This window comes from Hwanghaeella sp. 1Z406 (genome assembly GCF_048892425.1).
Classification (GTDB): domain Bacteria; phylum Pseudomonadota; class Alphaproteobacteria; order UBA8366; family Aestuariispiraceae; genus Pacificispira.
This window is the reverse complement of sequence record NZ_JBLZHU010000001.1, coordinates 402,703-518,045: the sequence shown is the minus strand read 5'-3', so window position 1 is coordinate 518,045 and position 115,343 is coordinate 402,703. Positions and strand designations below refer to the sequence as shown.

Below are 115,343 nucleotides of genomic sequence, written 5' to 3'. Positions count from 1 at the left end.
CCCCTTCGAGACGCTACGCTCCTCAGGGTGAGGGTGTCTTTGGCGTCAACATCGTCATCCCGGACACCGATCCGGGGTCCAGGGCGGCAGTCATGGGTGTTGGGGGTCGCGTGCGATATCAGCGAAACACAATACTACTGAGAGTCGAAAAAACACGACGTTAGGACATTGATTTAACGAATAATTCAAGTAATCTCCCGAAATGTCATCAAGCTATCGCCTTCACAGTGGCACAGCGCCGCTTCTCGTCAGTGTTCCCCACTCAGGAACAGCTGTACCCAAAGATATCTCGAATCGACTGACGGATGCGGCCAAGCCGCTGCCAGATACCGACTGGCATGTGGATCGGCTGTATGATTTTGCCGCCGACATGGGGGCCTCTGTGCTTGTCGCGGAATATTCGCGGTACGTCATTGATCTTAATCGACCCCCCGATGATGAAAATCTGTATCCGGGAAAGGCGACAACAGGGTTGGTTCCGGTTGATACTTTCTCAGGCGATGCGATTTATCAGGATGATATTGATCCTGATATGGCCGAAGTCATGGGGCGGATCGATGGGTATTGGATGCCCTATCACACGGCCCTTGCGAAAGAACTGGACCGCATCAAGCAGGAGCATGGTCACGCCGTCTTGTGGGACGCGCATTCTATTGCGTCGCGCGTCCCTCGATTCTTTGAGGGACAGCTGCCCGATTTTAATCTGGGCACCAATATGGACAAAAGTTGCGCGCCAGATCTGGCCCAGGCCGTGCTGGCACAGGCACAAGCCGCCACAGGTTTCACTGCCGTGCTGAATGGCCGGTTCAAGGGCGGATACATTACGCGCAATTATGGCATTCCCCGGGATCATGTTCATGCAATCCAGTTGGAATTGAGCCAGATCACCTATATGCAGGAAAGCGCGCCCTGGCCCTACCTGGACGATAGGGCCAACAAGGTGCGCGCCCATTTGCAACGCATGTTGGAAACCTGCCTGACCTGGAAACCAGCCTAGTGTGGTGCGCGCATATCTGGAATCACCAGGATCCCTGAAAGTGATCATAGATACTCCACAGCCCCATGATTACGAATCCGCAGCCCGCGATCAGTTTCAAGGGGATCATGGTCAATGTGCGTTCTGCAACGGTGCCCAGAAACACCGCCAGAGCGGTTGATAAGACCAACGCAGCGGCGGCGGCACAGAAAACACCAAAAGGTGTCATCGCCTTATCCGTGGCGAACAGAACCGTCGCCAACTGGGTCTTATCTCCCAGTTCCGCAAGGAAAACAGTGATAAAAATGGCAATAAAAGGCTGCATGAAACACTCCAAAAGGGGACCGGCGACAAGATGACGACTCCGAACGGCCGGTCCCTCCGAACCCGATCAGAATCGCCATAGGTCTTGCCAAACCGTGACTGGCCGCCTGTGCCATGGCAGTTGCCAAGTATGTTGACACAGGCCCCTATAAGAAGGGCGGCTACTCCCCTACGGAGTGCGTAGAGGATACCCAGCCGGAACCGGATCGTCAATAGCCTTTAGTTACGGGGGCGGCGTCGTCGACCGGATGCCAGTCTTTCCGCAGGATATTGGGCAATTTCCCGCAATAGCGTGGCAAGTCGGCCGGTTTCCCCCTGATCCGCCTGCGCAAAGAGCGGCATTCGTCCAAGAATCGCCGCCGCCCGTGCTGGATCCATGGCATCAGGCAGCGTAATCAACCAGGATAGCACCGCATCTTCTGCAGCCCCAACCGGAAGGGGTGTGCCACATTGAAACAATCCGGACAGACAATTTTGAGGGTCTAACTTTGTTATTTTTTGAAAGTCTGTCGACTGACCCGTCGAGGTGAAATGTTCTAACGCCGCATAATCAGGATATGCCAGTCCACTCATCGTAACCTCCTCCGGGGCACCCCGCCCGGTCGTTTGGGTTTAATGTGAAGAGCGGCAGGTCTCCTGGCTTGCGGGTCAATGCCGAACCACCCTGCCTTCCCGACAAAAAATTGTCAGTGGCATGAATGGGCGATCGGCTCGCCGCTTACAGTTGCGGGGGCAGCTTCGGCTTTGGCAGCATCAAGATCAATCATGATCCAGACATCCACCGCACCGAATTCCCTTTTGATCCCCTAATGGGAACCGCTCAATATTCAAACAGATTACCTGAAATTTAAACAACGACTAGAGAAAAAGCGACAGGCTTCACCCTGCTACCGTCACTTGACCAAGGGGTATAAGCGCGGTCAAACTAGCGTTGCGATCGGGACCTATTATAGGGGGGTAGAATGCTGGACGGATTACGCCAATCATTGGCAGAGCGATATGAACGCCATAAGCATCGCCCATTCCTGGAAGCGTGCATGGCAACCTGTGCCTTGGTGGCGATTGCGGACGGAGAGGTCTCCCTTTCTGAACGGGGTCGACTGGATCAAATTATCGATGCGATTGACCGACTGAGCATTTTTGATGTGCACGAAGCGATTGATCTGTTCAATGAAACGATAGAAGCAATCAAGGCTGATCCCGCTCAGGGGCGCGAAGATGCCCTAAAACCAATCGCCGACTGCCGCAGCGATGCGGGCGATGCCGTACTATTGGTTAAGGTGGCGCTGGCGGTCGGTCAGGTCGACGGCGTGCTGCTGCCCAGCGAACGCGCCCAGTGCGAAATTATCTGCGAGGCATTGGGCCTCACTCTCAGCGACTTCGAATAAGCGGCTAGTTACCGGCTTCAGGCAGGGGCGCCAAAGTCGGCGCCTGTTCCATGGGTTGCTCCTGTGACACAGCAGGCGCACTCTCGGGTATCTGTGCGCCGGTTGGCGCCGCTGCAGCAGGCTGTTCCTGCGCCAGAGACTCGTAATTTGGGGATAACAGCGCCCCATCCCGAATGTCATTGATGACATCAATCAGATCTGCCGATTGATTCGACATCGCGATCGCAACAGCGGCAAGGCCCACCGCTTTGGCTGGATCAACCCCAATCTTATCCGTGACTTCCTGGCCAAAATTTGGATCACCCAATCGACCAGCCGCCGCCGCCACACGGATCAAGGCCTGATACCTAGGGACGTCAAACCCGCCATCTGGTGTACGCGGCAGAACCACACCCGATTGCGGTTCCGGGATGCGCGCCGCCGTGTCATAGGCCCCCAAGAGATCCCCCGCCGCCAATTGTGCCAGAGAAATTGCCAGCAGGGCAGAATTGAACCCCTGATCGCCCTTATTCTCAAAGGCAATGCGATAGGCTGCACTGATGGTTTTCTGGGCGTCTTCAATACGGCCGCGTCTTGCTTCTGCGATTGCGACCTGGACCAGGGCACGCACCTTTGCCAGATCCGTCTCCAAGACCTCTGATAAATCCCGGGCACGGCTGAAAATCGCCTGATCCGCGCTTTCCAGCCCAACCTTGATCTGGGCACTGAGAACGGCATCCAGGGCATCCGGGACATATTCAGGTAAGGTCGGGAAACCAGTCGGATCAAGCGATTCAGCCAATAATGCGCTGGCCCCTTCCGGGTCATTCTCCAGCCCCCGCCCCAATGCCACTGCGGCCATGATCTGGGCCCGCATCCCGATATAGGGAATATAATCTTTCAGCACCAAAGCTTCGGGCAATTTACCCTGATCGATCAAAACGCGCCCCATTCCCAGAAGGGCCTCAGCGCGGGGCACATCCTCGGTGATCTTGAATGCGGTTTCGAAGGCATCTTTCAGGCGTCCAATCTCTGTTTCCCGCGCCACCAGATATGTGATCGCGCGGAACCGGGCGGATTGATCTTCAATGCGGTCAATCTCTTCTTCAGCCAGTCTGAATAAAGGGACTGCCGCATCAATATTACGCCGCCCCAAAGCCGCAGATACCGCGCTTAATGCCTCCGCTCGATAGGCCCCTTCTGGAACCATGCGCACAACGATCATGCCGCCACGCTGATTGCCTGATTCCACCATTTTGGCAGCCAATTGAATAAGGGCTGGCATCCTGGCATCGCTGGGGCCGTTCATGATATCAAGCTGCGCCGTCGCGAAGGATACCTGCGCCCCGGCTGTATCCCCCGCCACAAGCTGTGCCGCCCCGATATCCATCAGCAGATATGCTTGCGACAGGTCTTGTGATTTGGGTAACAGGCTTGCCTCATCAAAAGTCTGGCGCAGAACGGTTGCGACGGCCTGTTTCGTTGCTTCATCATCGCTGGAATTCAAAATGACCGAGGCTATTTCCCGCAATGTTCTGACCCGGTCCTGACGGTCCGCAATCAATTTGGCCGTCGCCGTCGCGGCTTCGGCAGCCCCCATTTGAGCCAGGCGATTGGCGGCTATTCCATATGTATCAGTGACCTTGTCCGAAGGAGGTTGGTCTTTCACCTCTGCAATCGCGCGGTCCATCCACGCGCGTGCCTCGCTGGCGTCCTTCTGAACAATTCGAACATAGTCGGAAATCCATAGAAAGGACCGAGCACGCCAAACGGGATCAGCAATGCGTTGTGCGATCTCTATCGCCTTATCCATTTGCCGCCGGGCCAGATAAGCGCGCACGACCCCGCTTTGGGCCAACCCGACATCTTCCTCAGACTCAAGCGCAGCGACGGCCAGAAACTGAAGCCGCAACAGAGCGTCCGACAAAATGGCCAAGGTTACGGGATCAACCTCGCTGGCGCGATAGGCATCGCGTTGGGGGCTGAAGCTGGGCTTGGCGATATCATCGGCTGGATTGCCAGTTGATTGCGCAAAACCATGCGATCCAGCGACAGACAGAAAGACACCCAGGCCAAACAGCCCTGCAAAGAACACACGGGCTGTGCGACGACTGGGCATCCAGGCGTTAACCGGCGCTGTCTTGTGCAAATACGCGGTCCAGGATCGTGTCCACATGCTTAACGTGGTAGCCCATGTCAAAGAGTGCGTCGATAGCATCATCACTCAAATGCTGCGCCACATCCTTATCAGATTTCAGCAATTCCTGAAATGATGTGCCGTTTTTCCAGCTTTCCATAGCATTGCGCTGTACTGTGCGATAGGCGTCTTCACGGCTCATGCCCGCCTGAGTCAGTTGCAACAGGACGCGCTGGGAATTGTGCAACCCGCCAAGACGATTCAGATTCGCCATCATTTCTTCAGGATAGACCACCAGTTTTTCCACCACACCGGCCAAACGGTTAAGGGCAAAATCCAGCGTTACCGTCGAGTCTGGACCAATCATGCGCTCCACTGAAGAATGGGAAATATCCCGTTCATGCCACAGCGCGATATTCTCCAGCGCTGGCAGAGCATAGGCCCGCACCATACGCGCCAGGCCCGTCATGTTTTCCGTCAGCACCGGATTGCGCTTATGGGGCATAGCCGACGACCCTTTTTGCCCAGGCGAGAAAAACTCCTCCGCCTCGCGCAATTCGGTGCGCTGCAAATGGCGTATTTCAATCGCCAGATTCTCAATCGACCCGGCAATCACCGCCAGGGTCGCAAAGAAAGCCGCATGACGGTCACGCGGGATCACCTGTGTCGACATCGGCTCTGGTGTCAGACCCAGCTTGTCTGCGACATAGGCCTCAATTGAAGGATCAATATTGGCAAAGCTGCCAATCGCACCGGAGATTGCACAGGTCGCAATATCCGCGCGCGCGGCCAGCAGACGCTGTTTGCTGCGTTGAAAGGCGGCGAAATGGCCGGCCAGTTTCACGCCAAATGTGGTTGGTTCCGCATGAATGCCGTGTGAACGACCGATACAGACAGAATTTTTATGCTCAATCGCGCGGGCCTTCAGCGCAGCCAGAACCCGATCCAAATCAGCTAACAGAATATCAGCCGCCTGGGTCAATTGCACCGCCAGGCATGTATCCAGCACGTCAGAAGAGGTCATGCCCTGATGCACAAAGCGGGAGTCTTCCCCAATATGCTCCGATAATTCCGTCAGGAAGGCGATGACATCATGTCTCGTCTCGCGCTCAATCTCATCAATGCGGTCGATGCGCGCCTGCGTATAGGGTTTGTCACCATTCTTCCAAACCGACTCTGCAGCTGACTCCGGAATCACGCCGCGCTGCGCCAGGGCATCGCAGGCATGGGCCTCGATCAAAAACCAGATGTGGAACCGGTTCGACGGCTCCCAAATTGCGGTCATTTCCGGGCGACTGTAACGCGGGATCATATGAATTCCTATTCCTTGAGAAACAACAAGACCGATCTAGGCAGCGGAATCGCCACCATACAGACCAATGTTAAACGCGATGGAGATGCGGGTTCCCTCCCCACGGAAGGGATCGACGAAATGCTGAAGCCAACTTGGAAACATTAGCATAAGGCCAGGGTCAGGCTCAACTTTCAGCTTTTCCCCAAACGGGCTTCCCGGCAGCGGGATCATCTCAACCGCCAGCCGTGGATCCAGAAAAGAAATCGTCCCATTGAAATGCGTATCATCTGGGTCGGGCGTGCCTGTATCGACATAAAACACGCCAGACACCATGGAAGAGTGATGCGTGTGCAGTCGATGAAATCCACCCCGCCGGCTGACATTCGCCCAGGCGGTTACCTGCGCCTTGCCACTGAAGCCCTTGTCATTGTTCAGTTGCTTGATGAAATCGGCCAATCCAGCGCTGATAATGGATTTCAGTGTTTCAATGGACGGGTCCGGCCATTTCATTAAGTCCGTATCGGAATGCCAGCCATTCACCAGCGCACGATCAATCCCATCCGGATAGGCCTGTTCCCGGTCAAGAATGACGCGCCGCAGGTCCGACAGCAAATCGGCATCCTGTATCCGGCGTGTCAGGATCGGTGTTGGCCATGCCAGCAGCATGCCATTAGACAGGTTTTGATGCAGCGCCATACCGGGAATCCTGTTTCGCCCATTAAGGTGCTTTTTTAGCGATAGAGTCGGGTTGCCACAAGCCAGCGAATGGCGACCGACCAGACCGCACAATAGGTCACGACTGCTGTGAGAAAGAATCATCTTGTCTCGGGCAACAAAAAGGGAGTACCAAAATCGGGTCTTTTGAGGGTTCTAAGTGGCTGAAACACTGCCTGCCCTCACGGTAATGACTTTTTTTGGAGGAAACACATGCCCGACGGGATGCAGCAGAACGACCTTAGCGCCTTTTGGATGCCCTTTACCGCCAATCGCCGGTTCAAGGCTGATCCGCGCATTCTGGTCTCAGCCAAGGGCATGTATTACAAAAGTGCAGAGGGCAAGGATATCCTGGACGGCACCGCTGGATTGTGGTGCGTCAATTGCGGTCACGCCAACCCGAGAATTGTTGAAGCCGTGCAACAGCAGGTCGCCCAGCTGGATTTCGCCCCGACCTTCCAATTCGGCCATCCCAAGGCCTTCGAACTGGCCAGCCGCATGCGCGATATGTTCCCAGCCGGTCTGGACCATGTGTTCTTCACCAATTCCGGATCAGAGTCCGCTGATACCGCGTTGAAGATCGCGCTGGCGTATCAGCGCGCCCGCGGTCAGGGTACCCGTACCCGCCTGTTGGGCCGCGAACGGGGCTATCATGGTACCGGCTTTGGCGGTATTTCCGTTGGCGGTATTGTGAAGAACCGGATGTATTTCGGCTCCTTGCTGGCCGGGTCCGACCATGTGCGCCACACGCATGATCTGGAACACAATGCTTATACCAAGGGCGAACCGGAATATGGTGCCCATCTGGCCGATGATCTGGAACGCCTGGTCACGCTGCATGATGCCAGCACGATTGCGGCCTTCATCGTAGAGCCCATGGCGGGCTCAACCGGCGTGCTATTGCCCCCGAAAGGCTACCTGAAGCGCATTCGGGAAATCTGTGACAAGCACGGCATCGTGCTGATTTTTGATGAGGTTATCACCGCCTTTGGCCGTCTGGGTTATGCCACAGCAGCAGAACGCCTGGGCGTTATTCCAGACATCATCACCTGTGCCAAGGGCCTGACCAATGCGACCATCCCGATGGGCGCAGTTGTGACCAACAAGAAGATCCATGACACAATGATGGATTCTGCGGATGCCGCGATTGAGTTATTCCATGGCTATACCTATTCCGGCCACCCGGTAGCTGCCGCCGCCGGTGTTGCGGCGATGGACGTCTATAAGGAAGACGGGTTGTTTGAAAACGCGCTGGCGCTGGAACCTTATCTGGAAAATGCGATCCACGGCCTGAAGGGCCTGCCCAATGTGATCGACATTCGCAATATGGGCCTTGTCGCCGCCGTAGAACTGGCCCCCCGCCCCGGTGCCCCGGGAGAGCGCGGCTATGACGCCATGGTACAGGCTTTCAACAAGGGCCTGATGATCCGCGTCACCGCCGACATCATCGCCCTCTCCCCACCCTTAATTGCTGAAAAATCCCATATCGACGATATGGTCAGCATGCTGGGCGATGTGTTGAAAGACGTCGCGTAGGCACTATTCTTCACCGCTTGAGCGCGCCGCCCTGGATACCCGCTTCCGCGGGTATGACGAGGTCTATCCACCGCCGTCACCCCGGACATCGATCCGGGGTCCAGGGCGGCAGGTGCGATCCATGCCTGTGGCCCTACGCGGATGTGACGAGAGGTAAAGGTTAACCGCAGAGGGCGCAGAGAAGGCGCGAAGAACGCTGAGGGATTGGTGCGTCATGGCGTTCCACTTCTGACCTTAAGCACCACTCTCATCCAGAGGAGGCGCATTCGCGCCGTCTCGAAGGAGGACTTGTAAGCGCGGTGCTTGCAGAAAGATCACCCTTCGAGACGCTGCGCTCCTCAGGGTGAGAGAGTATTTGTCTAATACATCGTCACCCCGGACATTGATCCGGGGTCCAGGGCGGCAGGTACGCCTGTTTGCTAGTATAGGATCCCGGCCTCTGCCAGATACTGAGCCAATGCATCAGAGTCGGTAAACAAATGCCCCCGAAACCCACAAGCCTTTGCGGCGGCGATGTTTTCGGGGCGGTCATCGATAAAAAGGGTTTGGGCTGGGTCCACTGAAAAGCGCTGGACCACAAGATCATAAATCGCGGGGTCCGGCTTAATCACCCCTTCATAGCCCGACACGACACGACCGTCGAAATCGTCCAGAAACGGATAGATTTTCACCGTCGCCTCAAAATTCTCCACCCCATAATTCGACAGCGCATAGATCGGATATCCCGCCGCCTTTAATCGCGCCATGATATCAACAGTGCCATGAATTGGCCCCGAAATCGTCTCCACCCAGCGATACCGATAGGCTTTGGCCGTTTCCAGATGCTGCGGACAATCCGCCGCAATTTCCGCCAGTTGGGCTTTCCAGGTCTGACCACGATCCATTGCCAGAATACGATCATGGGTCACCGCATTTTCCCGAAAATCCTGAATCGCCGCCGCATCTGGTAGCAGTTTCTTTAGCAAATTGTCTGGATTCCAATCGACCAAAACATTGCCAATATCAAAAAGGACGTATTTGAAGGTCATCGATATAGCCTCAGCTCAGCCACGGAAAAACGCCCCCGACACTGGTCGGGGGCAGTTTAACAGGGAGCACCAGGGCGCAGCCTTACTACCGTGCAAGGCGGCTGCGCCAGAGGGCCCGACGAATAGGGTAGGGCCGGGCCCTTACGAGCACCCGCTTGTCGCGCCACACGTGACGCATTTCATGCAGGTGCCGTTCCGAACGAGGGTCATATTTCCGCAATCCCCACAGGGATCTCCCTCGTACCCTTTCGCGCGTGCCTCGCGGATTTTGTCCAGGCGATCCTCCACGGCAACACGCACATTTCCGTCGACCTTGACGGCGGTCTGCACCGTCCCGGTCTCCACAATTTGAACAGTGCCAGCCTGAGCAGCATTGGCAGGAAGCCCCCTGCCCATCTGCGACATGACACTGGTATAGGCCGTCAAATCTGCCTTACGCACGAACCCACGGCTGGTAATACGGTTCAGCGCTTCAAGCGCATGCGCATTGACTTCAGGAAGATTGGCTTCCTTGTCCCCGCCCCCGGTCGTATCGGGCATCATATCTTCCGGCTGAACATGGGCCAGATCATCGCGCCCCAGATAGCTGATCGCAACTTCGCGGAACAGGTAATCCAGGACAGAGGTCGCCATCTTAATGGCCTCGTTGCCTTCGACCATGCCTGACGGTTCGAACCGGGTGAAGGTATAGGCCTCGACGAATTCTTCCAGCGGAACACCATATTGCAGGCCAATCGACACGGCGATGGCGAAGTTGTTCATCAGGGAGCGGAAGGCAGCGCCTTCCTTATGCATATCGATGAACAATTCACCCAATGTGCCGTCTTCATATTCACCGGTACGCAGATAGACCTTGTGACCGCCAACGATCGCCTTTTGGGTATAGCCCTTGCGGCGATGCGGCAGGCGCTTGCGCTCCACCTGTTTCTCGATGATGCGCTCAACAATCCGCTCGGCAACCAGGGGGATCTGTTCCGCCTTATTGGCCTCTGCCATTTCGTCGCGCAGGTCCTCATCATCCAACAGAGACGAGGCCAAAGGCTGCGACAGTTTCGATCCATCCCGGTAGAGCGCATTCGCCTTGATACCCAGCGTCCAGCTCAGCTTGTACGCAGCCTTGCAATCCTCAACCGTTGCCCCGTTGGGCATGTTGATGGTTTTGGAAATCGCCCCGGAGATGAAAGGCTGAGCCGCTGCCATCATGCGGATATGGCTGTCGGTGGACAGGTACCGCTTGCCAGTCTTGCCACAGGGATTGGCGCAATCAAAGACGGGCAGATGCTCGGCCTTCAAATGCGGCGCGCCTTCCAGCGTCATCGCGCCACAACAATAGATATTAGCTGCCTCAATGGCTTTGCGAGAGAAACCAAGTGCGGCCAGCATATCAAAAGACATGGAGTCCAATTGAGTTGCGCTGAGCCCCAGAATATCTGTGCAGAACGCCTCCCCCAATGCCCATTTGTTAAAGGCAAATTTGATATCAAACGCATTGGCCAGGGTCGATTCCAGCTTCGCCAGTTCTTCCGGACCAAAGCCCTTTTCCCGCAAGGTTTCGTGGTTGATACCCGGCGCATTGACCAGGCTGCCATGCCCAACGGCATAACGTTCGATTTCCCCGATTTGTTGATCGTCATAGCCCATATTGCGCAGGGCTTCCGGAACGGTCCGATTGATGATCTTGAAATAGCCACCCCCGGCCAGCTTCTTGAATTTCACCAGCGCAAAATCAGGCTCAATCCCGGTCGTATCGCAATCCATCACCAGACCAATAGTCCCGGTGGGCGCGATCACGGTTGCCTGGGCATTGCGATAGCCATGGGCCTCCCCGGCCTTGACGGCGCGATCCCAGGACTCCGCTGCCGCCTTGGCGATACGGGGATCCGGGCAATTGGGCACATCCAACGGGACGGGCAACACTGCCAACCCCTGATAACCATCGGCCCAGCCATGGGCGGCCATGCGGTGATTGCGCATCACGCGCAGCATATCCTGGCTGTTATCCGCATAGCCTGGGAAAGCACCCAGTTCAGCGGCCATTTCAGCAGACGTTTCATAGGAAACACCGGTCATCAAAGCCGTGATGGCCCCACAAAGGGCGCGGCCTTCATCGGAATCATAGGATAGGCCACAAGACATCAGCAGACCGCCAATATTGGCATAGCCCAGTCCCAATGTACGATACCGGTAGGAGCGTTCGGCAATGGCAACCGACGGGAATTGCGCCATCAGCACGGAAATTTCCAGGGTCAGCGTCCACAACCGCACCCCATGGGTGAAGCCTTCAATGTCAAAGCTGCGGTCATTGCTGCGGAACTGCATCAAGTTGAAGGATGCCAGATTGCACGCCGTATCATCCAGGAACATGTATTCAGAACAGGGATTGGATGCATTGATCCGACCGGATTGCGGGCAGGTATGCCAATCATTGATCGTAGTATCAAATTGAATACCGGGATCCGCGCTGGCCCAGGCGGCATGGCCAACCTTTTCCCAAAGGTCTGCTGCCTTGACGGTCTTATTGACCTTGCCATCGGTACGATTGATCAGATTCCAATCCGCGTCGGCTTCTACCGCACGCAGGAAGTCATCAGTGACCCGGACCGTGTTATTCGCATTTTGCCCTGATACGGTGTTATAGGCATCTGAATCCCAATCCGTATCATAGGTTGGAAATTCAATCGCGGTATAGCCCTGCTGGGCGAACTGAATAACCCGCTGGACATAGTTTTCCGGGATCATCACGCGACGGGCGGCGCGAATTTCGTCTTTCAGCGCCTTGTTGCGCTTGGGATCAAACCGCGCATCTCCTGTCAGGACAGCGCCATCGTCCAGGCGCCCTTCATGACAGGCTGCCATGATCGCGTTCAGGTGATGGGCGTGCAGTTTGGAACCGGTGACCAGGGCGGCAACCTTCTGCTCTTCGATCACTTTCCAATCAATGAAGCTTTCGACATCCGGGTGATCGATATCGACAACCACCATCTTTGCTGCACGTCTTGTCGTGCCGCCAGACTTGATCGCGCCCGCGGCCTTGTCCCCGATTTTCAAGAAGCTCATTAAGCCAGAGGATCTACCACCGCCTGACAGGGCCTCCGTCTCGCCCCGCAAGCGGGAGAAATTGGTGCCCGTGCCGCTGCCATATTTAAACAGGCGCGCCTCGCGGACCCAAAGATCCATAATGCCATTATCATTCACCAGATCGTCTTCCACCGATTGAATGAAACAGGCATGAGGCTGGGGATGTTCATAAGCGGTCTTAGAGCGGGTCAGTTTCCCGGTCTTGTAGTCCACATAATGGTGGCCCTGGCTGGGCCCATCGATGCCATAGGCCCAATGCAGCCCGGTATTGAACCATTGCGGGCTGTTCGGCGCCGCCATCTGCTTGGCCAGCATATAGCGCATTTCGTCGAAATAGCTGCGGGCATCTTCCGCGCTGTCGAAATAGCCACCCTTCCAGCCCCAATAGGCCCAGGTACCAGCTAAACGATCAAAAACCTGCGTCGCCTTGGTTTCGCTGCCACTGCGTTCGCCTGCAGGCAGGTCAGCCATTGCCGCCTCATCAGGCACACGGCGCCACAGGAAATCAGGAACATCCTTTTCCTTAACAGCCTTTGTCACCGCAGGGACACCTGCCTTGCGGAAGTATTTCTGGGCAATCACGTCCCCTGCCACCTGGCTGAAATGGGACGGAATTTCAATATCCTTCAACTGAAAAACAATCGTACCGTCGGGGTTACGAATTTCAGAATTGGTCTTGCGGAATTGGATCGCCGCATAAGGCGACTCGTTTTTCTTGGTAAACCGTCTTTCAATACGCATCTGAAACCAAACCCCCTTGGCTAACGGGCAATCCGCAAAGCACTTCTTCCAAAAACACAGCATTCCCATGAAACTGGGGAACCCAATGTCCCATTGCTTTTCGGACGACCAACTCTACATGTTGTGAACTGATCAACAGAGTACACCATCTGTTGTCAGACACAATATGCAGTGGGCGATTTTTTTACATTTCTATATCTTGATTTCTGAAAGACTCGCGAGACTCATTGGGATTCCGGGCAAAATTATAATTTTCCATGGATTTAACCATCGCCATAGGCTAACCACTGCACCGTCGGGCTGGACGGATGGGAACGGTTTTGCCATAGTCCCAACCGTCCAGCGACGCGAGAGACATCGGTTAAGCATCAGACACAGACGGGACTTATCCAGCCATGGCGAATGCAATCACCCGGTTGATGACCTGGTTACATGGAGAGCGGGTCGGCGACGATCCACTTGGCAATGTGTATTATCAAGATCGCAAGACGACAGCAGGACGTCGGCGGCGTCGCTGGGTGATTTATTCCAATCCCCAGGATGAGGCATCTACAGTGCCACCCGACATGCATGCCTGGCTGCATTATACGGTCGATGCCTTCCCAGAGCCGAAAAGTGGCCATAAATATGCCTGGGAAAAGGATCACCTTCCAAACCTGACCGGCACGGCGGGGGCTTATCTGCCGCCGGGTCATACTTTAAAGCCGGGCAAACGCCCCGCCGCGACGGGAGATTACGAAGCCTGGTCGCCTGAATAATCGCCGTGCTGCATGGCGCATTGATGCCAATGGCACCGCGCGACGCCTTATAAGGAAGCCTGAATGGCCCGCATGTCCACCGATACCCGGCATATCCTGATTGGGGCCGCCACCTGCGTGGCAATCGCGCTGTTCTTTGTGCTGGGCTATAGCGGGAATCCAGCCAAGAGGGAAGGTAACGGCTATCGGTTGTTTGGCATTTATGAAGATGCCAGTGGTCTTTCCGCAGGCAGCCCCGTCCTGATGGCCGGCCTGCCCGTCGGGTCCGTGCGCACCTTGCTTTTGGATAAGAACACGAATGAAGCCGTGGTCCAGATGACTATAACAAACGGTTACGAAATTCCCGTCGACAGCGAAGCCAAGATTATAAGCAACGGCCTGGCGGGTGGAAAATACATACGCATTGTGCCAGGCGGCGATTTGACCATGCTGCAACCAGGCGAAACATTCCAATATGTGCGCGGGTCGATTGATTTTTTCTCACTATTTGAACGAATCATTAAAATGGGCGAAGCCAAGAAGGCTGAGAAAGAATCTAATGCAAACAGCACAAATTAACCCCTAAGACGACAGCCACGGATGAGAACTCTATGCAACGCAGCCTAATAGAAACCATCATGGGGGCGATCGTGTTGATCGTCGCGGGCCTGTTTCTGTATCTGGCCTATCAAACCACTGATATCGCCCGCGATAGAGATGGTTATACCCTGGTGGGGCGATTTGGCGCGGTCGATGGCCTGACGCTGGGGTCGGATGTGCGTATCGGCGGTGTTAAAGTTGGCACCGTGTCAAAAGAAGAAATAGACCCGGAACTGTATCAGGCGGTCGTTACCCTGACGATCGACGAGGGTGTTCAGATTCCAAAAGACACGACCGCTGCCATTGCCAGTGATGGCCTGTTGGGGGGGCAATTCGTGAAGCTGACCCCAGGCCGGGACAATACGCTGCTGAAAGACGGGGAAGAAATCACGGATACCCAGGACGTTGTGGCCATCGAAGACCTGTTGGGTCGCGCCATATTCCTGATTACCGATCAGTAACTTGAAGGATTGACCATGACCGCTGTTACCCAGACCTGGGATCCCGACCGCTATCGCAAGAATGCGGGTTTCGTGGCAGAACTCGGGATGCCTGTCGTTGACTTGCTGGCACCCAAGCCGGGTGAGCGGATACTGGACCTGGGCTGTGGCGATGGGGCCCTGACGCAAAAGCTTGTGGCGCTTGGTTGTGATGTCAAAGCCGTCGACGCCAGCCCGGATCAGATCCGGAAAGCTGTGGAAGAAGGTCTGGATGCACAGGTCATGAATGGTCAGGACCTGACCTTTGGGCCGGAATTTGATGCAGTTTTCAGCAATGCCGCGCTGCATTGGATGACAGGTGCGGATGCGGTCCTGGCCGGTGTGAAGCGCGCCCTGAAACCCGGCGGGCGCTTTGTGGCGGAATTTGGGGGGGCTGGCAATGTTCAGACCATTCGCACCGCCCTGCGGGTGGCCGTTGCCGCCAGGGGTGTTGATCCCGACAGCGCTGATCCGTGGTATTTTCCGACCCCTGAAAGCTATCGCGCAAAGCTGGAAGCCTGTGGATTCAGCGTCGCCCATATGGAACTGATCCCGCGCCCAACGCCCCTGCCCGGCGACATTGACGGTTGGCTGGCCTCTTTTGGCGAGAGCTTCCTGATGCGCCTGGACATCGCCCAGCGTGATGACGCGATTTCAGAAATCCGGGACTCCCTGCGCCCCATGCTGATGAATGAGGAAGGCATCTGGATCGCCGATTATGTGCGCCTGCGTTTCGCAGCTACGGTGCCGGTATGAGGATCGCCGCGACCATCCTGTTCGGGGCTGTGCTGGTATGGTCCAGCGCCGCCCAGGCCGATCCTAAGCAAATTGCCGTCTTGCAGGGCCTGGACAAGGTCACGGCCCGCACCTCCACCTTTGAAGTTCCCATCGATCAATCAATTGATTTCGGCGCCCTGCGCATCCGTGTGCGCCATTGCGACAAGACCCCACCAGAAGAACGCCCGGAAGCCACCGCCTTTGTTGAAATCGACGAATTGCGCCCCGGCCAGGAACAAAAGGTCCTGTTCACCGGCTGGATGTTCGCCTCCAGCCCCGGTCTGCATGCGGTGGAACACGCCGTTTATGACGTCTGGCTGCTGGACTGCAAGGACCCGTCCTGATCTTTAAAACCCATCGTCATTTTGCAGGATTGCCGTTCTGACCAACGGCATCCTCTGTATCCCTGTTTTCGGATAACCTTATCGATACGAATCTTTAACGAATCTGATTCGTATCAAAAACTCATAAACATTAATCTTTAAAGCTGAAGACTTTATAAGAATTCAGATTTCAATATTTACTGTTCAATATTTAATTAAACTTGTTATGCTGGCACGAAAGTTGCTGTAAAAGCCTTAGAAACGCCTGATTCGACGAATCGATATCGCTGACGACACCGCCAGAGGATGGAGACATGCGCTTAGGTCTGCCGGAATTCGTGCAAAACCCTGAAAACAGATGCCCGGTCATTCTGTTGCTGGATACGTCTGCATCGATGCGCGGTGAACCAATGGCGGAATTAAATGCCGGGCTGCGCGCCTTTCATCATCAGATCATGACCGACGACTTGGCCAGCCTGCGCATCGAACTATCCATCATCGCCTTTGGGGGAGAGGCCCGAATGGTGCAGGATTTCGTGACCATGGAAGAAGACGGCCCGCCGCATTTAGAAGCCGGCGGAGATACACCAATGGGCGCTGCGATGGATTTGGCCCTGCGCATGGTGGACGCCCGCAAGGCCGTCTATCGCGCCAATGGCATTCACTATTACCGCCCCTGGATATTCCTGATCACCGATGGCGCCCCGACCGATGGCGAGGCCTGGCAGCACGCGGCGATGGACATGCAAGAAGCGGATCTGACCGGACGTGCGACATTTTTCACCGTCGGTGTGCAAGGGGCAGATATGGATATCTTGCGGGAAATTGCATCACCCAATCGCCCGCCCCTGATGCTGCGGGGCCTGAAGTTCCGTGACCTGTTCCAATGGCTTTCGGCCAGTGTTCGCCGTGTCTCCCTCAGCCGGATCGATGGGGAGCGTCTGATGCTGCCGCCCGTCACGGGCTGGGCAGAAATTCACCCATAGAGGATCACTGCAATGTCCTGGATGGCCGCGCTGGATTATCGACAAGGCACCGCCCATCGCGCGGCGGGCATCCCCTGTCAGGATTTCGGTCGGCTGGTGCAACTGGATGAAGATACGGTCATCGCAGCCCTGGCGGACGGGGCCGGATCCGCGCGATTCAGCCATTATGGGGCCCGTGCTGCGGTGGATTGCGCCCTGCCCTGGCTGAAGGATCGACTAAGCAAGAATCGGGGCGTTCAGGGTCGACTAACCACTCTGTCGATTGACGTTTTATTCGATGGATTGGTTCAAACAATCCAGAAAGAATTGAACCGGATTGCCCATGAGAACCGTCATGCGCCGCGGGATTATGCCTGCACCCTGACGCTGATCGCGCTGTCTCCCAATGAAATCCACGCCGCCCAGATCGGCGATGGCCTGGTCGTCGCACGGCAACGAGAAGGGGACTATACCCTGTTGATTGCCCCGGATCATGGCGAATATGTAAATGAAACCAGTTTCATCACGGACCTGGATGCTCAGGATCACCTGCATCTGTCCTCGCTTGCCGCGCCGATCCGGTTCGTTGGGGCGGCAACGGATGGTCTGGCCGGTGTTTCTGTCGATAATCGCCAGAACAGCCCCCATGCACCGTTTTTCGCGCCGATGGAGACATTTGCGCGGCAATCCACCTGCGCTGGTGACGTGCACAACGGCATTCGGGATTTTCTGGCCTCTCAGCGGCTGGCAGAGAAAAGCACCGATGATCTCTCCCTGATGCTATGTGGTTGGCAGGGATATGGCAGCGCATGACAGCCCCGATCCCGCGGATAGACTTATTTGATACGGATGGTAGCCCCCTGGCCCTGGGACCCCGCTTGCATGACAGCGGCGAGGCAACACTGTTCCAGCATGGCGATGCCCCCGACCTGTTGATCAAACTGCATCACGCCCCAACAGAGGCCTTGCGCGATAAGCTGGCTCTTCTGCCTGATCTTGCGCCGGTTGATCCGTCATTGGATACACGACACAGAAATTTCGCCTGGCCGGTCTCTACCGTCTATAACAGTGCAGGGGCGGCAGTTGGTGTCATATTGCCGGTTGTGCCGGGCGCGCGCTCTGTCATCGCCATCAGCAACGCAAAATTACGGGCAAAGCGCGCCGCAGAGATGGATTGGCATTATCTGCACGCCGTCGCCGCAAATATCGCCTTTCTGTTTGAACGGCTGCACGATCAGGGCATCATCATCGGGGATGTGAAGCCTGAAAACATTCTAATTGATGACCGGGCGCTAGCAACCCTGATCGATTGTGATTCCGTTCAGATCGTGGGGCCGGATGGCACGCCTTATCTGTGTACGGTTGGCAGTGAAGGCTTCACCGCACCGGAATGGATCGGTCGCCGTTTTACGGAAGGGCCCAGAGACATCGCATCCGACCGGTTTGGCCTGGCAGTGGTCCTGTACCAATTGCTGACCGGCGCGCATCCCTGGACCGGTGAGTGGATGGGATCGGGAGAGCCGCCCAGTCGGGACCAATTGATCCGCAGCGGTGACTGGCCGTTCAAGCCTGGGGCTCGCCTGCGCCCTGTGCCCGGCATGCTGTCCCTGGATGCGTTGGCCCCCGGCGTCGCGTCCTTGTTTCGACAGGCATTCATTGCCGGGGCCAAAGACCCCAATGATCGCCCCAGTGCTGCAGAGTGGCATGGGGCCCTGTGTACCGCCCTGGCAGAGTTGGATGTGTGTGAGACGCACAGCCACCATCACTATGATGAAAGCCTGTCGGCCTGCCCCTGGTGCATCCGTGTGAAGGCAGGCCTGCCAGATTTATTTCCCAAGCCCGATACACCGCGCGACCCGTTTGCCCCGCTGATCCTGGCGTTTGAGCGAGCCTTAGCGCGGGGCGACACCCGAATGGCGGTTGACTTATGGCGTGGCAATCCGGTTCTGGCGCGATGCGAGGATCTGAAGCGCCTGATCCCCCAAATGCGCCAACTTGACGCCGCCATCACAGCCCTGGATCAATGGATTGAAGCCTATGCCCGCGTCCCACAGGATATCGGCGAATTGGCCAGTCTGGTGGAAGATTTTCCAATCCTCAGCGACCCTAGCCTGTTTGGTCACGAGGAAATAGACGGTCAGCCTATTGCAGAAACGGTCAAGTCGATAGCGGATGCAGCGGTAACGATCCCGCCAACGCCCTATCAGACAATTGAAATCACAACACAACCAGCACAGTCTGTGACAGCGATCCGCCCCTCCCCTGTGGCGGCCCCGGCGCAATCACTCGATCCTTTAATCAACGATTGCGTGGTAAGCTATACAATCGAAAATGGATGGCGTGGATTGCGACCAGCGCGATTGATCCTGGCCGTTGAAAAGTCCTGTGTGATTCCATCCCTAACTTTATCTGATGAAGAAACCGGCGACTGCGTGCTGCACATTCCGGCGCAACGATTGCGCGGCGCAACCAGCCTACCCTTCGATACGCCTGATGGTCGGATTACACTTATTTTGCACACCACACAGGACAGCGATAAGCGGCACATCAAAATAAACGGGCCGTCCCGGCGCGCCCGGACCCTGGGCATCACAGGCGCAGTCCTGCCGCTTTCAACGCAAATGGCCTAGCACGATTTATTGGAGTATCCGGATATGGAACACTTTACGCCTGTTACTGCGCTTGCCGGTGGCGCGCTGATCGGACTGTCAGCGACCCTTTTTTATCTGGGGCTGGGGCGCGTTGCAGGGATCAGCGGAATACTGGGCGGGCTGCTCACCAGCAGCCCGGAGCGGGGCTTCAGGCTGTGCTTTATTCTGGGTCTGATCGGGGGCGCAGCGGCGCTGTATTGGGGATTTCAACGCCCTCCCGCTGTCATCACTCAGGTATCCTGGCCCTGGCTAATCGTGGCTGGCTTGCTGGTTGGCTATGGCACGCGATTGGGATCAGGCTGTACCAGCGGTCATGGCGTTTGTGGCCTGGCCCGGGGCAGCCTGCGGTCCTTGATCGCAACAGGCACCTTTTTCGCAATCGCCCTGATCACGGTTTACATGATGCGCCATGTTCTGGGTTGGGGGGGCTGAGGTCATGAGAACCCTGATCACGGCAACAGTGTCTGGCATCCTGTTTGGGGCGGGTCTGGCGCTGTCTGGTATGATGAACCCGGCAAAGGTTATCGGCTTTCTGGACCTGTTCGGCGATTGGGACCCCAGCCTGGCCTTTGTCATGGCGGGCGCGATGATCGTGGCGATGATTGGGTATCGGATTGGGCGCCATCGATCCCAGCCGGCCTTTGACAGCACCTTTCACCTGCCAACCCGCACCGCCATAGATCGACATCTGATCCTTGGGGCGGTGTTGTTCGGACTGGGTTGGGGGATTGCCGGTCTGTGCCCGGGCCCAGCGCTTGCCGCCCTGGTCACGGGATCTACAGATATTCTGATCTTCACAGCCGCCATGATGCTGGGCATATACGGCTTCCGCGTGATCGGACCGCACTAACAAGCCCGGAACGACCCCCGCCAACGCGCTGGCGAGAGTCGAAGAGGATCATGCTGCCTTTGAACAGGCCAACATATCGAAACCAGTGCCAGTTTCCAGATAGGATTTAAGGCTGGAGAGCACCAGCGGCCAGCCCTTACTGACCCCCTCTGCCATGCCGCTGCCCGCTTCCAGTTCGATATGCGAAACACTTAACCGCACGCCATTTTCATGCGGGTCGATCTCGAATATCACACGGCTATAGCTTTCCGGATTATCGGCTTCCGATGCGCCCGCCCAGGTGATGACCAGCCGGTTTGGCGGAGTCACTTCGACGACTTCTCCAACGACTTGAACGGAGCGCGCATCATTGTCGCGAATATGCGCCCATTTCGATCCAGGTGTCCAATCCGAGACATTTTCATGCCCCCAATATTGCCGCGCTATTTCTGGGTTGGTAATCGCATCAAACACTTTTTCCGGTGTTGAGGTGATATAGGTCACATAAACAAAGCTGGTCTTTTCCCTGGTCATTCGTTTTTCCCTTCAAGCTGTGTTTTCAGGTCATGTAACAAACCAAGTCTCTGATGTTCGAATTTCCGGACCCATCTTTCATAGACTTCATACAGGGGTACCGGGTTGATAAAGTGATGTTTCTCCCGACCCCGCCGTTGGCTGCTCACCAGATTGGCATCTTCCAGTATTCCCAGATGTTGCGTCGCCGACTGGCGGGTCATGTCCAGCCTCTGGCATAACTGCCCAAGTGTCTGGCCATTGTTTTCACACAACATATCCAACAACAGTCTGCGAGTAGGATCGGCTAGTGCTTTAAAAACCTTATCCGTATGCATCAGCCGTTCTTACCTTCCGTCTTGCATAAAAATAATATGCAGGCATTTACCTGCATGTCAACAAACAATTTGAAGATGCAATACCAGCCGCAGCTGGATGTCATACTTTCGACAATGATGAAAAGATCCATGCACCCGGATCAATTGCGCCAGAAATCGCGATCAAATGCGACCAGCAGGGCCAATACTTCCAACCGCCCGGCCAACATCGCCACGACCAGCACCGCCTTCGCTGCATCGGGCAAGGATGCGAAATTCCCTGCTGGTCCAACAATTGGTCCCAGTCCTGGGCCAACATTGGTAATGGCTGTCAGGCTGGCGGTATAGGCGGTGACAAGATCCAGCCCCAACAGGCCCAGTATAATCGTAACAAACCCAATCGTGGCAATGAACACCGCCAGAAATGCCAAAACCGACATCGCAACGTCATTGGTCAGAACCTTGCCATTATAGTGGATCGGGATCACGCGATTGGGGCTGAACAGGCGCTTCACATGGGCGCGCACCACCAACAGCACGACCTGGAACCGATAGACTTTTATTGCCCCAGATGTTGATCCACTGCAGCCCCCAACAAACATCGCGAACAAGAAAATCGCCATCGCGCCGGGCCCCCAGACGCTATAATCCTCTGTCGCGAATCCTGTCGTTGTCACAACCGATGTTAGATTAAAGGAGGTCAACGTTAAGGCCTGTCCAAAAGATATATCCCGCACGCTTTGCAGCCAAAATGCCATGCCAACGCATAAGACGAGCAGAAAGCCAATGAACCCCCGGACCTGCTGATCCTTAAACAGAGCCTTTGGACGACCATAAATGGTTTGGATATACAAAACGAAGGGCAAGGCTCCTAAAATCATGAAAATCGTCGCCACCCAGTGCAGACGCAAATCCGTAAAATAGGCAAAGGACGCATCATGGGTCGAATATCCGCCCGTCGAAAGAGTCGCCATAGCATGGGTGATCGCATCAAACCCATTCATGCCAAATTCAAAGAACAAGGCGGCACACAGGGCTGTCAGGATCACATAGACCGATAACAGCGTCACAATCGTCTTAAGGGCAGAGGCGACCTTTTCCGGGGAAATATCGGAGCTTTCGATTTTAAAGAGCTGCATACCCCCGACCCGCAGCAAAGGAAGAATCAAGACCGCCACGGCAATGATCCCGATCCCACCGATCCATTGCAGGATCGCCCGCCACAACAATATACCGGGCGGCATGGTATCCAGCCCGACCAACACCGTGGAGCCCGTCGTTGTCACCCCCGACACAGATTCAAACAGGGCATCAACCGGTTCGATGGACAGGCTGAGAAAGGGTATCGCCCCCAGGACTGAAACCGCCAGCCAGCCAAAGATCGTTGCCAGAAAGGCCTGACGAAGATCCAGGGTCAGCGACATAGAACTCAGGGTGGAGAGCACCAGCGCCAATCCAATGAAAACCGCCAGTGCGCCGGACATGGCAAATGGCACCCAGTCGCGATTGTGGACCATCAAATCCGCAATGGCGGGCATCATCAGCAAAACGCCGACCAGTCCAGAAATCCAGCCCAGAATATGGGCGACGGGGCGAACATCAATCATGATAAGAGTCCAGAATTACCGCGAAGGGCACATTAACCAGACTATCCGCCCGCGCTCAACACCATCTCATAAGCCGGCAGCGTTAGGAAGGTTGGAAAATCTTCCGCCAGGGCCATTTTCTCGAACAGAGACGCCGCCTGTTCCAACTGAGTGCCCGAAAGATCACCGCCTGCATCTGCACGCATCGCATCTACTTCCTGTGCAATCATTTTTGAAATCACCGCGCGGCTTAATACTGTGCCTTCAACTGTCTTCGCCCCATGTTGCGCCCATTGCCATAACTGCGCGCGAGAAATTTCTGCCGTCGCCGCATCCTCCATCAGGTTGAACAATGGCACACAGCCATTCCCGCCCAGCCAGGCTTCGGTATAGCGGATGCCGACCTGGATGTTCATGCGCACACCGGCCTCTGTCACATCCCCATCCGGGACGGACAGAAGGTCTTTTGCCTCAACCGTCACATCATCGCGCTGACGATCAATCTGGTTGGGGGTTTTCATCACCGCATTAAACGCATCCAGGGCGATTGGCACCAAACCAGGATGGGCGACCCAGCTGCCATCATGCCCATCATTTGCTTCACGCTCTTTATCGGCCTTAACCTTTGCAAAAGCCTCCGCATTCGCAGCCTCGTCCCCTTTCACGGGAATCTGCGCGGCCATGCCTCCGATACAGGGGGCGCCGCGCTTGTGACAGGTTTTGACCGCCAGTAGTGAATAGGCGCGCATATTATGGACTGTCATGGTTACCTGCACGCGGTCGGGCATGACAAAATCCGGATTGCGACGAAACTTCTTGATGATGGAGAAGATATAATCCCACCGTCCGCAATTCAGCCCGGCAGAATGGTCCCGCAATTCATACAGGATTTCATCCATCTCAAAGGCTGCCAGGATTGTTTCAATCAGCACTGTTGCCTTGATCGTCCCGTTCGGAACGCCCAGCAGGGATTGGGCCTCAACGAAAATATCATTCCACAGTCGTGCCTCCAGGTGGCTTTCCATCTTGGGCAGATAGAAATAGGGGCCAGTGCCCCGCTTGGCCAATTCCGCATGATTGTGAAAGAAATACAGGGCAAAATCGACAATCCCACCTGATGCCGGCTGTCCATCCACCAGAATATGCTTTTCTTCTAGATGCCAGCCTCGGGGCCGCACCAGCAGAACCGCTGTCTTATCCTTCAGTGCATAGTGCTTGCCGGAATTCGGATCGGTGAAATCAATTTTGCGAGCCGCTGCATCGCGCAGATTGACCTGTCCCCCGATCATATTATCCCAGGTCGGGCAGTTCGAATCTTCCAGGTCCGCCATGAAGACATAGGCACCAGAATTCAGCGCATTGATCACCATCTTGCGATCCGTCGGCCCGGTGATTTCAACACGCCGGTCTTTCATATCCTCAGGTAGGGGCGCGATTTTCCAATCACCGGCCCGGATAGCAGCAGTTTCAGGTAAGAAATCTGGCAGCTTCCCCGAATCGATCTCGGCCTGACGGGCCTCGCGGGCGGCCAGCAGCTCACGCCGACGAGCGCCAAACTTACGCTCCAATATTGCTATAAAACCCAAGGCCTCCGCTGACAGAATTTCACCATAACCCGGTTTCATTTCGCCGGTCAGTTTGACGCCGGCAGAGGCGGTGGTAAGGCTTGATTGGGTCATAAAGCTCCCCCAAAGCGGATATGGAAACAAGGGTAAACCTACCGTCTGGCGGTACACTTTCCAAGTCCTGATGCACCATGCCCAGACAGGCCGATCACATTCAAGGCTGGATGCCCCTAAGACGGCACAGGGGGAATTCTGGTCCTGGACCGACCAAACCGGATGCCAAGCGCCAAGACCATCCCCCCACTGACCAGTGCCAACCCCAAAAGATGCCGTGTGGTGGGGACCTCTCCCAATATCGGATAAGCGAACAGAGCGGAAAACCCGGGCACCAGTGCCGCGAACAAAGCAGCGCGTCCCGCCCCCAGCACGGCAACCGTCTTGGTATAACAAATCAAGGCCAGCACTGCCGCGACAAGCCCCTGCGCAACCCCCTGCAACAGCAATTCTTCAATGGGTGCCTGCAATAAGGCGGTTCCCTGCATCATCAGGTAGATCGGCCCGAATAAAACCAAAGACAAGACCGATACCAGCGCGGTCGCATGCAAGGGATCTGCCCCCCATTTCCGGCTGAAAACCGTATAGACAGCCCATAACATACCGCCGCTGGCAAACAGGATATGACCCAGCCACAGCATGGAAAATCCATCCCCCGCCATGGCACCAGCCGACCCGATGACAACCACGCCCGACAGAACAATCGCCAACCCGACAAGCCGCTTCCTATTCGGGCGGTCTTTCAACAGCAACCAGCCCCCCAATGTGGAACAGGTCAACATGACGCTGGGAATGATCAATCCACCATGCCCAGCCGGGGCATAGGAAAACCCGATAATCGTCACCAGGGCATAAGGAGCCCCTGCGCCAACCGCCAGAACAAGCGCCCTGCCCCAGCCCAGTCCGCCATGACCGCGCCGCAGGACAAGGGGCAACATGATCAGCCCCGACACCAGAAATCGCAGCATGGCGACATCCACCGCCAACAGATTTTGCTGAACACCAAACCGGGAAAGGACCGGCCAAGTTCCCCAGATGATCGCTGTGGCCAATCCGAAAGATATCCCTTTCCAAGGAACGCCCGCCTCCGTTTGAGACAAAGCAATCGGATCAACGCCAGGGGATGTCATGAAAAAAGGACTCCAAAAACGGCGGAAGACACCAGATAAAACGGCAAGAACACGTCAGGACTTTAGCAATGTCGCAATCTTTTCCAACAATCGACCCTGATTGATCGGCTTGTTTTCATAAGCAGAACAACCAGCCTCAAAGGCTTCATCGCGATCCTGGGCGGAGGTATAAGCGGACAGCGCCAGGATTGGAATTTCTGTTCCCGCGGGATGGGCACGGATCGCCCGCACGACATCCCATCCAGAAACGCCAGTCATGCTGAGGTCTGTTATAATCAGATCGAACGTTTCATCTGAAACGGCCATTTCGACCCCGGCATTTCCAGACGAGGCACAAACCACTGTGTAATTGTGACCTTGCAGGAGGGTCTGAACCAGCATTAATGTCGGCGCGTCATCATCAATCAAAAGAATCTTTGCCATTTGGGAGCCCTTCGTTCCGCACCTTAGCATCAGGTCTGGTTCGCACTATTCCGGCACTTTTGTCGCAAACATGCGGCTTTATAACAAGCCTGATAACCTCAGTGGGTTGACGTAACCCGTTATGACCCATCTGATCAGGTGCTTTTGCATATCGTAAAGAGAGGTCAGTTATGTGGTCGGAAGCGACCGACGAGGGAACAATCTGGGTATATGGCTACGGCTCCCTTATGTGGCGCCCTGGCTTCCCTCATCAGGAAGCCATAAAGGCGGTCCTGCCAGATTATTCCCGCAGCTTTTGCATCTGGTCAGAGCATCATCGCGGAACGCGCGACTGTCGCGGTCTGGTGCTGGGTCTGGCGCCACAGCCAGGCGCACAATGCGAGGGCATGGCTTTTCGAATTGACCCGAAAGACTGGCCTGAAACCTCTGTTTACCTGGAAGAGCGCGAATTGCGCGGGTATGCCTATCGACCAGACCATCTGCCAATCAGCCTGATTGATAATCGCACGGTTCTGGCCCATTGTTTTGTGGCCGATCCTAAACATCCCCATTTTGCAGGTGTCATTGCACCAGATGATGCCGCACGCATTATCCTGAATGCGCGGGGAGAGGCAGGCCTGAACCGGGACTATCTGATCAACACGATCCGCGCATTACAAAAGCACGGCTATCAGGATTTGCATTTACAGGACCTGCTTCAGCGGGTTCTGCGCCTGACCGGGGAACTGGACGCGGGCGCGGGAATATAATCTCTGAAACAATACGCGCGCCGCCACGATCTTCGCGTCAGTTCAATACAAATGTTGACCGCCGGTCACAAAGACTTCGGTGCCTGTGACATAGCTGAAATCTGAATTGCTGAGCTGGAACACACAGGCAGCGACTTCTTGCGCCTTGCCCATGCGTTGCATCGGGATGCGCGCGATCAGGGGTTCATATTCTTCCCCGATCATCTCTGTTTCAATCTCTCCTGGCGCAACAGCGTTCACGCGCACGCCCAACTGCGCAAACTCTACGCATAATTCGCGCGTCAGGGCGGACAAAGCTGCTTTTGAAGTCGAATAGGCGGATCCGGCGAAGGGGTGAATGGCATGTCCTGCAATGGAGGTGATGTTTACAATCGACGCCCCATTGCCCTGCCGTGATCCCCGCCCCAGGGCACGGGCAAATCCCCGACACAGGGTCAGGGGGGTGAAGAAATTCAACTCGAACACTTCGCGCCAACGGTCCAAATCCCCGTTCAAGCAGCCAAGTCTTTCCTTGAAGGCCGCCTTGGGCGATACAGCGGCATTGTTGACCAGCGCGTGGACCGGCTCGTCCCCCAGAATTTCATTGGCCTTTTTCACAAAAGCCTCGACATCGCCCTTATCGCTGAGGTCTGTCGGGATATGATGGGTCCAGTTAGGATCCGCGCGACAATGGTCGGGAATGCCTTCACGAGAGCAGGTGATGATCCGCCACCCTTCGTCTGAGAAGCGCTGGACGGTAGCATGTCCAATACCCCGGCTTGCGCCAGTCAGGATCACAGTGCGGCGGTGTTGGGACTCGCTCATGGCTTTACAGTCTCGCTCTCTGAGGGTGTATCGGGTGCCGGTGATGCCGGGTCCTGATGGACGAAAACTTCTGCGCCGGGGAAGGCCTCCATGACCTCCTTTTCCACCGCATCGGCTGTCGTATGGGCACGATTGAGCGATAGATGCCCGTTAAAGTCCAGATGCATCTGAATAAAAGTATCAGGGCCCGACTTGCGGCTGCGCAGATCGTGAACACCCAATACGTCCGGATAGGCCAGGGCGATGGCACGAATGCGTTCGCGGTCTTCATCCGGTAATTCATGATCCATCAACATCTGGAAGGACTCTGTGCCCACCTGCCATGCGCCATAGGCGATGAAGGCCGCAATCGCGATGCCAAACAATGGATCGACCAAAGGAAAATCAAATGTGCCCGCCACGACCAGAGCGGCAATCACCCCCAGATTTGCGTACAGATCTGCCTTGTAATGCGCGGAATCTGCGGTGACCGCTACGGAACTGGAGCGCGTGATCACATAGCGCTGAAACAAGACCAGTGCCAAGGTCGCGAAGATTGAAAACACCATGACAGCGATGCCGATGGTAGTTTCCTGTATCGGCTTTGGTGTGAACAGGCGATCAATTGCTTCAACCAGCAGCAACAGCGCCGACCCGGCGATAAACCCTGATTGCGCCAGCGCAGCCAGGGGTTCCGCCTTACCATGTCCGAACCGATGTTCGGAATCAGCGGGCACCATGGCCTGTCGAACCGCAAATAGGGTTATCAGCGATGCAACAAGGTCCAGCATGGAATCGATCAGGCTGGAAAGCATCGCAACGGAATCCGTCAACACCCAGGCCCCCACCTTGGTGGCGATCAACAGGCTTGCCGTCGCCGCCGAGGCATAGGTGGCGTAGCGCAACAGCTTTTGCTGTTTCGAATGCCCCCTGCCGAGGTATTTTACGGGGTCTGGTGTCGCTGGGTCGCTCATCGCCAATTAATTCTAGGGGAACAACCGCGTGATCGTCCAGGATTCTTCCGGGGTCTCGCGGGTGAATGTTTGGCGATCATGCAGCCGGAATGCCCCATCCTTCCAGAATTCAATATAGCGCGGGCTGACACGAAAACCGGACCAATGGGCCGGTCTTGGAACCGAACCAATCGCATATTTTGCCGCGTATTTCGCGACTCGCTTTTCCAGTTCAAACCGACCGTCACAGGGGCGCGATTGTTCACTGGCCCAAGCCCCGATTTGGCTTTGCTTGGCGCGGGACGCAAAATACTCGTCTGCTTCAGCATCTGTCACTGGAGAGATCGGGCCTTCGATTCGAATTTGCCGACGCAGGCTTTTCCAATGGAACAGCAGCGCGGCATTGGGGTTTTCCGCAAGCTGAACCCCCTTCTTGCTTCCCAGATTGGTGTAAAACACGAAACCGTCCGCATCATAGCCTTTTAGAAGGACCATGCGCACGGACGGACGCCCCTGTGCATCTGCAGTCGCCAAAGCCATGCCGTTGGGATCGTTGGGCTCAGTGGTTTCAGCCTCTGCCATCCAGTCTGCAAACAGTTTTAAAGGATCAGTCTCTTTAAATTCGGTCATGTCATCGCCATAATTATGATGTGTAGTACCTATATAGAGGGCGGGATGCACAGTCTCAACGGGCGTGAAGGGCTTTACGGTCGGTCACGACGGAAATATGGATGTCAAACGTCTTAATCATGATGTCATATCAGGCAGACCCGTTGGGTTGGACATTCTATAGCGAGGAGATTTTAGATTATGATTAATACTAAGCGACTGCTCCCCAAACGGATTGCAAGTCAGGCCGTAGCACTGGCGCTGGTAAGCGTGATCGGGTTGAGCGCTTGCTCTGGCGCGGGTCAGAAAGAAACCATCGGCGGCGCGAGCGGTGCTGTCTTGGGTGGGGTTCTTGGCTCCCAGGTTGGTAAGGGTAAAGGACAACTTGTCGCGGTCGGTCTGGGTGCCGTACTGGGCGCATTGGCGGGTTCTTCCATTGGTCGATCTCTGGACGAGGTGGATAAGATGAAGATCAACAACACAACCCAGCGCGCCCTGGAAACCCAACCGGATCAACAGGCTTCGACCTGGTCCAACCCGAATACCGGGAATTCCGGTGCGGTAACGCCCCAAAAGACCTATCAGAACACAGATGGCCAGTATTGCCGCGAATTCACACAGACCGTGGATATCGGCGGCGAGTCGCAACAGGCCTATGGCACAGCCTGTCGTCAGCCAGACGGAACTTGGAAAATCGTCAGTTAAGTCTTATATCCTTTCTGCTCTCGGAACGATTCTTGCTTGCCTTCGGGCGTAGGACCGGAATGGTGTGCCGGTGCGCGCGTTGCATGTGAAGGAGTCTGTGAAAAATGGCAGTCGGGACAGGTATGAAAGATCCCTATGATGTACTCGGTGTGAAGCGCACAGCAAGCGCCGATGAAATTAAACAGGCATATCGTAAACTGGCGAAGGAATTTCATCCGGATTTGAATCCGAATGATCCCATCGTCGAACAACGTTTCAAGGAAGTTTCCAGCGCCCACAGCATTTTGGGCGATAAGGAAAAGCGTGCCAAATTTGACCGTGGTGAAATCGGTGCCGATGGGGCCCCGCGCGGTGGCTTTGGCGCTGGCGGGTACGGCCCATCTGGTGCACGTGGACGTGGTCCGGGTGGGGGATTCGCGGGCGGCTTTGGCGGTGCGGCAGCGGAAGATATCTTTGCCGACCTGTTCGGTCGCAACCGCGGGCGCACCCGCACCATGGAAATGAAGGGCAAGGATGTCAGCTATTCGCTGCGCGTGTCCTTTTTAGATGCCGCTAAAGGCACGACACGCAGGATCAACCTGTATGATGGGAAAAGCCTGGATGTCCGCATTCCGGCAGGAACCGAAGATGGTCAGACATTGCGCCTGAAACAACAGGGCATGCCCGGTATGGGTGGCGGTCCGGCAGGCGATGCCTTTATCGAAATCCAGGTTGATACGCATCCATTCTTTGAACGCGACGGGAACGATATTTTTCTGGATGTCCCAATCACCCTGGCTGAGGCAGTGCTGGGTGGAAAGATCACTGTTCCGACGGTCCATGGCAATGTATCGGTCACCGCGCCCGCAGGATCGAACAGTGGAACCAGCTTGCGCCTGCGGGGCAAGGGCATTCAACCCGCTGGTGGCGCTGTCGCTGGCGACCAGTTCGCAAAGTTAATCGTCGTCCTGCCCGACAAGCCCGACAAGGCACTGGTCGATTTCGTCAAGGAGTGGTCGAAAGACTATGACTATGACGTGCGCAAACGCGTTGGCCTGGACAAGCCCTGATTATCACCCGCTCTGCGATAAGGCCCCCAGTCCAATCAGTGCCAGGACTTTAGCGTTAAAGCTTGCCTTTGATTCCCCTGGGGGCCCTTCATCCTCCTCTTCAGAGGGCAACGCATCATGCTGTGGTGATTTTGATGTCAGGAAACTGCGCAGATCGGTGCTCATCACCTCATCCCGCGCCTTGCTGAAATCATCCAATATCTCGGTCAATTGATGCCCCCAATCCGTATTCAACTGGCCGCGTGGCATGCGACCGGACAGGTCCAGCTCTAAATCCTGATACAAGGTCGCCAGATCGACCTGGGACAGATCGCGGCTTAACACCCAATTATGACCATCGGCCCTGGCAATGTAGTTCAGGCTTTTCAATTTGCGTGTGGCCCAGCCCTGCGCCTGAGGGCCAACCTTGGCCAGCCGCGCCAGCCTGCGTTCTGACAGGGTGGTGCCATCCGTCGCAGCGGCCCGTTGCAGGGCGCTTAGAACAGACAGGGCAGCGGCCAATCGATGCAACGGGGATAGGCCTTCCCGGCGTGGATTGCGTTGCCCGTGACGCCATTCCGGCAGCCCGGCGGTAACTTCCGCCCCGAACAGCACAACCATCCAACTGAGATAAACCCAGATCAGAAAGATCGGGATCGTCGCCATCGCGCCATAAATCGTCTCATAGGTTGGGAAGGCGGTGATATAAATGCCAAATCCCCGCTTCAGCAAATCTAGCAGCACACCAGCGACCAGCCCCCCGATCAGGGCATCACGGCGGCGAACGGGATAGTTGGGCATCACCAGATACAACACCGATAAGCCGGCTGTTTGCAGCAGGAAGGGAAAAACCATCGCCAATTGTGCCAGATTGCCTGTGACTGATTCGACATTGCTGGCCCGCGCCAGGGCAAACAAATACCCAGACAGCGACAACGACGCCCCAAACAGCATGGGGGCCAGGGTCAGTACCGCCCAGAATACCATCAGGCGGGAAACAACGCCCCGCGTCTGTTTGGTCTGCCAGATCATGTTCATCGTGTTTGATATTGTCATCAACAACATGACGGCGCTGAGTGCCAGAAACACAATTCCAACCGCGGTCAGGCGTCCCGTCTGGGCGGTGAATTTTTCAAGATACCCCTGCACTTCATCGCCAACCGATGGAATGAAATTGCTGAAAAGATAGCTCTGAACCTCAGTTTTCAGCGAATCATAAGCGGGGAAAGCCGAAAAAATGGCAAAGCTGACCGCCAAAAGCGGTACGATCGCCAGAAGAGAGGTGAATGTCAGGGCCGCTGCGCGTTGTTGACACCCATCGATATTGAACCGGATGCCTGCATACACAAAAAACTGGAAAAAATGCTTCAGCACCTTGCCCAGACTGGCTTTAGGTGGGGCTTTCTTCTCTGGCATTGTGCTGTTGTTCCCTGTTACATCATTCATACTGCTTTCCCATCTGGTTGTAAGTTAGTATAGCGGGACTGAGTAAAGTTTCGATAGGGGCTTCGCTTTGACGGATTGAGACGTCGGGTCTAGAGTGCGGCTCTTTGCGATGAACAGTGATTTTTGGAGATTATAGGGCATGGGCCAAGTTGAATCCCTCATGGCGGGCAAAAAGGGCGTCATCTTAGGTGTCGCGAACGAAAAATCGATCGCGTGGGGCATTGCAAAGGCTTGTGCTGCGGCAGGAGCTGAATTGGCCTTTACTTATCAGGGCGAAGCGCTGGAAAAACGCGTGCGACCGCTGGCCGACAGTTTGGGGTCCAAGATTGTCCTGCCCTGTGATGTGACCAGCGAAGACAGCATGGACGCGGTATTTGAAACACTGAAATCTGAATTTGGCGAATTGGATTTCATGGTCCATGGCATTGCCTTTTCCGATAAGGATGAGTTGAAAGGCCAGTACCTGCAGACCAGTCGTGCAAACTTCCTGCGCACCATGGATATTTCCTGCTATTCGCTGACGGCCCTGGCGCAGCGCGCGGCCCCACTGATGGCAAAGGGCGGATCGATCCTGACACTGACCTATTACGGTGCCGAACGGGTAATGCCCCATTACAATGTCATGGGCGTCGCAAAGGCGGCATTGGAAGCGTCCGTGCGCTATCTGGCGTCTGATATGGGCCCGACTGGCATCCGCGTGAATGCGATTTCCGCCGGTCCGATCAAGACCCTGGCAGCCAGCGGTATTGGTGACTTCCGATATATCCTGAAATGGAATGAACTGAATTCGCCCCTGCGTCGGAATGTGACGATTGATGAGGTTGGGAATTCCGGTCTGTATTTCCTGTCCGACCTGTCTTCCGGTGTGACGGGTGAGGTGCATCATGTCGACAGCGGATATCACACGGTCGGGATGGTCGCGGTGGATCAGGCCCCGGCTGTGACGGAACTGTTGACCGGCCTGAATAAGAAAGCGGGCTGACCAGTCCGCTCGACTCACTAAGGCGGGCGCATGTCTGATAATACCTTTGGCACATTGTTTCGGGTGACAACCTTCGGGGAAAGCCATGGTCCCGCCATTGGCTGTGTCGTCGATGGCTGCCCGCCCCTTGTCCCAATGTCAGAGGCTGACTTGCAGCCCTATCTGGACAAGCGTCGCCCCGGCCAATCCCGCTACACAACCCAGCGCCAGGAAGCTGATCAGGTAAAAATCCTGTCAGGCGTGTTTGAGGGGGTAACGACCGGAACACCGATTGGTTTGCTGATCGAAAACACGGATCAACGGTCCAAAGATTACTCGGACATCGCACAGAAATTCCGCCCTGGTCATGCCGATTTCACCTATTGGGAAAAATACGGCATTCGCGACTATCGGGGGGGGGGACGCTCCTCAGCGCGGGAAACAGCCATGCGGGTTGCCGCCGGTGGCGTCGCCCGTAAGGTGTTGAGCCATATTCTGGGGGATGAATTCACCCTGCGCGCCGCCCTGGTTCAAATGGGTCCGCATCAGATCGATCGGGATCGCTGGGTTTGGGATGAGGTTGATAACAATCCGTTCTTCTGTCCCGATCCCGTCGCCGCCCAGGACTGGGCGAGCTATCTGGATGGTATCCGTAAGGCCGGGTCTTCCTGCGGCGCGGTCGTTGAGGTTGTGGCAGAAGGCATCCCGGTCGGCTGGGGTGCACCGGTCTATGGCAAGCTGGATTCCGATCTGGCATCAGCCCTGATGTCGATTAATGCGGTCAAAGGGGTTGAGATTGGCGCTGGATTCGGGGCTGCCGCCTTAACGGGCGAAGAAAATGCCGATGAGATCCGAATGGGTAATGACGGCAAGCCCCGCTTCCGGGCCAATAATGCGGGCGGCATTCTGGGTGGAATTTCCACCGGACAGCCGATCATTGCACGTTTTGCCGTCAAACCGACCAGTTCAATCCTGCAACCGCGCGACACCATCACCACAAGCGGTGAGGAAGCAGAAATCATCACCAAGGGTCGCCACGACCCCTGTGTTGGAATACGGGCTGTTCCCGTTGGGGAAGCCATGGTCGCGTGCACCCTGTTGGATCATTTGATGCGCCATCGCGCGCAATGTGGGTAACCCCCTTCCTGAAAGAGGCTGACATGACCAAATCTGAAAAGATCCACGCCCTGCCGGTGCCGGATGAGGCGACGCTTGACCCGGATTTGCAGAAGTATTTTGCAATTTGTCGCGAAAAGCTGGGCCTGTTACCCAATGTCCTGAAGGCATATAGCTTCCGACCCGCGCGCCTGCGGAAATTTATCGACAGCTATAATGAAATCATGCTGTCCGAAGGACCATTAAGCAAATTGGAGCGGGAAATGATTGCGGTCACGGTATCGTGCCGAAATCGGTGCCTGTATTGTCTGGTCGCCCATGGACAGGCGGTGCGTGCCCTGTCCGGGGACCCTGTATTAGGGGAAATGTTGGTGATGAATTACCGCATGGCGGAGTTAAGCGACCGCCACCGGGCCATGCTGGATTTCGTGTGGGACCTGACCGATGACCCTGAAAAGATTAATGAGGCCGCGCGCCAATCCCTGCGGGATGCCGGGTTCAGCGATGAAGGCATTTGGGACATTGCGGAGACGGCGGCGTTCTTCAATTACACGAACCGCATGGCCCATGCGGTCGAAATGATGCCGAACGAAGCCTATCACGGAATGAACCGGACTCCCAAGGATGGCTGACTCCGTTTCCCGATGAGTATGCCCGATCACGGTGCCAGTCATGCCGTGCTATCTTGTTAACCATTCCTTCAAACTATTGTTTCATCCTGTTGTTCAGAATCCGGTATAGTACTGGTTCGTGGCGCAGGCCTTTGGGGGAGGATCTGTTCCAAGGGTGAATATGGGGCGCTATAACAGGCGGAAATTTGGGGCGGACATTCTATGTCAGGTGGCAGATCGGTCTCTTTTGAGGTCTACTACCTCCAGTATGGTCGATGGCAGATTCATCATCGCTATCCGCTGAGCGAGCGGGAGGCTGCGATTGATGAGGCCAAGCGTCTGGATACACAGGGACATTTCGATGCCGCCTGTGTTGTTCGTGAAAGCTTTGACAAAGCCTCTGGCACCGCATCAGAATCCGTCATTTATCACAGCCCGAAGCTGAAGACCAAACCTCCGGTAACCAGCATTACGGCTGGCGCAGATGGGTCAGCCAGCCCGACCGCCGGCAGGAACACGACTAAAGCCGTGTTACGCAACGCGCCCAGTGGCTCCGCAGCGGCCAACGCTGCCGCTTTGGCTAAGCAGCGCGTCGCCGGTCAAAAAACAGACAATGCGAAAAAAGCCACCGGGAAAGAACCCGAATTGCGTCGCCCCCCAAAGGCCAATGAGGTTCAGGGGGATTCGGATTGGTCGGCTGCCATACCGAAGTTGATGATCGGTTTCCTGCTGGCCTGTCTGGTCGGTACCGGTGCTGGAATTGGCGCATTTTATGTCCTTAAGGGACTGACAATGGCCGGCCTGTCCTTTGGCTCCAAGACTGGCCAGATCCTTCTGGTGGGGGCCTGGCTGGCAGGGTGGATCGTAACCTTTGTGCCAATCTTGCGCCGTATCATGCGGAATATGCAGACGTCTTCGGCTCCGCAACAGCACCCAGAAACAGCCCCGACAATTGCTGAAAAGGCCAGTCCTGAAGCAGCCGCCCTGGCGGCGAAGGCATTGGAGGATGCCGCCGCACAATATGAAGAGGCGATTGCCCCTGAACAGGAAAGCTTGGACACGGTTCCCCCTTACGACGCGATACAAGAAGCCGATCTACACTCTATCGACCAGATTGATCAGGAAGCCCAGGAACCGGATTTGGAAGATGAGGCGGATGATCTCGAAGAAGACAGCGAAACAGTGCCCACACCGCCGCCGACCCAGGAACCGACCGGTCCTGGCCCATTGAGGAGCGCCTTACAGGAAATTGTAAACGATGCGAAGGCCGCATCGGCCAATACGCTGGATAAGGATCATTTTCTGCGATTCGGGGTCATCCTGTTCCTGGCGGGTGCAGCCGAAACGCTGGCGCGTCGCTTTAAGGTCGCAGCGAAAGAAGTTCGCAATATCCTGTGTGAACAGATCGAAGCGATGGGCGCGCCAACCGCGATGGCTAAGGGGTTCGCTGCAAATATTGACGAATATCTTTTGGATAAGCGGTTCTTTGAAATGTATTCACTGGGACGCGGCAGCGCGCTGAACCAGGGGCGCGATCCCAATGCGAGCTCTGGTTTCGCCGACGCCCTGAAAATGTGGAAGACCCCAAAAGCCGCGCCGGGTCAGAATACTGAGGCGAAAAACGATCCAAAGCACTATGATGACCCGTCTGAAGGACCGGGATCCTATGGCTTTGTATCGGTCTTATTCACCGATATCGTCGGTTCAACCAAAAATCAGCAGCAAAAAGGGGACGAATGGCTGATGAATGTGGTGCGCGCCCATAATGATATCGTGCGCGAGGCAATCACAAAATATGGCGGTCGAGAGATCAAGCATACGGGCGATGGCATCATGGCCTCCTTCCCCGCCGTTGTGAATTCGGTCGAAGCAGCGCTGTTGATGCAGGATGGTATCGCTAAATTCAGCACGATGATGAGCGATCTGGCGTTTGAGATATCCGTTGGCATCAGTGCCGGTGAACCCATTCATGAAAGCGGCGATTTGTTTGGAACGCCTGTAAACATGGCGGCGCGCGTCCTGTCCAAGGCCGGCCCCAGGCAAACGGCGGTCAGCAGCATCGTCCGGGATCTTTGCCAGGGTAAGAACTTCACATTCGAAGAGCTGGGTCAGTTCAATCTAAAGGGATTTGATCAACCGCAGGCCATCTATCAGGTGATCGACCGGCGCAAATCCGCACGTCCAGTGACCTCCGCCCCCGCGATGGATACTGTTCGCCAATGATCTGATTGCCCTGTTTTAGGGTTGTCCCAGGGGCGCTTTGAACTTTTCGGACAGATAAATGCCGATCAATACCAGAACCAAGGCGACCCCGTGATATATTTCAAAGGACTCGTTCAGGACGACAACGGCCATGCCGGCTGCGAAAATTGGAACCAGATTCATAAACACGCCCGCCCGGCTGGGCCCGACACGGTCCACCCCCTGAATGAAGAAAAGCTGCGCCAGGAAGGATGGAAAGATCGTGATCAATCCAACCACCAACCAGCCAAAGGGCGTGGGCCATTGCGACGCCCCCAGCATATATTCTATCCCGGCAAATGGGATGGACAGGACGAAAGCACTGGCGGCCATAACGGCAAACAGGCTGAGTGGTGAAACCGCGGGGCGGTTGCGCAGCGCGATTGTATAGCCAGCATACAGAATACTGGCGCAGATCATCAGAAGATCGCCCCGTTTGAATTCCAGGTGCAACAGACGGTCCAGGCTGCCCGCACTGGCAATGATGATGACCCCGCTGACCGTCAGGATCACCCCTAACAACTGAAGCCGGGTGATCCGGGTGCGATAGACCAGAAACGCCCCCATCGCGACGAATACGGGCATGGATCCTTGCAGAATCCCAATATTCAGCCCGCTGGTCGAATGTGCCGCCAGATAGAATAATCCATTAAAGGCAGAATATCCCAGGGCCCCCGCGATCGACAGGAAGACCAGGTTCTTGCGCAGGACCGGCCAGTCGCGTTTCAGATGGTGCCGCATGAAAATGCCACATAACAGCATCACGCCTGCCCATCGCCCAAGCACAACCAACATGGGCGAAACCTGCCCTACTGCTAATTGCCCCATAATGGCATTCCCGGCCCAGCACAGCATGGTGAATATCAGGAACAGATACGCCTCCGCATTTCTGCGTTGCAGCAGCGCGGCAGAGCCTGTCACGGAATCTGAATGCTGATCACTCACGGTATCACTCTCATTTTACAGCCATGGGCACTGGTTTGACCACACGGCACCCTGCTTTGCAATGAGGCGGCCCGGATCAGACCTTATGCTTCCATTTCGTTGAAAAGGCGTTTACAGGCCTGACGATCAATCTTATCCGTCCCGGTCTTGGGCAAAGTATCCAGATACAGAAACTGTCTGGGATATTTGTATGGCAGCAGGGTCGTCTTCACATAATCCTTTAATTCCGAAGACAAAGCATCATCCCCCGTAATACCGGGACCGGGTGCCACCGCGGCAACAAGGGTTGTTCGGCCATCTGCCAAGGTCAGACCCAGCACAGTGCATTCCGTTACCTTTGGATGCTCGTTCAGGCACAATTCGACCTCCAGCGGATAGACCCATTGTCCGCTGACCTTGATCAGGTCATCGGCGCGCCCACGGAAGAAGTAAAAGCCATCCTGGTCCACAACAAAGCGATCGCCGGTCCAGATCCAATCCCCGCGCATTGTCTCTGCGGTCTTGTCAGGGCGGTTCCAATAGCAGGGCGCGTCCGAATCACCCCGGATCCAAAGGATACCTTCTTCCCCCGGACCAACGGACTGTCCGTCCCGATCCGTCAGCTTCAATTCATATCCAGGCACGCGCTTGCCAGCCGATCCCAGCTTCTTCTGATCCAACGTGTTGGACAGATAGATATGCAGCACCTCTGTTGAGCCCAGCCCTTCCATGATCTCATGGCCAAAGCGCGACTTCCAGGCGGTGAAGACGTCGCCGGACAGGACTTCGGCTGCCGATATGCACAGTCTTACGCTAGACAGATCCGCCGTTGCCGCAGAGGGATGCTTGATCAGGGCCGTATACACCGTGGGCAGGGCAAAAAATAACGTCGGGCGACAGGTCTTGATCAGAGCAAACATACGCTCCGGGGTTGGGCGATCCGGCAGCAGCGCCGTGGTTGCGCCGGCGGCAAAGGGGAACGTTACCGAATTTCCAAATCCGTAGGCAAAGAATATCTTTGGGACAGAAAAGCAGATATCACTCTCCTGGATCTGCAAGACCCGCTTGGCATAGCTTTCCACCGTATAGGCCATATCGTGATGCAGATGCACGACGCCCTTGGGTTTTCCAGTGGATCCCGATGAATACATCCAGAAGGCCATATCATCGCGGGATGTATCGGCCTGCGGCAGATCGGGGGATTGTTTGGATATCCAGGCCTTCCCCTCATCCGAATCCAACGCAATCAAATGTTTTGGGGACGATTGGGAAAACAGGCCCAGATGTTCTCCATGGGTCAGCGCGACCGTCGCAGCAGAATCCTCCAAAAAGAAAGCAATCTGATCCGCGGGAGACAGCGTGTTAATCAACAATGGCACCAGCCCGGCCCGCAGCGCCCCAAAGATGGCGGCGATGTAATCTGGACTGTCATTCAGAACCAGGACCAGCCTGTCCCCGCGCGTCAGTCCCAGATCCAGCAATCCATTGCCAATGCGACACGCCTGGGCGCAGATTTCCGCATAGGTCAGGCTTTCCCGTTCCGTCACAACGGCAACCTTACCCCCGCGCCCTGCTGCCAGATTATCAAACAGAATGGCGGACGCATTGTAGTGCTGCGGTACAGAAAATTGAATTTCCCGTGCGCCGGGCGTGTCATTGGGAACCGGATCAACAATCTGAGTCATTGGGGTCTATCCTCACAAACTATCGGGATTTTAAAGGCTCAGGCGGCGCGATGGGCGTCCAGGCCTGCCATGAATTTCGGGGCCAGCTTGCGCAGGCGATCATCGTCAATGCGCCCTGCCCGCCGGATGTAGCTATCCGCCAGATCCCAGGGAGAAAGCTCCATATGTTTGGCAAAATCCTCATACCAAAGGGCGCTACGGTTGGCGGCGACGACAATCTTTTCAACAATCGGTTTGCGGGCGGCCTGATAGGCAGGTAGCGCCTTTGAAACGTCACCATTTGCGTCGGTCATGGCACGAACAAGCGCAATCCCGTCCTCCATCGCCAGGCGGGTACCAGACCCGATGGAGAAATGTGCGGTGTGCAGGGAATCGCCCAGCAAAACCTTGTTGCCGTCATACCATGTGTCATTCCACAGCTTGGGGAAGTTCCGCCACAGTGACTTGTTTGCAACCAGGGGCGCGCCCTCCAGCACATCGGCGAATAGTTGTTCGCAGGTGACCCGGCTTTCTTCCTCAGACATATCGGCAAAACCTGCCGCCGCCCATGTTGCCTCATCCGTTTCAACAATGAATGTGCTCATATCCGGCGCATAGCGATAGTGGTGGGCATTGAATCGCCCCTTCGTCGTTTCACGGAAGCTTTGGGTCAGGGTATCAAAGGGTCGCCGTGCCCCGAACCAAACAAACTTGTTCGACAAGGGCTCTAAAACCGTCCCAAAAGACCCCGACTGGCGCACGATGGAATTCACCCCATCGGACCCGATTATCAGATCATAGTCCTGATAGGCACTGATATCCATTAAGGGGGTGCCAAATTGCGGCATCAGACCAACGGACCGGGCGCGTTCCGTCAGCAATTGCAATAGCTTCAACCGGCCAATCGCGGCAAAGCCAACACCGTCGATGGCAATGCGCGTGCCCGCATGATCCAGCGTCAGATCCCGCCACATTTCCATATGGGGCACAATCGCCGCATGCGTTTCTGGATCGTCACTTTGCAGGAAATCCAGCGCTGTATCGGAAAACACGACACCAAAACCCCAGGTCACATTTTCTGGATTCTGTTCGACGATATCGATCCGCGCATCGGCAAATGCCCGGCGCAGCAGATAGCCAACATACAGGCCCGCAGGCCCCCCTCCGATAACGGCAATGCGCATCCAGCGTCTCCTTATCATCCCAAATTAAACATTTTTATTATTCACCAATGTACATTATATTTACCAATAGACAATAATGGAATCAGGGGATGGATATGGTTTCGGAGTCTGAGGAACGCAGGGGAATTGGATCTGTTGATATTGCGATGTCCGTTCTGCGGGTCTTTGCCGCCGCATCGGAACCGCTGACCCTGAAAGAAGTTGGCGCGCGGACCGGCATGTCGACCAGCAAGCTGCACCGCTATCTGTCCAGTCTGGTCGCGCAGGGAATGCTGCGACAACGGGAGCGTTCCGGACGGTATGATCTGGGGCCCTTTGCGTCGGCCTTGGGGATTTCCGCCCTGGCACGAAATGATTTCGTCAACGAAACGGCCGCTATCCTGCCTGATTTGGTAGACAAGGTTGGGGCAACCGCGATGCTGTCGGTCCTGGGAGCCAGCGGGTCCACCATCGTGCGATGGCAGCGTGGCCGCAATCATGTCATAACAACATTGGGTCTGGGCACGGTGCTGCCCTTGCTGACATCAGCGACAGGTCAGGTTTTCCTGGCATTTAGCGCAGATGCGTTAACCCAGCCGCTTTTGCCGAAGGGACAGCGGTCCACAGCACCGATGCTAAAGGATCGCATTCGAAAACAAGGCTATGCCATGGCAGGAGGGAATTTCATCCCCGGCCTGTATGCCATTGCCGCCCCGGTTACCAATTGGCAGAATGAAGCGGAAGCTGTCGTGACCCTGATTTCCACAGATCCCGACTTAACCAACCCTGCCGGCCCCGCCCTTTCATCCCTGAAAGCTGCATGCCAGCAGGTATCTTTGGCTCAGCCAAAGGGCTGATACGCCATTCGAAACGAGGGTTCCTGAGAAATAAGTTGCGGTTTTTGGTCTAAAGTAGAACCCTATCGCTTCAATTTCGAAGATTGTCAGTCTGGCGGAATCCAGCCGGACGGCATAAAAACAGGAGAGACAGCATATGAATTTCTTGAAAACCACGATGACCGCAGTCGCGGCGCTTGCTGTAAGCAGTAACATTGCCTTTGCACAATGCGACGAAGTGCGGTTCTCGGATGTCGGCTGGACCGACATTACATCAACAACTGCCGCATCCAAGACCGTGCTGAAAGCACTGGGATATGACGTAGAAGTCAAATTGTTATCGATCCCGGTGACCTATGCCTCGATGAAAGCTGGTGACATTGATGTGTTCCTGGGCAACTGGATGCCGACGATGGAAGCAGATATCGCCCCCTATCGTGACGATGGCAGCATCGAAACACCCCGCGAGAACCTGGAAGGCGCCAAATATACTCTGGCGACCAACAAGGCCGGTGCCGATCTGGGGATCAAAGATTTTGCCGACATCGCCAAACATAAGGACGCCCTGGACGGAAAGATCTATGGGATTGAGCCTGGCAATGATGGCAACCGTCTGATCATGGACATGATTGAAAAAGACGCCTTTGGCCTGAAAGGGTTCGAGATCAAAGAAAGTTCCGAACAAGGCATGTTGGCCCAGGTCGACCGCCTGTCAAAACGCGACGAACCGATCGTATTCTTGGGCTGGGAACCCCATCCAATGAACGCAAATTACGATATGAGCTATCTGACAGGGGGTGATGACTATTTCGGCCCCAATCTGGGCGGCGCGACGGTTTATACCAATGTCCGCAAGGGCTATATTCAGGAATGCCCGAATGTTGGTGCCTTCCTGAACAACCTGAAATTCTCTTTGGCCATGGAAAATGAAATCATGGCGGCGATCCTGAACGATGGGAAAGACCCGGATGACGCAGCCGCTGCCTGGTTGAAAGCCAATCCTGGCGTTCTGGATGCCTGGCTTGCCGGCGTCACCACCAAAGACGGTGGCGATGCGATGGCGGCTGTGAAGTCCAGCCTGGGCTTGTAAGAAATACCCCCTCCCACCTCCAGTGGGAGGGGTTTTTACTTCCCCACCCGCCACCCTGATCAAAGGAATGGCCCCCTATGGAATGGATAAGCGAAACAAAAATCCCTGTTGGTCAGACAGCGAAGACCGTCTTTGATTGGCTGCAAACCCATGGCGGATGGTTCTTTGATGGCCTGTCTGTTGCAATGGAAACGCTGATCGAAAGCCTGCTTTGGGTCATGCAAACGCCACCTCCCTTGGTCATCGTTGGCATCGTTGTCGCCCTGACATGGCTTGCGCACCGCAACTGGAAGATAACCCTGTTCGTGCTGTTGGGTTTCCTGTTCATCCTGAATCAGGGCTATTGGGAAGAAACCACGGAAAGCCTGACACTGGTTCTGTCCGCCTGTGTCGTCTGCATGGCGATTGGGGTTCCGATTGGCATTGCCAGTGCCCATCGCCCCCGGCTGTATCAAGCCATGCGCCCGGTGCTGGACCTGATGCAAACCCTGCCTACTTTCGTTTATCTGATCCCTGCCATTGTCTTCTTTGGAATTGGCATGGTGCCGGGATTAATCGCAACCGTGATTTTCGTTATCCCCGCCCCCATTCGACTGACGCATTTGGGGATTTCAAATACGCCAACCCCGTTGCTGGAGGCCGCCCGGGCCTTTGGCGCAACGCCCAGCCAAACGCTGTGGAAGGTGGAACTGCCCTATGCCCTGCCGCAAATCATGGCGGGTCTGAACCAGACCATCATGCTGTCTCTGTCTATGGTCGTGATCGCAGCCCTGGTTGGGGCCGACGGCCTGGGCGTGCCGGTCGTCAGGGCGTTGAATTCCGTGAACACGTCGCTGGGCTTTGAAAGCGGATTTATCATTGTCGTGGTGGCGATCATGCTGGACCGTATTCTGCGCATCGAAAGGCGTGACAAATGAGCGATGCTGTAATTTTTGATAATGTCTCCATTGTCTTTGGGAAACAGCCAGCCGCCGCCCTGCCCGCCATGGATGCAGGCCAGACACGCGGTGAAATACAGGCAGAAACCGGCCAGGTGCTGGGCGTCCACAATTGCAATCTGACTGTGGCACAAGGGGAAATCCTTGTCCTGATGGGTCTGTCTGGGTCAGGCAAATCCACCTTGTTGCGGGCGGTGAACGGCCTTAATCCTGTGGTGCGGGGATCGGTTTCCATCGATGGCGGCGACGGGATGGTCAATATTACACAGGCCGATCCTGCAACCCTGCGCAAAATGCGTCTTTCCTGCATCGCGATGGTGTTTCAGCAATTCGCCCTGCTGCCGTGGCGCAATGTTGTGGATAATGTCGCCCTGGGCCTGGAACTGGCCGGGATGGACCGGGATCAGCGCGAAGCACAGGCCCGCAAGCAATTGGATCTGGTCGGCCTGACCGATTGGGCCGATCGAAAAGTTGGCGAATTGTCAGGCGGCATGCAACAGCGAGTCGGCCTGGCCCGTGCCTTTGCCACCGATGCCCCAATTTTGTTGATGGATGAGCCTTTTTCGGCCTTGGATCCATTAATCCGGACCCGGTTGCAGGATGAATTACTGGACCTGCAGGCTCGCCTAAAACGGACTATCATCTTTGTCAGCCATGACCTGGACGAGGCCTTTAAACTGGGCGGCCGCATCGCAATCATGGAAGGCGGGCGCATCGTTCAATGCGGTACACCGCAGGAAATCATCCGCGCCCCAGCCAATGACTATGTGGCTGACTTTGTCGCCCATATGAATCCGCTGGGCGTTCTGTGCGCGCAGGATGTCATGGTGGATGGCACAGCCCCGGCTGATGCGCCAGAAGTTGCCCATGATCTGACCGTGAACGAAGTCATCAAGATCAGCCGGACAACCGAAGTCCCCATTCGGGTGCTGCAAGATGGGAAACCGGTCGGTATCATTACATCCAATGATATTCTGGACAATCTGGCCAAGTAGGCGACACCCTTTTGGGGCCTAATATCTAGACATAACGCAGCCGTAGGTCGCTGATCACGTCATTTAAAGGCCCGATATTCTCATTGGCACGCGCAAGCAAGATCGCCCCTTCAAGCGAGGACAGGATAAGGCGCGCTTCCTGCTTTTTCTGGGTGGTTGCCTCAAGCAGTTCAATATTGACCCGGAAAAAATCAGCCACGATCACGCGCACAGACCTTGGGATATCGGCACCTTCTGCCGCCAGAATACCGCACAGACACATCTTGCCGTCATCCTGATAGGAATTTCGAAATAATTCACCGTAAGCGGCGATCCTGTCAGACACGGTTCCCGGTTGCCGCAGCACCGCACCGGCCTGTTCCAAGAAATGCGCGGCATACCGTTCCGCCAGAACCCGAACCAGATCATCCTTGTTCGGAAAGTGCTTTAGGATCTCTGCACGCTCCATGTCCAGACTGGCCGCAACATCTTCGATGTGAAAACCGTTAAAGCCATGCTGACGCACGATCGCTTCCGCAGCATCCAGAATATCTGTTCGCATATCAGGCTCTTGCAAACGCCCCATATTCCATACCTCCCACTCGATACTTTTTATTCAAGGCGTGCCTGGATGGACGCACGCGCGCCGTGCCGATGCTGCACAGGCAATGTATTCCAAAACCTCAAACACACTCTATACGCATTCTTGTCGCAACGACACTCTTACACAGTGCGACATATTCAGAATCCTGTAATCCATTCTAGGGTGATCTGAAAAATCCCTTGCGACATCTTGGGCACATGGCTAGTGTTGCGCCGAATTTGGTTGAAACTGAAACCAAACTGATACGCAACTGGGGTATCCGATGCGCGCAAACGCTGCGACCACAATCATGGCCGACAAAGCCAAAACTGGTAAAACCACCACCGGAGTCTAGCGAGACCCCGCGCATCCGACTATAGCAAAACTGCTTCATCGGGCCGGGTTCTCCCCGGCCCTTACCGTATCTGGGCCGGAATGCCCTGCCCCGCTTCAAACCAAAAAGACGAACAGAAAAGAAGGAATATAGAAATGGGTTACAAAGTAGCCGTTGTTGGCGCAACGGGAAATGTCGGACAGGAAATCCTGAAGATCATGTCCGAACGTGGATTTCCCGCCGACGATATCATCGCCTTGGCCTCGGAATCTTCCGTAGGCAAACAGGTATCTTATGGTGATACTGAGACCCTGAAAGTCCAGGCCCTGAAGCATTTTGACTTCAAGGGCACAGATTTCGTTCTCTCCTCTCCTGGCGCAACAGTCAGTGCGGAATATTCTCCAAAGGCAGCGCGGGCAGGCGCGGTTGTCATCGACAACACGTCACATTTCCGCATGGATCCGGACGTACCGCTGGTCGTGCCAGAGGTGAACCCGCACGCCCTGAAAGATTTTGGCAAAAAGAACATCATCGCGAACCCGAATTGCTCCACCATCCAATTGGTGGTCGCCTTGAAGCCGGTCCACGATCTGGCCGGGATCAAGCGCGTCGTGGTGTCGACCTATCAATCAGTCTCTGGATCTGGCAAGGCCGGGATGGATGAATTGTTCAACCAGACCCGCGGCGTCTTTGTGAATGACCCGATGGAACGCAATAAGTTCACCAAGCAGATCGCGTTTAACGTCATCCCCCATATCGATGTCTTCATGGATGATGGTGGGACCAAAGAAGAATGGAAGATGACCGTTGAGACGAAGAAGATCCTGGATCCCAAGATCAAACTGCACGCAACCTGTGTGCGGGTTCCCGTCTTCATCGGCCATGCCGAAGCGGTAAATATGGAACTGGAAAAAGACGTCAGCGTCGAAGAAATCCGCAAGGCATTGTCCAAGGCGGAAGGCTGTATCGTCGTCGACCATCGCGCCGATGAAGGCTACGTCACCCCGGTCGAATGCGCCGGAGAAGACGCCGTCTACATCTCTCGTATTCGCGATGATGCGACACAGGACAACACCGTGTCCATGTGGGTTGTGTCAGATAACCTGCGCAAAGGGGCTGCCCTGAACACCGTCCAGATCGCCGAGCGCATGATCAAGGACGGCTTGGTCTGACCAGACGTGAACCAAGGGGGGGTGATGTAAACTATCGCCCCCCTGAGGAGCGCAGCGTCTCGAACCGCATTTCCGGTCCCTCCATCCGCGTCACACCCGTGCAGGTGGGTGTTCAGAGCCACAAGCGCCAATAAGGCCTGCCGCCCTGGACCCCGGATCAAGTCCGGGGTGACAATGGTGCAGATAATTGCCTCCTCACCCTGAAGAGCAAAGCGTCTCGAACCGCATTTCCGATCCCTCCATCCGCGTCACACCCGTGCAGATGGGTGTTCAGAGCCACAAGCGCCAATAACGCCGGCCGCCCTGGACCCCGGATCAAGTCCGGGGTGACAATGGTGCAGATAATTACCCCCTCACCCTGAAGAGCAAAGCGTCTCGAAGGGTGTGCCTATTGTTGGCACCGGACGCGTAGCCCTCCTTTGAGACGCTGTTGGCCCGCCAACAATGCTCCTCGCCACATCCCTGATGGCGAAACTGCTTTTCCCAATTGTGGGACTTGCTGTTTCCGGTCGGATCGGAAACCATTGCGACCTGTAAGCACAGGAGACCAGAATGTCTGACAGCAAACCCATTTCCGCCGAACGGCAAGAATTCTATGATGAGATTCGCCCGCTTAACATGACCCCCTTGTGGGAGGTCTTGCATGCCCTGGTGCCAAAAGCGCCGGCGACCCGCGTCACCCCTGTGCGATGGCGATATGAGGATGTGCGCCCCTATCTGATGAGCAGTGGAGAATTGATCACTGCAAAGGAAGCAGAGCGGCGCGTCCTTATCCTGGAAAATCCAGGCTGTCCGGGGGAAAGCTCTGCGACCGGGACCTTGTATGCGGGCCTGCAACTGATTCTGCCGGGGGAAATCGCGCCGTGCCACCGACATACCCAATCGGCCCTGCGCTTCATTGTTGAAGGAGATGGTGCCTATACTGCCGTGGATGGCGAACGCGCCATTATGAAAGAATTTGATCTGATCCTGACGCCCAGTTGGCAATGGCATGATCACGGCAATCACAGCGACGGCCCCATGGTGTGGCTGGACGGTTTGGACATACCGACATTGCGCTTCTTTGATTCCGGCTTTGCCCAGCAAGGCAATGACGAGTACCAACTGGATCGACGCCCGCCTGGCTTCAGCCGCGCACAATTTGGGCGAAACATGCTGCCCGTTGGCTATGACGCGCCGAAATCCAGCCCGGTTTTCCACTATCCCTATGCTGAATACCGGCAGGCACTGGAGGATATGAAAGACTCCACCGAATGGGATCCCCATCAAGGCCTAAAGCTGGAATTCATCAATCCTGCAACCGGGGGGCCGATGATGCCAACCATCTCCGGCTTCGTGCAGTTGTTGCCTAAAGGGTTCAAAACCGAACCCTACCGCGCGACAGATGCGACGGTGGTGACGGTAGTAGAAGGGACCGGATCCGTTCAGATTGGCGACACAAGGTATGACCTGAAACCACGCGACACATTTGTTATCCCAAGCTGGCATACCGTCACCTATAACCCGGCAGAAGATGTGACCTTATTCGCATTTTCCGACAAGGGTATGCAGCAGAACCTGAATATCTGGCGCGAAGAACGCATCACTGGATAATCCCATTCACGCATTCCCTTTTCAGTCAGGAGTTCCAAAATGCCCAACTATGCCTTTCCCGTGCCGCCTGTAACGTCGGTGCCGGTCCAGGGTTCAGACGCCCAGTTTCCGGTCCGCAACATCTATTGCGTCGGGCGGAACTATTGGGCGCATCGTGAAGAAATGGGCGTGACCGATCGCGATCCCCCATTCTTTTTCACCAAATGCCGCGACGCCATTGTCTATTGCGCGCCCGGGGCAACGGTAGACGTCCCCTACCCACCCGAAACATCGAACTATCACCATGAAATCGAACTGGTCGTCGCCATCGGCAAGGAAGGCAGCAACATTTCCAAAGACGAGGCTGTGTCCTATATCTTTGGCTATGCGATCGGCCTGGACATGACCCGCCGCGACCTGCAAAGCCAGGCCAAGGATAAAGGTCGCCCCTGGGACAACGGTAAGAGCTTCCAGTATGCCGCCCCGATGGGGGAAATCGTCCCAATCGCAAAGACCGGGGAGATCGTTGATGGGCGCATCGCCCTGTCGGTGAATGGAAAAATACGCCAGGAAGCGCCGATGGATGAGATGATTACCTCTGTCAGTGAAACCATCGCCGATCTGTCGCGGTTTCACACATTATATCCAGGCGACCTGATCATGACAGGGACGCCCGCCGGGGTCGGGGCCGTCGTTGCAGGCGATATCCTAGAAGGATCTGCCGAAAAGGTCGGTGCCTTGCGGGTAAAAATCGTCTGAGAATGAACCGTCCCCCTGCGTTAAAGTGAACTGCGCCGCGCACGTTAGGGATATCGTGCGCGGCGTCCTCATCTTCACGCTTAGGGGGTATCGAGACTGCATCATAGCGCATTTTTCGACATTGCACGCCCGCAAAGATGCATTATAGTGCAGCGACGCGCGGCATGGACCAAAGTTTCCGGAAGAGAGGCAGTCTAGCGCTTGACCCTGAGCAGTCTTGTACGCTCTGATAGCGGCGATTGCACAAGGAGCATGGCCTTTCGGATGGTTTAAGCCACTCAGGCTCCGCGTAAATTTTTAGAACACACGACCTCCGCTTACCTTAAGGGTGGTCATACCAGGGAGACAAAGGAATGAAAAAGACATTACTGGCAGCGGCATTCGGCGCTGCGCTGGCTACAGCACCGGCCTTTGGACCGGCCTATGGCGCGTCACACAGTGATCCTGTGAAGATCGGGTTTGTCACCACGCTGACAACGCCTGCTGCGGTCATCGGCAATGACATGAAAGCCGGTTTCGACCTGGCTATTGAACATATTGGCGGCGAAATGGGTGGCCGCAAGGTTGAGGTCATCTATGAAGATGACGGATTCAAGCCGGAAACCGGCAAGCAAGCCGCCGACAAGCTGGTCACCCAGGACAAGGTTGATTTTGTGACCGGCTATATCTGGTCCAACGTATTGCTGGCTTCTGCCAAGTCCGTTCTGGATACGGAAACCTTCTTAATCAGCGCGAATGCGGGCCCGTCTCAATTGGCTGGCAAGGCTTGCGACAAGAACTTCTTCTCCGTGTCCTGGCAGAATGACCAGACCCCGATGGCATTGGGCGAAGCATTGAACGCCGATGGCGTAAAATCCGTTTACATCATGGCCCCGAACTATGCCGCAGGCAAAGACATGGTTGCCGGTGTGGAGCGTACCTTTAAAGGGGAAATCAAAGGCAAGGATCTGACCAAATGGGGTGCGGATGCACAGCTCGACTTCTCCGCTGAATTGGCAAAAGCCAAGGCTTCGGGCGCAGAAGCGATCTGGGTTTTCTATCCTGGTAAAGCCGGTGGTGCCTTCATCTCCCAGTACACCCAGGCGGGCCTTGCTGATTCGATGAAACTCTACAGCGTGTTCACCGTGGATGCGATTTCTCTGCCCAGACTGAAAGAAGCAGGCCTGACGGGCGTTCTTGGATCGATGGCGACCCAGCATTGGTCACCGGATATGGACAATGAGGCCAACAAAAAGTTTGTTGGTGACTTCCTGGCCAAAAACGGCACCTATCCATCCTACTACGCCCAGCAGGCTTATGATGCCGTCATGCTGATCAAATCTGCTGTCGATGCTGTTGGTGGTGATCTGACCGACAAGGATGCGGTTCGCGCAGCCCTGGAAAAGGCTGATTTCAATTCCACTCGTGGCAATTTCAAGTTTGGTAGCAACCATTTCCCAATTCAGAATTTCTATCTGCGGGAAGCTGTTACCGATGCAGAAGGTCGCTGGACGACAAAGATCAAATCCACTGTTTATACCGATCACCAGGATACTTACGCTGCTGACTGCAAGATGTAAAATTCCGAGATTTGCCGAAACGGGGCGGGTCAGAAATGGCCCGCCCCGTTTTCTTTTGCATTGGCTTTCGGCCCATTAGACCTGATCAAGAAATCGAAAACCACGCCAGCCTTTTCGTGATGCGATCCTTGAGTAAAATTTCACGAATTTTCGAAAATAATTAATTTTTACGAAATTAATGCTTGCGCAAGTTTTAGTGAAACGTTTAGCTTCAACTCAATGATAACGACAAATAATGCATCATATCTCATTGAACAAAGTTGCACACAGGGAATGATGCATTATAGTGCAGGGAATTCTGGTGAGTTATAGATGAATCTGTCTTAAAAGTATCCCGACCGGCATCAACTGTTAACTGGGATACATCCACTGAGATTTGTGAATTCATCTGATTGTGACGAGGAAACTGCTCAATGCTGAAGGCTCCACAATGAGGAGTGCATGGAAATGAAGAAGGCATTAAAAGCAGCGGTTTTCGGACTGTTTCTAACGGCGACGCCTTGGGTTGGTGCAGCATCCGCTGCAGACAGCGCACCCGTAAAAATTGGTTTCGTAACAACACTGACGACCCCCGCCGCAGTTATCGGCACCGACATGAAAAATGGCTTTGATCTGGCCCTTGAGCATATTGGTAGGGAGATGGGGGGCCGCAAAGTCGACGTTTTTATGGAAGATGATGGCTTTAAACCAGAAACCGGCAAACAGGCCGCAGATAAGTTGGTCACTCAGAAAAAGGTAGATTTTGTAACCGGCTTCATCTGGTCTCACGTGTTACTGGCATCGGTTAAATCTGTTTTGGATAGCGATACGTTCTTAATCAGCGCGAATGCAGGCCCGTCTCAATTGGCAGGAAAAGGCTGTAATAAGAACTTCTTCTCTATCTCCTGGGCAAATGACCAAATCCCCATGGCAATGGGGGAAGCATTGAATCAGGAAAGTGTTAAGTCTGTCTATATCATGGCGCCTAACTATGCGTCAGGAAAAGACATGATGGCTGCTGTTGAATTGACCTATAAAGGGGAGATCAAAGGGCGGGATATGACCAAATGGGGGTCGGAAACGCAGCTCGATTTCTCCGCCGAACTGTCTAAGGCCAAAGCCTCTGGCGCAGAAGCCCTGTGGGCCTTCTATCCTGGCAAGGCAGGCGGCGCATTCGTCTCTCAATTCATGCAAGCAGGCCTGGCTGACACGATGAAGCTCTACACCGTCTATACGTTGGACGGTATTTCCCTGCCAAAAATGCAAGAGGCCGGCTTAACTGCCGCCCTAGGGTCTCGTGGCACACAAAACTGGTCACCAGATATGGACAATGCTGCAAACCAGAAATTCGTGAGCGATTTTCTGGCAAAACATGGCACCTACCCTTCTTTCTATGCCCAACAGGCCTATGATGCTGTCATGTTGATCAAATCCGCAGTTGATGCAGTGGATGGTGATCTCTCCGACAAGAACGCCGTGCGGGCTGCGCTGGAGAAGGCAGACTTCGCGTCAACCCGTGGCAAGTTCAAGTTCGGTAATAACCATTTCCCGATCCAGGATTTCTATCTTCGGGAAGTGGTTGCGGATTCAGAAGGCCGATGGACCACAAAAATCGTTTCTAGGATTTTTACGGACCATCAAGATCCTCACGCCGTTGACTGCAAGATGTAATACACTATGACAAGCGGCGGCGTGGCGTGCTTAGGGAATGGGCCATCACGCCGCCGTTTTAAAATGAATGTGCGTCGCGTATAAGAAATGGCAATGAACATGCTGCAACGGGTGATCCGGTAAAAGCAGCAGTCTTTTAATTAGTGATGAACCGGGGATGGGCATGGATAGCGCACTACTGATCACACAGTTGTTGAATGGGATGCAGCTGGGCATTTTGCTGTTTCTGCTGGCCGCTGGCCTGACGCTGATTTTCGGCATTATGGATTTTATCAATCTGGCGCATGGCTCTTTCTATATGGTTGGGGCCTATTTAAGCGGGACCCTGGTGGTCCTGTTGGACAGTTTTGTGCTGGGCGTGTTGCTGGCGATCCCCCTGACCATGGCGGTTGGCTATGTCACGGAGATTTTGATCGCGCGCTCGCTGTATCTGCGGGATCATCTGGACCATGTTCTGGCAACATTCGGCATCATCCTGATATTTGATACTGTCACGCATCTGATCTGGGGCGCTGAGGGTATGGTCATTCCCCTGCCCGCATGGCTGAACGGTCAAATCACCCTCACGGAAACAATCCAACTGCCTAGTTATCGTATCGCGATTATCTCTGTCGGTCTGCTGGTCGCCATTGGTTTGTATTATGTTGTCAGCAAGACACGCCTTGGCATGTTGATCCGCGCCGGTGCCTCCAATCGCACCATGGTGCAGGCGTTGGGCGTCGATATTAAAGTATTGTTCAGCCTGGTCTTTGCCGCTGGCGCGGCTATCGCCGGCTTGGCCGGGATGATGATTTCGCCCATTACCGGGGCCTCTATCGGGATGGGCAATGACATTATCATTGTCGCCTTTGTCGTGATCATCATTGGCGGGATTGGATCAATCAAAGGGGCCTTCGTCGGGGCCTTGATCGTTGGCATGATCGACACTTTGGGACGGTCCTATCTGGATCAACTTTTAAAGCTGTTCATGCAGACAGGAACCGCGGAAACGGCCGCCCCGGCGATTTCCGCAATGCTGATCTATATTCTAATGGCTATCATTTTGGCGGTGCGTCCTCAGGGCCTTTTCCCGCCTAAGGTCCGATAAAACGCAAGCAAGCATAAGGGATGGGCATGCGCACTTCCAATTTTCTGACTCCCAAATGGCTTTTCAGTATCGCGATACTGCTGCTGTTGGCTATGACACCAATCCTGGCGGATATTTTCGATCAGGCTTTCTATCTCAGTATCGCAACACGGATTCTGATCCTGACCATCGCCGCGATCAGCCTGAATTTTATTCTGGGCTATGGCGGCATGATCAGCCTGGGACATGCGGCCTTTATCGGCATTGGCGCCTATTGTGTCGGCATTCCCATTTATCATGACTATAGTTCAGGATGGTTGCATATCTTTCTGGCCGTCAGCGTCAGTGCGGTTTTTGCCCTGATTACCGGGGCAATCAGCCTGCGCACCAAGGGCGTTCATTTCATCATGATCACCATGGCCTTCGCTCAGATGGCGTTCTTTCTATTCCTGTCATTGGATGAATATGGTGGGGATGACGGTTTGACGATTTGGTACGACAGTGAATTCGCCAGCGGAATCGATATCGATGATCCAACCATCTTTTATTACATCTGTTTCGTTTCCTTCCTGGCAGTGATGTACCTATATCACCGCATTGTTGGGTCCCGCTTTGGACGGGTCATTCGGGGCGCGAAATCCAATGAAAAGCGGATGCAGGCTTTAGGATACAACACCTATAACTATCGCCTGGTTGCCTATGTGATTTCTGGATCGATCTGCGGTTATGCCGGGGCCTTGATGGGGAACTACACCAATTTCATCAGCCCGGATATGATGGGCTGGACCCGGTCGGGTGAATTGATTTTCATGGTCGTTCTGGGGGGAACCGCAACAGCATTCGGTCCGATCTTTGGCGTGCTTTCCTTCCTGGTGTTGGAAGAGATGATTCCCGATCTGATGGATATGGTACACAACGGCGCTGGATTCTATTGGCACCTGCCATTTGGCTTGATTCTGCTGTGTGTCGTCCTGTTCGTGCGGGGTGGAATTTCTGGATTTTTGGATCGGTTGGGCAAACGATGACTGTACTTTTAGAAGTCCGTGGGCTGTACAAGACCTTCGGCGGCGTCACCGCCACAAAGAACGTATCCCTGGATGTGATCGAGGGGGAAGTCCATGCCATTATCGGGCCAAATGGCGCGGGCAAGACAACCCTGATCTCTCAGCTATGCGGAGAACAATTCCCGGATGCGGGCAAGGTCCACTTTAATGGTCGCGATATCACCAAGGCATCTGGTCCGGCCCGCGCGAAAATGGGCATCGCACGCTCCTTCCAGATCACGACCGTATTTCAGGACATGACCCTGCTGGAGAATGTCGCCTTGGCGGCACAGGCCCATGATGGGCATTCCTTCCGGTTCTGGCGTAACGCCAATAGTGAGCCGGAAATCAACCGTCAGGCCATGGAGCGGCTAAAAGAGGTTGGTCTGGACGCGAAGGCGATGGTGCTGTCGCGTGAAGTCTCCCACGGCGAACACCGCCAGTTGGAAATCGCGATGGCCCTGGCGACAGCGCCTAAAATGCTGTTGCTGGACGAGCCCATGGCCGGGATGGGATCCGAGGAAAGCCAGCGCATGATTGAGATTCTACAGCGTTTCCGGGGTCAGAAAACCATGCTTTTGGTGGAACATGATATGGATGCGGTATTTGCCCTGGCGGATCGGATTTCGGTGTTGGTATATGGTGAAATTATCGCCACAGATACACCAGACGCCATCCGCGATAATGAGGCAGTGAAACGCGCTTATCTGGGTGAGGAGGCCTGATCATGCTGACTGTATCGGGCTTAAAAACATTTTACGGCAACAGCCAGGCTTTGTTTGGTATGACCCTGGAAGTGCGCGCCGGGGAAGTCGCCACTCTGATGGGCCGCAATGGCATGGGCAAAACGACAACTGTTCATTCAATCATGGGCATCATTCAATCACAGGAAGGCGATATTCAGTATGAAGGTCAGTCCATTCGCGGCCTGTCATCTTATGCTGTTGCGCGTCGTGGAATCGGATTGGTGCCCGAGGGACGTCAGATATTCCCAAACCTGACCGCGCATGAAAACCTTGTCGCCACAGCCGCCAATTGGGGTAATCAGAAGACCCCCTGGACTGCTGATCGTATCTATGACCTTTTCCCAGGCCTTGCCGCACGCCGCAGCAGTATGGGAAACCTGCTGTCAGGTGGGGAACAGCAAATGCTTGCCGTCGGTCGGGCGCTGATGACAAATCCAAATCTGCTGATCCTGGATGAAGCCACAGAAGGCCTTGCGCCCCTGATCCGAAATGAGATTTGGAAAAGCCTGGAAGCATTGAAGGGCGAAGGCCTGTCAATCCTTGTGATCGACAAGAATGTCAAAGACCTGGCCCGCATTGGCGATCGTCATCACATCGTGGAAAAGGGCCGTGTCGTCTGGACCGGCAACAGCCAGGAGTTATTGGCGGACGAAGAACTGATGCATCGCTATCTGGGCGTTTAAAGCACTTCGTTATCGTACGATGCACGGTTTTGTATCCTTGCCCCACAGGCGTAAATGTAGGTTTATTCGCATCGATTCTGTCCGTACCACCTCACTCTTGCTTGATCCTGAATGGGCCGTGGGGTAGTGATACTGCGAAGGTCGCGCGGGCAACGGCGACCACCCTATAGGATGCTAGGAAACACCCATGACCTTATCACTGAAACATATTAAAAAGCTGGCCGCCGTTGGCGCGATGGCGGTTCTTCCCGTTTTGGCAGCGGCCCCTGCGGCCCAGGCCGAAACCCGCGTGACCTATAAGTCCGCAAGTTCCAGTTCGTCCTATTATCAAATGGCCGTGCAATTGGCCGAGGCGATGAAGGCCGGCACCGATGGCGGCATCATTGTTACGGTTGAAGAAAGCCAGGGCTCTGTCCAAAACGTGATGGAAGTGATCGGGCGCACCGGTAATTATGTCTTCACCACGCCCCCGGCCCTTGTTGGCCTGGCGCAGGGCGGCAAGGCGATGTTTGAAGGCAAACAGAGCCCGCGTTTTGATGAGATCCGCGCGCTGTTCCCAATCCCCTCTCTGACCATGCATTTTGTCATGAATGCAGACAGTGGCGTCACCGATTTCGCCAGCCTGGATGGCAAGACGCTGCTGATTGGCAAGGGCAGTTTTGGTGCAAAAGAAGGGGCAAAGTATCTGGAATTGTTTGGCCTGGACAGTAAAGTGACCCTGGCGGATGTGGAGCTTTCCAATGCCGTGTCGGCCCTTAAAAATGGTCAGATCGATGGCTTTGTCACCGCAGGCTCTTACCCTGCCCCCAATGTGATTGAGGCCGCTGCCAGCACCAAAGTTACCATCCTGTCACTCAGCGATGATCAGATCACCCAGACGAAACGTCTGAAGGTGACCATCCCGGCGGGGACCTATGCCGATCAGACCACCGATATCACGACGACCGGCCTGCCTGTGGTTGCCTATACGACAACAGACATGGATGAAGACACCGCCTATCAATTGACCAAGACCTATTGGGAAGGCAAATCCAAGCTGGGGGCAGATGCCGCCTGGTGGAATGGTGTTTCCCCGGAAATGCTGTCGAATGTCACCGGCAAACTGCATCCAGGCGCCTTGAAATATTACATGGAAGTCGGTTTCCCTGTGACCGACGCACAGATGTAAAACACTTCAGATCAATTAAGAAGTGGGACAGCCCCGGTGGGAAACCGGGGCTGTCTTGTTTACTATATCAGAGGTTGGGAAATGCTGACGGCAGGCGCATCACGATGGATCTGGATTGCACTCGGGGCGACATCCATCACATTTCATTTGTGGCTGATTTTTTCAGGACTGGTGCCCAACCTTCTGTCCCGCCCCTTGCATATGGCCCTGGCCCTGCCCTGGGCGATGATCTTTATCGCCCGCAACAGTATTGAGCGGATCTCCGGCGCTGTTCTGGGCAGCCTGGGCCTTGCCGCCTGTTTGTGGATCGCCTGGAACCATGCCCCCCTGTCGGACCAATACGGATTTCTGGATGGCACATTCCAGGTCGGGATCGCGGTCATCCTGTTGGTCACAGTGCTGGAAATGGCACGACGAGCGATCGGCTGGCCACTGCCTTTGGTCGCTTCCACAACCCTGCTGTATGGACTCTTCGGACAATATATCCCTGGTGAATTCGGCCATCCGGGAACGCCGTTGAACAGCTTTCTGGGCACGCTGACGATTGCTGAAGGCGGAATTTGGGGCAGCTTGACCGGGGTTTCAGTCTCCATCGTCGCCATTTTCGTCATATTCGGGTCCGTCCTGAATGCGGGAGAGGCCGGGCAAGGCTTCATGAATGTCGCTGCAGCCGTCGCAGGGCGTCTGCGTGGGGGCGCGGCCAAGGTATCAGTTCTGTCTTCCGCGCTGTTTGGATCCATCTCTGGCTCAGCCAGTGCGAATGTTGCATCGACAGGGGCGATTACGCTGCCCGCCATGACGCGATTGGGCTATCCCAAATCGCTGGCAGGCGCGGTGGAGGCTGTGGCCTCCTCTGGCGGTCAGATCATGCCGCCCCTGATGGGGGCCGGGGCCTTTGTCATGGTGGAATTAACCGGAACCCCCTATACCGAAATCATGGCCGCCGCCCTGTTGCCAGCCTTTCTGTATTTTGCGGCATGCTGGGTCGGCATAGATGCCTTTTCCATGCGCTATAAACTGGAAGGGCTGCCAAAGGATCAACAGCCCGGCCTGCGCCCTGTGCTAATTACAGCTGCCTTCTTCATGGTGCCGTTTTCCGTATTGCTGTGGTTTATGTTCTATACCGGTTTCACACCACAATACGCCGCTTGTCTGGCAATTCTGGCCGGGGCCGTCCTGTTGCTATTGGATGCGAAACTGACCTTCAACGGACCGCGGACCCTGGATCGGATTATCAGTGTCTGTCTGAACGCGGGTCAGCAAATAGCCACCATCGCCTCAATTATCCTCTGCGCCTCCATCATCATCGGGGTGTTGGGCATTACCGGGCTGGGCGTCAAGATCACATCCCTAATCCTGTCAGGGTCAGGCGGGATGCTATGGCCGGCACTGTTGCTGACAGCGGCAGCATGCCTTGTTCTGGGAATGGAGGTTCCGACAACCGCAGCCTATGTCATCTGTATCTCCGTCGCAGGGCCCGCCTTAACAGAATTGGGATTACAGCCGCTACAGGCCCACCTGTTCGTCTTCTGGTTTGCGCTTTTAAGCACCATAACCCCGCCTGTCTGTGGCGCGGTATTCATCGCAGCAGGCATGGTTGGTGAAAATTGGCTGAAAGTCGCTGGCAAGGCGATGGCGCTTGGTATCGGATTGTATCTGATCCCATTGGGCATGATCGCCAATCCGGATTTGATCCATCTCTCTACCGTTCCAATTCATGCCGTGCTGGCAGCGGCGAAAGTGGGGGTCGGCCTGGGCTGTATTTCCTTTGGGATCATCGCCCCGATACGATGGATGATACGCATCGCCCTTGTCCTGGGCGGCGCATTGGTCCTGTTCTATCCGCTATAGGAAATATCCGTCAGGCTGCTTTTGAGGCCTGACCCAATCGATTGAGCTTGGTCAGCAGATAGTCCACGGTGTCTGCACCAAACTCGTCGATGATTTCTTCATGCTCTGTCAGCACCCGCTCCAGCAAGCGTCGCATACGATGCTGGGGGTCTTCATCACTCTGTTCCATCTCTGCCTTAACGACCATGTCCAGGGCCGTTCGGTAGGCAGGCAACAGGGCGACAGGCATTCCCGCCTTCTGATACAAGGACCGCAAGCCAAGCTCCCCCTCGTCATGGATCAGGATGCGGGCATTGTTGATCGGCACCCCGGACAGGACAGACAGGGACTGTTCAAAGAAATCCAAATCACCGACACACAGGGCCCGCAAGACGATGGAGGGTGTCAACCGCCGGTTTTCCTTCAATTGGCGAACCAGTTCTTCTGCGCTGCCGGAAGAACCGGCCCTGTTTAGAGTAAGCGTCGCGCGCTCCCGGCTTTGCAAAATAAGGTCGGTGGCCATTTCATCTGACAGTTCATGATGCTGAACCAGATAGTCCTTCAAGTGATCTGCCACCCGGGCAACCAGCTTTTCCGCAATGCTGACAGGCAGGGTCGGGCGCTGAACCAGCGGTTCCTGAATTCGGGGCACATCGCCATATTTATCGACAACCTTGTTCAGCGATGTCTCGCTGATCTCCGCCCCGGTATTGGATACAAGGGCGACGACAGAGTCCTCATCCCCATGAGTGACAATCGCATCCGATACCTGCCTGGACACCGCTGGACGCTCCGCCACCGCCTTGGTTCTGGATGCATTCTGGCTGCGTACGATCTCAACCAGATCGGCGTCCGTCAGAGCATTTGAATACTGTAGCATCGGCAAGGCGACCTCGTCAGAGAGGTCAGACGCCAATGTTTTTGCCAGGTCGTTTGACAGGCCAGGCACATCCTTCAGATTGGAAGACAGTGCAGCCCGGACCTGCATTTCAACGTCTTTCACCATTAAACTGAAGATATCTTCCGCGATCGACCGTTCCTTATCCGTCAACCCGCCCTCACCAAATTGTCGCGCGATCTTATGGGCGGCACTGGCGCGATTTTCCCCCGATGGGTCGGCCAGCAGCTTTTGCACATCTGAACCGGTCAGTTTTTCCGCCATTGATATACATCCCCTCCCCCAGATCAGGGCGTTAAATACTCATGCTTACATAGCATTTTCGTAGAATACGCAGCAATCCGCACAGCGCCAAGCATCACGATACCAGACAGCCCTCATAAGACGTCACACAGGATTTACCAGCCGCTGGATTGTCGCAACATCCGCATGACGCTATGAATGATCCATCTGCTGTATCAGGAGTGTTCGGAATGCCAAAATTCATCGCCGGATCGGTCATCGCCCTACTTTGCCTAATGCTGCACGTTTCCACCGGTCTGGCTGAAACAACCATCATTGATGCCCCCACCGCCCATCAGATGCAGCAGGATGGATCTGTAACCCTGATCGATATCCGCCGCCCGTCAGAATGGCGCGATACAGGAATCGCCCAAGGGGCCAGAACCATCACCATGCATGATCCCGAAGGGCAAACCGGGTTTCTGACGGCCATGATCGCGGGGGTTAACGGCGACAAGACGGCACCAATCGCCCTGATCTGTGCCTCTGGTGTTCGATCCACCTGGGCCAGCGCCTTTCTGACCCAGAATGGCTTCACCCATGTGATGAATGTGAAGGAAGGCATGTTGGGGCGCGGTTCGCTGCGCGGCTGGATGAAACAGAACCTGCCGCTGGACCCCGCCCCCGCTGAAAATTAAGCCATCAATACCCGCACATGGGCGGCCGCAGACCGCCCCAGCGCGTCCAGATCATACCCCCCTTCCAGGGCGGAAACGACGCGGCCTTCTGAATGCTTATCGGCGATTTTGATCAATTCCTGCGTGACCCAGACAAAATCATCCTCGTCCAGATTCTCCTGGGCCAGGGGATCATCACGATGCGCATCAAACCCAGCGGAAATCATCAACAGTTCCGGCCCAAACGCATCCAGTCTGGGCAACACGACATCCTGAAATGCCTTCCGGAATTCCTGTGAGCCGCCCATCGGTGGCAATGCAACATTCACGATATTGTCCGCAATACCTGTTTCCGACGGCCGACCAGTGCCCGGATACAGCGGCATCTGATGGGTTGAGCCATAGAAGAACATAGGCTCATTTTCAAACATCGCCTGGGTGCCATTGCCATGATGCACATCAAAATCAATCACAGCGACACGTTGTAGATGGTAGACATCCCGCGCATGGGCGGCCCCGATTGCGATATTATTGAACAGGCAAAAGCCCATGGTCTGGTCAGGTTCCGCGTGATGACCAGGCGGGCGTACGGCACAAAAGGCGTGCTTTGCCTCCCCCTTCATAACTGCATCCACAGCAGCAACCACGCCACCAACAGCACGGAATGCAGCTTCCCGGGACCCGGCACTGACCGCGGTGTCCGCATCAATCTGCACACGGCCTTCGGTGGGAAAAGCCGCTATCAGCCCATCAACATAGGCAGGGGGATGCATCAGCAGGATACGGTCGCGGGTCGTTTCCGGCGCTTCCCTGCGTTCCAATTCCTGAAAATCAGGTCCTTCCAAAGCCGAAAGTACGGCAGCCAGACGCGCGGGCTGCTCTGGATGCCCTTCCCCCATATCATGACCGGCACAGGCCGGATGGGTGAAAAGCAGTGTTTTCGTCGCCATGGATGTCTCCCTAACCCAGATCGTTTGGTATCCTTAGGCGATAAACCATTCATAAGGGCACTTCAAGGCGATGCCAGTTTCAGATAGGGGTTTTTGCAACATTGCGCCGGATTTTATGGTAATGGGTTGGGCGATGGTTGCGCCAATGGGTCGGCGCGCCCTACACTGACCGCAAGATTGGTTCGATCAAACTTGCAAATAGATTTAGGTGGTGCATGACGACGACGGCGAAATCAACGATAGATGACCTGAGTTTTGAACAGGCCATGGCAGAATTGGAATCCATCGTACGTGGCCTGGAATCCGGCGATATTGAGCTAGAGGCCAGTATTGAGGCTTATGAACGGGGTGCCGCGTTAAAGAAGCATTGCGAAAAGAAGCTTGCGGGCGCAAAGGCACGCATCGAGAAGATTACCGTCGGATCCAATGGGACGATCAAGGCGGAGTCTGCGGAAATAGAATAATAGTATTGCCAAAATCACGCCGACCCTCTTTCACATATTAAGGAATTTGATCGAATGACCGATCTCGCGCGGGCCATGAGCGACTTCGCAGGACATCTTGAAGATGTTCTCAACAAGCTACTGCCCCTGGACAATGCCCCTGAGCGCGACCTGCTGGAGGCCATGCGCTATGCCACATTGGATGGCGGTAAGCGCGTCCGCCCCTTTCTGGTGAACGAAACCGCAGGCCTGTTCGGGGTATCAGAAAACTCGGCCCTGCGCGTGGGTGCAGCGCTGGAAATGGTGCATTGCTATTCCCTGGTGCATGATGATTTGCCAGCCATGGATGATGATGCGCTGCGCCGGGGCAAGCCAACCGTCCACAAACGCTTTAACGAGGCAACGGCGATTCTGGCCGGAGATGCCTTGCTGACCCGCGCCTTCAACATATTGGCGTCGGACTCCACTCATTCAAACCCTGCGGTTCGCTGTGAACTGGTGCTGGAATTGTCCCTGGCCGCCGGGGCCCATGGCATGGTCGGAGGCCAGATGATCGATTTGAAGGCCGAAAGTGCGGATCTGGATATTGGCGCGATCACACGGCTGCAACGCCTGAAAACCGGTCGTCTGATCGATTTTGGCTGTCAGGCCGGGGCCATTCTGGGCCGTGCGCCTACCTCTGCCAGGGAAGCATTGCGCGGCTATACCCACGATATGGGCCTGGCCTTCCAAATTGCCGATGACCTGTTGGATATCACAGGCGATGCCGCCACTGTTGGCAAAGCGGTTGGCAAGGATGCGACAAAGGGTAAGGCGACCTTCGTCTCTGTATTGGGTGTGGAGCGGGCACGGGATCAGGCCAATCATCTGGCAGATCAGGCCATCAATCACCTTAAGCTGTTTGACAGCAAAGCCGATCACCTGCGCGCCTTGGCCCGCTTTGTCGTTGAACGCAAACACTGAACGCGACGCTTACACCATCCTTACCCGTTCGCATGGCCCGGGCGGGCGCTGCGGATCGCGCGGGACAGCAGGACGACCGGGATAATGCCTGCAATCACGATGGTAATTGCCCCCAGAGATGCCCGTTCAAATTGCTCGTCAGAGGCATACTGAAAGACAAAGGTCGCCAGCGTATCGAAATTAAACGGCGGTCGCAGGATCAGTGTGGCGGGAAGCTCTTTCATACAATCCACAAACACCAGGATCGCCCCAGCCAAAATCCCGCCGCGGATCATTGGCAGATGAATTCGACGTAGGGTTTCCAGTGGCCCCTTGCCCAGGGTGCGCGCCGCATCATCCATATGGGGCGTCACCTTTTCCAGGGCCGAATCCACAGCGCCAAAGCCAATCGCCATGAAGCGCGCGACATAGGCAAAGACCACGGCAAATGCGGTGCCAAACAATATCGGTCCCATCGGAACCCCAAAAGTCTGTTCAATGAACCGGCCGACCACTGCATCGAAAGAGGTGAAGGGTACGATGACCCCTACCGCCAACACTGCGCCAGGCACAGCATATCCGACCGATGCCAGGCGGGTTAGCATGCGCAGGAGCTTTCCGCCGCTTAGACGCACGCCATAGGCCATGAAAAGGCCGATCACCACAGCACAGACCGCCGCCGTGCCAGACAGAATCAGGGAATTGCTGGTGAAGGCGAAATATTCCGGGGTCAATTGCTGGTCCAGCCGCCGCAGCGCATTGACCGCCAGGACAATAAACGGAACCGCAAAGCCAAAGATCAAAGGTGCCCCGCACACCGTCATCGCCGCCACACGCCGCCAGCCACGCAATTCAAAACCCGGCAGCGCCTGTATCTTGGAACTGGTTTGACCATAGCGTTGGCGATGGCGCGATGATCGCTCCAGCCATAGCAGCCCGACCACAAACAGCAACATCACCAGGGCAATTTGGGCCGCACCACCAGTATTGCCCATGACCCGCCAGACCTCAAACACGCCAGCGGTCAACGTATGAACCCCAAAGAAATCGATCGTCCCGAAATCGTTCAGGGTTTCCATCATGGCCAGGGATACACCAATCACCAGTGCCGGGCGCGCCATAGGCAGCGCCACCGTCCAGAAACAGCGCCAGGGTGTTCGACCCAGAGTTCGTGCAGCCTCTAAGGCACAGACGGATTGTTGTAGAAATGCCGCCCGCGCCATCATGTAAACATAGGGGTATAGCACCAGGCTAAGGACAATAATCGCGCCGCCATGGCTGCGGATTTCTGGAAACCAGTAATCGCTTTTAACCTGCCATCCGAACAGATCGCGCAGCGCGCCTTGCACAGGGCCGCCATATTCCAGAATGTCGGTATAAACGAAGGCGACCAGATAGGCAGGCACGGCCAGGGGTAATAACAATGCCCATTCAAACATGCGGCGGCCCGGGAAACGACAAACGGTGACCAGCCAGGCAGTCGAAACCCCACCGGTAATCGTACCAATCCCAACGCCGACCATCAGGATCAGGGTATTGCTGATATAAGTAGGAAGGCTGGTTCGAACAATATCGAACCAGCCTTCATCTTTTGGAAACAAGGCAAGCCAGACGATTGATGCAAGGGGAATGATCACGATCAGGGCAGCCCCCACAGCGCCCGTCGTCCAAATCCAGGATCTATCCTTCTGCATCAGCGACCGGGTCACCGGCCCGGTCGCATCCGATGTGGTTACCGCCATGCCTTACCTTGTTTCACGCACCAACCCTTTATTCGTTATAGCCAACTTCTGCGACCAATTGCAGTGCATCCCGCAGATTGGCGGCAATCTGATCCAAGGTCAGGCTGTCTGGGGTCAAATCCCCAATCCCAGCCAACGCATCGGAGGGTTTCACATTGGGATTAACCGGATATTCAAAATTCACATCCGCATAAATCCTCTGTGCAGCCTCGCCCGTCAAGTATTCCATCAGCAAAACGGCATTTTCACGGTTTGGCGCATGGGGCGCCATGACCATGGCAGACACATTCACATGCGTGCCACCGCCGTCAAATTTCGGGAATACCGGATTAACCGCTTCGGCCCAGCCACGCTGTTCGTCATTGTCCAGCATCTTGAAGAAGTAGTAGGAGTTTCCGACAGCGATATCACATTCACCCTCGGAAACGGCCTTGACCTGGGCACGATCATTGCCCTGCGGTTTGCGTGCCAGATTGGCCTTCACACCTTCCAGCCATGTCTTGGTTTCTGCTTTGCCCTTATGGGCAATCATGGCTGCAATCATCTGCACATTGTATGGGTGGGTACCGCTGCGAGTGCAGACCTTGCCCTTCCACTTCGGATCCGCCAAACCTTCATAAGTCACCAGATCACCCTCTTTCATACGCTCTTTGGAGGTATAAAACAGGCGTGCACGCAGGGTCAGCGCAAACCAGCGATTATCCGCCGCACGAAACTGTTCTGGAACACGTGCTGCGAGCGTTTCGCTGTCAACCGGTTGGGTCAGCCCTTCATCGACCAAACGCGCTGTATTACCAAAGCTGGATGTCAGCACAACATCCGCAGGGCTGTTTGGGCCCTCTTGCGCCAGACGCTCAATCAAGCCGTCATCAGCAAACAGAACATTGACTTTAACGCCTGTTTCTTTGGTGAATTCGTCCAGAATCGGTTCGATCAAATAGGCTTGGCGCATGGAGTAGATATTTACTTCTCCCTCTGCGGCCTGTGCGACTGGCATTGCCATGCTCATGCCCAGAACCAGGCCGACCAGACCAACCTTTCGGGTCACATGTTGACGAAGAGTATCCAATCCAAATGTCATTGAAGGCATTCCTTTCCCTAGCGTTGTGTCACACCCAAGCTTGCTCGGGTCACGACTGGGACGCATCCTCTCAGTTGCTGGGCGCCAAACTGAGATTGCGTCGCATATTCATATGCGGCTTATAAAGATTATCATAATATTCTGCAAGTCATTCTTAATATCATCTTTGTGAATTTGATACTAAAGGCCCTTCAAGAATTCCAGCAGATGGTTCCGGTCTTCCTGTGACAGGGCCATGAAATCATTTCTGGATTTCAGGGCTTCCCCGCCATGCCACAGGATTGCTTCTTCGGGCCCCCGCGCGCGACCATCATGCAATAAGGGGGCTGCTCGATCCTTTGCTAGAGTTTCTGCCAATCCCCACAGAGGCGGCGTCCGCCATTCAAAGCTTTTAGCATCCCCTTCTGGCAGCCCGTCATCCAGGCCTGGCCCCATATCATGCAGGGATAAATCGGTATAAGCGCGCACGGGGATTGGACCAGCACGCGACGGTAATTCAGGAATATGGCAGGCCGCGCACCCTACAAGGTGGAACAGGTACTCCCCTTTCGTGTCTTTCACATCGGTGCTGTCAGGCGGCGGCAGCAGCTTTGTGAACAGGGTCAGTTCCGCCAAGGATATGCCGGATATCTCCCCAGATCCGCCCCCACAATCCGTCTGCCCTTTTGGACAGATCGGCATTTGATGGAAAACATTGGTGATCCCCATATCCTGCGCCAGGGCTGCGGCGTTCTGCATAACGATTGTGGGTTCGGACGCCTTCCAGCCGAATCGTCCGGTGCTATCCTTGGGTAAAATCATCGGTTCCAACAATCCTATCCCCCGAATAGGTTGCGCAATACGGATGGACCAATGCGCCAAAGCGCCCGGATCAGGCTGAATATCCAATGATGGCTTTCTAAGCTCATAGGCCTGACCGTCTGGATATTTACCTGGCTGTATCTCCCAGTTTAAAGATAGCTTCGCCTCAGGGTCCACGCCGGGGACGGCGCGATCCTGAATCTGGGTTCCGAATAAGGGATGCGGCGTGACACCCCCCACCGCATCCACAACACCGATCCGAACCAATGCGGTCAGAAAGTTGTCACCCGGCCCATCAGGCGGAAAACCGCGCCCCCCCGCGCTATGGCAGGACGCACAGGATATCCGATTGTACAAGGGGCCCAGGCCGACCAAATCATCAGGCCCCTGTGTGCCCGAGGGTCGGAAATGACCATTGAAGATCAGGCGTCCACGCTCATACGCCGCGCGGGTATCTTCAGATAATCCTGCCGGGGGGGCCATTGGATCCGCCGGTATAGGTCCGCCAGAAGGGGAGTCATTTGCAGGCAAAAGGGACTGCGCCACGGCAGTCCCAGTTCCCAGACACAGCAAAACCGCAACAACCAAAGCCCTGAACACGAATCCCGCCCATCCATTTTACACAAATCGACTGGCTCAGGCCTCCAAGGTCATCAAGGACGCATTGCCACCGGCCGCCGTGGTATCAACAGACACCGTGCGTTCGCAAGCAAAACGATGCAAGTATCTTGGGCCCCCTGCCTTGGGTCCTGTTCCGCTTAACCCTTCACCCCCGAATGGCTGAACCCCTACAATAGCGCCAATCTGATTGCGATTCACATAAGCATTGCCAACTTTCAAACGTTTAAGGACCCGACCGATCGTCTCGTCAATCCGGCTATGAATGGCGCAGGTCAGGCCAAAGCCTGTGCCATTGATTGCATCCACCACAGCATCCAACTGCGACGCCTTATAGCGCACGATATGCAAAATGGGGCCAAAATGCTCTTGTTCCAGCATCTCTATTCCTAGAATTTCAAAGGCAATCGGGGCGACGAATGTGCCCTTGTCACACTGTGTTTCCATCGGCGTTTCACCAACCTTCTTCGCCTTTTTGGATTTGCTCAATTCGGCGATATGGGCATTCAGATTAGATCGCGCTTCTGCATCAATCACAGGGCCCAGATCGGTAGACAGCCAGGCAGGGTCGCCCACCCGTAATTCCTTCATGGCCCCGGCAATCATGGCGATCTGTTTATCGGCCACATCTTCCTGAATATACAAGACCCGCAGTGCCGAACACCGCTGGCCAGCACTTTGGAAGGACGAGATGACAACATCGCGCGTCACTTGCTCCGGCAGGGCGGAACTGTCGACAATCATCGCATTCTGCCCACCGGTCTCTGCAATCAATGGAATGATCGGGCCATCTCGTTCTGCCAGCGTCCGATTGATCAGCCGAGCTGTCGCCGTAGACCCAGTGAAAGCCACTCCGCCCAAACGCAGATCGGACAATATCGCATTCCCAATCGTTGGCCCATCACCGGGCAGCAGATGCAACGCATCAACAGGAACCCCCGCCGCATGCAAAAGCTTCACCGCCTCATAGGCGATCAACGGCGTCTGTTCTGCCGGTTTGGCCAGCACCGCATTTCCTGCTGCCAAGGCCGCAGATACCTGACCGGTGAAGATTGCCAGCGGGAAGTTCCAGGGAGAGATACACAGAAAGACACCACGACCGTGCAGCGAAATCTCGTCAATCTCTCCGGTTGGTCCAGGCAGGACCTCTGGCTGAGCAAACTCCATGCGGGCGCGCACCGCATAATAGCGCAGGAAGTCGACCGCCTCGCGCAGCTCTGCAATCGCATCATTCAGGGTTTTACCCGCCTCGCGCATGACAATCGCCATCAGGCGGGCACCATGCTGCTCATACAAATCAGCGGCCTTTTCCAGGGCATCTGCCCGTGCGCCTGCAGGCGTGTCATCCCATAATATTTGTGCCCGCAACGCCCGTTCAAACGCATCGCGCGCTATATCGGCTGTGGTATCAATCACTTCTCCGATGCGCTGGCTGCTGTCAGCGGGATTATAGACCGCGTGAGCTTTCCCTTTCACCGGAACCCCGCCCACCAATGGGGCAGCAGACCAAGGCTCCCGCTCTGCCAGGGACATCCCGTCGCGCAGGTTCATCAGGGTTGGAATATCGGTGATATCAAAGCCTTGAGAATTGCGACGACCGGGCCCAAAGAGGTTTTCAGGCATTGGAATTTGTGCATGACGCACGGGACTTAACCGTTCCGCCTCCCGCAAGGGGTCGGCAACAATTTCTGCAATCGGCATCTGCTCATCGACAATGCGATTGACGAAGCTGGTATTCGCCCCGTTTTCCAAAAGGCGACGCACCAGATAGGCCAGCAGGTCTTCATGACTGCCCACTGGCGCATAAATGCGTACTGGATAGCCGCCTTTACCCGCCTTGCTGACCACCTGATCATACAGGGCATCGCCCATGCCATGCAGGCGCTGATATTCAAAATCACTGCGGTTCCCCGCCATTTCCGCGATGGCCGACAGCGTATGGGCATTATGGGTCGCAAAGCAGGGATAAAAGGCTTCCTGTTCGGTCAGCAACAACCGGGCGCAGGCAAGATAGGAAACGTCGGTGGATACCTTGCGGGTGAAGACCGGATAATCGCTCATCCCCAATTCCTGGGCGCGTTTGACTTCCGTATCCCAATAGGCCCCTTTGACAAGGCGTACCATCATGCGGCGCTGTCCCTTTTTGGCGACAGAGGCCAGCCATTTGATAAAGGGATAGGCGCGCTTCTGATAGGCCTGAACGGCAAGCCCCAGACCATTCCAACCCGCCAGGGACGGGTCTGTTGCCGCCGCCTCAATCGCTTCCATCGACAGGTCCAGACGATCACATTCTTCCGCGTCGATACACAGGCCGATATCATATTCCTTCGCCTTGCGACACAGCTCCAGCAAGCGGGGGATCAATTCATCCAGGGTGCGGTCTTCCTGACCGAATTCATAGCGCGGATGCAACGCTGACAGCTTTACGGAAATGCCCGGTGCCTCAATGACACCTCGCCCTTTCGCGGCCTTGCCGATTTTCTCAATCGCCGTGCTATAGGACTTAAAATAGCGGTCGGCATCTGCCATCGTGCGGGCCGCCTCACCCAGCATGTCATAGGAATAGCGATAGCCTTTGCTTTCATTTCCCTTGGCACGATCCAGGGCTTCTTCAATCTTACGGCCCATCACGAATTGCCGTCCCATGACGCGCATCGCTTGATTGACTGCCTTGCGGATGACGGGTTCACCCGACCGCTGGACCAATTTGCGCATTGTACCGCGCCAGTCCTGCTCTGCTGACTTGCCATCATCCCCGACGATGCGCCCGGTCAGCATCAGGGCCCAGGTTGACGCATTCACGAACCAGCTTTCAGAATGACCCAGATGGGATTCCCAATTCGCGCCCCCGATCTTATCCTTGATCAGGGCATCAGCGGTTTCATCATCGGGGATGCGCAATAGGGCTTCGGCCATGCACATCAAAACAACGCCTTCCCGGGACGACAGTTCATATTCATGCATGAAGGCGTCAATGCCAGATGACTTAACCCGGTCCTTACGCACTTCGACAACCAATTGGCGCGCGCGCTCTTCGATCCGATCACGGGCGGCGGCTTCCAGTCTCGCCTGACCCAAACGCTCCGTCAGACAAGCCTCCTCATCCATGCGATAGGCGTCTCGCACCGCTTGGCGCAGAGCGCCGTGAGAAAGATACCGGTCGGCTTGTTTGTCGGTCAGCAGCATGTTCGTCTCCCTTAATCGAATGGAGCCGAAACAGTAAAACAAACCCAGCCAAATGTGCTTCTGTTTTAGGGGTGTTGACGATATATCTTATAGCCAAACCCAGATTTCATAGTGAAAGATTCTGCAATGACAGAGACAACGCGCAGCCTTGATAAAATTGATCGCAATATCTTGCGGCAGTTACAGGCCAACGGGCGGCTGAGCAATGTTGATCTGGCCCGATTGGTGAACCTGTCTCCCACACCCTGCCTGGAGCGGGTGCGGCGGCTGGAAAAAAGCGGATACATCACCGGATATGCAGCACGCCTGTCCCCGTCAAAACTGGAGGCTGGCTTGACCGTATTCGTTCAGGTCACGCTGGACCGCACGACCAGCGACATATTTGAGCATTTCAAACACGCCGTACAGCAAGAACCAGGTATTGCAGAATGTCACATGGTCGCCGGTGGCTTTGATTATCTGTTGAAGGTTCGCACCAGGGATATGGAGAGCTTTCGTCACTTTCTGGGCGACGTGATCAACCCCCTGCCCGGCGTGATTTCCACCGCAACCTATGTCGCAATGGAAACCGTAAAGGAAGGCGATGCGGTTCCGGTTTAACCTGAAACCGGCTTCTTCTGTTGGCTGTTCGATACCAGCCGCGTTGCCCCGGTGATCAGCCCGATCGTTCCGATATTGACGATAAGATGCAACACTGTCGGGCGTTCAATATACCCGATCAGCGTATGCAGTATTTTCCCCAGAATACTGCTCTCACTCAGCAGGAATGAACTGTCCCACAGGGTCGGACCCAGGGTGACAAAACCAGCTGCAGCCAGAAAGTTCATCGCCTGCGCCGCCATGCCAGCGGCCAGCAGAATAATCATCCAGTTCGTGACACTGAATATCTTACCGGTCGGGATCCGCAGCAGGCCCAGATACAGGACTGCACCGACAGTAACGCCCAGCGCCAATCCAGCCGACCCGCCCAGGATTGCGGGCCGAAAACCCCCATCAGATGCCGCCAGACCATACAGGAACAGCACGACTTCTGACCCTTCCCGCAAAACCGCTAACCCGACAACAAGCGCCAGCGCATAGAGCGGACGCCCCCCACTGCGTACAGTATCCCCAACAGAGCGCAATTCAGTGACCATCTGGCGGCCATGGGTCGACATCCAGATCGTGTGCCAGGCCAGCATGGCAACCGCCAGCAACAGAACACAGGCATTAAAGATTTCCTGACCATAGCCATTCAGCGTATCGGAAATCACCCCCGCAAATTGAGCGACGATTGCAGCCCCAACCACCCCTGCGGCAATGCCTGCACTGACCCAACGCCCCACACCGGGCAGGCCGCGGGTCGATGACAGAACAATGCTGATGACCAGGGCCGCTTCCAGAACTTCCCGAAAGACGATGATCAGGGCTGCTATCATGTCATATCTCCAACATGCTGTTATTTAACGACAATTACACCATTCGCCTGATCGGCATGAAACTCACCGATAAAGGCGTATTCGCCTGCTTCAAGGCCATTGATGCGAATCTTACCGTCGGTGTGACCGGCAATGACCTTTTCGATATGCAGGGCCATGCTTTCGAATTCTTCCGGTAAAGGGTCCCTGTTGGATACTTCCAGAATAAAGGTCTCACCGGCCGCGACCTCAATTCGGTCAGGTGTGAATTTATGATCCTGGATCTCCACCTTGATAATCCGCGCGTCATCGGCCAGGGCGTCGGTTGATCCACTGGCGACGGAGAAAATGGAGCCCAGAACCAGCGTTGCGGCAATCAGGCCTGATTGAATTTTCATTTGCTAGAATCCTTTGTTTTTCTTGCGAGGGGTCAGTTCCAAAAGCCAACGCCTCGCTGCCCATGATCGTGGCAAACATGAAACTGCGAATTATTCGCAGAAAATTCGTAGCGCTGACCAATATTTCTGTAAAGGACGGCACCGTTAGTGCGCTGAAAAATACATTCAGAATCTTATTTCAATACATTGTTTTAAAACAATAATATTGTGTTCATGACATAAAGTCGCATCTGAAATTTTAGTCGCTCGCCCAGCATCGCTCTGGACGTGACGAATGCTGCGCAGCGCTCTATCTTGCCCTTATGTGCGGTATATCTGGTCTGATTGATCTTAGGAAAGAAACCTCCCATGCCCGACTGTCCGAAACCGGACAGGCGATGGCTCAGGCTATGTGGCATCGCGGGCCGGATATGGGCGAGGTCTGGGCCGATGCGAATGCCGGTATTGCCATGGCCTTTCGCCGATTGGCGATCATCGATCTCTCCCCTTTAGGGGCACAGCCCATGCGGTCCTCTGATGGTCGCTATGTCATGACCTATAATGGAGAGATTTATAACTATCGCGACCTGGCAAAGGACCTGGCACGCCGCAGCTATAAATTTCGCGGCGCGTCGGACAGTGAGGTTATTCTGGAACTGTTCGCCCGGGACGGCATCGCCGCCACGCTGCCCCGCATGGTCGGCATGTTCGCCATTGCCTTATGGGATACGCAAACCCGGAAATTGGTATTGGTGCGGGATCGACTGGGCATAAAGCCGCTGTATTTCGGACGCCAGGGAAATCATGTCTATTGGGCATCTGAATTAAAGGCGATGCGCGCGACATCGACCTTTGAACCGAAACTGTCGCCCATCGCCCTGGATGGCTATCTGAAGGGCAATGTTGTTCCTGCCCCGGCATGCATTTATCAGGATCTGGAAATGCTGTCGCCCGGCCATTATGCCGAAATAGATACTGCGGGAGAGATTTCACGGCACTGCTATTGGTCCATGGCGCAGTTTGCCAATCAACCCATCGCAACCCTGTCCGAAGAAGAGGTGATAGACCAAACCGAATCCCTGATCGCAGATGCCGTAAAATTACGCATGGTGGCCGATGTTCCATTGGGGGCCCTATTGTCCGGCGGGGTGGATTCCTCGACCGTGGTTGCCCTGATGCAGCAGGCAGCAGACCGACCGATCAAGACCTTCACAATCGGGTTCGGGGCCTCTGACTATGACGAGGCGCATCATGCCGCTGCGGTCGCCCGGCATCTGGGCACCGATCACACCAGCCTGGACCTGTCGCCACAGGATGCCCTGGATCTGATCCCCAATCTGCCGGACTGGTATGATGAGCCCTTTGCGGATTCATCTGCCCTGCCCACCTATCTGGTCAGCAAACTGGCGCGCGATCAGGTGACTGTGGCCCTGAGCGGCGATGGCGGGGACGAAGTTTTCTTTGGCTATAACCGTCATAAAGCCCTGGGCCAGATTGAACGCAGGGTCAGTGCCGTCCCAGCACCAATGCGCCGCATGGGGGCCGCGGCCCTGGCGGCACCGGGGCCTGCAATATGGGATACTTTGGCCCAGTTTATGCCGGAATCGAAGCGCCCGCGCATGCTTGGCACCAAAGTCCAAAAACTGTCGCGGGCGCTTGCCGCAGGCACCCCTGATGCGCGCTATCTGGATCTGGTGACCCATTGGCCCGAAGATCTGACAGGCCTGAACATTCCAGGGCAATTACCCGATGGTCCGGTACTGGACCCCTCAGCCCGCGCTGCCTATGCCGATACGCTTGGCTATCTACCCAATGACATCCTAACCAAGGTCGATCGTGCCAGCATGGCCGTCAGCCTGGAAGCCCGTGTACCCCTGTTGGATCACCGGTTGGTCGAATTTGCCTGGACCCTGCCCACGGAACTGAAAATCCGCAACGGAATCAGCAAATGGCCACTGCGGCAGGTTCTGTATCGCCATGTGCCCCAGACTTTAGTGGATCGTCCAAAAAGCGGCTTTGCCATTCCATTGGGCGATTGGTTGCGCGGCCCGCTGCGCGATTGGGCTGAAACCTTGCTATCACAGGACCGTCTGAAATCCCGGGGCTGGATTGATCCCGCACCTGTGCGCCAGGCCTGGAAGGACCATCTGAACGGGCGCGGGGCACGGGCGGAAGCCCTATGGGGCATTTGCATGCTGGAGGCCTGGGCAGAGCGTTGGATGGGCAAGCCATGACACGGGTGGCATCGTTGGACCTGAGTGGTAAAACGATCCTGTATCTGGTGACGGAAGACTGGTATTTCTGGTCTCATCGCCTGCCCTTCGCCCGGGCGGCACGGGATGCCGGGGCGAAAGTCATTGTCGCCTGTCGCATGGCCGATCATCGCGACCGCATCATTGAAGAGGGATTTGTCGCCCGCGACATTCCTTTTGACCGGTCAGGCCTGAACCCTGTCCGGGACCTGAAGACCTTCCGCGCAATAACACGTCTGTATCGCCAGGAGCAGCCGGATCTGGTGCATCATGTAGCGATGAAACCGGTCCTGTATGGCGGGTTGGCGGCAGCGAAAACAGGAACCCCGGCCGTTGTAAATGCCATGGCGGGGCTGGGATTCCTTTTTATCGCCACGGGCTGGAAAATCACCCTGTTAAGACCAGTCGTTGAGCGGGCTTTTGGTTGGCTGAATAACCGCCGGAACACCCATCTGATCGTGCAAAATTCGGATGATGCCGCCCTGTTTGAAAATCGCATGCATGTGAAGCCTGCACGGATCGTGGTGATTCGAGGCTCTGGTGTGGACATCGATCGGTTTTACCCGATGCCAGAACCGCCAGGAACGCCCGTCGCTGTTTGTGTCAGCCGGATGCTGTGGGACAAGGGGATCGGCGAATTGGTGGAGGCCGCGCGTCTTCTGAAACAGCGAGGGGTCGACATCACAATCCGGCTGGTCGGCCCAACCGATGCCAATCCAGCCAGCATCCCGGTCGCCACCCTGAAGGCCTGGCAAGACGAACGTGTGGTCGAAATCGCAGGTCCTTCATCAGATATACCCGGCACGTATGGCTCTGCCCATATCGCGGTGCTGCCATCCTATCGCGAGGGCTTGCCTAAATCGTTGCTGGAAGGGGCAGCCTGTGCACGCCCGGTGATCGCGACCGATGTGCCGGGCTGTCGGGAGATTTGTCGGGACGGGGAAACCGGTTTGCGGATTCCCCTGAAATCCGTGGAACCCCTGGCCGACGCTCTACAAAAATTGGCTGAAAACCCAGCCTTGCGCCGCCAATTGGGTAAAGGGGCAAGGCTGGCTGTGGAAAAGGACTTTGCCGAAGGTATCATCGTTGCCGAAACGATGGCACTGTACAAAAAAGCCCTTGGTCCGGGAGGATACCAGAATGACACATGAATTGACAGGAAAGCGCATTCTTATCACCGCCGGCGCAGCGGGAATCGGGCGCATTATGGCCGAAAAGATGAATGCGGCGGGCGCGAGAGTCTTTGTGTGCGATATTGATCAGACGGCTTTGGCAGACCTGTCCACCACACACCCTGATATCGGTCAAATGCAGGCGGATATCTCAGATCGCGCGGCTGTCGACGCTTTCTTTGAACAGGGATTGGCCGCTCTGGGCGGCCTGGATGTCCTGGTCAACAATGCCGGCATTGCAGGGCCGACCGGCCCGGTTGAAGATATCAATCCTGATGATTTTGAAAGAACGCTGGCGATCAACATCACCGGACAGTTTTTATGCACCCGGCTGGCGGTGCCCCATCTAAAAGCAGCGGGCGGTGGAGCAATCATCAATCTCTCCTCCGCAGCGGGGAAATTCGCCTTCCCGCTGCGCACCCCCTATTCCGCGTCCAAATGGGCGGTTGTCGGATTTACAAAGTCGCTGGCGGCAGAGCTGGGCCCCTTCAACATTCGGGTCAATGCCATCCTGCCCGGCGCCGTGGAAGGCCCCAGGATTGAACGGGTGATCACCGCCAAAGCCGATGCGCGCGGCGTCCCTTTTGAAGAGATGTTGGCCAATTACACCAATCTGGCCTCAATGGGGCGATTGATCCCGCCGGAAGATATTGCCGCCATGGCTTTGTTCCTTGCATCCGATGACTGTGGAACCTTGTCTGGACAAGCGCTGAGCATCGATGGCGACACGCAAATGCTGAAATAAGGAGTCTGACGGATGACTGACACAAGGCCATGGGAAAATCAATTTTCCGTCGCGCGCATTGATATTGTTGAGGAAACACCAACCCTGCGCGTTCTGGAAATGACATTGCAGGCGGGGGAGAAAGTTCCCTGGCATTGGCATACCAACGTCCATGATCGATTTTACTGTCTTGCCGGATCGGTTGAAATTGAATGCCGCGCCCCGAAAGCGATGCATCACCTGAAATCCGGTGACAGTTGCGCCGTCGCCCCCAAGGTTGCCCATGAGGTTCGCAATATTGGCAGCGATACAGTCCGAATGATGTTGGTCCAGGGCGTTGGCCCCTATGACTATCATCCCGTTGGAATTGAGGAGAAAGAAGCATGAGGCTGGAGGGAAGCTGTCATTGCGGGTCTGTGCGGTTTTCCCTGGAAAGCGCACATCCCTATCCCTTTAACCGCTGTTACTGTTCAATCTGTCGCAAGACTCAGGGGGGCGGTGGCTATACGATCAATCTGGGGGGCGATTATGCCAGCCTGTCGATTGAGGGAGAAGAGCATCTGAGCGTCTATCATGCCAGGGATACGCGCGCACCTGACGGCATCAGCCCGCTGGGCCGCCATTTCTGTAAGCATTGCGGGTCCTGCCTGTGGTGCTATGACAGCCGCTGGCCTGAACTTGTGCATCCCTTTGCATCGGCAATAGATACCGCCCTTCCCGTGCCGCCAGAACATGTAAATCTGATGACGGCGTATAAGGCCCCCTGGTGCGAGACTGAAGCCGGTCCACAGGATAAGACGTTTGACGAATATCCGGACGAATCCCTGGCCCAATGGCATCAGCGACTGGGTCTGACCCGATGACGCGTCTGCTGTTCCTGTTGTTTCTGATAGGAACACACCTGTTCGGGGCCGGATCGGTCCGGGCGCAAGACACGGAGTACAGCCTTCGCGGTCTTTCCCTGGGTATGACGCGGAATGCCGCCCTGGAAGCCTTGTCGCAATATCGGTTCTTTTGCGAACCCTCCATACAGGAAGGGTATCACCGCTATCATGGAACCCTGTGTCGGTATCGGGAATACCATTTCGGCATCTTCTTTTCTGTTCGACCGGATGATGACACCCTGTATCGCATAGAAATTGAGGATAAATACCCTGATGGTTTCGATCTGGAAAAAGTTGATTCGGACCTGATCATGCGCTTTGGAACACCGGATGTGTCAAAGCGCAATGCGATGTTTTCCGGCTCTTACCTACGGCAATGGGGGGACTTTCTGACAGTCCGCCTGGAAGATTACGAACAGGACGCCATTCGCTTGGTCCTGGCCGACCCAAAGGTCACACAGGACGTGTTACGCGCCTGGTATGATTTAAAAAGTCAGTCCAAAGACGTGTCCCAATAGCGTGATCGCGATGGGAAGGGAAACGAAAGACACCAGGGTCTGCACCGTCACAATCGATGCGGCCAGCGGGGCGTCCCCCCCCATTTGGCGGGCCAGGGTGAAGGAGGATGCCGCCGTTGGGACACAGGCAAAAATCAGCGGGATCATTGCCATATTTCCTTCCAATCCAACCATCAGCACCAAGCCAAAGACGACCGCCGGGAAGACGATGAACTTTCCAGCCATAGACAGATAGGTCGATAACAGACCCGCCCGCATCTCAGAAAAATGCAAATTGGCCCCAATGCATAACAGCATGATCGGCAAGGCCGCCGCCCCCAGAATTCCGGCCGTCTGATGCAATACCGGAATCTCCCCGACGCCCAACAGGTTCAGTGACATCCCGATCACAATGGAAACCAGCAGTGGGTTGCGGGTCAGATCCCGCAGGATCGCTGCGGGCAGGCTGCGCCCCGGTGTTTTTGGCAACATGCCGACCATGGATGTCACAACAACGATGTTTGTCACCGGTATCAGGACCGCTGTTACCATTGCCGCTAAGGCCAGACCATCAGCGCCGAACAGACGCTCTGCCACCGCCAGGGCGATAAAGGTATTATGGCGCGCGGCCCCCTGTAAAACCGACGTGCCGCTGGGGGCTGAAATCCTGAACACTTTGATTGCGATCAGGCTGTATAGAACCGCTGCAAAAAATCCCCCCAGAATGACGATGGCGTAATTCCCGATCACCGCCCCTGACAGAGTTAAGCTCGATGTCGTTTTGAACAGCAGGACCGGGAACAAGACCCAATAGACCAGCTTGTCATTAATATTCCAGAAATCGACAGACGGAATGCCAATCCGGCGCAGGATATTACCCAGTACGATCAACAGGAAAATCGGCGCAATCGTTAAGACAATTTCCAGCACGGCCAACCCTTTCAGCGATGTTTGGGCGCACTATAGAACGCAAACGCGCAAAGAAAACCATTCCGTTACAATCTTTTACGTCTCGCCATTCTCGCTGGCCGCCATATCAAATGCGGCATCGACCGGGACCTGCAAACCATTCACCAGATGATTGGTTCGCGCCGCCAGCCCAATCACACGCAACAGATCCGCATGCTCTGATGCCGTCATCCCCTTCGCCTTTGCCGCAGCGGTATGGGAATGGATGCAATACTGACAGGCATTGGCGACAGAAACCGCGATATAGATCATTTCCTTGGTTTTTTGATCCAGGGCCGACGGGGCGATCATCGTGTCACGCACGCTGTGCCAGACATCCTCCAGCAGGGCCGGGTCGAAGGCCAGATAGAGCCAGAAGTTATTGATAAAATCACTGCCGCGCACCGCCCTTATATCGTCAAACACCGCCTTGACGCGGGGATCCGTCTCAGTGGCTGCAAGGGGTTGGACCGTGGACATGTTGCAATTCCTTTCAAAAGTGTGAAAAGGGACAGTAGAACCGCACTGCCGCCTAACTCTTTCCAAAATGGGTTAGACAAGGCTACAACAGTGGAACCTGTTATACACCATCAATGGATTGTGCCGCATGGCAGTACCCCCCGACTCTCCCGATACGACCGTTACGGCGCAACCTGTCGCAGCAGGTCAGAAAAAAGCCAGGCGCAAAAAAGCGACGGCAAAAAAGTCCGTTGCGAAGAAAAGCAGCCCCGTCAAATCAGCGGCAAAGGGGCCATCGGCACAAAAAGCAGGCGCGACCAGTACCGCAACCACCAGCGATGATCGCATCCCCGCCAGCCTGCAACATATGCCCGTCAGCCTGTTCAGCGCAGGGCTGGGCCTGGCAGGGTTTGCCATTGCCTGGCGCGAAACAGGAATAGCCTATGGAATAGGTCCCATTCCCGGTATCATTTTCATTGGAATCGCGATTGGTATATTTCTGATTTTGTTGGGCCTGTATGGCCTGAAAACAGTCCGGCATCGTCAGGCCGTGCTGGACGAGTTAAATCACCCGATCCAGGGAAATTTATTCGCCACGGCAACCATGACAATGATGATACTGTCTTCCAGTCTTATCGGTTTGTCCCACGGCTTGGCGACCCTGATCTGGAGCGTTGCCGCAATCGCCAATATGGCGATCACGGTTCGTGTCGTCACTAAGTGGATATCACGGGATAATCATATATCGCACGCAACGCCCATATGGTTCATCCCGGTTGTTGGCAATCTGGTGACCCCGATTGTGGGGGCGCCATTGGGCTATACGGGTATCAGTTGGATGGTCTTTGCCGTGGGGCTGTTATTCTGGATCATCCTGTTCACGGTCGTCTTTTATCGATTGTTGTTTGAACGCGCGATGGAAAAACCGCTGCGACCGACGCTGGCAATCCTGCTGGCACCGCCATCGCTGTGCTTTACCGCCTATGCCGTATTGAACGGGGGGCATATTGATGGCACGGCCCAGATGTTCTTCGGCATTGCCGTTTTCATGCTGTTGATCCTGATCCCACAGGTCAAAGCGATGCTGCAAATGCCGTTTGGATTAAGCGCCTGGTCCTGCACCTTCCCAATGGCCGCCTTCAGTGTCGCGGCCATTCTATATGCGGATGCGATTGACAGTGGTTTTGCGCATGGACTGGCGATTGCGGCGATCCTGATCACGACGCTGATCATTGCCATCGTCGGAACCAAGACCATCGGATACATTTTGGCCGGAAAAGTATTTCGCCCAGTTGAGACGCCCCTGCCGACACCCTAATGTGTCACATTCATTATTAGAGCCTTGAAAAGGACCCATTGCGTATGACCACCACCGCTTCAACCCCGATCTCTCGCGTTGCCGCCCGGATTTTGATTGAAACCCAATCTGTGCTGTTCAAGCCGGACGACCCTTTCACCCTGACCAGTGGCCGAAAAAGTCCGGTCTATGTGGATTGCCGTCGGCTGATCGCCTTTCCGCGCGCGCGCCGTCGCCTGATGAAAATGGGGGCCGCCACGATTGAGGAAAAGGTCGGTTTTGAAAGCCTGGACGTGGTTGCAGGGGGGGAGACCGCCGGTATTCCCTTCGCGGCCTGGATCTCAGACCACCTGATGCTGCCGATGTGTTATATCCGTAAAAAACCCAAAGGCTTTGGGCGCAATGCCCGCATCGAAGGGGCCCTGGCAGAAGGGCAACGGGTAATCCTGGTTGAGGACATGGCGACCGATGGTGGCTCTAAACTGTCCTTCGTCGACGGTATACGTGACGCGGGCGCGGTGTGTCACCACACATTTGTGATCTTCCATTACGGCATTTTCCCGGAAGGGGAGAAAGCCCTGGCCGACCATGGCGTCGCGCTGCATTCCCTGGCAACGTGGTGGGATGTTCTGGAATGCGCCAAGGAAGATGGCTATTTCAAAGCAGGCCAAGCGGACCAGGTGGAAGCGTTTCTGCATGATCCGATCGGATGGTCAAAAGCCATGGGTGGTTCGGAAGAATAGGAATGGGAGGACGGTCTGAATGATCCGCCTGATCCAAGTTGTCATTCTGGCGCTCGTCGGTGTGTCTTCCCTGACCTTCGAAGCGCAGGCGATTAGCAAGGAACGGCTGACCATCGGGATCAGTCAGTATCCCTCTACCCTGCATCCGGCCTTCGATTCCATGCTGGCAAAAACCTATGTCATTGCCATGGCACGACGCCCGATCACGGCCTATGACCCGGATTGGAAGCGGGTCTGCCTGCTGTGCACGCGCCTTCCCAGCCTGGAGCAAGGGACGGCCGCATTGGAACTGACACAGGATGGCCAGGAAGGCATGGCAGTCCAATACGAACTGCCGCCCGATGCCGTTTGGGGGGATGGCACGCCGATCACAACCCAGGATGTCTTGTTTTCCGTAGAAATGGGCAAGAACCCTGAATCCGGTATTGATAATGCGGAACAATACCGCCGCATCGACCGGGTAGAGATTGATGGGGAAAAGCGATTCACCCTGCATCTGAACAAGCGCTCTTGTGATTATCAGGGCTTATCCGGCTTAACGCTGCTGCCCCGCCATATTGAAAAGCCGATATTCGATGAAGGCGCGGCTGACTATCGCCGTCGTACCGCCTATGATACGGATTCGACCAATCCGGGCCTATGGTATGGCCCCTATCGCATCGCCCGGGTCACACCTGGCCAAAGCATCCTGCTGCAGCGGAACCCGGAATGGTGGGGAAAGCCCCCGTACTTTGATGAAATCGAAATACGGGCGATTGAAAACACCGCCGCCCTGACAGCCAATCTGCTGGCGGGCGATATTGACATGATCGCTGGGGAGTTAGGCCTGTCTGTCGATCAGGCGCTGGCCTTCCAGGAACGCTATGGCGATGACTACCAGATCATCTACAAGCCCAGCCTAGTCTATGAGCATATTGATTTGAACTTGGACAATCCAATCCTGAAGGACGTACGCGTACGCCAGGCATTGCTGTATGGTATTGACCGATCCCTGATCACCAAACGCTTGTTCAAGGGCAAGCAGCCTGTCGCACAAAGCAACGTCAATCCGTTGGATATCCGGTATGATCCTGACATTCCACACTATGCCTATGACCCGGAAAAGGCTGCGGATCTCTTGGACCAGGCGGGCTGGACACTGGGCGCTGATGGCATTCGGTACAAGGGGGACGATGCCCTGACACTGACCCTGCAAACCACCGCCGGGAACAAATCGCGCGAATTGGTACAGCAGGTTCTGCAAAATCAATGGAAGCAGATCGGTATCGATATCCGTATCGAAAACGAGCCCCCACGCGTGCTGTTTGGGGACACGATTTCAAAGCGTAAATATCCCGCCATGGCGATGTATGCCTGGATGAGCGCACCGGAATCCGTCCCCCGCACGACATTGCATTCCCAGGAGATCCCGCGGGAGGCCAATGCCTGGGCTGGTCAGAATTACCCAGGCTATGACAGTCCTGAAATGGATGAGATCATCAATGGCCTGGAATTTGACTGCGAAGAAGCCAGACAGGAGCAGTTGTGGAGACGGATGCAACAGCTGTATGTCACCGATCTTCCCGTTCTGCCGCTGTATTTCCGGTCCGACACCTATATCCTGCCAAAAAGCCTGTCGGGTCTGACACCGACGGGCCATCAGTTCCCCTCCCCGTTATGGGTTGAAGATTGGCATCTGTCACCGTGACCCAAGCCACCCGACACCGATGATCCACTACCTCACCCATCGTTTGATCCACAGTTTTCTTGTGCTGCTGGTCGTGTCCTTTGCAAGCTACGGGTTGATCGGTTTGATGCCAGGTGACCCCATTGATCTGATGTTTTCCGCCAATCCAGAAATGACGGCGGCGGACGCCGAAAGATTGCGGGCGCGCTATGATCTGGATCGCCCAGTCCTGGCACGATATGCCAGTTGGCTGGCAGGTGCATTGCAGGGGGATTTCGGATATTCCAGACTGTATCAGCAACCGGTCGGTGACGTGCTGATGCCGCGCCTTTGGGCAACATTTCAATTGCTGGGGATCAGCACCCTTGTGGCCCTGGCTTTGGCGATCCCATTGGGCGTATGGGCGGCGGCCCGACATAATCGCCTGACAGATTATGCCATCAATCTGATCTGCTTTGCCGGGATTTCAGTCCCCCCCTTCTGGCTGGCCCTGTTGCTGATCGCCTATATCGCTGTGCCGGTCGCCTGGATTCCCGCTGGCGGAATGGCCGAAAGCGGCGATAGCGGTTTGGACCATCTGCGCCACATGCTTTTGCCCGTCGCCGCGCTCAGCCTGGCATCCATTGGCGGCTTCACCCGCTTCATGCGCGGTGCGATGCTGCAATCCCTGGGTCAGGATTATATGCGCACTGCCAGGGCAAAAGGGGCCAATCCGGCGCGCCAGCTATTTGATCACGCCCTGCGCAATGCGCTGCTGCCCCTGATCACCGTGATTGCGCTTAGTTTTGGTACATTGTTTTCCGGTGCGCTGATCACCGAAACGATTTTCGGGTGGTCTGGCATGGGTCGTATGATTTACGAGGCCGTGATGGGCAATGACTTCAATCTGGCACTGGTCGGTTTGATGGTCGCGACCGCTTTCACATTGGCGGGCAGTATTCTGGCAGATATCGCATACGCCGTGCTGGATCCGCGTATCGCGCTGCAGGACCGGGGGAATGGCAGATGACGCACCCTACCCCCCTGCGTCGTGCGCAAAGGATCCGGGGAAACTTCCTGCGCAACCGGATGGCTGTTCTATCCCTTATTGTCCTGATCCTGCTGGTTCTGACCGCTCTGGCGGGTCAGCATCTTCTGGCGTTGCTGGACCTGGATGGATTTGAAACGGACCTCTTCAATCTGAAAGGACCACCTGATCCCGGCCATCCCCTGGGCACGGACGAGCTTGGACGCGACGTGTTGGCCCGTTTAATCCTGGGCAGCCAGGCCTCCCTGACTGTCGGCCTAATCACCGCCCTGACCGCCGCCATACTGGGCAGCATCATTGGCATTTGTGCTGGCTACTTCGGCGGATGGCTAGACAGCCTGTTGATGCGCTTGACCGATGGGGTGATCGCCCTGCCACTTCTGCCGCTGCTGATCGTCCTGTCCGCACTGGATTTCAATAAGATCGGGTTGGGCGCGTTTACCGACGGGTCCGGGTTGATGCGCCTTGTTATGATTATCTCTCTGGTCGCCTGGCCAACCGTGGCACGGCTGGTCCGGGCGGAGACTCTAAGCCTGAAGCAACGGGAATTTGTCGTCGCCGCCCGAGCACAAGGGGCAACCCCATTTGCCATCATGCGACGGCATATCTTTCCCAATGTCCAGGCATCCATCGTTATCGCAACGACTTTGTCGATCGGGAATATCATCCTGCTGGAAAGCGTCCTCAGCTTTCTTGGCCTTGGCATTCGCCCGCCGACACCCAGTTGGGGGACGATGCTGACCAACGCACAGGATTACATCTGGGACAGCCCAAATCTGGCGCTTTGGCCGGGATTAGCGATCTTTGTAACCGTCATCGCCTTCAATTTTCTGGGCGATGGATTACAAGACGCCCTGGACCCGAAACAACATCGCCGATAAAGCCTACCCCCCTATAAGACCAAAATTAGATCAAATGTCATCCATATGTTGCGGAACCTGGCGAAACTGACTATATTAAGGCAGATAAGTATCTATTCGACCGAAGAACCGGCGAATTTATATGGGTGCAGAATACGGGGGCGTCTTTCCCCAGCATCGAGAAAAGAAAGGATGACGGTATGGCCGACATCGGTGGTATTGGCGGATTTAACCCCGCAGTTACGCGCAGCACGTTCGACCCGGAGGCCGCAGCCCAGCGCCGCGCCGACGAACGGGCACGTCAGGAAGAGCTTCAACAGCAACCCGCCGTTGATGATGTCGAAGCTGAAGACCAGTTGCGCGCTGCGGAAACAGACACGCAACAGCAAGCATCCCAGCAGTCTCAGCAAGAAGATGATACCGACACAGTAACGCTGAGCAATGCCGCGCAGGATTACCTGACACAGGCTCAGGACGCTGCCCAGGCGGCCAATGACGACGCCACAGTGGATGCCGCGACGGACACAGAGGCTGTGACACAGATCGCGTCGGCAACCGGTGTTGGGGCAACGAACCAGACGACACGAAACGAAGAGTCCACAGCAACGGTGAACGGCAACCAGAACACCCAGTCGGAGCAGACACGTGCCCTTGGGCAGGTTGTTGATCAATACGCCTGATCGTAATTCCCCAGTATTCCCTGGACCCAGGGATACTCCTTTTTATACTGTCTTGAGCCCGCCTTGGCGGGCTCAATGCTTTTCTACGTAATACGCGCAGCCTTTTCAAAGGAAGTACCTTATGCGTCTATTTTTAATTTTCGCGGGCGTATTTGGCGCATTGGCTGTTGGTTTGGGTGCCTGGGCCGCCCATGGCCTGGATACTATGGTGACGGATAAAGCCGTCGATTGGGTGGAAACCGCCAGCCGGTATATGCTGATCCATGCCGTTGCAATTTTCGGCTGCGCGATTGCCCTGAGACACCAAACCACGCGCATGCTGGCACTGGCGGCGGGCCTGTTCACATTTGGCACGCTGGTTTTTTGCGGCAGTCTTTTGGCTCTGGCTTTTCTGGATTTTCGGGCCGCAGGTGCCGCCGCCCCGATCGGGGGATTAAGCTTGATTATTGGATGGCTGACCATCGCCTTAGCCGGGCTAAAAAGAAAGCTGTGACGATTGTCCGAAAATGCTTCCGAAACTGGATAGAATCGGCCTAAAAATAGTCGCAGGATTGTGTGAGATGGGAAAAGGAATCAATAGCGTGGCATTAAAATCATGTCATACACTGGCGATTGCGGCGCTGGCATCTGTGATTAGCCTTTCGGCTACAACGGCAATTGCCGATGAGGTGGCTGGCGAAAACACCCCTCCCCCCTGCAGTGTAGCGCCCACTAAGGCAGAAGATGGCAGCCCGGCGGCCACCCCTGGAAAAGAGCAATTGGAAGCGGCCTATGACTGCTTTGAAGAGCGCTTGCTGGCAGGCTATGCCCAGTCCAAACATATTATTGCCAAGACCTTTGGAAACTGGGAACGCGCCAGCGATTATCCCTTCATCTATGATCAGGTAGGCGATCAGTATCTTGTCGTTTATGGCAATGACCGCGCTGTGGGTGAGGAAAAAACCGTATGGATGGACCGCAACATGCCAATTGGCGCGACCGTTGTCGCCGCCGGATTCAAGATTGATGATCAAGGTGTCCTAACCCCCGCCCCGGCCATGATCTATGAGAAAATGATCAACGGCTATACGATTGCACGCGGCAACTGGCGCCAGACCATGATAGCCCCTGATGGGGACATTATTGGCGTCACAAATGGTCCAGGGGCCGATAATCTGACCGTATGCCAGGATTGCGCCGCCGGTTCAGCGGATCGCCTGTATCTGGCGATGTTGAATGATGGCGTTATGCCCGCAGACGCACCGGAAGCATCCGCCCCCATTACAGACAATGAATTGGGTGGTTCTTCAACAGGGGAAACATTGGATCCTGGGGCAATTTTGGATCCTTTGACCCCGCCGTCACAGGATAATGGTATTCCAGAATCTCAGACCTTTGATCCAAATGCTACACTGAACCCTTCCACACCGCTGGAGCCATTGGCGCCACTGGACTCTCCCTCGCCCTTGGACCCATTGGCACCGCTAGAGCCGTTGTCCCCGCTTGATCCGGCGCCAACATCTTCCCTGGAGCCATCGCAAGACACAGCGTCACTGGAACCCCTGCCAGAGCTAGAGCAGCCGATGCAGGACACAAATGCCGCCATGACGACAGAAGACCCTGACGCCATTGGGGAAGATACCTCCCAAGACAATTCCGACATTGCCTCTACTGGATTGGACACTGGAAATCAGGGGGTTTTAACAGGGCTGTCTCTGGAATTATCCGATGCCAATGACCCGCTGTTGAATATTCCAAGCGTCGATTTTACCGACCCACCGCCCTTTCTGGAACCCGCGGGCGGTAATCTTTAGGTCCATAGACCGGCCTGAGTGATCAGAACGCGCTCTAGCTTCCGCGCACGACCAGAACAGAACATTCTGCGTGGGAAACCACACGCGACGCGACAGACCCCAGGATAGCGTGTTCCAGTCCGGGTCTATGAGACCCGATTACGATCACATCTGTTGGGACTTTCTTCGCAGCCGCTAATATTTCCTCGGCCGGTCCGCCATGGGCGATAATGTGCTGAACCTTGATATCCTGTGGCACATGCTCTTTCACAAAAGCATGCAACTTTTCCTGTGCCGACGCGATGGCCTTGGATTCAAAACCGGACGGGAAAAAGGATCCAACGACCGTCATGCCGAAATCCGGTACGACGGTCATGATATGCAGCACGCCCCCAGACGCCTTGATCAAAGCAATGGCCTCTGGCAGGGCCCTTTTCCAAGACGCATCTTCACCCAAATCCACAGCCAGCAAGACATTCTTATACATGGTCTTCTCCCCCCATCCTAAGCCGTTGCATGGCCCAGGTTAATGCGCTTTTGACGGCGGGATTGAACCCAACCAATCAAGAAGAACAGAACAAGCGCCGGTATCCACAACAACTCTTTAGGGGGCTGATTGGATGGAACCTGGACATCCATAATCACCTGATCCCAATCAAACACGCCCTGTTTATCGGCTGGTGAGTCATAGACAACATTGTCGATTGTTACTTTCTCGCCATCGATGATCAGTTCCAGACCGAAGTTTTCCAAACGATCCTGACCCGTCGCCCCCTCAGGAACTTCGACAATTGCGGTAAACTCAATGGGTGATCCTGCCTTATCCAAACCATCAACCAGCAGGACCATATCCGTCCCTGGCTCCAATGCGCCGATCTGTTCAACAATCGAATTAGGCGGCATCGATTGGGTGGGGGAAATGATCATATCCATCCAGAACCCCGGGCGGAACAATGTAAACGCCACCAGGATCAGCAGAACCGATTCATAGAACCGCGACCGCGCCAGGAAAAAGCCCTGCATCCCGGCTGTGAAGATCAGCATCGCCGCCGTCGCCACTATAAAGACTATCACCGCCTGTAGGGGCCCTACATCGATCAGCAGCAGATCGGTGTTGAAGATGAACAGGAAGGGCAACAGGGCCGTGCGCATGGAATAGAAAAACGCGACAAAACCAGTCTTAATAGGATCACCACCCGACACCGCCGCCGCAGCGAAGGATGCCAGCCCGACCGGTGGCGTGACATCGGCCATGATGCCAAAATAGAAGACGAACAGATGGACCGCGATTAATGGCACGACGAGGCCATTCTGCTGACCCAGCGCCACCACAACAGGTGCCAGCAGGGATGACACGACGATATAGTTTGCCGTTGTCGGCAGGCCCATACCCAGCACAAGGCTAAGAACCGCCGTCCAGATCAAAATCAGGATCAACTGGCCAAAGGACATCAGTTCAACCAGATCGGCCAGCGCGCTGCCAATCCCGGTTTGAGATACGGCCCCAACGATGATCCCCGCCGCAGCGGTGGCAATCCCGATCCCGATCATATTGCGCGCGCCTGAAATCAGGCCTGCAACCAAATCGCGGATACTTTCCCCGATCATCCCATTGCCGGTCTCCCCCCGGAAAAAGGCGAACAGCGACCGCTGGGTAATCAGGATGAAAATCATCAGCATCACTGCCCAGAATGCGGACAGGCTGGGCGACTTGCGCTCTACCATCAGCATCCAGATCAAAACCAGGACCGGCAGCAGGAAATGCAACCCAGACATGATCGTCGGGCGCGGCATTGGCAGCGTGACGATGGGGGAGTTCGGATCGTCAACTTCCAGATCCGGATAGCGGGCACAGATGCTGACCAGAAAGACATAGACCAGGATCAACAGAGCCGAAACGATGTACAGCATCAGGAAATCCAGGCCATTGGCACTGAGGATTTCAGAGATCGTCTGCAGCAGATACATCGTGAAGAAGCCGCCGACGATGCAATAGCCAACCACCATGGTGAAGGTGGAGAAAATCGCTGCCTTTGTCCCCTCAGAAGCGCCCCGCGAAATGCCCTTGGACAGAATGATGATTGCCCCCAATGCAATGGCAGAGGCCAACAGCAGTGCCGGTGAACTGGTCAGCATGAAATATGCTTCTGACAGATAGGCAACCGCACCACCAATCGCGATGAACATCGCAGCCGACATCAGGAAAGACAGAAACTGCAGCTTCAACGGTTTGGGCGTCGTAACCCGTTCCAGGGCCGGCATGTCCTGCTTCATGGCTTCCAGATGGACGATATAGACCAGGGCGATATAGCTGATAATCGCTGGCAGGAAGGCGTGCTTTACGACATCGAAATAGGGGATGTTGACATATTCCACCATCAGGAAGGCCGCAGCCCCCATCACCGGTGGCATGATCTGACCATTCACGGAAGACGCAACCTCTACCGCGCCCGCCTTCTCATTACTGAACCCGACGCGTTTCATCATCGGAATGGTAAAGGTCCCCGTCGTCACCACATTGGCGATTGAAGAACCAGAGATCAGACCGGTCATACCGGACGCGACAACTGCCGCCTTTGCAGGCCCTCCCCGCAAGTGGCCCATCAGGGCGAACGCAACCTTAATGAAATAGCTTCCTGCCCCGGCCTTATCCAACAAGGCCCCAAACAAAACGAACAGGAAAACAAGGTCCGTTGACACCCCCAGCGCGATGCCGAACACACCGCTTTGAGAAAGCCACTGGTGATAGGCCAAGCCTTCAAAACTGACCCCTTTCCATTGTAACAATCCTGGGAAATAAGGCCCGAAATAGGTATAGGCCAGGAAGAAAATGCCCAGGATAGCCAACGGCGGGCCCAGGCTGCGGCGGGTGGCTTCTAACAGGGCGACGATACCGACGCAGAAGACAATGACATCAGTGGTATTGGCGTTCGCCGGGCGGTCGCTCAGCAATTCCCCCCCCAGGCTGGCGACAATCGGCAAATCTGCCGCGAAATAATAAAATGCGCAGGACGCTCCCAGGATCATGATGATCCAATCCGTGATTGGAATATAAGACCGTGGGCTGCTTTTGAACGCCGGATAGGCCATAAAGGCCAACACCAGAGCGAAGGTCAGGTGAATGGCGCGAGCATCCTTACTGGAAAAGGCACCAAAGCCAATTTCATATGGGATAGGTGACGCGATCCAGACCTGAAACAGGGACCACAGCAACGCGATCGTCGCCATGGCAAGAACCAAGGTCTGATTGGTTGGTGCGCGCCCCCCGGTGTCATTGGAAGCAACGAGATCGTCCAATTCAGACTGGCTTAGACCACCGGCCCCGTCATTCTTATCGCTCATCACCACATCCCCCTACGCATGACCTGTTGTAACACTAAGAGTGTATGCAAATTTAAGTATCAGGCAAATTGACGAAAAAAATGGGGGGCCGGCACCCAAACAGTCGCCCGCCCCCCAAACCGGACTTACATCCAGCCACGTTCCTTATAATACTTCACCGCGCCGTCATGCAGCGGGGCAGACAGATTGTTTTTGATCATCTTGGCTTCTTCCAGATTGGCGAAAGCCGGATGCATCTTCTTAAAGCGGTCGAAGTTATCAAACACCGCCTTTACAACCTGATACACAACGTCCGGGCTGGTTTTAGACGAGGATACGAAGGTCGCGCCGACACCGAATGTTGTCGTGTCGGTATCCGTACCCTTGTACATGCCGCCCGGAATGGATGTCATAGCATAATAGGCATTGTCAGCCGCCAGCTTTTGGATCACGTCGTTATCAACCGGCACCAGGACGGAATCACAGGTGGTGGTTGCTTCCGAAATCGTGCCTGCGGGGTGACCCACGGTAAATACGATGGCATCAACCTTGTCATCACACAATGCAGCAGCCTGTTCCTTGGAATTCAAATCCGACGCCAGGGAAAAGCTGTCCATGGTCCAGCCCATCTTTTCCATCACGACTTCCATCGTTGCGCGGGCCCCTGACCCTGGATCGCCAACATTCACACGCTTGCCGACAAGGTCTTCAAATTTCGTGATGCCGGAACCGGCGCGGGCAACCACAGTGAAAGGCTCTGGATGCACAGAGAAAACAGCGCGCAATTCCTTAAAGGCCCCTTCAGGGAACTTGTCAGGAGCCGTGCCATTATAGGCATGGTACTGCCAGTCAGACTGGGCCACACCCAAATCCAGGTCTCCGTTGCGAATACCGTTGATATTAGCGACGGAACCACCCGTTGTATGGGTGCATTTGATATCATGTTCGGACGTACCGCGGTTCACCAAACGGCAAATTGCGCCACCAACCTGATAATAAACACCAGTTTCACCACCGGTCCCGATCACAATATTGGTTTCCGCCACAGCAGCCGTGGAATAAAGGGCTGCCCCTAAAAAGGCGGCCGTAAGACCCATTTTCTTAATCATCATTTGATACTCTCCCTTCTGTTTACACCTTCTTCGTCACGAAACAGTGTTGACGCAACGGAAGCTCTAAAAAAGCCTGCAATCTTGTTAATCTCAGGCATCTTTCATTCTAACTTTTGTAACTTTGCCTATATGAAATGCCCATGGCGCGTGCCGACATTTCGCAAAGACACAATACCCTGTCATCAGCACAAACGGTGTGCGATGCGCCTCATACCCTCAAATTCAATTTTGTCGGACCTGAATTTTCATACGGGATTCCAGTGCAGGACACCGCCCGGCACATCTTTGCTGCAAGAAACACTTTTCCCGCGAAACCCGTCACCCTGTTCCTAACCTGCCTGTTTGTGTCCACTATACGTGAAGCGTGTTTTCAGCAGTTTCATTCTTTGTTGGCTTGTATCATGCCCACCCCATACGAAGGCGTCAATGCACAGAAAGTGTGCAGCACACTCATTGCTGTGCCGTGATCCCCAAGGCCCTGGCCGCGGCGGGATTCATCGGGGCAAACAGGGACGCGCTTGTCAGGTCTTCAATCCGTATCGTGGAAAAGGCAGGATGCGCCTCGTTCAGCCGGGTCAGGCCGCGGGCAATTGCCGTGGTCAATGCGCCTACGACGGCATCATCCGCATCCACAGTGGTCACCAGGACAGGGCGCAACCCAACGGTCTTAACCGGCACAGCCTGGCCGGGATAGGTCCTGGCCGGGATGACGACGGATGCATACCCCGGCAAATCCCCCAACAGATCAGCAACTTCTGAATCACTGAAGGATAGTGGGGTTATGCCGCATCGGCGGCCTGCTGCGGTCAGATACTCCGCAGGATGCACCGCCATTACGACGACGGCATCCGTCTGACCATCGCACAAACGCTCAATCGCGGTGACGACGGGCTCTGCACTGGCTTCCGCCAGATCATCCCGCTCCAGCCCCGCCGTTGCCAGCGCGACATTGGCCAGAATCCCGCGATAGCTGGTATCTGCCCCGACGCTGACGCGTTTTCCCTTCAAATCACTGATTTTAGAGATTGGGCCAGTTGCCTTGGCAAAAACCGTGAAAGCCTCAGTATAAAAGGCCGCGACGGCGCGCAATCCCTCTGCTGGGCCGGTTTCCTGATATCGGCTGCTGCCGCGCACCGCATGATACAGCCAGTCACTTTGCACCAGGGCAAAAGGCAATGATCCATCCTGCAGCGCGGCAATAGCTGCATCGCTGTCAGCCAGGGTTGCAACGGCACACAGGGCAGGCTCATCCGCCGTTTCAACCAGACGGCACAGCGTTCCAGCCAACGGAAAATACAATCCGAAAGGCAATCCGCCCCCAATCAACAGACGCTCTTGAGAGCCTGGCAATGACAATTCAATGCTGCTGGTATTGGCTGTTTGGGCACTTGCCGTGCCGCCCGTCAGCACCAAGCCCAGAAAAAGCGCCGCAGCCATCGATTTCAAATTAATCATTCCATCCCTCATTTCATACCAAGTGCCAGTCTAGCGCTGTTTTCGGTGGCCAGAACCCGTCCCGCCAACACAGCATTATCCGCAATCTGCGCGATCAGATGTGCATTGTCGGGTGCGATCTCTCCATTCGCAAGCCTAAGGTTATTTTCAAACCCTAAACGACAATGCCCGCCCAGCCCCGCAGCGGTCAATCCACAGGCGGCTTCTTTTGGACCAAAGGCACAAATCGCCCATGGATTGGTCAGCGCCTGTGTCTGCGCCATGGTCAGAAAAGGCAGCAGATCTGTCGGGTCGGATGTCAGGGTTTTACTGTATCGCCCCAACACGTACAGAATGAAACTTCCCTGGGTCGAAAGGATGCCCCGCCGCTGCAGATCAGCAAACCGGGCTACATCATCCGCGTCATAAAGGATATACTGGGGATGCACCGATTCCCGCGCCATCCAAGCCGTGAAGGCCGCAAAGTCCGTTTCATCTTCAGCGGTCGCACAGAGTTCGCGAATGGCCAGTGATACAGCCTCCGGCCGAACGGATTGCACCATAGCACGCTGTTGGTCGGGGGTGTAGAGGCCGACCGCCTCGGACGTGACTTGAACGATAAAGTCTGGACCCACCTCTCGCCGCACCGCCGCGATGGCCGCGCGATACAGATCCGCATCCAGCGTGTGGGTGCCTTGCGATGTGCGGACATGCAAATGGATCATCACCGCACCCGCCTCCCGACAGGCAGCCGCAGCCAGACCAATTTCATCCGCCTGCATGGGTAAGGCCGGGTGGTCCGCCTTTGTCTTGCGGGCGCCATTGGGCGCCACGGCCAATATCAAAGGAACAGCCCCAGCGCCAATAGTCATCGATCAGGCCAACCCGGCATCAGCAAGGGCAGCATCAATGGAAGCACCCAGTTTCTCAACGATTTCATCAACATGGCTGTCATCGATGATAAAGGGGGGGGCCAACAGCACGTGATTGCCACGCTTTCCATCAATTGTCCCACCCCCTGGATAGCACATTAACCCGCGCGCCATAGCATGCTTCTTAATCGCCAGATGGATTTTCAATGCGGGATCCAACGGTTCCTTAGTACTGCGATCCGCAACCAGTTCCAGCGCCATGAACAGACCGCGCCCGCGAATATCTCCGATCAGGGGATGATTGCCAAAGCGGGCCTGTAATCGCCCCATCAATTGCGCCCCCCGCTTGGTCACATTGTCCAGCAGGTCTTCATCCTCAATCGTCTTCTGCACGGCCAGCGCAGCCGCAGCAGCAATGGGATGTCCCAGATAGGTATGTCCGTGCTGAAAGAAACCTGACCCATCGCGTATCGTATTGTAAATCTCCGCTGAACACAGGGTCGCGCCAATGGGTTGATAGCCCGCGCCCAGCCCCTTGGCGATGGCCAGAATGTCCGGTGTCACATCATCCTGGGAACAGGCAAACAAGGCACCCGTGCGCCCCATGCCGCACATAACCTCATCCAATATCAGCAGGATACCATATTGCGTGCAGATTTCACGGATGCGCCGCAGATAGCCAGGGGCTGGCACCAAAGCCCCAGAGGTTGCACCGCCCACAGGTTCCGCCACAAAGGCAATCACATTTTCTGGCCCCACTTCCAACAACCGAGCTTCCAGATCATTGGCCGCGCGCAGTCCATAGTCTTCCAGGCTTTCATCTGCGCGCTGATCCCGGTAGGCATAACAAGGGGAGATATGCTCCACATCGATCAGGATCGGGGCGAATTGCTCCCGCCGCCACATATTGCCCCCAACGGCCAGGGCCCCCATCGTATTGCCATGATAGCTTTGGCGGCGTGCGATATAGCGGTGGCGGTGCCCCTCCCCCTTCTCCCAGAAATACTGATAGGCCAGTTTCAGCGCCGTCTCTATCGCTTCCGAACCGCCGGATACGAAATAGGCATAGTCCAATCCGTCCGGTGCCCGAGATATCAGGAAATCAGCCAGGTCTTCCAATGGCTTATTGGTGAAAAACCCCGTATGCGCAAAGGATAGGGCATCCATCTGATCCTTCATCGCCTGAATAACACGGGGATGGGAATGTCCCAGGCAGCTGACTGCCGCCCCGCCAGATGCATCCAAATAGCGCTTGCCTTCAGAATCGATAATGTAACACCCATCGCCCTGAACAGCGGTCGGAGGGGGCGCGCCGCAGTTGCGGTGAAAAACATGGGTCATGATCGTATCCTGTGTCAGATGGTTGGCTTAAGAGGCCATATCACCCTTTTCGTACAACCGTTGGCCTTCTTCAAGAGACCATACGACCATCCGCTTGAGAATCTTGCCCAGAACCTCATCAAAGCCCCGAACAATTTCCACCATGGAAGAGCCGGGAGCGGGCACGACATATTCAAATGTTTTAGAGCCGGCAATAACCCGCTTTGGCATCTTCACCAGTTTGGCATTCATCCGAATGCGAATATTGGGCGGTGTGCCTTCCGGCAAGGGAACGCCATGTTCATCGACATATTCCGCCTGAAATTCACGCAGATCCGTTTTCAGTATGAAATCAGACCGCAACCCGATTGCCTGGCGTCCAACAGAAATGATCTTGCCACTGTTTTCATAGCTTTCGATCAGAAGCGTCTGGATCATCTTTGGCGCACTATCGGTCCAGGCAGCCCGCGCGAAATACTCGATTTCAATAGGCGAACGGCGCAATGCAATTCGGGCGCTGGAAATCCCGGCGGCCGCCTGTGGCGCTTCAACCAGCAACTGCCACGACACTTCGGGAAGGTCATCGTTAAACGTGCTCTTGGGCGTTAAAACATAAATCCGGGCCGGATCCCCGCTGCCAGGTAGTTTCAGGGCACACCCGGCCAATACCGTTGTTGCCATCAGTCCAAATGTCAGGTGCCCCACATGGCGCATGGCCTGCCGGCGTGTTGCGCCCTTGTCGATCAACGCTTCCTTTTCGAAACCGGTCATTGTACCTCATACCCCTGCTGGGAATCGCCGAAGAAGAATTGTGCGGGATCCCGTTCAATCTGATTTGTGATGCGGCTGAGCGATGAAACAAGGACCCGCATTTCTGACAGTAATTGTGTGAATTCGAAAAATCCATTGCTGGTGAAATTCGTCACCGGATCGCGGTTTTCCTTGATCAGCAAGCGCGCTTCATCCGCGGCCGCTGCAATGTTAACCGCTGCAGATCGCAATTCTCCTGAAATCGCGCTGAAATCCTTCACGGCCTTGGTTGCGTCGGACGCGACACTATCGACCATGGGCGCAATTGTCTGGGCCAGCCCCTGATATTCCCCAAAGGTGTCTTCTGCGGAATCTGCTACGGAATCGATCCGTCCTGTCGCCGTCGACATCATGATGTCAGCATTTTTCAGAGAGGATTGCGCCTGTTCCATCAACTGGGCGATCCGGGCGTCAGTCTGGCCGATCGTCCCATCCAATCGGTCAATCGTTCCGGACAATTGTTCGGAAACCTTGCCAATCTGCCCGCGAATATCGTCTCCAACGGCAGAGAAATTAATCACCGTCTTATTGGCATTTTCCAGTATCGGGCTGGTTTGGGCGGCAAGATCATTCAGTTTCTTGGCAAATCCACTCAAGTCCTGAATGGTTTCCTCCGCTGCGCCGGCTATGCCATCAGATCGATCGGCAAAGGCCGCAACCAGGCGTTCCCCTTCCACCGCGACGCGTTTGAATTGTTCCATCGCGCCCGCCCCTTGCTGCAGTAGAAGCGCGATGTCTTCAGAACTGTCCGCAAGCGCGCCAGAGAACTTTTCAATATTCTCAATAGTTCCCTGCAAATGGGCGATATTTTCGTCATTCAACAGCTTGGTGGCCTGTTCCGACACTTCCTTAAGGTTACCCATGATTTCAGGCGCACTTTCAAAGACCTGCTGAAGCGCTGATTTATCCGATTTTATCTCAGGTCGTTCCTGCCCTGGTTTTGCCGTCAAGGCCGGTGCGGATTCCGTTCCACCGCTGATTTCAATAAATCCAACACCTGTAATACCCTGGGTTTCCAAACGGGCAACGGCATCTTCACGGATCGGAGTATCTTTTGGCACATCGATCACAACCTGCACTTCCCCGAAACGATCCGGTGAAATGCGCAGGCTGGTAACGTTTCCAATAGGAATGCCGCTGTAGCGTACAGGACTGCCAACCGACAGGCCCGTGACAGATCCCTTAAAATAAACATCATAGCGTGTCGTGTCCGACCCAATCTCAAGCCCTGCCAGCCAAACCACCGCAGCAATCACGGCGATAAAGAATGACAACACAAAAGTACCGACAAGGACGAAACTGGCCCGAGTTTCCATAATCTAACCGTCCCCTTATTCCGCAGCCATTCCAGAGACCGCCCGCGCGCGCGGCCCATGAAAATATTCCTGAAGCCACGGATGATCCGCTTTCATTAGCTGTTCCATCGTACCGACCATCACCTTTTTGTCCACAAGTGCCGCGATCCGATCACAGATCGCCGCCAGACTGTCCAGATCATGGGTTACCATAAAGACGGTCAGCCCCAGGCTGCCCTGAAGCGACCGGATCAATTCATCGAACGCCGCCGCGCCAATCGGATCCAGGCCCGCTGTCGGTTCGTCCAGAAACACCACATCAGGATCCAGCGCCAGGGCCCTTGCCAATCCAGCACGTTTGCGCATCCCGCCCGATAATTGCGAGGGCAGCTTGCCACCCGCCTCCGGGGCCAGGCCGACCATCTTGATCTTCAAGGCGGCTAATTCATCCATCAACGCCTGGGACATATTCAGGTGTTCCCGCATCGGAACCTGGATGTTTTCCGCCACGGTCAGAGAAGAAAATAAGGCACCATCCTGAAACAGAACCCCGATTCGGGTGCGCAACTGATTGCGCGCTTCTAATCCCGCCCCCCATACATCGGTTCCCAGCAATTCTATCGTGCCGCCACTGGGGCGCTGCAGGCCGACAATTTCCCGCAACAGTACTGATTTTCCGGTGCCTGACCCCCCGACAATGCCGATCACTTCCCCCCGATTGACGTCCAGATCGACCCCATCATGAATGACCTGTGCCCCAAACTGAGTTTTGATACCACGCACCCGAATGGCGATGGGATCTGTATCGGCTTCTGATTTCCTATGTTCCTGGGTCATATCAAATTCCCAGAATTGAAAAGAAAATGGAGAATAGCGATGTTGCAACGATCACCAGGAAAATCGATTCAACGACAGAGGTTGTTGTCTGGCGCCCAACGCTTTCTGCCGTGCGTTCAACCTTTAACCCCTCATAACAGCCAACAATTGCAATGATATAGGCATGTACCGGGGCCTTGACCATCCCGACCAGGAAGTCATTCAAATCCACCGCCTTTTTCAGGGCCGTTACAAATTGTTCCGGTGATAGCCCCAAAGACACAACCGTCATGACGCCCCCGCCCAGAATCCCCATCACATCGGCAAAGAATGTCAGGAATGGCAGGGTGATCATCAATGCCAGGACCCGGGGTTGCACCAGAACCTCAATTGGATCCAGGCCCAGGGTGCCCATGGCGTCGATTTCCTCATTCACCTTCATCGTACCGATTTGCGCCGTAAAGGCCGACCCGGATCGCCCGGCGATCATGATGGCAGTAATCAATACCGCAACTTCCCGCAGCATGGACAGGCCAACCAGATTGACTGTAAAGACTTCTGCCCCGAACTGACGCAATTGATCCGACATCAGATAGGCCAGCACGACGCCGATCAGGAAAGACAGCAAACCAACGATCGGTAAGGCGTTCAACCCGGTCTGTTCAATCTGTGTCACCAGGGCCTTGGGTCGCAAGCGACGGGGGGAAAGAATAGTTCTCCCCATTGTAATCGTAACCAGACCGACAAAGTTCAGCAGCTCGACGCCCTTCATCATTGCCGCAACAAAACCCCGCCCGATACGCTCCAAAAACTTAACCAGGCCATTTCTTGTGTCTGAAGGAACGACTTCTTCTGTCGCCTGACTGGAGACCAGATCCAACATCGGTCGATGGTTTCGGGAAACACCAATGAAATCCACAGTAATTCCATCATTGCGCAGCTGGGATGCACAGCGAAACAGCAGCCATGCACCCGCACTGTCCAAACGTTCCAGATCCGATAGATCGAAAACAATCCGATCCGCATCGCCCGTCCGCAGCGACGAAACCAGCTTGTCCAATGCCGTTGCGCTGGCGATTGTCCAGGCCCCGCCTGCACTGACGGTCAGGAACGCCCCGTCACTATTTGTGCGCATCCATCCTTCAGTATTCATGCGCCAACTGTCCTATCCCGCATTGCGGCATCCCATATCGATCATTACACTGCACCCCCTGTTACCCCCAGACCTTAGAGGCACATATGGACCTAGCGCAACATATCCGAACAGTTCCTGATTTTCCAAAGCCGGGAATTCTATTCTATGACATTTCTACACTGCTGGCCCAACCTCATGCGTGGAAGCATTGTGTGTTGCAACTGGCCGATATCTGCAGGGCGTGGCAGGCTGACATTCTGGTGGGGATTGAAAGCCGGGGATTTCTGACCGCCGCGCCCCTGGCGTTAGAGTTGGAACTGGGCTTCGTGATGGTGCGCAAGCAAGGAAAGCTGCCAGGCGAGACAGTCCGTCATGTTTACGAATTGGAATATGGCACCGATACCGTCGAAATTCAGGCCGACGCGATTAAACCTGGCCAGCGGGTTGTCGTCCTGGATGATCTAATGGCAACGGGTGGCACGATGACCGCAGCGATAGAGCTGATCCGTAAGGTTGGCGGCACCGTGGCAGGCGTTGCCTGCATTATCGAACTGGAAGGTCTTGGCGGGCGCGATGAAATCGACGTTCCCTTCAAATCCCTGGTTCAGTTCGAGATTTAGGTCCCTAAAGAGTACGATGTTTCAAGGTCGATACAGGGATGGCTTAACGAAGGGAGGCAACGCCATCAACGGCGGTGCCACATAAAGTGCCTGCCATTTCCAGTAATGCCTCATCCGCCCCATAGGCGCCCATCAGGGACAGCGCCACGGGTAGCCCAGCAACCCGCCCAACCGGCAGGGATAATTGCGGAAGACCTGTCAAGGGGGCGATGCCGGACAATCGAATGATCTGGGCCCTGATTTCATTTGAGGCAACGGCGCTGCGACCGGCCTCTAGAGCAGGACCAGGGGCGGCCGGCAATACCAGCACCGATCCATCCTGAGTGACCTGCTTTAGTCGGTCGGTAATTTCCGCGCGTTGAGTCAGGGCTTCCTGTTGCGCCGCCTTTGTCAGGGACTTGCACCATTCCAATCGCTCCCGAATTCCCGGACCGATGCTTGGTTGCGTTTCCTCAATCCAAGGTCCCAATGTCTGCCATATCTCAGCCCCCTGCGCGATACGGAAGGTTTCGAACCAATCTGCCAAACTGCTATCCTGGGCCAGCGTCATACGCTCAACCGGACCATACAGTGCTTCCAAACGCGCAACAGCAGGGTCCAGTGCCAGGGCTGTATCCGTAGAAACTTCCTGCCAGGCATCAACGGGGTAGAGCAAGCGCGTGGGACGCTTGGGCTGCAAGACGGGTTCATGGAGCAAAACCCGGCCAATTGTCTGCATCAGGGCAGGATCGCGCGCGAACCAGCCTGCCGTATCAAAGGTGGCTGCAAGGGGAAATACGCCCTTTAACGACACCCGACCATGACTGGGGCGCAGACCAAAAATCCCACAGAAACTGGCAGGGATGCGCACTGATCCACCTGTGTCTGTGCCCAAGGCGAAATCAACCAGCCCTCCAGCAACCGCGGCAGCTGATCCACTGGACGACCCGCCACAGACATGCCCCGGCGCATTTGGATTGATGGGGGTTCCGAAGTGATGGTTTTCGCCAATAATGGAAAAAGCGAATTCATCGGTGATTGTCTTGCCCCGTACAGAAGCGCCCGCCGCCAGAAGAGTTGACACCGCCTGGGCATGTTCCGTGGCGACGGAATGGGTCCGTCCCCAATCAGGATTACCGCATGCAGCGACCGTACCTACGATATCATACAGGTCTTTTACGGCAAAGGTTGTCCCAACCAAAGGCCCTGATTCTGCCCCATTCAGGGACAGGTCTTCATCGGTGAAAGCATTAAACCTACCAGCTGCGCGCATTACCGTTCCGTCATTGAATTGTTGATGCCTTTTTCAATTGGCTTCAGCAGATATTGCAGAACGGTTTTATGGCCCGTGATAATATCAACCGTGGCTGTCATACCCGGAATGATGGGCATATCCTTGCCCAGGCTGGTATCCGTCGTCGACAGGCGTACGCGGTAATAGGGTTTTCCATCCTCATCCAGGATCGTATCAGGGGAGATATCCACCAGCTGCGCATCCAACCCACCATGAATGGAGAAATCATAGGCCGAGACCTTCACGACCGCCGACAGGCCCGGATACAGCTGTGCGCGATCCGCGGGGCGAATACGAGCTTCGACCAAAAGAGAATCCTCCAACGGAACGATCTCCGCCACGGGGTCCCCTGGTTTCACGACACCGCCAATTGTGTTGATCAGGATCTTGTTGACGGTTCCACGCACAGGCGACCTGATATCCGTCCGCTTTTCACGATCCTGACCAGCGGTCAAGTCTTCGCGCAGGCGCTCCGCCTCTGTCCGCACCTTACTTAAATCCTGCTGCGCCTTTGCGCGGAAAGCAGACAATTCTTGTTCAATCGTGCTGGTGGATTCCTGAATTTGTGACCGGATGCGCGGAATCGACAATTTGGTGTCTTCCAATTGTGATTCCAATTCAACGACGGACCTGCGCAGGGTTAATAATTCCTGTTGCGATGCCGCACCACTGGCGACCAAAGGCTGCACCAGATTCAATTCCTGGCGTGCCAACTCCAACTGACTTTGGATCTGCGAGACCTGGGCTGTCTTCTGCCGCAATTCCTGCAATGCCTGGGTACGTTGGGTTTCACGAATGCGAATTTTTCCCTGCAATTCCTTCAGATTGGTATCAAACACGTCGCGCTGATCATTCGCGCGATCCGGCGCATTGGTCAGAATATCCTGAGAGAAGTTAATTTCATTCGCCCCGGTGGCTTCCGCCTGTAACCGTGCGCCCTCGGCCAAAAGACTGCGATACTTCGTGGTCTTCTCCGCCAGTTCGGCATCCGCCAGACGATTCTCAATGCGCATGATCACCTGGCCGGCATCAACAATATCGCCTTCTCGAACCGTAATCTCTGAAACAATACCGCCTTCAAAATGCTGCACGATCTTGGTTTGGCCGGATGGAATAATTTTTCCTTCGCCCCGGGTGATTTCATCCAGATCCGCACTATGCGCCCAGACCAGGAAAACGACGAAGAATGCCGCGATCAGGAACAGCAGGACATGCGCCCATAACCGCGCACTGCGCCCGACACCCGAATTGCTTTCGGCATCGTATATTTCGTCACCCCAATTGCCTGCAGACATCTAAGTCATTCCAATCTTAATGCGTGCCCGGCTGAAAGACGGGCCGCAATCGGGTTAAACCTTTGCCGCCTGAATACGCCCGGATGCCAGCGCTTCCATCACGATTTCTTTTGGACCATCGGCCACGATACGCCCACCATCCATAACGATTAAACGATCCACCAGCGTCAACAATGATCCACGATGGGTCACCAGGATGAGTGTTTTATTTGTCAAAACTGTACCCAACCGCGCCTTGAACCGTCCTTCTGTAGTGTTATCCATGGCGCTGGTCGGTTCATCCAATAAAAGGATTGGCGGGTCCAATAACAAGGCCCGCGCCACAGCAATCGCCTGGCGCTGCCCGCCGGACAGGGACAATCCGCGCTCTCCCACTGGTAAATCAAGACCAAGCGGGTGTTTAGAGATAAATTCATCCACCCCGGAAATGCGCGCTGCCCGTAAAATCGCGGAATCGTCGGCATAAGGGGCACCCAGGGCGATGTTTTCCTTCACTGTGCCAAAGAACAGGTAAACATCCTGGGGCACAACTCCAACAGAACGGCGCAAATCCGCAGGGTCAATCTGTCGAACATCCGTGCCATCGACCAAAACCGATCCTTCATCCGGGTCATACAGGCCCAGCAACAGCCGCTCTATTGTGGACTTACCCGATCCGATCCGCCCAATAATTCCAACCTTTTCACCCGCTTCAATCTTAAAGGACACATCGCTTAACGCAGTGGTCTTTGCCTCTGGATAGGTGAATTTCACATTCTTGAATTCCAACATCCCGTTGAATTCAGGGCGGTGCACAAAAGAGCGACCTTCGGGACGTTCCACCGGGGTCTGCATCATCTTGTCCAACGCATTCAGGGATTCCCGCGCCTGATTAAAGCGTGTGGCGATCCCGGCGATCTGGGACAGGGGTGCCATTGCCCGCCCGGCCAGTATGGTACAGGCAACCAGGGCACCCGTCGTCATATTGCCTTCATGGATTTCATAAACCCCGACCAGCACCACGGTGACCGTCACGAATTGCGTGAAAAATCCGCTAAGATTCAGCGCAAACTGGGACCACCGCGTTGCCTTCATAGACGAGGATGCAGTTTTGGACACAAAGGTTTCCCAGGCGCGCTGCATGCGCCCTTCCGATGCGGTTGCCTTAATGGTTTCCGCCCCGGAGATCGCCTCAATCAGGATCGCATGCTTTTGCATCGCTTCGCGCGTGGTTTCCTGAACAATCTTGCGCATTTGTATCTGAACGATAAAGCCACAGATAATCGCAAGGAAAACCATGAAGGCGGGAATAGCGACAATCGCCGGACTGCCGATAATGGCGATCACCCCCAGGAACAGGAAGATGAATGGGAAATCGACCAGGGCGGTCACGGTAGAAGACGTAAAGAATTCCCGCAGACTTTCAAATTCCCGCATCGAATTGGCTAGCCCGCCGGCCGAGGGCGGACGGTTGGCCATTTTCATGCCCATCACCTGTTGGAACAGGCGCGCCGCAATCTTGGTATCGGCCGTCTTACCGGCAACATCAACCAGATAGCCCCGGATCAATTTCAACATGAAATCAAAGCCATAGACGATGGAAATCCCGATCACCAGAACCCACAATGTCTCCTCTGCAAAGTTGGGCACAACACGGTCATAGACATTCATGGTAAACAGCGGGCTTGCGATCGCAAAACAGTTGACCATGATCGCGGCCACCCCGACTTCGATATACAGCTTCCAGGAATTCAGCAGCGTCCCCCAGAACCAGCCTTTGGGATCGGCGATGCGGTCATCCTGTGCCCGCTTGTCATATTGAAATTCAGGCCGCGCAAATAGGGCATAGCCAACATATTCCTGAACCAGTTCATCATAGGCCACGTCACGGGTCCCAGCACCCATTTCCGGCAGGATAATGGTCGCACGCCCCTCGTCCCTGCGAATATCTGTCAGAACACAAGCCCTTTGGCGGCTGAGCAACAGCACGCAGGGCAGAGACAATTTCGATACACCGTCCAGATTGCGGCGCTGCAGACGCGACGAGATCCCCGCCCTTTCCGCTGCACGCACGAACAGTTCCGGCGTCAACATACCATCTACTAACGGAAGGGCAGATGTCAGCGCCTCAGAGGAAATATTGCGTTCCAGCAAGGTGCACAAAATGGTCAAGCAGCCCAGCAGAGGATCGTCCTTGGTGCCCGGCGTCGGACGAATTTGCCATCCTGTTGAGGCACTTCGTCGATCCTTGCTATCACGCGGTCCTTCCCGTCGGTTCCGATTGGCACGGCGTTCAGCAGCAGCATTGCGTGCATCATCAGACTCTTGGGGTCCGGCATCAGGGGAGTTTGAAGCATCGGCATCTGATTTTTCAGCCGGGCGACGGGGAGATTTTGCAGCCCCGGCAGTTTTTGCCACGTCGTCTGCCACTTCATTCAATGCTGCGGCGGTATCATTCGCGGCGCTGGCGCGCTCAAAATGTCGATGCAAGGCCTCAGGAGATAACAGATCCCGTTCCGCACGCCCCGCATTCGGATCATTGCGACCGCTATCCAGGGGATTCAACAATCCAGCCGACCCTGAATCCCGGCCCTGATCCACAGAATCCGGCGGTTGTGTTTCGGTGCCTCTAGCGGCCTCACCGGGCGCATAGGGGCGTGGCGGATCAGTCCGCTTTGCCGACACGGCGGCTTTTTGGTCTAGATCTGATTCACGCGCCATGGAGTAATTCCAACGCTCCCGCTAAAGCCTACCGTCACACTATTTAAGACATACACGCCCGATTAGCCAATAGTTCTAACATTTAAGCACGATTCATACCAAACACCATCGTGTCAAAAGGTTAACATAATGAAAAAGCGGAGGACCATTCAGTCCTCCGCTTCGTCATTTTCGCACATGCGCTCTAATGGCTAGAACGCGTTACCCATTCTGCGGGTCTTCGTTGCTGTTGTTATCGGTCAGCCCCGGTATCACCGGCGCGATCATAACGATTCCAGCGTCATGAGCGGATGGAGGAGGTGTCGCTCCGCCCGTGTCTCCGCCGCTGTCACCCAGCACGTCATCCTTCATTTGCATCAGTTCATCGATGTTCAACGATCCATCCTGATCCGTATCGGCGTCGTAAGAGGCGATATTGTCTTCTGCCCCGAAGACAGAAGCGTCAACACCAACCAGTTTGATCGCACCACCATCACCCAGGCTGATGATTGTATCATCCCCATCCTGCAGGATTGTCATATCATCCTGTTCATAGCCGCTGATGAACAACTGATCCGTGCCAACTTCGAAGTCGTTGATGGTGTCGACCCCATCGCCGCGTGCATAGAAGAACGCATCGTGTTCTCCATCGCCCGTGCCGCCGACATCGCCGCCCCATAACTGATCGCCCTGATGGAAGTCAGCCGCAGACGGAACAGGTTTCACCGACAAGATCGCGTCGTTGTAATCCTGATCCCCGCCATTGATCAGGTCTTCGAACCCGATCAGGGTTTCACCGGAACCACCCACAATCACTTCCGGATCGCCAGACGGGGCGAAGCCGGAAACGGTCTGATAGGTCAGATGATTGCCGTTGCCGGAAACATCCTCAACCGTTTGATTGCCAGCATTATAGCTGCCGAAGTGATAATCCGCTGTGACATGGTCGGTATCGTCGGGCAAAGGTTCACCGGCATTCTGAGCAATCTCAACCGGGTCACGAACCTCGTCAAAGATGCGTGCCTGGGTCAGGGTGCCAGAGAATACCTGATCCTGATCAAAACCGCCGCCATCGCTGTCCTGTTCCTGTCCGAAGACCAGAGTGCCGCCGCTATTGAGGCTTTGACCCGTCGCGACATTGTTCGCGGCAAAGCCCTGAACCCCATCGACATAGACCTTCAGATCACCAGAGGCGCCATCCCATGTTGCAGAAATCATATGTTCCTGCCCATCGAACAGACCGGACGCCAGGATCGTGGTGACCACCGCAACCCCCGCAATCATAACCTGGATGGTTCCATTCTGCGCACCAATGGTGAATTCGTTACCATTGTTACGACCCGCAGAATAGGACACCAGCGGTGTGAAGTTAGAGGCCTGCTCTGTCGCCTTGAACCCAACTTCGACCGTGACCTGCTGGCCGGAAATCACATCACCGCCGCCTTGCAGGTATCCATCCTTGCCATCTGAGTTGATGGTCAAACCAACACCATCGGTAATTTCGGTCACCTGGGTATGGTCTTGTCCATCGGAATTCAGGCTGGACGGGTTGGAGAAGTAAGCCTTCGCATCCTGGCCTTGCAGTTCCTGACCATCCGCGAAGATTGTGATCTCACCCGTTGCACTTTCACCAAAGGTGACGACGGTGCCATCTGCCAGACCCTGGTTGATGTCGGCACCATCCGGGATCAGGAAGAAGCCGATATCTTCCTTATCAAAACCATCCAGCAGGATCGTGTGAGTCGATCCAACATCGGTCTGATGCAGATTGGCCCAGATCACCTGTCCGGTTTCCGGTGTGCCTTCATCATCCAGGACATAGTACCCGACGGAGTTGGAATAAGACGCATCCGTCCCCTGGAAGGTGACTGTCAGGGATTGAGGCCCAACATCAACCGACCCGGCATCTGATCCGCCCATGATCCAATCGCGGCCCGCCCCGCCAGAGACGATGTCGTTACCCGACCCGCCCTGCAGGAAGTCATTGCCGTATTGGCCAAAGACCTGATCGTCCCCGCTGCCGCCATGGATGGTGTCATTGTTGTCACTATCAATCGAAGGCGCTTCATAAGGCTGGGCGGAAACGGCCTTCAACAGGAAGTCAGAGTTGTGACCGCTGTTGCCCGCCCCATCGTTCATTGGCGTCAATTCAATCGATGTAATCGGGAAACCTGCTGTGATTGTGGCACTCGCCAAACCATTAACGGTACCGTCGATTACGCCGGTCGCCTGCTGACCATCCGGACCAAAGGCGGTCCAGCGAGCCTGTTCCAGATAACCCGGATCGTAAGGTCCATGATCCGCCGTAATCTGGGTTTCACCATCGAACAGGGCAGAGACCGTGACGGAGACTTCACCCATCGGCTCATCAAACGTCATCCGCATGACCTCGGTTCCGGTCGTGGTTTGACCATCGATTGTATCGATTTCGCCACCATCGATGCCGCCACCGACTGAAATCCCAGCATAGTTGTAGCTGCCATGCAGACTGGTGTCGCTGGTATTGCTGCCATTGATGGTGAAACTGATATCCTTGGTGGAGAAGTTCCGATCACTGTAGCTATCGGTCGACGGATCGTACCGCAAGGCCTGCAGTGTCACACCAGCATCATGCCAGGTTGCGACAACATCAGAGGTATCGATATCCGTGCCTGTGATATCAAGCGACAGGGATTCTGCCGGATCAACGGGTTCGACACCGCCAACCATGCCCGATACTTCCAGATTATCGAAGCGGATTTCAACGCTTTCACTTTCTGTCGTCTTGGCGTTGTTATAGCCGCCCAGTGTGATCTGGTGATCACCCGCAGGCAGATCGCCGACATTCACCGTGACCGTCTGCCAACCCGTGTCGCTGTCGCCACCGCCATTGCCGTTGCCAAATACCCGCGTCACAAAGTCGTCACCGTTGATGTCGATACGTTGACCATCAATCGCGACCCAGACTTCCCCGAATTCGTTCGATTCAAAGTCATCATCAACAATCATGCGATAGCTGAAGGTGATCGTGGTTTCTGTCGCCGCCGCATCCACAGAGAAGTTGGATGTAAAGCCGCCGGACATATCAGTGATGTCACAATCATCCTTACCGCCCAGCTTCACAACCATCTGGTCATCGTCCATATAGCCCTTGGCATAATGGTCGCCGCTGCTGCTGTACTGGTTCAGCGGATCATCCGAATAGCTGGGGGTGGAAAGGTCGAATTCTACTTCAACCGGCTGTGATACAGGCGGATCAACGGGTTCGACACCGCCAACCGTGCCCGATACTTCCAAATCATCGAAGCGGATTTCAATGCTTTCGCTTTCTGTCGTCTTGGCATTGTTATAGCCGCCTAATGTGATCTGGTGATCCCCCGCAGGCAGATCACCGACATCCAGGGTGACCGTCTGCCAACCCGTGTCGCTGTCGCCGCCACCATTGCCGTTGCCAAAGACCCGCGTCACAAAGTCGTTGCCGTTGATGTCGATACGCTGACCATCAATCGCGACCCAGACTTCCCCGAATTCGTCGGATTCATAGTCCTGGTCGACAATCATGCGATAGCTGAAGGTAATCGTGGTGCCTGAAGCCGCCGCATCCACAGAGAAGTTGGATGTGAAGCCACCGGCCATATCGCAGACACCACAGTCATCCTTGCCACCCAGCTTCACGACCATCTGATCGTCGTCCATATAGCCCTTGGCATAATGGTCACCGCTGCTGCCATACTGGTTCAGCGGATCATCCGAATAGCTGGGGGTGGACAGATCAAATTCAACTTCAACCGGTTGGTTGCCCGTACCAGTATCATCAGGACCGCCATCCCCATACAACACGTCATTGCCTTGCTGACCGGAAATCGTATCGCTTCCAGCGCCGCCATAAATCGTATCGTCATATGTGGCATTGCCATCCGATGTAACCGGCTCTGGAATATCAATTGCCAGGGTCGTGCTGCGCGTACCGGTATCTGTTCCGCCCTGATCCGGGTCGGTATCCAGCACCGTGACTTCAACAGACAGAGAGAAATCACCGGTTCCATTGGGGACTTCGATCTGCAATCCAGCCAATTGGTCTGGTGTCAGCACATGGACCTGCGATCCCGTGAAGGTATCGCCTGCCGCATTGGTCAGGGTCGCCCCGTCCGGGATATTGCCGATTTCAATGGTCAGAACTTCTTCCGAACCATCGGTATCGGTTGCCGCAGCGGTGATCTCAATGGGGGCAACAAAGCAACCTTCCGCCAATGTGCCAGCGGCATTATCGCCGAAGATCAGATCATCGCCCTGCTGACCGTAGATCGTATCATCACCGGCATTACCGTAGATCGTGTCATTGAAGCTTTCGCCCTCAAGACCGGCAACTTCCATCGTCCCGGTATCTACCAGGGTGATGTCATCCAGGGACATGCCGCGACCATCATGCTGGTCATTGGTCGAGTTTTCCGCGAACACGATCCGCATCGGCTCACCCGTCCCGACGAAGCGAACCGTAACGGTCTGCCAGTCGTGCTGGGTCTGGTTGGACATATCCTGGCTATAGCTGCCCAATTGTTCCCCATCGACCGTAATTTCCATGGCGTTGACTGTTTCGTCATAGCCCGGTCGACCGGAGTAGCTGAAGGTCAACTCATACACTTCACCAGCAACCGTTTGAACATCCCGATAGATACCATCGGCATCTGCAAAAGTGTTTCCGGGCACATTATTCAGTTCAACAAAGTTATCGCCATCGGCCGCCTGGTTCGTGCCATCCGGTTGATTGCCCAAATCGCGAACATCTTCATCCGTCCAGATTTCCACCTTATCGGCCGTAGAACGCCAACCATCTATGGAGTCAGCGAAAGTAGAGGGATTGCTCTGTTCGGCGTTGTCAGGAATGTCTTCAAAGGACGAAAAGAACACAACCGACGGATCTCCAACTGTGACGATCGTGGTTGTCCCATCATTTTCGCCGTCACCATAGATCGTGTCGTTTCCGGTTCCGCCGGTGATCGTATCATCACCGCCCAGGCCCGTGATCGTGTCGTCGCCGGCACCACCATCCAGAACATCGTCCTGTGGCGTTCCAACCAGTACTTCATTTTCACCTGTACCGGCCGGGATTTCATACCGTTCAACGTTCATGTTGACGTCGTTGAAGTCCATATCGCCACCATTTGCGATATCTTCCCAATTCTGATTGCCGACAACCTGATTGTCCGTCGTGTAATCATAATTGTTCTCGTTCAGCGCCGGGTTGGAGAAGATTACCGGATCCCCCTGGCCAGACAGCGGTCCATTGGCAGTCGAGGCTACCCAATTGCCCTGTGCGTTTTGAGAGAAGGTGACTTCCGTGCCGCTGGTCAGGCCCGGATTCAGACTCGCCCCGTTCGAGATGACAAAGAATTCGACCGAGTCTGGATCAACGCCTTCGATTTCCTTCGTGACGTTGATTTCCTGCTTGGTATTGCTGAACAGGATTTCACCGACCGTGGGCACGCCCGCAACCATGATGACATAGCCAAACGTGTTGTTATAGCTGGCGCTTTCATGACCCATATTGGTCACGCGAATGCCTTCACCCGGCTCCGGTTCGCCCCCACCATTCTTCGGCACGAAGGTGGCGGTTTCGGACTCTGCCGTCAGTTCAATTTCGTCCACGACTGGCGCAACATAGACCGTGAAGTCCTGGCTGTCGGTGGCTACATCGCCATCAACATCCGTCACACTGGCCGTCAGGGTCAGGTCGATATCGCCAGAGAAATCATGTGGCGGGTTCAGTCCGGCCGTTTCCAGTTCCGCAGCCGTCAAGGACCATACACCAGGCGACGTTTGTGTCCCCACGGTCAGGCTGGCCCCTTCCGGTACGCCGGAAATTGTGAAACTGCTGCTGGCAACATCTTCACCGGTGACGTCATAGCTGAGGTCCAGCGGGATCACCTGATCTTCAACACCGGTACCGGAGGCCGCAACCTCAAGCGTCGGGTCTGTATCGGTGATATCGATGGTCGCTGTTGCCATGGAGGTATCGCCATCCCCATCAGTGATGGTGTAGGTGAAGACTTCCTGCTCCGTCTCGCCATCCGTGCTGTGAACCACACTGTCATTGGCGGTAAAGCTGTAGCTGCCATCCGCATTGACGGTCAGAGACCCGGTCTGCGTCACCACCGTTTGATTGGCCGCAGAAGTCTGCTGTGCGCCGTTTGCATCGGTATAGGTGAAGCTGGTCAGGCTGGAGCCATCGGCACCAAGATCGTCATTGGTAAGCAGATTGCCGGTTACCGCATCGCCACCTTCGACGGTGCTGTTGGCGTCATCCTGAGCCACCGGCACTGTGTCGGTAACATTCAGCGTGATGCTGGCTGTATCGCTGCCATATTCATTTTCCAGCGTATAGGTAACCGTCTCGCTGAGGCCGCCGCCACTGTGATCTTCCGACGGATCGGAGGTGTAAGTGTAGCTGCCATCGGCATTGACTGTCAGCGTGCCATAGATCGTATCGACCGTTTCACCTGCCGCCGCTGTTTGGGTATCTCCACCCTCGTCAGTATAGGTGAATTGGGTGATTTCCCCACCACCGGTTTCGTCATTGCTCAGCAGATTGCCACTGGTGGATTCGCCACCCTCGGCCAAGGTTTCGGTGCCATCGTCCTGTGCATCCACAGGCGGGGGCAGGTCCGGGCCTTCCAGGGTCACATCCTCCCAATCCTGAACCGTGATGCCCAGGGCCTGGAAGGTCCGTTCGGCACCCGCATCGGTCAGCGGATTGGAATTGTTTGCGATGAAGTCCTGAATTTCGCGCAGTTCCGCAACAATCGCTGGGTTTTCCAGGTCCGCCGCAGAGTAGCGGATGGTCAGTGTATCAGTGCCGGTGCCGCCGTCATAACGCTCACCCACGCCGCCTTCACCGACGGTGAAGATACCACTGTCATTGCCGCTGCCTGCATGAACATCATCAATGCCCGTGCCGCCATCGACGGTATCGTCACCCTCACCACCGCGCAGCACGTCATTGCCCTGATCGCCATACAGCTGATCATTGCCTTCTTCGCCATAGATCGTGTCGTTATAGGTTCCGATATCGATGGGCTCACCGCCGCCAGTTTCGACCAGATCCGCATTGCCGATGATTACACCATCAGCAAAGGAGATTGCTTCGATGTTGTTTACGGTCAGCATGTTGCCGGTATCCAGATCAATGATCTGGGTATTGATGTGGCCCTGATTGTCCGTGAAATTCTGCAGTTGGTAGGAATCTCTATCCTTGCCCAGATACAGAACGTCATTGCCGTTTCCGCCATCCATCGCGGTGTTACCGCCAATGTTTTCACTCAGCATCACAGCATCGTCGCCACCACCCATATTCAGGTTATTGCCCTGACTGGTATTGCCGTTCACGACAATAACGTCGTCGCCGTCGCCCATCTGGAAGTTTTCATTCATCCGCAGATCGCGATCAACCACAAAGGTATCTGAACCGCTGGTGCCATTGTGATTGTTGTCATTGCTGTCGACGAAATCATTATCGCCCGAACCCAGATTGCCACCCGGTGTGCCGGTGCCAGACGTTGATCCAGCCGACACAGCCGATGTGAAGGAGAATGGATCCGGCAGCGGATCGCCATTGGGGGCGTGATCCTCATCCTGGTCAGACGTATAGCTGAAGCTGCCATCGGCATTAACCGTCAGGCTACCGTATTGTGTATCAACGGTAACGCCATTGGTTGAATCCACCGTCGCATAGGCGGTCTGACCACCCTCTGCGGTATAGTTGATGCTGGTGACAACCCCGCCCTGGGCCACATCCAATGTGCCGGTGATGGTGAAGCCACCTTCAGAAACATGATCCGGTTCGGTCAGTTCACCCTGGTCACCCGACCCGGATGATCCACCAATGCCACCAATATCAATCGATGGACCCCGGTCTGTGACATAGATGGTCTGAGTTCCGGTCACCAGTTCAATTTCTGGCACATCCGGCCCATCCCCGTGCAGGACGTCATCGCCCCGGTTGCCATAGATCGTATCATCCCCTTCACCGCCGATGATGGTGTCGTCCCCGAAACCATCGCCCGCAGGCAGGCTGACACTGATTGTCTGGATCACATCCGCAGACGTATCTGTGGTGTTGTCATCAAAGTCCGTATCGACCGTGCGGGCTGCAACAGCGATGTCAAACCCTTCGGTTCCGGCAGGGAATGTGACTGTCAGCCCCTCCAGATCCGCTGCTGTCAATTCAGCAGTTCCATTGGCCGTGACAGTAATGCTGCCAGTGTCAGAGGTCAGCGTCGCGCCTGCTGGCAGACCAGACAGGGTCAGACCGGCAACTTCGGAGCCGTCCTGATCGATCAGGCCGACATCAATGTTCAAGGCCGCCGACATGGTCCCGTCATAGGTGTCGCCGATCAACAGATCGTTGCCGCCTTCCCCTTCAATAACGTCGTCGCCTGCCCCGCCTTGCAGCGTATCCGACCCGTCACCACCAACCAGGTGATCGTCCGTGCCTTCATCACCCGTGGCAACGACATCGGCATCAACCGTCAAGGTCGGGCCATCGGCCACTTCGTGCACCGTAACTGGCAGAGGCATGGCATCGGTTGTGACGGTTTCACCCGTAACAGAATGCGTCGCCGTCGCCGTCACAGTGATGGCAAAGTCATCCGCAGAATGCTCACCAGCCTGGATTGTCAGCCCTTCCAACTCATCAGGAGTCAGCGTGTAGCTGGCTGATCCGGTCAGAACCTGACCTGTCCCGGTGACAAGGGTGGCGTCGGTTGGAACATTGCCCAACTGAACCCCAATCGTTACCGCACCATTGGCCTGTGCCAGGTCAGCCGCGATAGACAAGGCGATTGGCTGATCTTCCAGCCCTTCCGCCGGGCCAATCTGCAACGACAATTCCGGCAGCGTATCTTCAATCGCGAAGGTCTGCGTTGCGGTTGCCGTGTCACCATCCGCATCGGTGATTGTGTAGGTAAAGCCATCACTGACCGCCGCCCCATTCGGGTTTTCAACCGATGTGTTGGAGGTAAAGGTATAGCTGCCATCGGCTGCAATCGTCAGTGTACCGAATTCGGTCGCAACGGACGCCCCATTGACCGGATCAACCGTTGCTGTGGCAGGATTGCCATTCGCATCGGTATACCCAATCTCCGTCACGCTGGCGCCGTCAGCCCCTTGCGTGTCGTTATCCATGACGCTGCCTTCAACCACAGCCCCGCCTTCATTCAGCGTCACTGTCGCATCATCCACCGCCTGGGGCACATCGTCGATCACATTGACCTGGAAGGAATGGTTAAACGTCACATCGCCCAAATCGGCCGGATCCAGGTCATAATCGGTCACAGCCGTCTCGCTGGGCACGCCGCTTAAGCCAAAGCTGAGCGTGCTGACATTTTCCCCATCGGCTGTTTGATGATCGATCGTGTCCATCAGCGTGAAGGTGAAGCTGCCATCGGCATTCAACGTCACGGTAAAGACATCGCGACCATCCGCAGAAGCCGTCATCACATCGCCAGTCTGGCTGTAGGTGATTTCTTCCCCTTGAGAGGTCAGACCTTCCGGACCCTCGATCGTGAAGGTCAGATCAGCATAGCCGAGGCTGCTTGGGGCACCCGGCGCTGCGCCATCCGCACCGTAGTCGATACTGATCAGTTCTTCACCGTTCAGCCCCAAATCGCCTGAAGCTGTCAGCGGTTCCTTGTCCAGATCGGACCCGTCAGGCAGGTCGTCCTCATCCACCGTCACGACCTCAGAGACAACACCACCGGTGCCATCGACCGTCTGTTCGAACTCAACGGAGTGAACCAAGAAGTCATTACCGCCACCACTTGGTGCCGTGAAGACGATGCTGTCGAACGATCCACCATCGTCAGCTTGTGCTGTAAAGGCGGCATCGACCTGATCGGTCACACCCGTGACAGTAGCGGACCCGACCGGCTGACCATCACGATACAGCGTATAGGTTCCATCTTCATGGCTG

At 55.3% G+C, this 115,343-nt stretch carries 100 protein-coding genes and 2 riboswitches (1 of these 102 running past the window's edge); of the genes, 55 read left to right on the top strand and 45 right to left on the bottom strand.

All coding sequences use genetic code 11. The annotated features are described in order from the left end of the window. The first annotated feature begins 202 nt into the window (after positions 1–202). Positions 203–997 carry an N-formylglutamate deformylase gene (hutG, locus tag ACOSDR_RS02320; protein WP_420730277.1) on the top strand — a complete coding sequence of 265 codons (795 nt, stop codon included), beginning with the start codon at positions 203–205 and terminating at the stop codon, positions 995–997. A gap of 22 nt (positions 998–1,019) precedes the next feature. Here the strand turns inward: hutG and ACOSDR_RS02315 are convergent, their stop codons facing one another. Both ACOSDR_RS02315 and ACOSDR_RS02310 read right to left on the bottom strand, forming a co-directional pair. After that, positions 1,020–1,301, bottom strand: a complete 282-nt coding sequence (locus ACOSDR_RS02315; protein WP_420730276.1) for a TMEM165/GDT1 family protein — start codon at positions 1,299–1,301, stop codon at positions 1,020–1,022. A gap of 17 nt (positions 1,302–1,318) precedes the next feature. After that, positions 1,319–1,482, bottom strand: a riboswitch (yybP-ykoY riboswitch). Positions 1,483–1,519: 37 nt separating this feature from the next. Beyond that, the gene (locus tag ACOSDR_RS02310; protein WP_420730275.1) at positions 1,520–1,873 is read right to left on the bottom strand and encodes a hypothetical protein; all 354 of its coding nucleotides are present in this window, start codon (positions 1,871–1,873) and stop codon (positions 1,520–1,522) included. 35 nt (positions 1,874–1,908) lie between these two features. Beyond that, positions 1,909–2,136, bottom strand: a riboswitch (cobalamin riboswitch). Between the two features lie 126 nt (positions 2,137–2,262). On the opposite strand from ACOSDR_RS02310, the gene ACOSDR_RS02305 reads away from it, so the two are divergent. Next, on the top strand, positions 2,263–2,688 hold the full coding sequence (locus ACOSDR_RS02305; RefSeq protein WP_420724501.1) for a tellurite resistance TerB family protein: 426 nt from the start codon (positions 2,263–2,265) through the stop codon (positions 2,686–2,688). Positions 2,689–2,692: 4 nt separating this feature from the next. Here ACOSDR_RS02305 and ACOSDR_RS02300 read toward each other — a convergent pair whose 3' ends face one another. Genes ACOSDR_RS02300 through ACOSDR_RS02290 form a run of 3 tightly spaced genes read right to left on the bottom strand, consistent with a single transcriptional unit; the run spans position 2,693 to position 6,794 of the window. Beyond that, the gene (locus tag ACOSDR_RS02300) at positions 2,693–4,843 is read right to left on the bottom strand and encodes a hypothetical protein (protein ID WP_420724502.1); all 2,151 of its coding nucleotides are present in this window, start codon (positions 4,841–4,843) and stop codon (positions 2,693–2,695) included. After that, positions 4,794–6,116 carry an adenylosuccinate lyase gene (purB, locus tag ACOSDR_RS02295; RefSeq protein WP_420724503.1) on the bottom strand — a complete coding sequence of 441 codons (1,323 nt, stop codon included), beginning with the start codon at positions 6,114–6,116 and terminating at the stop codon, positions 4,794–4,796. The genes ACOSDR_RS02300 and purB overlap by 50 nt, the downstream gene beginning before the upstream one ends. Before the next feature lie 36 nt (positions 6,117–6,152). Further along, a complete protein-coding gene (locus tag ACOSDR_RS02290; protein WP_420724504.1) occupies positions 6,153–6,794 on the bottom strand; it encodes a 2OG-Fe(II) oxygenase family protein in 642 nt (213 codons plus the stop codon). Between the two features lie 231 nt (positions 6,795–7,025). Here ACOSDR_RS02290 and ACOSDR_RS02285 point away from each other — a divergent pair, with 231 nt between their 5' ends. After that, positions 7,026–8,348 (top strand): aspartate aminotransferase family protein, encoded by a 1,323-nt coding sequence (locus tag ACOSDR_RS02285; protein ID WP_420730274.1) that lies wholly within the window; start codon positions 7,026–7,028, stop codon positions 8,346–8,348. Positions 8,349–8,767: 419 nt separating this feature from the next. On the opposite strand, the gene ACOSDR_RS02280 is transcribed toward ACOSDR_RS02285, so the two are convergent. Next, entirely contained in the window at positions 8,768–9,376 is a 609-nt protein-coding gene (locus tag ACOSDR_RS02280) for an HAD family hydrolase (RefSeq protein ID WP_420730273.1), read from the bottom strand. 141 nt (positions 9,377–9,517) lie between these two features. After that, positions 9,518–13,195, bottom strand: coding sequence for a vitamin B12-dependent ribonucleotide reductase (locus ACOSDR_RS02275; protein ID WP_420730272.1), 3,678 nt, complete (start codon positions 13,193–13,195; stop codon positions 9,518–9,520). Between the two features lie 395 nt (positions 13,196–13,590). On the opposite strand from ACOSDR_RS02275, the gene ACOSDR_RS02270 reads away from it, so the two are divergent. The 10 genes from ACOSDR_RS02270 to ACOSDR_RS02225 all read left to right on the top strand — a co-directional run bounded on the left by ACOSDR_RS02270 (position 13,591) and on the right by ACOSDR_RS02225 (position 20,577). Then, a complete protein-coding gene (locus tag ACOSDR_RS02270; protein WP_420724508.1) occupies positions 13,591–13,953 on the top strand; it encodes an NADH:ubiquinone oxidoreductase subunit NDUFA12 in 363 nt (120 codons plus the stop codon). A 63-nt stretch (positions 13,954–14,016) separates the two neighbouring features. Continuing rightward, positions 14,017–14,511 carry an MlaD family protein gene (locus tag ACOSDR_RS02265; protein WP_420724509.1) on the top strand — a complete coding sequence of 165 codons (495 nt, stop codon included), beginning with the start codon at positions 14,017–14,019 and terminating at the stop codon, positions 14,509–14,511. Between the two features lie 32 nt (positions 14,512–14,543). Continuing rightward, complete coding sequence (mlaD, locus tag ACOSDR_RS02260; RefSeq protein ID WP_420724510.1) at positions 14,544–14,993, top strand: outer membrane lipid asymmetry maintenance protein MlaD; 450 nt, start codon at positions 14,544–14,546, stop codon at positions 14,991–14,993. 15 nt (positions 14,994–15,008) lie between these two features. Continuing rightward, positions 15,009–15,767, top strand: coding sequence for a class I SAM-dependent methyltransferase (locus ACOSDR_RS02255; protein WP_420724511.1), 759 nt, complete (start codon positions 15,009–15,011; stop codon positions 15,765–15,767). Continuing rightward, positions 15,764–16,132: a DUF2155 domain-containing protein gene (locus ACOSDR_RS02250; RefSeq protein WP_420724512.1), complete on the top strand. Its 369-nt coding sequence runs from the start codon at positions 15,764–15,766 to the stop codon at positions 16,130–16,132. Before ACOSDR_RS02255 ends, ACOSDR_RS02250 begins: the two co-directional genes overlap by 4 nt. A 293-nt stretch (positions 16,133–16,425) precedes the next feature. After that, positions 16,426–17,097: a vWA domain-containing protein gene (locus ACOSDR_RS02245; RefSeq protein WP_420724513.1), complete on the top strand. Its 672-nt coding sequence runs from the start codon at positions 16,426–16,428 to the stop codon at positions 17,095–17,097. 12 nt (positions 17,098–17,109) lie between these two features. Further along, positions 17,110–17,889, top strand: a complete 780-nt coding sequence (locus ACOSDR_RS02240) for a PP2C family serine/threonine-protein phosphatase (RefSeq protein WP_420724514.1) — start codon at positions 17,110–17,112, stop codon at positions 17,887–17,889. Next, positions 17,886–19,706 carry a helix-hairpin-helix domain-containing protein gene (locus ACOSDR_RS02235; RefSeq protein ID WP_420724515.1) on the top strand — a complete coding sequence of 607 codons (1,821 nt, stop codon included), beginning with the start codon at positions 17,886–17,888 and terminating at the stop codon, positions 19,704–19,706. Before ACOSDR_RS02240 ends, ACOSDR_RS02235 begins: the two co-directional genes overlap by 4 nt. 24 nt (positions 19,707–19,730) lie before the next feature. Beyond that, the gene (locus ACOSDR_RS02230) at positions 19,731–20,159 is read left to right on the top strand and encodes a YeeE/YedE family protein (protein WP_420724516.1); all 429 of its coding nucleotides are present in this window, start codon (positions 19,731–19,733) and stop codon (positions 20,157–20,159) included. 4 nt (positions 20,160–20,163) lie between these two features. Further along, complete coding sequence (locus ACOSDR_RS02225; protein WP_420724517.1) at positions 20,164–20,577, top strand: DUF6691 family protein; 414 nt, start codon at positions 20,164–20,166, stop codon at positions 20,575–20,577. 48 nt (positions 20,578–20,625) lie between these two features. Here ACOSDR_RS02225 and ACOSDR_RS02220 read toward each other — a convergent pair whose 3' ends face one another. From ACOSDR_RS02220 to ACOSDR_RS02195, 6 genes are all read right to left on the bottom strand, one after another. Continuing rightward, on the bottom strand, positions 20,626–21,090 hold the full coding sequence (locus ACOSDR_RS02220) for an SRPBCC family protein (protein ID WP_420724518.1): 465 nt from the start codon (positions 21,088–21,090) through the stop codon (positions 20,626–20,628). Then, the gene (locus ACOSDR_RS02215; protein WP_420724519.1) at positions 21,087–21,407 is read right to left on the bottom strand and encodes an ArsR/SmtB family transcription factor; all 321 of its coding nucleotides are present in this window, start codon (positions 21,405–21,407) and stop codon (positions 21,087–21,089) included. Before ACOSDR_RS02215 ends, ACOSDR_RS02220 begins: the two co-directional genes overlap by 4 nt. A gap of 140 nt (positions 21,408–21,547) precedes the next feature. Beyond that, positions 21,548–22,993, bottom strand: coding sequence for a TrkH family potassium uptake protein (locus ACOSDR_RS02210; RefSeq protein ID WP_420730271.1), 1,446 nt, complete (start codon positions 22,991–22,993; stop codon positions 21,548–21,550). A 41-nt stretch (positions 22,994–23,034) separates the two neighbouring features. Continuing rightward, entirely contained in the window at positions 23,035–24,651 is a 1,617-nt protein-coding gene (aceB, locus tag ACOSDR_RS02205; protein ID WP_420730270.1) for a malate synthase A, read from the bottom strand. Positions 24,652–24,767: 116 nt separating this feature from the next. Then, entirely contained in the window at positions 24,768–25,721 is a 954-nt protein-coding gene (locus ACOSDR_RS02200) for a DMT family transporter (RefSeq protein WP_420724522.1), read from the bottom strand. 54 nt (positions 25,722–25,775) lie between these two features. Then, the gene (locus ACOSDR_RS02195) at positions 25,776–26,144 is read right to left on the bottom strand and encodes a response regulator (protein WP_420730269.1); all 369 of its coding nucleotides are present in this window, start codon (positions 26,142–26,144) and stop codon (positions 25,776–25,778) included. A 170-nt stretch (positions 26,145–26,314) separates the two neighbouring features. Here ACOSDR_RS02195 and ACOSDR_RS02190 point away from each other — a divergent pair, with 170 nt between their 5' ends. Then, the gene (locus ACOSDR_RS02190) at positions 26,315–26,893 is read left to right on the top strand and encodes a gamma-glutamylcyclotransferase (RefSeq protein ID WP_420724524.1); all 579 of its coding nucleotides are present in this window, start codon (positions 26,315–26,317) and stop codon (positions 26,891–26,893) included. A gap of 42 nt (positions 26,894–26,935) precedes the next feature. On the opposite strand, the gene ACOSDR_RS02185 is transcribed toward ACOSDR_RS02190, so the two are convergent. From ACOSDR_RS02185 to pdxH, 3 genes are read right to left on the bottom strand one after another with little or no spacing between them, the layout of a single operon-like run. Continuing rightward, the gene (locus ACOSDR_RS02185) at positions 26,936–27,697 is read right to left on the bottom strand and encodes an SDR family NAD(P)-dependent oxidoreductase (protein WP_420724525.1); all 762 of its coding nucleotides are present in this window, start codon (positions 27,695–27,697) and stop codon (positions 26,936–26,938) included. Beyond that, complete coding sequence (locus ACOSDR_RS02180; RefSeq protein WP_420724526.1) at positions 27,694–28,650, bottom strand: cation diffusion facilitator family transporter; 957 nt, start codon at positions 28,648–28,650, stop codon at positions 27,694–27,696. Before ACOSDR_RS02180 ends, ACOSDR_RS02185 begins: the two co-directional genes overlap by 4 nt. 12 nt (positions 28,651–28,662) lie before the next feature. Next, positions 28,663–29,259: a pyridoxamine 5'-phosphate oxidase gene (pdxH, locus tag ACOSDR_RS02175; protein WP_420724527.1), complete on the bottom strand. Its 597-nt coding sequence runs from the start codon at positions 29,257–29,259 to the stop codon at positions 28,663–28,665. Positions 29,260–29,439: 180 nt separating this feature from the next. Between pdxH and ACOSDR_RS02170 the strand changes: the two genes are divergently transcribed. Beyond that, positions 29,440–29,943 (top strand): RT0821/Lpp0805 family surface protein, encoded by a 504-nt coding sequence (locus ACOSDR_RS02170; RefSeq protein ID WP_420730268.1) that lies wholly within the window; start codon positions 29,440–29,442, stop codon positions 29,941–29,943. 104 nt (positions 29,944–30,047) lie between these two features. After that, on the top strand, positions 30,048–30,992 hold the full coding sequence (locus ACOSDR_RS02165; RefSeq protein ID WP_420724529.1) for a DnaJ C-terminal domain-containing protein: 945 nt from the start codon (positions 30,048–30,050) through the stop codon (positions 30,990–30,992). Between the two features lie 3 nt (positions 30,993–30,995). Here the strand turns inward: ACOSDR_RS02165 and ACOSDR_RS02160 are convergent, their stop codons facing one another. Further along, positions 30,996–32,417 carry a YihY family inner membrane protein gene (locus ACOSDR_RS02160; protein WP_420730267.1) on the bottom strand — a complete coding sequence of 474 codons (1,422 nt, stop codon included), beginning with the start codon at positions 32,415–32,417 and terminating at the stop codon, positions 30,996–30,998. 139 nt (positions 32,418–32,556) lie between these two features. Between ACOSDR_RS02160 and fabI the strand changes: the two genes are divergently transcribed. The 4 genes from fabI to ACOSDR_RS02140 all read left to right on the top strand — a co-directional run bounded on the left by fabI (position 32,557) and on the right by ACOSDR_RS02140 (position 37,328). After that, complete coding sequence (fabI, locus tag ACOSDR_RS02155; RefSeq protein ID WP_420730266.1) at positions 32,557–33,399, top strand: enoyl-ACP reductase FabI; 843 nt, start codon at positions 32,557–32,559, stop codon at positions 33,397–33,399. Positions 33,400–33,429: 30 nt separating this feature from the next. Continuing rightward, positions 33,430–34,515 carry a chorismate synthase gene (aroC, locus tag ACOSDR_RS02150; RefSeq protein WP_420730265.1) on the top strand — a complete coding sequence of 362 codons (1,086 nt, stop codon included), beginning with the start codon at positions 33,430–33,432 and terminating at the stop codon, positions 34,513–34,515. A 23-nt stretch (positions 34,516–34,538) separates the two neighbouring features. Then, positions 34,539–35,126 carry a peroxidase-related enzyme gene (locus ACOSDR_RS02145; RefSeq protein WP_420724533.1) on the top strand — a complete coding sequence of 196 codons (588 nt, stop codon included), beginning with the start codon at positions 34,539–34,541 and terminating at the stop codon, positions 35,124–35,126. A gap of 201 nt (positions 35,127–35,327) precedes the next feature. Then, positions 35,328–37,328, top strand: coding sequence for an adenylate/guanylate cyclase domain-containing protein (locus ACOSDR_RS02140; RefSeq protein WP_420724534.1), 2,001 nt, complete (start codon positions 35,328–35,330; stop codon positions 37,326–37,328). A gap of 15 nt (positions 37,329–37,343) precedes the next feature. Here ACOSDR_RS02140 and ACOSDR_RS02135 read toward each other — a convergent pair whose 3' ends face one another. The 3 genes from ACOSDR_RS02135 to ACOSDR_RS02125 form a co-directional block, all read right to left on the bottom strand. Then, on the bottom strand, positions 37,344–38,291 hold the full coding sequence (locus ACOSDR_RS02135; protein WP_420724535.1) for a DMT family transporter: 948 nt from the start codon (positions 38,289–38,291) through the stop codon (positions 37,344–37,346). Between the two features lie 83 nt (positions 38,292–38,374). Further along, on the bottom strand, positions 38,375–39,955 hold the full coding sequence (locus tag ACOSDR_RS02130) for a benzoate-CoA ligase family protein (protein ID WP_420730264.1): 1,581 nt from the start codon (positions 39,953–39,955) through the stop codon (positions 38,375–38,377). Positions 39,956–39,993: 38 nt separating this feature from the next. After that, entirely contained in the window at positions 39,994–41,118 is a 1,125-nt protein-coding gene (locus ACOSDR_RS02125; protein WP_420730263.1) for an FAD-dependent monooxygenase, read from the bottom strand. Positions 41,119–41,207: 89 nt separating this feature from the next. On the opposite strand from ACOSDR_RS02125, the gene ACOSDR_RS02120 reads away from it, so the two are divergent. From ACOSDR_RS02120 to choV, 4 genes are all read left to right on the top strand, one after another. Then, the gene (locus tag ACOSDR_RS02120) at positions 41,208–41,954 is read left to right on the top strand and encodes an IclR family transcriptional regulator (RefSeq protein ID WP_420730262.1); all 747 of its coding nucleotides are present in this window, start codon (positions 41,208–41,210) and stop codon (positions 41,952–41,954) included. A gap of 136 nt (positions 41,955–42,090) precedes the next feature. Next, entirely contained in the window at positions 42,091–43,023 is a 933-nt protein-coding gene (locus ACOSDR_RS02115; RefSeq protein WP_420730261.1) for a choline ABC transporter substrate-binding protein, read from the top strand. Positions 43,024–43,100: 77 nt separating this feature from the next. Beyond that, the gene (choW, locus tag ACOSDR_RS02110) at positions 43,101–43,940 is read left to right on the top strand and encodes a choline ABC transporter permease subunit (RefSeq protein WP_420730260.1); all 840 of its coding nucleotides are present in this window, start codon (positions 43,101–43,103) and stop codon (positions 43,938–43,940) included. Continuing rightward, on the top strand, positions 43,937–44,956 hold the full coding sequence (gene choV / locus ACOSDR_RS02105; protein ID WP_420724541.1) for a choline ABC transporter ATP-binding protein: 1,020 nt from the start codon (positions 43,937–43,939) through the stop codon (positions 44,954–44,956). The genes choW and choV overlap by 4 nt, the downstream gene beginning before the upstream one ends. Positions 44,957–44,981: 25 nt before the next feature. Here the strand turns inward: choV and ACOSDR_RS02100 are convergent, their stop codons facing one another. Then, complete coding sequence (locus ACOSDR_RS02100) at positions 44,982–45,497, bottom strand: TetR/AcrR family transcriptional regulator (protein ID WP_420724542.1); 516 nt, start codon at positions 45,495–45,497, stop codon at positions 44,982–44,984. 510 nt (positions 45,498–46,007) lie between these two features. Here ACOSDR_RS02100 and ACOSDR_RS02095 point away from each other — a divergent pair. The 11 genes from ACOSDR_RS02095 (at position 46,008) to ACOSDR_RS02045 (ending at position 59,121) form a co-directional block, all read left to right on the top strand. Beyond that, complete coding sequence (locus ACOSDR_RS02095; protein WP_420724543.1) at positions 46,008–47,024, top strand: aspartate-semialdehyde dehydrogenase; 1,017 nt, start codon at positions 46,008–46,010, stop codon at positions 47,022–47,024. 552 nt (positions 47,025–47,576) lie between these two features. Beyond that, positions 47,577–48,617: a gentisate 1,2-dioxygenase gene (gene gtdA, locus ACOSDR_RS02090; protein ID WP_420730259.1), complete on the top strand. Its 1,041-nt coding sequence runs from the start codon at positions 47,577–47,579 to the stop codon at positions 48,615–48,617. A gap of 39 nt (positions 48,618–48,656) precedes the next feature. Next, complete coding sequence (locus ACOSDR_RS02085) at positions 48,657–49,355, top strand: fumarylacetoacetate hydrolase family protein (protein WP_420730258.1); 699 nt, start codon at positions 48,657–48,659, stop codon at positions 49,353–49,355. Between the two features lie 353 nt (positions 49,356–49,708). Further along, entirely contained in the window at positions 49,709–50,914 is a 1,206-nt protein-coding gene (locus ACOSDR_RS02080) for an ABC transporter substrate-binding protein (protein ID WP_420730257.1), read from the top strand. Between the two features lie 447 nt (positions 50,915–51,361). Further along, positions 51,362–52,564 (top strand): ABC transporter substrate-binding protein, encoded by a 1,203-nt coding sequence (locus ACOSDR_RS02075; RefSeq protein WP_420730256.1) that lies wholly within the window; start codon positions 51,362–51,364, stop codon positions 52,562–52,564. 163 nt (positions 52,565–52,727) lie between these two features. Then, a complete protein-coding gene (locus ACOSDR_RS02070; RefSeq protein WP_420724548.1) occupies positions 52,728–53,651 on the top strand; it encodes a branched-chain amino acid ABC transporter permease in 924 nt (307 codons plus the stop codon). A 26-nt stretch (positions 53,652–53,677) separates the two neighbouring features. Further along, on the top strand, positions 53,678–54,655 hold the full coding sequence (locus ACOSDR_RS02065; protein ID WP_420730255.1) for a branched-chain amino acid ABC transporter permease: 978 nt from the start codon (positions 53,678–53,680) through the stop codon (positions 54,653–54,655). Continuing rightward, on the top strand, positions 54,652–55,398 hold the full coding sequence (locus ACOSDR_RS02060; protein WP_420730254.1) for an ABC transporter ATP-binding protein: 747 nt from the start codon (positions 54,652–54,654) through the stop codon (positions 55,396–55,398). Before ACOSDR_RS02065 ends, ACOSDR_RS02060 begins: the two co-directional genes overlap by 4 nt. A gap of 2 nt (positions 55,399–55,400) precedes the next feature. Next, the gene (locus ACOSDR_RS02055) at positions 55,401–56,102 is read left to right on the top strand and encodes an ABC transporter ATP-binding protein (RefSeq protein ID WP_420730253.1); all 702 of its coding nucleotides are present in this window, start codon (positions 55,401–55,403) and stop codon (positions 56,100–56,102) included. 187 nt (positions 56,103–56,289) lie between these two features. Continuing rightward, positions 56,290–57,270 (top strand): TAXI family TRAP transporter solute-binding subunit, encoded by a 981-nt coding sequence (locus ACOSDR_RS02050; RefSeq protein ID WP_420730252.1) that lies wholly within the window; start codon positions 56,290–56,292, stop codon positions 57,268–57,270. Between the two features lie 81 nt (positions 57,271–57,351). After that, complete coding sequence (locus tag ACOSDR_RS02045; protein ID WP_420730251.1) at positions 57,352–59,121, top strand: TRAP transporter permease; 1,770 nt, start codon at positions 57,352–57,354, stop codon at positions 59,119–59,121. Positions 59,122–59,131: 10 nt separating this feature from the next. On the opposite strand, the gene ACOSDR_RS02040 is transcribed toward ACOSDR_RS02045, so the two are convergent. After that, positions 59,132–60,262 carry a DUF2336 domain-containing protein gene (locus tag ACOSDR_RS02040; protein WP_420730250.1) on the bottom strand — a complete coding sequence of 377 codons (1,131 nt, stop codon included), beginning with the start codon at positions 60,260–60,262 and terminating at the stop codon, positions 59,132–59,134. Between the two features lie 209 nt (positions 60,263–60,471). On the opposite strand from ACOSDR_RS02040, the gene ACOSDR_RS02035 reads away from it, so the two are divergent. Next, positions 60,472–60,918, top strand: coding sequence for a rhodanese-like domain-containing protein (locus ACOSDR_RS02035; RefSeq protein ID WP_420724555.1), 447 nt, complete (start codon positions 60,472–60,474; stop codon positions 60,916–60,918). Here ACOSDR_RS02035 and ACOSDR_RS02030 read toward each other — a convergent pair. Next, positions 60,915–61,847 (bottom strand): histone deacetylase family protein, encoded by a 933-nt coding sequence (locus ACOSDR_RS02030; RefSeq protein ID WP_420724556.1) that lies wholly within the window; start codon positions 61,845–61,847, stop codon positions 60,915–60,917. The genes ACOSDR_RS02035 and ACOSDR_RS02030 overlap by 4 nt on opposite strands. Positions 61,848–62,062: 215 nt before the next feature. Between ACOSDR_RS02030 and ACOSDR_RS02025 the strand changes: the two genes are divergently transcribed. Both ACOSDR_RS02025 and ACOSDR_RS02020 read left to right on the top strand, forming a co-directional pair. Next, the gene (locus ACOSDR_RS02025) at positions 62,063–62,311 is read left to right on the top strand and encodes an exodeoxyribonuclease VII small subunit (RefSeq protein WP_420730249.1); all 249 of its coding nucleotides are present in this window, start codon (positions 62,063–62,065) and stop codon (positions 62,309–62,311) included. Positions 62,312–62,365: 54 nt separating this feature from the next. Further along, entirely contained in the window at positions 62,366–63,253 is an 888-nt protein-coding gene (locus ACOSDR_RS02020) for a polyprenyl synthetase family protein (protein ID WP_420724558.1), read from the top strand. Positions 63,254–63,273: 20 nt separating this feature from the next. On the opposite strand, the gene ACOSDR_RS02015 is transcribed toward ACOSDR_RS02020, so the two are convergent. The 4 genes from ACOSDR_RS02015 to putA form a co-directional block, all read right to left on the bottom strand. Next, positions 63,274–64,974 carry an ABC transporter permease gene (locus tag ACOSDR_RS02015; protein ID WP_420724559.1) on the bottom strand — a complete coding sequence of 567 codons (1,701 nt, stop codon included), beginning with the start codon at positions 64,972–64,974 and terminating at the stop codon, positions 63,274–63,276. Between the two features lie 28 nt (positions 64,975–65,002). After that, positions 65,003–66,055 carry a Fe(3+) ABC transporter substrate-binding protein gene (locus ACOSDR_RS02010; RefSeq protein WP_420730248.1) on the bottom strand — a complete coding sequence of 351 codons (1,053 nt, stop codon included), beginning with the start codon at positions 66,053–66,055 and terminating at the stop codon, positions 65,003–65,005. 180 nt (positions 66,056–66,235) lie between these two features. Beyond that, on the bottom strand, positions 66,236–67,339 hold the full coding sequence (locus ACOSDR_RS02005) for a di-heme oxidoredictase family protein (RefSeq protein ID WP_420730247.1): 1,104 nt from the start codon (positions 67,337–67,339) through the stop codon (positions 66,236–66,238). Between the two features lie 153 nt (positions 67,340–67,492). Further along, complete coding sequence (gene putA / locus ACOSDR_RS02000; protein ID WP_420730246.1) at positions 67,493–70,660, bottom strand: bifunctional proline dehydrogenase/L-glutamate gamma-semialdehyde dehydrogenase PutA; 3,168 nt, start codon at positions 70,658–70,660, stop codon at positions 67,493–67,495. Positions 70,661–70,786: 126 nt separating this feature from the next. Here putA and ACOSDR_RS01995 point away from each other — a divergent pair, with 126 nt between their 5' ends. Further along, positions 70,787–71,260, top strand: coding sequence for an Lrp/AsnC ligand binding domain-containing protein (locus tag ACOSDR_RS01995; protein WP_420724563.1), 474 nt, complete (start codon positions 70,787–70,789; stop codon positions 71,258–71,260). On the opposite strand, the gene ACOSDR_RS01990 is transcribed toward ACOSDR_RS01995, so the two are convergent. Further along, complete coding sequence (locus ACOSDR_RS01990) at positions 71,257–72,078, bottom strand: FTR1 family iron permease (RefSeq protein WP_420730245.1); 822 nt, start codon at positions 72,076–72,078, stop codon at positions 71,257–71,259. The two genes, ACOSDR_RS01995 and ACOSDR_RS01990, sit on opposite strands and share 4 nt — an antisense overlap. A 20-nt stretch (positions 72,079–72,098) precedes the next feature. Continuing rightward, positions 72,099–72,455 carry a cupredoxin domain-containing protein gene (locus ACOSDR_RS01985; protein WP_420730244.1) on the bottom strand — a complete coding sequence of 119 codons (357 nt, stop codon included), beginning with the start codon at positions 72,453–72,455 and terminating at the stop codon, positions 72,099–72,101. A gap of 302 nt (positions 72,456–72,757) precedes the next feature. Between ACOSDR_RS01985 and asnB the strand changes: the two genes are divergently transcribed. The 6 genes from asnB to ACOSDR_RS01955 are packed head-to-tail and all read left to right on the top strand — an operon-like array spanning position 72,758 to position 77,984. Continuing rightward, positions 72,758–74,668, top strand: a complete 1,911-nt coding sequence (asnB, locus tag ACOSDR_RS01980; protein ID WP_420730243.1) for an asparagine synthase (glutamine-hydrolyzing) — start codon at positions 72,758–72,760, stop codon at positions 74,666–74,668. Next, the gene (locus ACOSDR_RS01975) at positions 74,665–75,837 is read left to right on the top strand and encodes a glycosyltransferase family 4 protein (protein ID WP_420730242.1); all 1,173 of its coding nucleotides are present in this window, start codon (positions 74,665–74,667) and stop codon (positions 75,835–75,837) included. The genes asnB and ACOSDR_RS01975 overlap by 4 nt, the downstream gene beginning before the upstream one ends. Beyond that, positions 75,827–76,603 (top strand): SDR family oxidoreductase, encoded by a 777-nt coding sequence (locus tag ACOSDR_RS01970; RefSeq protein ID WP_420730241.1) that lies wholly within the window; start codon positions 75,827–75,829, stop codon positions 76,601–76,603. The genes ACOSDR_RS01975 and ACOSDR_RS01970 overlap by 11 nt, the downstream gene beginning before the upstream one ends. Before the next feature lie 12 nt (positions 76,604–76,615). Further along, a complete protein-coding gene (locus tag ACOSDR_RS01965; RefSeq protein ID WP_420724569.1) occupies positions 76,616–76,969 on the top strand; it encodes a cupin domain-containing protein in 354 nt (117 codons plus the stop codon). Continuing rightward, positions 76,966–77,445, top strand: coding sequence for a GFA family protein (locus ACOSDR_RS01960; protein WP_420730240.1), 480 nt, complete (start codon positions 76,966–76,968; stop codon positions 77,443–77,445). Before ACOSDR_RS01965 ends, ACOSDR_RS01960 begins: the two co-directional genes overlap by 4 nt. Continuing rightward, on the top strand, positions 77,442–77,984 hold the full coding sequence (locus ACOSDR_RS01955; protein WP_420730239.1) for a hypothetical protein: 543 nt from the start codon (positions 77,442–77,444) through the stop codon (positions 77,982–77,984). The genes ACOSDR_RS01960 and ACOSDR_RS01955 overlap by 4 nt, the downstream gene beginning before the upstream one ends. Here the strand turns inward: ACOSDR_RS01955 and ACOSDR_RS01950 are convergent. Beyond that, the gene (locus tag ACOSDR_RS01950) at positions 77,952–78,893 is read right to left on the bottom strand and encodes an AEC family transporter (protein WP_420730238.1); all 942 of its coding nucleotides are present in this window, start codon (positions 78,891–78,893) and stop codon (positions 77,952–77,954) included. The genes ACOSDR_RS01955 and ACOSDR_RS01950 overlap by 33 nt on opposite strands. Before the next feature lie 75 nt (positions 78,894–78,968). Beyond that, entirely contained in the window at positions 78,969–79,391 is a 423-nt protein-coding gene (locus ACOSDR_RS01945) for a carboxymuconolactone decarboxylase family protein (RefSeq protein WP_420730237.1), read from the bottom strand. 127 nt (positions 79,392–79,518) lie between these two features. Between ACOSDR_RS01945 and ACOSDR_RS01940 the strand changes: the two genes are divergently transcribed. From ACOSDR_RS01940 to ACOSDR_RS01905, 8 genes are all read left to right on the top strand, one after another. Next, positions 79,519–80,688, top strand: coding sequence for a hypothetical protein (locus ACOSDR_RS01940; RefSeq protein ID WP_420730235.1), 1,170 nt, complete (start codon positions 79,519–79,521; stop codon positions 80,686–80,688). 44 nt (positions 80,689–80,732) lie between these two features. Next, positions 80,733–81,410, top strand: a complete 678-nt coding sequence (locus ACOSDR_RS01935; protein WP_420724575.1) for an orotate phosphoribosyltransferase — start codon at positions 80,733–80,735, stop codon at positions 81,408–81,410. 19 nt (positions 81,411–81,429) lie between these two features. Further along, positions 81,430–83,097, top strand: coding sequence for a peptide ABC transporter substrate-binding protein (locus tag ACOSDR_RS01930; protein WP_420730234.1), 1,668 nt, complete (start codon positions 81,430–81,432; stop codon positions 83,095–83,097). A 19-nt stretch (positions 83,098–83,116) separates the two neighbouring features. After that, entirely contained in the window at positions 83,117–84,085 is a 969-nt protein-coding gene (locus ACOSDR_RS01925) for an ABC transporter permease (protein WP_420730233.1), read from the top strand. Next, positions 84,082–84,984, top strand: coding sequence for an ABC transporter permease (locus tag ACOSDR_RS01920; RefSeq protein ID WP_420730232.1), 903 nt, complete (start codon positions 84,082–84,084; stop codon positions 84,982–84,984). The genes ACOSDR_RS01925 and ACOSDR_RS01920 overlap by 4 nt, the downstream gene beginning before the upstream one ends. Positions 84,985–85,163: 179 nt before the next feature. Continuing rightward, positions 85,164–85,643: a hypothetical protein gene (locus ACOSDR_RS01915; RefSeq protein WP_420724579.1), complete on the top strand. Its 480-nt coding sequence runs from the start codon at positions 85,164–85,166 to the stop codon at positions 85,641–85,643. A 121-nt stretch (positions 85,644–85,764) separates the two neighbouring features. After that, positions 85,765–86,136, top strand: coding sequence for a DUF423 domain-containing protein (locus ACOSDR_RS01910; RefSeq protein WP_420730231.1), 372 nt, complete (start codon positions 85,765–85,767; stop codon positions 86,134–86,136). Between the two features lie 88 nt (positions 86,137–86,224). Then, complete coding sequence (locus ACOSDR_RS01905) at positions 86,225–87,436, top strand: hypothetical protein (RefSeq protein WP_420730230.1); 1,212 nt, start codon at positions 86,225–86,227, stop codon at positions 87,434–87,436. A gap of 34 nt (positions 87,437–87,470) precedes the next feature. Here the strand turns inward: ACOSDR_RS01905 and ACOSDR_RS01900 are convergent, their stop codons facing one another. The 3 genes from ACOSDR_RS01900 to ACOSDR_RS01890 form a co-directional block, all read right to left on the bottom strand. Then, a complete protein-coding gene (locus ACOSDR_RS01900; protein ID WP_420724582.1) occupies positions 87,471–87,902 on the bottom strand; it encodes a universal stress protein in 432 nt (143 codons plus the stop codon). 17 nt (positions 87,903–87,919) lie between these two features. After that, positions 87,920–90,757, bottom strand: a complete 2,838-nt coding sequence (locus tag ACOSDR_RS01895) for a TRAP transporter permease (RefSeq protein ID WP_420730229.1) — start codon at positions 90,755–90,757, stop codon at positions 87,920–87,922. A gap of 125 nt (positions 90,758–90,882) precedes the next feature. Next, entirely contained in the window at positions 90,883–91,848 is a 966-nt protein-coding gene (locus tag ACOSDR_RS01890) for a TAXI family TRAP transporter solute-binding subunit (protein ID WP_420724584.1), read from the bottom strand. 140 nt (positions 91,849–91,988) lie between these two features. Here ACOSDR_RS01890 and ACOSDR_RS01885 point away from each other — a divergent pair, with 140 nt between their 5' ends. Next, positions 91,989–92,315, top strand: a complete 327-nt coding sequence (locus ACOSDR_RS01885) for a hypothetical protein (protein ID WP_420724585.1) — start codon at positions 91,989–91,991, stop codon at positions 92,313–92,315. On the opposite strand, the gene ACOSDR_RS01880 is transcribed toward ACOSDR_RS01885, so the two are convergent. From ACOSDR_RS01880 to ACOSDR_RS01850, 7 genes are read right to left on the bottom strand one after another with little or no spacing between them, the layout of a single operon-like run. Then, complete coding sequence (locus ACOSDR_RS01880; RefSeq protein ID WP_420724586.1) at positions 92,299–93,303, bottom strand: TAXI family TRAP transporter solute-binding subunit; 1,005 nt, start codon at positions 93,301–93,303, stop codon at positions 92,299–92,301. The two genes, ACOSDR_RS01885 and ACOSDR_RS01880, sit on opposite strands and share 17 nt — an antisense overlap. 8 nt (positions 93,304–93,311) lie before the next feature. Then, on the bottom strand, positions 93,312–94,154 hold the full coding sequence (locus tag ACOSDR_RS01875) for a 3-keto-5-aminohexanoate cleavage protein (RefSeq protein WP_420724587.1): 843 nt from the start codon (positions 94,152–94,154) through the stop codon (positions 93,312–93,314). Positions 94,155–94,157: 3 nt separating this feature from the next. After that, complete coding sequence (locus tag ACOSDR_RS01870) at positions 94,158–95,495, bottom strand: aspartate aminotransferase family protein (RefSeq protein WP_420724588.1); 1,338 nt, start codon at positions 95,493–95,495, stop codon at positions 94,158–94,160. A gap of 27 nt (positions 95,496–95,522) precedes the next feature. Next, entirely contained in the window at positions 95,523–96,245 is a 723-nt protein-coding gene (locus ACOSDR_RS01865) for an ABC-type transport auxiliary lipoprotein family protein (protein WP_420724589.1), read from the bottom strand. Beyond that, positions 96,242–97,600, bottom strand: a complete 1,359-nt coding sequence (locus tag ACOSDR_RS01860; RefSeq protein WP_420730228.1) for an MlaD family protein — start codon at positions 97,598–97,600, stop codon at positions 96,242–96,244. The genes ACOSDR_RS01865 and ACOSDR_RS01860 overlap by 4 nt, the downstream gene beginning before the upstream one ends. Before the next feature lie 15 nt (positions 97,601–97,615). Next, positions 97,616–98,416 carry an ABC transporter ATP-binding protein gene (locus tag ACOSDR_RS01855; protein ID WP_420730227.1) on the bottom strand — a complete coding sequence of 267 codons (801 nt, stop codon included), beginning with the start codon at positions 98,414–98,416 and terminating at the stop codon, positions 97,616–97,618. Position 98,417: 1 nt separating this feature from the next. Further along, positions 98,418–99,548, bottom strand: a complete 1,131-nt coding sequence (locus ACOSDR_RS01850) for an ABC transporter permease (RefSeq protein WP_420724592.1) — start codon at positions 99,546–99,548, stop codon at positions 98,418–98,420. An 86-nt stretch (positions 99,549–99,634) separates the two neighbouring features. Between ACOSDR_RS01850 and ACOSDR_RS01845 the strand changes: the two genes are divergently transcribed. Then, a complete protein-coding gene (locus ACOSDR_RS01845; protein WP_420730226.1) occupies positions 99,635–100,150 on the top strand; it encodes an adenine phosphoribosyltransferase in 516 nt (171 codons plus the stop codon). A gap of 43 nt (positions 100,151–100,193) precedes the next feature. Here the strand turns inward: ACOSDR_RS01845 and ACOSDR_RS01840 are convergent, their stop codons facing one another. The 4 genes from ACOSDR_RS01840 to ACOSDR_RS01825 all read right to left on the bottom strand — a co-directional run. Continuing rightward, the gene (locus ACOSDR_RS01840; RefSeq protein ID WP_420730225.1) at positions 100,194–101,402 is read right to left on the bottom strand and encodes an amidase; all 1,209 of its coding nucleotides are present in this window, start codon (positions 101,400–101,402) and stop codon (positions 100,194–100,196) included. Continuing rightward, positions 101,402–102,718, bottom strand: coding sequence for an HlyD family type I secretion periplasmic adaptor subunit (locus tag ACOSDR_RS01835; protein WP_420724595.1), 1,317 nt, complete (start codon positions 102,716–102,718; stop codon positions 101,402–101,404). The genes ACOSDR_RS01840 and ACOSDR_RS01835 overlap by 1 nt, the downstream gene beginning before the upstream one ends. Before the next feature lie 54 nt (positions 102,719–102,772). After that, complete coding sequence (locus ACOSDR_RS01830; protein ID WP_420724596.1) at positions 102,773–105,418, bottom strand: type I secretion system permease/ATPase; 2,646 nt, start codon at positions 105,416–105,418, stop codon at positions 102,773–102,775. Between the two features lie 201 nt (positions 105,419–105,619). After that, on the bottom strand, positions 105,620–115,343 hold the 3' end of the coding sequence (locus ACOSDR_RS01825; RefSeq protein ID WP_420730224.1) for a DUF5801 repeats-in-toxin domain-containing protein. The gene runs 18,047 nt beyond the window's last position; only the last 9,724 of its 27,771 coding nucleotides appear in the window; the start codon falls outside the window, past its right edge; the stop codon is at positions 105,620–105,622.

Excerpts from the sequence above, each read along its gene's own strand:
- hutG (WP_420730277.1), top strand. The coding sequence starts at position 203 with ATGTCATCAAGCTATCGCCTTCACAGTGGCACAGCGCCGCTTCTCGTC.
- ACOSDR_RS02315 (WP_420730276.1), bottom strand. The coding sequence starts at position 1,301 with ATGCAGCCTTTTATTGCCATTTTTATCACTGTTTTCCTTGCGGAACTG.
- ACOSDR_RS02310 (WP_420730275.1), bottom strand. The coding sequence starts at position 1,873 with ATGAGTGGACTGGCATATCCTGATTATGCGGCGTTAGAACATTTCACC.
- ACOSDR_RS02305 (WP_420724501.1), top strand. The coding sequence starts at position 2,263 with ATGCTGGACGGATTACGCCAATCATTGGCAGAGCGATATGAACGCCAT.
- ACOSDR_RS02300 (WP_420724502.1), bottom strand. The coding sequence starts at position 4,843 with ATGTGGACACGATCCTGGACCGCGTATTTGCACAAGACAGCGCCGGTT.
- purB (WP_420724503.1), bottom strand. The coding sequence starts at position 6,116 with ATGATCCCGCGTTACAGTCGCCCGGAAATGACCGCAATTTGGGAGCCG.
- ACOSDR_RS02290 (WP_420724504.1), bottom strand. The coding sequence starts at position 6,794 with ATGGCGCTGCATCAAAACCTGTCTAATGGCATGCTGCTGGCATGGCCA.
- ACOSDR_RS02285 (WP_420730274.1), top strand. The coding sequence starts at position 7,026 with ATGCCCGACGGGATGCAGCAGAACGACCTTAGCGCCTTTTGGATGCCC.
- ACOSDR_RS02280 (WP_420730273.1), bottom strand. The coding sequence starts at position 9,376 with ATGACCTTCAAATACGTCCTTTTTGATATTGGCAATGTTTTGGTCGAT.
- ACOSDR_RS02275 (WP_420730272.1), bottom strand. The coding sequence starts at position 13,195 with ATGCGTATTGAAAGACGGTTTACCAAGAAAAACGAGTCGCCTTATGCG.
- ACOSDR_RS02270 (WP_420724508.1), top strand. The coding sequence starts at position 13,591 with ATGGCGAATGCAATCACCCGGTTGATGACCTGGTTACATGGAGAGCGG.
- ACOSDR_RS02265 (WP_420724509.1), top strand. The coding sequence starts at position 14,017 with ATGGCCCGCATGTCCACCGATACCCGGCATATCCTGATTGGGGCCGCC.
- mlaD (WP_420724510.1), top strand. The coding sequence starts at position 14,544 with ATGCAACGCAGCCTAATAGAAACCATCATGGGGGCGATCGTGTTGATC.
- ACOSDR_RS02255 (WP_420724511.1), top strand. The coding sequence starts at position 15,009 with ATGACCGCTGTTACCCAGACCTGGGATCCCGACCGCTATCGCAAGAAT.
- ACOSDR_RS02250 (WP_420724512.1), top strand. The coding sequence starts at position 15,764 with ATGAGGATCGCCGCGACCATCCTGTTCGGGGCTGTGCTGGTATGGTCC.
- ACOSDR_RS02245 (WP_420724513.1), top strand. The coding sequence starts at position 16,426 with ATGCGCTTAGGTCTGCCGGAATTCGTGCAAAACCCTGAAAACAGATGC.
- ACOSDR_RS02240 (WP_420724514.1), top strand. The coding sequence starts at position 17,110 with ATGTCCTGGATGGCCGCGCTGGATTATCGACAAGGCACCGCCCATCGC.
- ACOSDR_RS02235 (WP_420724515.1), top strand. The coding sequence starts at position 17,886 with ATGACAGCCCCGATCCCGCGGATAGACTTATTTGATACGGATGGTAGC.
- ACOSDR_RS02230 (WP_420724516.1), top strand. The coding sequence starts at position 19,731 with ATGGAACACTTTACGCCTGTTACTGCGCTTGCCGGTGGCGCGCTGATC.
- ACOSDR_RS02225 (WP_420724517.1), top strand. The coding sequence starts at position 20,164 with ATGAGAACCCTGATCACGGCAACAGTGTCTGGCATCCTGTTTGGGGCG.
- ACOSDR_RS02220 (WP_420724518.1), bottom strand. The coding sequence starts at position 21,090 with ATGACCAGGGAAAAGACCAGCTTTGTTTATGTGACCTATATCACCTCA.
- ACOSDR_RS02215 (WP_420724519.1), bottom strand. The coding sequence starts at position 21,407 with ATGCATACGGATAAGGTTTTTAAAGCACTAGCCGATCCTACTCGCAGA.
- ACOSDR_RS02210 (WP_420730271.1), bottom strand. The coding sequence starts at position 22,993 with ATGATTGATGTTCGCCCCGTCGCCCATATTCTGGGCTGGATTTCTGGA.
- aceB (WP_420730270.1), bottom strand. The coding sequence starts at position 24,651 with ATGACCCAATCAAGCCTTACCACCGCCTCTGCCGGCGTCAAACTGACC.
- ACOSDR_RS02200 (WP_420724522.1), bottom strand. The coding sequence starts at position 25,721 with ATGACATCCCCTGGCGTTGATCCGATTGCTTTGTCTCAAACGGAGGCG.
- ACOSDR_RS02195 (WP_420730269.1), bottom strand. The coding sequence starts at position 26,144 with ATGGCAAAGATTCTTTTGATTGATGATGACGCGCCGACATTAATGCTG.
- ACOSDR_RS02190 (WP_420724524.1), top strand. The coding sequence starts at position 26,315 with ATGTGGTCGGAAGCGACCGACGAGGGAACAATCTGGGTATATGGCTAC.
- ACOSDR_RS02185 (WP_420724525.1), bottom strand. The coding sequence starts at position 27,697 with ATGAGCGAGTCCCAACACCGCCGCACTGTGATCCTGACTGGCGCAAGC.
- ACOSDR_RS02180 (WP_420724526.1), bottom strand. The coding sequence starts at position 28,650 with ATGAGCGACCCAGCGACACCAGACCCCGTAAAATACCTCGGCAGGGGG.
- pdxH (WP_420724527.1), bottom strand. The coding sequence starts at position 29,259 with ATGACCGAATTTAAAGAGACTGATCCTTTAAAACTGTTTGCAGACTGG.
- ACOSDR_RS02170 (WP_420730268.1), top strand. The coding sequence starts at position 29,440 with ATGATTAATACTAAGCGACTGCTCCCCAAACGGATTGCAAGTCAGGCC.
- ACOSDR_RS02165 (WP_420724529.1), top strand. The coding sequence starts at position 30,048 with ATGGCAGTCGGGACAGGTATGAAAGATCCCTATGATGTACTCGGTGTG.
- ACOSDR_RS02160 (WP_420730267.1), bottom strand. The coding sequence starts at position 32,417 with ATGAATGATGTAACAGGGAACAACAGCACAATGCCAGAGAAGAAAGCC.
- fabI (WP_420730266.1), top strand. The coding sequence starts at position 32,557 with ATGGGCCAAGTTGAATCCCTCATGGCGGGCAAAAAGGGCGTCATCTTA.
- aroC (WP_420730265.1), top strand. The coding sequence starts at position 33,430 with ATGTCTGATAATACCTTTGGCACATTGTTTCGGGTGACAACCTTCGGG.
- ACOSDR_RS02145 (WP_420724533.1), top strand. The coding sequence starts at position 34,539 with ATGACCAAATCTGAAAAGATCCACGCCCTGCCGGTGCCGGATGAGGCG.
- ACOSDR_RS02140 (WP_420724534.1), top strand. The coding sequence starts at position 35,328 with ATGTCAGGTGGCAGATCGGTCTCTTTTGAGGTCTACTACCTCCAGTAT.
- ACOSDR_RS02130 (WP_420730264.1), bottom strand. The coding sequence starts at position 39,955 with ATGACTCAGATTGTTGATCCGGTTCCCAATGACACGCCCGGCGCACGG.
- ACOSDR_RS02125 (WP_420730263.1), bottom strand. The coding sequence starts at position 41,118 with ATGCGCATTGCCGTTATCGGAGGGGGGCCTGCGGGCCTGTATGTTGGC.
- ACOSDR_RS02120 (WP_420730262.1), top strand. The coding sequence starts at position 41,208 with ATGGATATGGTTTCGGAGTCTGAGGAACGCAGGGGAATTGGATCTGTT.
- ACOSDR_RS02115 (WP_420730261.1), top strand. The coding sequence starts at position 42,091 with ATGAATTTCTTGAAAACCACGATGACCGCAGTCGCGGCGCTTGCTGTA.
- choW (WP_420730260.1), top strand. The coding sequence starts at position 43,101 with ATGGAATGGATAAGCGAAACAAAAATCCCTGTTGGTCAGACAGCGAAG.
- choV (WP_420724541.1), top strand. The coding sequence starts at position 43,937 with ATGAGCGATGCTGTAATTTTTGATAATGTCTCCATTGTCTTTGGGAAA.
- ACOSDR_RS02100 (WP_420724542.1), bottom strand. The coding sequence starts at position 45,497 with ATGCGAACAGATATTCTGGATGCTGCGGAAGCGATCGTGCGTCAGCAT.
- ACOSDR_RS02095 (WP_420724543.1), top strand. The coding sequence starts at position 46,008 with ATGGGTTACAAAGTAGCCGTTGTTGGCGCAACGGGAAATGTCGGACAG.
- gtdA (WP_420730259.1), top strand. The coding sequence starts at position 47,577 with ATGTCTGACAGCAAACCCATTTCCGCCGAACGGCAAGAATTCTATGAT.
- ACOSDR_RS02085 (WP_420730258.1), top strand. The coding sequence starts at position 48,657 with ATGCCCAACTATGCCTTTCCCGTGCCGCCTGTAACGTCGGTGCCGGTC.
- ACOSDR_RS02080 (WP_420730257.1), top strand. The coding sequence starts at position 49,709 with ATGAAAAAGACATTACTGGCAGCGGCATTCGGCGCTGCGCTGGCTACA.
- ACOSDR_RS02075 (WP_420730256.1), top strand. The coding sequence starts at position 51,362 with ATGAAGAAGGCATTAAAAGCAGCGGTTTTCGGACTGTTTCTAACGGCG.
- ACOSDR_RS02070 (WP_420724548.1), top strand. The coding sequence starts at position 52,728 with ATGGATAGCGCACTACTGATCACACAGTTGTTGAATGGGATGCAGCTG.
- ACOSDR_RS02065 (WP_420730255.1), top strand. The coding sequence starts at position 53,678 with ATGCGCACTTCCAATTTTCTGACTCCCAAATGGCTTTTCAGTATCGCG.
- ACOSDR_RS02060 (WP_420730254.1), top strand. The coding sequence starts at position 54,652 with ATGACTGTACTTTTAGAAGTCCGTGGGCTGTACAAGACCTTCGGCGGC.
- ACOSDR_RS02055 (WP_420730253.1), top strand. The coding sequence starts at position 55,401 with ATGCTGACTGTATCGGGCTTAAAAACATTTTACGGCAACAGCCAGGCT.
- ACOSDR_RS02050 (WP_420730252.1), top strand. The coding sequence starts at position 56,290 with ATGACCTTATCACTGAAACATATTAAAAAGCTGGCCGCCGTTGGCGCG.
- ACOSDR_RS02045 (WP_420730251.1), top strand. The coding sequence starts at position 57,352 with ATGCTGACGGCAGGCGCATCACGATGGATCTGGATTGCACTCGGGGCG.
- ACOSDR_RS02040 (WP_420730250.1), bottom strand. The coding sequence starts at position 60,262 with ATGGCGGAAAAACTGACCGGTTCAGATGTGCAAAAGCTGCTGGCCGAC.
- ACOSDR_RS02035 (WP_420724555.1), top strand. The coding sequence starts at position 60,472 with ATGCCAAAATTCATCGCCGGATCGGTCATCGCCCTACTTTGCCTAATG.
- ACOSDR_RS02030 (WP_420724556.1), bottom strand. The coding sequence starts at position 61,847 with ATGGCGACGAAAACACTGCTTTTCACCCATCCGGCCTGTGCCGGTCAT.
- ACOSDR_RS02025 (WP_420730249.1), top strand. The coding sequence starts at position 62,063 with ATGACGACGACGGCGAAATCAACGATAGATGACCTGAGTTTTGAACAG.
- ACOSDR_RS02020 (WP_420724558.1), top strand. The coding sequence starts at position 62,366 with ATGACCGATCTCGCGCGGGCCATGAGCGACTTCGCAGGACATCTTGAA.
- ACOSDR_RS02015 (WP_420724559.1), bottom strand. The coding sequence starts at position 64,974 with ATGGCGGTAACCACATCGGATGCGACCGGGCCGGTGACCCGGTCGCTG.
- ACOSDR_RS02010 (WP_420730248.1), bottom strand. The coding sequence starts at position 66,055 with ATGACATTTGGATTGGATACTCTTCGTCAACATGTGACCCGAAAGGTT.
- ACOSDR_RS02005 (WP_420730247.1), bottom strand. The coding sequence starts at position 67,339 with ATGGCCCCCCCGGCAGGATTATCTGAAGATACCCGCGCGGCGTATGAG.
- putA (WP_420730246.1), bottom strand. The coding sequence starts at position 70,660 with ATGCTGCTGACCGACAAACAAGCCGACCGGTATCTTTCTCACGGCGCT.
- ACOSDR_RS01995 (WP_420724563.1), top strand. The coding sequence starts at position 70,787 with ATGACAGAGACAACGCGCAGCCTTGATAAAATTGATCGCAATATCTTG.
- ACOSDR_RS01990 (WP_420730245.1), bottom strand. The coding sequence starts at position 72,078 with ATGATAGCAGCCCTGATCATCGTCTTTCGGGAAGTTCTGGAAGCGGCC.
- ACOSDR_RS01985 (WP_420730244.1), bottom strand. The coding sequence starts at position 72,455 with ATGAAAATTCAATCAGGCCTGATTGCCGCAACGCTGGTTCTGGGCTCC.
- asnB (WP_420730243.1), top strand. The coding sequence starts at position 72,758 with ATGTGCGGTATATCTGGTCTGATTGATCTTAGGAAAGAAACCTCCCAT.
- ACOSDR_RS01975 (WP_420730242.1), top strand. The coding sequence starts at position 74,665 with ATGACACGGGTGGCATCGTTGGACCTGAGTGGTAAAACGATCCTGTAT.
- ACOSDR_RS01970 (WP_420730241.1), top strand. The coding sequence starts at position 75,827 with ATGACACATGAATTGACAGGAAAGCGCATTCTTATCACCGCCGGCGCA.
- ACOSDR_RS01965 (WP_420724569.1), top strand. The coding sequence starts at position 76,616 with ATGACTGACACAAGGCCATGGGAAAATCAATTTTCCGTCGCGCGCATT.
- ACOSDR_RS01960 (WP_420730240.1), top strand. The coding sequence starts at position 76,966 with ATGAGGCTGGAGGGAAGCTGTCATTGCGGGTCTGTGCGGTTTTCCCTG.
- ACOSDR_RS01955 (WP_420730239.1), top strand. The coding sequence starts at position 77,442 with ATGACGCGTCTGCTGTTCCTGTTGTTTCTGATAGGAACACACCTGTTC.
- ACOSDR_RS01945 (WP_420730237.1), bottom strand. The coding sequence starts at position 79,391 with ATGTCCACGGTCCAACCCCTTGCAGCCACTGAGACGGATCCCCGCGTC.
- ACOSDR_RS01940 (WP_420730235.1), top strand. The coding sequence starts at position 79,519 with ATGGCAGTACCCCCCGACTCTCCCGATACGACCGTTACGGCGCAACCT.
- ACOSDR_RS01935 (WP_420724575.1), top strand. The coding sequence starts at position 80,733 with ATGACCACCACCGCTTCAACCCCGATCTCTCGCGTTGCCGCCCGGATT.
- ACOSDR_RS01930 (WP_420730234.1), top strand. The coding sequence starts at position 81,430 with ATGATCCGCCTGATCCAAGTTGTCATTCTGGCGCTCGTCGGTGTGTCT.
- ACOSDR_RS01925 (WP_420730233.1), top strand. The coding sequence starts at position 83,117 with ATGATCCACTACCTCACCCATCGTTTGATCCACAGTTTTCTTGTGCTG.
- ACOSDR_RS01920 (WP_420730232.1), top strand. The coding sequence starts at position 84,082 with ATGACGCACCCTACCCCCCTGCGTCGTGCGCAAAGGATCCGGGGAAAC.
- ACOSDR_RS01915 (WP_420724579.1), top strand. The coding sequence starts at position 85,164 with ATGGCCGACATCGGTGGTATTGGCGGATTTAACCCCGCAGTTACGCGC.
- ACOSDR_RS01910 (WP_420730231.1), top strand. The coding sequence starts at position 85,765 with ATGCGTCTATTTTTAATTTTCGCGGGCGTATTTGGCGCATTGGCTGTT.
- ACOSDR_RS01900 (WP_420724582.1), bottom strand. The coding sequence starts at position 87,902 with ATGTATAAGAATGTCTTGCTGGCTGTGGATTTGGGTGAAGATGCGTCT.
- ACOSDR_RS01895 (WP_420730229.1), bottom strand. The coding sequence starts at position 90,757 with ATGAGCGATAAGAATGACGGGGCCGGTGGTCTAAGCCAGTCTGAATTG.
- ACOSDR_RS01890 (WP_420724584.1), bottom strand. The coding sequence starts at position 91,848 with ATGATGATTAAGAAAATGGGTCTTACGGCCGCCTTTTTAGGGGCAGCC.
- ACOSDR_RS01885 (WP_420724585.1), top strand. The coding sequence starts at position 91,989 with ATGGCGCGTGCCGACATTTCGCAAAGACACAATACCCTGTCATCAGCA.
- ACOSDR_RS01880 (WP_420724586.1), bottom strand. The coding sequence starts at position 93,303 with ATGATTAATTTGAAATCGATGGCTGCGGCGCTTTTTCTGGGCTTGGTG.
- ACOSDR_RS01875 (WP_420724587.1), bottom strand. The coding sequence starts at position 94,154 with ATGACTATTGGCGCTGGGGCTGTTCCTTTGATATTGGCCGTGGCGCCC.
- ACOSDR_RS01870 (WP_420724588.1), bottom strand. The coding sequence starts at position 95,495 with ATGACCCATGTTTTTCACCGCAACTGCGGCGCGCCCCCTCCGACCGCT.
- ACOSDR_RS01865 (WP_420724589.1), bottom strand. The coding sequence starts at position 96,245 with ATGACCGGTTTCGAAAAGGAAGCGTTGATCGACAAGGGCGCAACACGC.
- ACOSDR_RS01860 (WP_420730228.1), bottom strand. The coding sequence starts at position 97,600 with ATGGAAACTCGGGCCAGTTTCGTCCTTGTCGGTACTTTTGTGTTGTCA.
- ACOSDR_RS01855 (WP_420730227.1), bottom strand. The coding sequence starts at position 98,416 with ATGACCCAGGAACATAGGAAATCAGAAGCCGATACAGATCCCATCGCC.
- ACOSDR_RS01850 (WP_420724592.1), bottom strand. The coding sequence starts at position 99,548 with ATGAATACTGAAGGATGGATGCGCACAAATAGTGACGGGGCGTTCCTG.
- ACOSDR_RS01845 (WP_420730226.1), top strand. The coding sequence starts at position 99,635 with ATGGACCTAGCGCAACATATCCGAACAGTTCCTGATTTTCCAAAGCCG.
- ACOSDR_RS01840 (WP_420730225.1), bottom strand. The coding sequence starts at position 101,402 with ATGCGCGCAGCTGGTAGGTTTAATGCTTTCACCGATGAAGACCTGTCC.
- ACOSDR_RS01835 (WP_420724595.1), bottom strand. The coding sequence starts at position 102,718 with ATGTCTGCAGGCAATTGGGGTGACGAAATATACGATGCCGAAAGCAAT.
- ACOSDR_RS01830 (WP_420724596.1), bottom strand. The coding sequence starts at position 105,418 with ATGGCGCGTGAATCAGATCTAGACCAAAAAGCCGCCGTGTCGGCAAAG.